97 protein-coding genes, 1 tRNA gene and 1 pseudogene (2 of these 99 running past the window's edge) are annotated in these 111,908 nt (G+C 63.9%); 37 read left to right on the top strand and 62 right to left on the bottom strand.

All coding sequences use genetic code 11. From position 1 onward, the window contains the following. Nucleotides 1–641, top strand: partial view of a pyrroline-5-carboxylate reductase gene (gene proC / locus ACYQ01_RS04705; protein WP_459932671.1) — the 3' portion only. The gene continues 166 nt to the left of window position 1, outside the view; the window shows 641 of its 807 coding nt (coding positions 167–807); its start codon lies off the left edge, out of view; it ends in the stop codon at nt 639–641. A gap of 144 nt (nt 642–785) precedes the next feature. Here the strand turns inward: proC and ACYQ01_RS04700 are convergent, their stop codons facing one another. The 4 genes from ACYQ01_RS04700 to ACYQ01_RS04685 all read right to left on the bottom strand — a co-directional run bounded on the left by ACYQ01_RS04700 (nt 786) and on the right by ACYQ01_RS04685 (nt 2,928). Then, nucleotides 786–992, bottom strand: coding sequence for a cold shock domain-containing protein (locus tag ACYQ01_RS04700; RefSeq protein WP_459932670.1), 207 nt, complete (start codon nt 990–992; stop codon nt 786–788). A 95-nt stretch (nt 993–1,087) separates the two neighbouring features. Then, the gene (locus ACYQ01_RS04695; RefSeq protein WP_459932669.1) at nt 1,088–2,020 is read right to left on the bottom strand and encodes a CobD/CbiB family cobalamin biosynthesis protein; all 933 of its coding nucleotides are present in this window, start codon (nt 2,018–2,020) and stop codon (nt 1,088–1,090) included. A gap of 290 nt (nt 2,021–2,310) precedes the next feature. Next, nucleotides 2,311–2,805 carry a tRNA (cytidine(34)-2'-O)-methyltransferase gene (locus ACYQ01_RS04690; protein ID WP_459932668.1) on the bottom strand — a complete coding sequence of 165 codons (495 nt, stop codon included), beginning with the start codon at nt 2,803–2,805 and terminating at the stop codon, nt 2,311–2,313. 47 nt (nt 2,806–2,852) lie between these two features. Next, nucleotides 2,853–2,928: transfer RNA gene (locus tag ACYQ01_RS04685), tRNA-Val, on the bottom strand. A 132-nt stretch (nt 2,929–3,060) separates the two neighbouring features. Between ACYQ01_RS04685 and rfbB the strand changes: the two genes are divergently transcribed. Together rfbB and rfbD are read left to right on the top strand one after the other, a co-directional pair. After that, on the top strand, nt 3,061–4,083 hold the full coding sequence (gene rfbB, locus ACYQ01_RS04680) for a dTDP-glucose 4,6-dehydratase (RefSeq protein WP_459932667.1): 1,023 nt from the start codon (nt 3,061–3,063) through the stop codon (nt 4,081–4,083). Then, complete coding sequence (gene rfbD / locus ACYQ01_RS04675) at nt 4,080–4,961, top strand: dTDP-4-dehydrorhamnose reductase (RefSeq protein WP_459932666.1); 882 nt, start codon at nt 4,080–4,082, stop codon at nt 4,959–4,961. The genes rfbB and rfbD overlap by 4 nt, the downstream gene beginning before the upstream one ends. A 142-nt stretch (nt 4,962–5,103) precedes the next feature. On the opposite strand, the gene ACYQ01_RS04670 is transcribed toward rfbD, so the two are convergent. Genes ACYQ01_RS04670 through ACYQ01_RS04660 form a run of 3 tightly spaced genes read right to left on the bottom strand, consistent with a single transcriptional unit; the run spans nt 5,104 to nt 10,452 of the window. Then, nucleotides 5,104–6,606 (bottom strand): esterase-like activity of phytase family protein, encoded by a 1,503-nt coding sequence (locus tag ACYQ01_RS04670; protein WP_459932665.1) that lies wholly within the window; start codon nt 6,604–6,606, stop codon nt 5,104–5,106. Next, on the bottom strand, nt 6,603–8,021 hold the full coding sequence (locus tag ACYQ01_RS04665; RefSeq protein ID WP_459932664.1) for a sigma-54-dependent transcriptional regulator: 1,419 nt from the start codon (nt 8,019–8,021) through the stop codon (nt 6,603–6,605). The genes ACYQ01_RS04670 and ACYQ01_RS04665 overlap by 4 nt, the downstream gene beginning before the upstream one ends. Beyond that, on the bottom strand, nt 8,008–10,452 hold the full coding sequence (locus ACYQ01_RS04660) for an ATP-binding protein (protein WP_459932663.1): 2,445 nt from the start codon (nt 10,450–10,452) through the stop codon (nt 8,008–8,010). Before ACYQ01_RS04660 ends, ACYQ01_RS04665 begins: the two co-directional genes overlap by 14 nt. A gap of 564 nt (nt 10,453–11,016) precedes the next feature. On the opposite strand from ACYQ01_RS04660, the gene ACYQ01_RS04655 reads away from it, so the two are divergent. Continuing rightward, entirely contained in the window at nt 11,017–12,138 is a 1,122-nt protein-coding gene (locus ACYQ01_RS04655) for a histidine kinase (RefSeq protein ID WP_459932662.1), read from the top strand. A gap of 288 nt (nt 12,139–12,426) precedes the next feature. On the opposite strand, the gene ACYQ01_RS04650 is transcribed toward ACYQ01_RS04655, so the two are convergent. Beyond that, entirely contained in the window at nt 12,427–13,569 is a 1,143-nt protein-coding gene (locus tag ACYQ01_RS04650) for an SGNH/GDSL hydrolase family protein (RefSeq protein ID WP_459932661.1), read from the bottom strand. Between the two features lie 259 nt (nt 13,570–13,828). On the opposite strand from ACYQ01_RS04650, the gene ACYQ01_RS04645 reads away from it, so the two are divergent. Continuing rightward, nucleotides 13,829–14,071, top strand: a complete 243-nt coding sequence (locus ACYQ01_RS04645) for a type II secretion system protein GspG (protein ID WP_459932660.1) — start codon at nt 13,829–13,831, stop codon at nt 14,069–14,071. 205 nt (nt 14,072–14,276) lie between these two features. Here ACYQ01_RS04645 and dnaK read toward each other — a convergent pair whose 3' ends face one another. The 9 genes from dnaK to ACYQ01_RS04600 all read right to left on the bottom strand — a co-directional run bounded on the left by dnaK (nt 14,277) and on the right by ACYQ01_RS04600 (nt 24,543). Further along, a complete protein-coding gene (gene dnaK / locus ACYQ01_RS04640) occupies nt 14,277–16,193 on the bottom strand; it encodes a molecular chaperone DnaK (protein ID WP_459932659.1) in 1,917 nt (638 codons plus the stop codon). 291 nt (nt 16,194–16,484) lie between these two features. Then, nucleotides 16,485–17,000, bottom strand: a complete 516-nt coding sequence (locus ACYQ01_RS04635) for a nucleotide exchange factor GrpE (RefSeq protein WP_459932658.1) — start codon at nt 16,998–17,000, stop codon at nt 16,485–16,487. A 58-nt stretch (nt 17,001–17,058) separates the two neighbouring features. Next, nucleotides 17,059–18,090, bottom strand: coding sequence for a heat-inducible transcriptional repressor HrcA (gene hrcA, locus ACYQ01_RS04630; protein WP_459932657.1), 1,032 nt, complete (start codon nt 18,088–18,090; stop codon nt 17,059–17,061). Nucleotides 18,091–18,273: 183 nt separating this feature from the next. Further along, nucleotides 18,274–19,080: a polysaccharide deacetylase family protein gene (locus ACYQ01_RS04625; protein ID WP_459932656.1), complete on the bottom strand. Its 807-nt coding sequence runs from the start codon at nt 19,078–19,080 to the stop codon at nt 18,274–18,276. Further along, the gene (locus ACYQ01_RS04620; RefSeq protein WP_459932655.1) at nt 19,077–20,273 is read right to left on the bottom strand and encodes a glycosyltransferase family protein; all 1,197 of its coding nucleotides are present in this window, start codon (nt 20,271–20,273) and stop codon (nt 19,077–19,079) included. The genes ACYQ01_RS04625 and ACYQ01_RS04620 overlap by 4 nt, the downstream gene beginning before the upstream one ends. A 46-nt stretch (nt 20,274–20,319) precedes the next feature. After that, nucleotides 20,320–20,913, bottom strand: a complete 594-nt coding sequence (locus tag ACYQ01_RS04615; protein WP_459932654.1) for a histidine phosphatase family protein — start codon at nt 20,911–20,913, stop codon at nt 20,320–20,322. After that, nucleotides 20,910–22,019 carry a glycosyltransferase family 4 protein gene (locus ACYQ01_RS04610; protein WP_459932653.1) on the bottom strand — a complete coding sequence of 370 codons (1,110 nt, stop codon included), beginning with the start codon at nt 22,017–22,019 and terminating at the stop codon, nt 20,910–20,912. The genes ACYQ01_RS04615 and ACYQ01_RS04610 overlap by 4 nt, the downstream gene beginning before the upstream one ends. Next, the gene (locus tag ACYQ01_RS04605; protein ID WP_459933888.1) at nt 22,010–23,227 is read right to left on the bottom strand and encodes a glycosyltransferase family 4 protein; all 1,218 of its coding nucleotides are present in this window, start codon (nt 23,225–23,227) and stop codon (nt 22,010–22,012) included. Before ACYQ01_RS04605 ends, ACYQ01_RS04610 begins: the two co-directional genes overlap by 10 nt. 119 nt (nt 23,228–23,346) lie before the next feature. Next, nucleotides 23,347–24,543, bottom strand: coding sequence for a glycosyltransferase family protein (locus tag ACYQ01_RS04600; RefSeq protein ID WP_459932652.1), 1,197 nt, complete (start codon nt 24,541–24,543; stop codon nt 23,347–23,349). Nucleotides 24,544–24,685: 142 nt separating this feature from the next. On the opposite strand from ACYQ01_RS04600, the gene ACYQ01_RS04595 reads away from it, so the two are divergent. Continuing rightward, nucleotides 24,686–25,927: an HDOD domain-containing protein gene (locus ACYQ01_RS04595; protein WP_459932651.1), complete on the top strand. Its 1,242-nt coding sequence runs from the start codon at nt 24,686–24,688 to the stop codon at nt 25,925–25,927. Beyond that, a complete protein-coding gene (locus ACYQ01_RS04590) occupies nt 25,917–26,546 on the top strand; it encodes a hypothetical protein (protein ID WP_459932650.1) in 630 nt (209 codons plus the stop codon). The genes ACYQ01_RS04595 and ACYQ01_RS04590 overlap by 11 nt, the downstream gene beginning before the upstream one ends. Nucleotides 26,547–26,748: 202 nt before the next feature. On the opposite strand, the gene ACYQ01_RS04585 is transcribed toward ACYQ01_RS04590, so the two are convergent. The 4 genes from ACYQ01_RS04585 to ACYQ01_RS04570 all read right to left on the bottom strand — a co-directional run bounded on the left by ACYQ01_RS04585 (nt 26,749) and on the right by ACYQ01_RS04570 (nt 31,241). Further along, nucleotides 26,749–27,441: a DUF1847 domain-containing protein gene (locus ACYQ01_RS04585; protein WP_459932649.1), complete on the bottom strand. Its 693-nt coding sequence runs from the start codon at nt 27,439–27,441 to the stop codon at nt 26,749–26,751. Between the two features lie 475 nt (nt 27,442–27,916). Then, nucleotides 27,917–29,065: an iron-containing alcohol dehydrogenase gene (locus ACYQ01_RS04580; RefSeq protein WP_459932648.1), complete on the bottom strand. Its 1,149-nt coding sequence runs from the start codon at nt 29,063–29,065 to the stop codon at nt 27,917–27,919. A gap of 426 nt (nt 29,066–29,491) precedes the next feature. Continuing rightward, a complete protein-coding gene (gene serB / locus ACYQ01_RS04575) occupies nt 29,492–30,706 on the bottom strand; it encodes a phosphoserine phosphatase SerB (RefSeq protein ID WP_459932647.1) in 1,215 nt (404 codons plus the stop codon). Between the two features lie 199 nt (nt 30,707–30,905). After that, the gene (locus ACYQ01_RS04570) at nt 30,906–31,241 is read right to left on the bottom strand and encodes a hypothetical protein (protein ID WP_459932646.1); all 336 of its coding nucleotides are present in this window, start codon (nt 31,239–31,241) and stop codon (nt 30,906–30,908) included. A gap of 438 nt (nt 31,242–31,679) precedes the next feature. Here ACYQ01_RS04570 and ACYQ01_RS04565 point away from each other — a divergent pair, with 438 nt between their 5' ends. Beyond that, on the top strand, nt 31,680–33,581 hold the full coding sequence (locus ACYQ01_RS04565; RefSeq protein WP_459932645.1) for a methyl-accepting chemotaxis protein: 1,902 nt from the start codon (nt 31,680–31,682) through the stop codon (nt 33,579–33,581). A gap of 243 nt (nt 33,582–33,824) precedes the next feature. Beyond that, nucleotides 33,825–34,484: a phosphate signaling complex protein PhoU gene (gene phoU / locus ACYQ01_RS04560; protein ID WP_459932644.1), complete on the top strand. Its 660-nt coding sequence runs from the start codon at nt 33,825–33,827 to the stop codon at nt 34,482–34,484. 489 nt (nt 34,485–34,973) lie between these two features. On the opposite strand, the gene ACYQ01_RS04555 is transcribed toward phoU, so the two are convergent. After that, nucleotides 34,974–35,864: a tRNA (adenine-N1)-methyltransferase gene (locus tag ACYQ01_RS04555; RefSeq protein ID WP_459932643.1), complete on the bottom strand. Its 891-nt coding sequence runs from the start codon at nt 35,862–35,864 to the stop codon at nt 34,974–34,976. Between the two features lie 95 nt (nt 35,865–35,959). On the opposite strand from ACYQ01_RS04555, the gene ACYQ01_RS04550 reads away from it, so the two are divergent. The 4 genes from ACYQ01_RS04550 to hemW all read left to right on the top strand — a co-directional run bounded on the left by ACYQ01_RS04550 (nt 35,960) and on the right by hemW (nt 40,443). Beyond that, entirely contained in the window at nt 35,960–36,943 is a 984-nt protein-coding gene (locus tag ACYQ01_RS04550) for a radical SAM protein (protein ID WP_459932642.1), read from the top strand. 341 nt (nt 36,944–37,284) lie between these two features. Continuing rightward, nucleotides 37,285–38,745, top strand: coding sequence for an Rne/Rng family ribonuclease (locus tag ACYQ01_RS04545; RefSeq protein WP_459932641.1), 1,461 nt, complete (start codon nt 37,285–37,287; stop codon nt 38,743–38,745). 11 nt (nt 38,746–38,756) lie between these two features. Continuing rightward, the gene (locus tag ACYQ01_RS04540; RefSeq protein WP_459933887.1) at nt 38,757–39,287 is read left to right on the top strand and encodes an epoxyqueuosine reductase QueH; all 531 of its coding nucleotides are present in this window, start codon (nt 38,757–38,759) and stop codon (nt 39,285–39,287) included. Between the two features lie 16 nt (nt 39,288–39,303). Further along, nucleotides 39,304–40,443, top strand: a complete 1,140-nt coding sequence (gene hemW, locus ACYQ01_RS04535) for a radical SAM family heme chaperone HemW (RefSeq protein WP_459932640.1) — start codon at nt 39,304–39,306, stop codon at nt 40,441–40,443. 193 nt (nt 40,444–40,636) lie between these two features. Here hemW and hdeA read toward each other — a convergent pair whose 3' ends face one another. The 3 genes from hdeA to ACYQ01_RS04520 all read right to left on the bottom strand — a co-directional run bounded on the left by hdeA (nt 40,637) and on the right by ACYQ01_RS04520 (nt 45,303). Continuing rightward, nucleotides 40,637–40,966: an acid-activated periplasmic chaperone HdeA gene (hdeA, locus tag ACYQ01_RS04530; RefSeq protein WP_459932639.1), complete on the bottom strand. Its 330-nt coding sequence runs from the start codon at nt 40,964–40,966 to the stop codon at nt 40,637–40,639. A gap of 193 nt (nt 40,967–41,159) precedes the next feature. Further along, the gene (locus ACYQ01_RS04525; protein ID WP_459932638.1) at nt 41,160–42,272 is read right to left on the bottom strand and encodes a metallophosphoesterase; all 1,113 of its coding nucleotides are present in this window, start codon (nt 42,270–42,272) and stop codon (nt 41,160–41,162) included. Between the two features lie 187 nt (nt 42,273–42,459). Further along, on the bottom strand, nt 42,460–45,303 hold the full coding sequence (locus ACYQ01_RS04520) for a bifunctional diguanylate cyclase/phosphodiesterase (RefSeq protein WP_459932637.1): 2,844 nt from the start codon (nt 45,301–45,303) through the stop codon (nt 42,460–42,462). A gap of 429 nt (nt 45,304–45,732) precedes the next feature. Between ACYQ01_RS04520 and ACYQ01_RS04515 the strand changes: the two genes are divergently transcribed. From ACYQ01_RS04515 to pal, 6 genes are all read left to right on the top strand, one after another. After that, nucleotides 45,733–46,479 carry an SIR2 family NAD-dependent protein deacylase gene (locus tag ACYQ01_RS04515; RefSeq protein ID WP_459932636.1) on the top strand — a complete coding sequence of 249 codons (747 nt, stop codon included), beginning with the start codon at nt 45,733–45,735 and terminating at the stop codon, nt 46,477–46,479. Between the two features lie 65 nt (nt 46,480–46,544). Then, nucleotides 46,545–47,291, top strand: a complete 747-nt coding sequence (locus ACYQ01_RS04510; RefSeq protein ID WP_459933886.1) for a MotA/TolQ/ExbB proton channel family protein — start codon at nt 46,545–46,547, stop codon at nt 47,289–47,291. 1 nt (nt 47,292) lies between these two features. After that, the gene (locus ACYQ01_RS04505; protein ID WP_459932635.1) at nt 47,293–47,730 is read left to right on the top strand and encodes an ExbD/TolR family protein; all 438 of its coding nucleotides are present in this window, start codon (nt 47,293–47,295) and stop codon (nt 47,728–47,730) included. A gap of 37 nt (nt 47,731–47,767) precedes the next feature. Beyond that, entirely contained in the window at nt 47,768–49,045 is a 1,278-nt protein-coding gene (tolA, locus tag ACYQ01_RS04500) for a cell envelope integrity protein TolA (protein WP_459932634.1), read from the top strand. A 2-nt stretch (nt 49,046–49,047) separates the two neighbouring features. Beyond that, nucleotides 49,048–50,376, top strand: coding sequence for a translocation protein TolB (locus ACYQ01_RS04495; RefSeq protein WP_459932633.1), 1,329 nt, complete (start codon nt 49,048–49,050; stop codon nt 50,374–50,376). Between the two features lie 182 nt (nt 50,377–50,558). Further along, entirely contained in the window at nt 50,559–51,065 is a 507-nt protein-coding gene (gene pal, locus ACYQ01_RS04490; RefSeq protein WP_459932632.1) for a peptidoglycan-associated lipoprotein Pal, read from the top strand. Between the two features lie 611 nt (nt 51,066–51,676). Here the strand turns inward: pal and ACYQ01_RS04485 are convergent. Then, nucleotides 51,677–51,835, bottom strand: a complete 159-nt coding sequence (locus ACYQ01_RS04485) for a hypothetical protein (RefSeq protein ID WP_459932631.1) — start codon at nt 51,833–51,835, stop codon at nt 51,677–51,679. An 84-nt stretch (nt 51,836–51,919) separates the two neighbouring features. Then, nucleotides 51,920–52,441 carry a tetratricopeptide repeat protein gene (locus tag ACYQ01_RS04480; protein WP_459932630.1) on the bottom strand — a complete coding sequence of 174 codons (522 nt, stop codon included), beginning with the start codon at nt 52,439–52,441 and terminating at the stop codon, nt 51,920–51,922. Between ACYQ01_RS04480 and ACYQ01_RS04475 the strand changes: the two genes are divergently transcribed. Further along, nucleotides 52,434–52,997, top strand: coding sequence for a hypothetical protein (locus ACYQ01_RS04475; RefSeq protein ID WP_459932629.1), 564 nt, complete (start codon nt 52,434–52,436; stop codon nt 52,995–52,997). The two genes, ACYQ01_RS04480 and ACYQ01_RS04475, sit on opposite strands and share 8 nt — an antisense overlap. 51 nt (nt 52,998–53,048) lie before the next feature. Here the strand turns inward: ACYQ01_RS04475 and mutM are convergent, their stop codons facing one another. From mutM to ACYQ01_RS04460, 3 genes are all read right to left on the bottom strand, one after another. After that, nucleotides 53,049–53,882, bottom strand: a complete 834-nt coding sequence (mutM, locus tag ACYQ01_RS04470; RefSeq protein WP_459932628.1) for a bifunctional DNA-formamidopyrimidine glycosylase/DNA-(apurinic or apyrimidinic site) lyase — start codon at nt 53,880–53,882, stop codon at nt 53,049–53,051. Nucleotides 53,883–53,885: 3 nt separating this feature from the next. Beyond that, nucleotides 53,886–54,977, bottom strand: coding sequence for a ChaN family lipoprotein (locus tag ACYQ01_RS04465; protein ID WP_459932627.1), 1,092 nt, complete (start codon nt 54,975–54,977; stop codon nt 53,886–53,888). Between the two features lie 80 nt (nt 54,978–55,057). Beyond that, the gene (locus ACYQ01_RS04460; protein ID WP_459932626.1) at nt 55,058–56,323 is read right to left on the bottom strand and encodes a phenylacetate--CoA ligase family protein; all 1,266 of its coding nucleotides are present in this window, start codon (nt 56,321–56,323) and stop codon (nt 55,058–55,060) included. A gap of 721 nt (nt 56,324–57,044) precedes the next feature. On the opposite strand from ACYQ01_RS04460, the gene ACYQ01_RS04455 reads away from it, so the two are divergent. Next, a complete protein-coding gene (locus ACYQ01_RS04455; RefSeq protein ID WP_459932625.1) occupies nt 57,045–58,151 on the top strand; it encodes an NAD(P)H-dependent flavin oxidoreductase in 1,107 nt (368 codons plus the stop codon). A gap of 185 nt (nt 58,152–58,336) precedes the next feature. On the opposite strand, the gene ACYQ01_RS04450 is transcribed toward ACYQ01_RS04455, so the two are convergent. Beyond that, complete coding sequence (locus ACYQ01_RS04450; RefSeq protein ID WP_459932624.1) at nt 58,337–58,690, bottom strand: hypothetical protein; 354 nt, start codon at nt 58,688–58,690, stop codon at nt 58,337–58,339. 201 nt (nt 58,691–58,891) lie between these two features. Between ACYQ01_RS04450 and ACYQ01_RS04445 the strand changes: the two genes are divergently transcribed. Further along, nucleotides 58,892–60,094: an NAD(P)/FAD-dependent oxidoreductase gene (locus tag ACYQ01_RS04445; RefSeq protein ID WP_459932623.1), complete on the top strand. Its 1,203-nt coding sequence runs from the start codon at nt 58,892–58,894 to the stop codon at nt 60,092–60,094. A gap of 100 nt (nt 60,095–60,194) precedes the next feature. Here ACYQ01_RS04445 and ACYQ01_RS04440 read toward each other — a convergent pair whose 3' ends face one another. The 5 genes and pseudogenes from ACYQ01_RS04440 to ACYQ01_RS04420 all read right to left on the bottom strand — a co-directional run bounded on the left by ACYQ01_RS04440 (nt 60,195) and on the right by ACYQ01_RS04420 (nt 64,431). Then, a complete protein-coding gene (locus ACYQ01_RS04440; protein WP_459932622.1) occupies nt 60,195–60,479 on the bottom strand; it encodes a sll1863 family stress response protein in 285 nt (94 codons plus the stop codon). 146 nt (nt 60,480–60,625) lie between these two features. Beyond that, a complete protein-coding gene (locus ACYQ01_RS04435) occupies nt 60,626–61,606 on the bottom strand; it encodes a helicase-related protein (protein ID WP_459932621.1) in 981 nt (326 codons plus the stop codon). Between the two features lie 130 nt (nt 61,607–61,736). Then, nucleotides 61,737–62,117, bottom strand: a pseudogene (locus ACYQ01_RS04430) (DEAD/DEAH box helicase); the annotation flags it as partial. Between the two features lie 361 nt (nt 62,118–62,478). After that, nucleotides 62,479–63,054 (bottom strand): outer membrane beta-barrel protein, encoded by a 576-nt coding sequence (locus tag ACYQ01_RS04425; RefSeq protein ID WP_459932620.1) that lies wholly within the window; start codon nt 63,052–63,054, stop codon nt 62,479–62,481. Nucleotides 63,055–63,351: 297 nt separating this feature from the next. After that, nucleotides 63,352–64,431, bottom strand: coding sequence for a hypothetical protein (locus ACYQ01_RS04420; protein ID WP_459932619.1), 1,080 nt, complete (start codon nt 64,429–64,431; stop codon nt 63,352–63,354). Nucleotides 64,432–64,692: 261 nt separating this feature from the next. On the opposite strand from ACYQ01_RS04420, the gene ACYQ01_RS04415 reads away from it, so the two are divergent. Further along, nucleotides 64,693–65,517, top strand: coding sequence for a glutaminyl-peptide cyclotransferase (locus tag ACYQ01_RS04415; protein WP_459932618.1), 825 nt, complete (start codon nt 64,693–64,695; stop codon nt 65,515–65,517). After that, a complete protein-coding gene (locus tag ACYQ01_RS04410; RefSeq protein WP_459932617.1) occupies nt 65,514–65,756 on the top strand; it encodes a hypothetical protein in 243 nt (80 codons plus the stop codon). Before ACYQ01_RS04415 ends, ACYQ01_RS04410 begins: the two co-directional genes overlap by 4 nt. Before the next feature lie 45 nt (nt 65,757–65,801). Here ACYQ01_RS04410 and lgt read toward each other — a convergent pair whose 3' ends face one another. Beyond that, a complete protein-coding gene (gene lgt, locus ACYQ01_RS04405; RefSeq protein ID WP_459932616.1) occupies nt 65,802–66,602 on the bottom strand; it encodes a prolipoprotein diacylglyceryl transferase in 801 nt (266 codons plus the stop codon). A gap of 166 nt (nt 66,603–66,768) precedes the next feature. After that, the gene (locus ACYQ01_RS04400; RefSeq protein WP_459932615.1) at nt 66,769–68,097 is read right to left on the bottom strand and encodes a tetratricopeptide repeat protein; all 1,329 of its coding nucleotides are present in this window, start codon (nt 68,095–68,097) and stop codon (nt 66,769–66,771) included. 312 nt (nt 68,098–68,409) lie between these two features. Here ACYQ01_RS04400 and ACYQ01_RS04395 point away from each other — a divergent pair, with 312 nt between their 5' ends. Continuing rightward, complete coding sequence (locus ACYQ01_RS04395; RefSeq protein WP_459932614.1) at nt 68,410–68,790, top strand: TraR/DksA family transcriptional regulator; 381 nt, start codon at nt 68,410–68,412, stop codon at nt 68,788–68,790. Between the two features lie 138 nt (nt 68,791–68,928). Here ACYQ01_RS04395 and panB read toward each other — a convergent pair whose 3' ends face one another. From panB to ACYQ01_RS04350, 9 genes are all read right to left on the bottom strand, one after another. Then, nucleotides 68,929–69,792 carry a 3-methyl-2-oxobutanoate hydroxymethyltransferase gene (gene panB / locus ACYQ01_RS04390; protein WP_459932613.1) on the bottom strand — a complete coding sequence of 288 codons (864 nt, stop codon included), beginning with the start codon at nt 69,790–69,792 and terminating at the stop codon, nt 68,929–68,931. A 72-nt stretch (nt 69,793–69,864) separates the two neighbouring features. Then, a complete protein-coding gene (locus ACYQ01_RS04385; RefSeq protein WP_459932612.1) occupies nt 69,865–70,500 on the bottom strand; it encodes a LexA family transcriptional regulator in 636 nt (211 codons plus the stop codon). Between the two features lie 228 nt (nt 70,501–70,728). Then, a complete protein-coding gene (locus ACYQ01_RS04380; RefSeq protein ID WP_459932611.1) occupies nt 70,729–71,406 on the bottom strand; it encodes a LexA family transcriptional regulator in 678 nt (225 codons plus the stop codon). A 458-nt stretch (nt 71,407–71,864) separates the two neighbouring features. Beyond that, nucleotides 71,865–74,213, bottom strand: a complete 2,349-nt coding sequence (hypF, locus tag ACYQ01_RS04375; RefSeq protein ID WP_459932610.1) for a carbamoyltransferase HypF — start codon at nt 74,211–74,213, stop codon at nt 71,865–71,867. Beyond that, a complete protein-coding gene (locus ACYQ01_RS04370; RefSeq protein WP_459932609.1) occupies nt 74,214–75,155 on the bottom strand; it encodes a DUF362 domain-containing protein in 942 nt (313 codons plus the stop codon). A gap of 277 nt (nt 75,156–75,432) precedes the next feature. Further along, nucleotides 75,433–75,987, bottom strand: coding sequence for a pyruvoyl-dependent arginine decarboxylase (locus ACYQ01_RS04365; RefSeq protein ID WP_459932608.1), 555 nt, complete (start codon nt 75,985–75,987; stop codon nt 75,433–75,435). A 51-nt stretch (nt 75,988–76,038) separates the two neighbouring features. Further along, nucleotides 76,039–76,920 carry an SPOR domain-containing protein gene (locus ACYQ01_RS04360; protein WP_459932607.1) on the bottom strand — a complete coding sequence of 294 codons (882 nt, stop codon included), beginning with the start codon at nt 76,918–76,920 and terminating at the stop codon, nt 76,039–76,041. A 12-nt stretch (nt 76,921–76,932) separates the two neighbouring features. Then, nucleotides 76,933–78,588, bottom strand: a complete 1,656-nt coding sequence (gene argS, locus ACYQ01_RS04355; protein WP_459932606.1) for an arginine--tRNA ligase — start codon at nt 78,586–78,588, stop codon at nt 76,933–76,935. Further along, complete coding sequence (locus tag ACYQ01_RS04350; protein WP_459932605.1) at nt 78,589–79,530, bottom strand: ACP S-malonyltransferase; 942 nt, start codon at nt 79,528–79,530, stop codon at nt 78,589–78,591. Between the two features lie 115 nt (nt 79,531–79,645). Here ACYQ01_RS04350 and ACYQ01_RS04345 point away from each other — a divergent pair, with 115 nt between their 5' ends. Beyond that, nucleotides 79,646–80,341 carry a 16S rRNA (guanine(527)-N(7))-methyltransferase RsmG gene (locus tag ACYQ01_RS04345; protein WP_459932604.1) on the top strand — a complete coding sequence of 232 codons (696 nt, stop codon included), beginning with the start codon at nt 79,646–79,648 and terminating at the stop codon, nt 80,339–80,341. Here ACYQ01_RS04345 and ACYQ01_RS04340 read toward each other — a convergent pair. Both ACYQ01_RS04340 and ACYQ01_RS04335 read right to left on the bottom strand, forming a co-directional pair. Beyond that, nucleotides 80,269–80,493 carry a hypothetical protein gene (locus ACYQ01_RS04340; RefSeq protein WP_459932603.1) on the bottom strand — a complete coding sequence of 75 codons (225 nt, stop codon included), beginning with the start codon at nt 80,491–80,493 and terminating at the stop codon, nt 80,269–80,271. The two genes, ACYQ01_RS04345 and ACYQ01_RS04340, sit on opposite strands and share 73 nt — an antisense overlap. Before the next feature lie 15 nt (nt 80,494–80,508). Further along, on the bottom strand, nt 80,509–80,979 hold the full coding sequence (locus ACYQ01_RS04335) for a 23S rRNA (pseudouridine(1915)-N(3))-methyltransferase RlmH (protein ID WP_459932602.1): 471 nt from the start codon (nt 80,977–80,979) through the stop codon (nt 80,509–80,511). Between the two features lie 123 nt (nt 80,980–81,102). On the opposite strand from ACYQ01_RS04335, the gene ACYQ01_RS04330 reads away from it, so the two are divergent. The 4 genes from ACYQ01_RS04330 to ACYQ01_RS04315 are packed head-to-tail and all read left to right on the top strand — an operon-like array spanning nt 81,103 to nt 86,867. After that, complete coding sequence (locus ACYQ01_RS04330) at nt 81,103–81,675, top strand: DUF4390 domain-containing protein (protein ID WP_459932601.1); 573 nt, start codon at nt 81,103–81,105, stop codon at nt 81,673–81,675. Nucleotides 81,676–81,719: 44 nt separating this feature from the next. After that, the gene (locus tag ACYQ01_RS04325; RefSeq protein ID WP_459932600.1) at nt 81,720–82,667 is read left to right on the top strand and encodes a TIGR01777 family oxidoreductase; all 948 of its coding nucleotides are present in this window, start codon (nt 81,720–81,722) and stop codon (nt 82,665–82,667) included. Continuing rightward, entirely contained in the window at nt 82,664–84,043 is a 1,380-nt protein-coding gene (locus tag ACYQ01_RS04320; RefSeq protein ID WP_459932599.1) for an HD domain-containing phosphohydrolase, read from the top strand. The genes ACYQ01_RS04325 and ACYQ01_RS04320 overlap by 4 nt, the downstream gene beginning before the upstream one ends. Beyond that, complete coding sequence (locus ACYQ01_RS04315; RefSeq protein WP_459932598.1) at nt 84,027–86,867, top strand: AMP-binding protein; 2,841 nt, start codon at nt 84,027–84,029, stop codon at nt 86,865–86,867. The genes ACYQ01_RS04320 and ACYQ01_RS04315 overlap by 17 nt, the downstream gene beginning before the upstream one ends. A gap of 201 nt (nt 86,868–87,068) precedes the next feature. On the opposite strand, the gene ACYQ01_RS04310 is transcribed toward ACYQ01_RS04315, so the two are convergent. From ACYQ01_RS04310 to nth, 4 genes are all read right to left on the bottom strand, one after another. Next, the gene (locus ACYQ01_RS04310; RefSeq protein WP_459932597.1) at nt 87,069–88,865 is read right to left on the bottom strand and encodes a thioredoxin domain-containing protein; all 1,797 of its coding nucleotides are present in this window, start codon (nt 88,863–88,865) and stop codon (nt 87,069–87,071) included. A 163-nt stretch (nt 88,866–89,028) separates the two neighbouring features. Continuing rightward, complete coding sequence (locus tag ACYQ01_RS04305; RefSeq protein WP_459932596.1) at nt 89,029–89,673, bottom strand: YdcF family protein; 645 nt, start codon at nt 89,671–89,673, stop codon at nt 89,029–89,031. After that, nucleotides 89,670–90,851 (bottom strand): tRNA guanosine(34) transglycosylase Tgt, encoded by a 1,182-nt coding sequence (gene tgt, locus ACYQ01_RS04300; RefSeq protein ID WP_459932595.1) that lies wholly within the window; start codon nt 90,849–90,851, stop codon nt 89,670–89,672. Before tgt ends, ACYQ01_RS04305 begins: the two co-directional genes overlap by 4 nt. Beyond that, complete coding sequence (gene nth, locus ACYQ01_RS04295) at nt 90,848–91,495, bottom strand: endonuclease III (protein ID WP_459932594.1); 648 nt, start codon at nt 91,493–91,495, stop codon at nt 90,848–90,850. Before nth ends, tgt begins: the two co-directional genes overlap by 4 nt. A gap of 181 nt (nt 91,496–91,676) precedes the next feature. On the opposite strand from nth, the gene ACYQ01_RS04290 reads away from it, so the two are divergent. Continuing rightward, the gene (locus tag ACYQ01_RS04290) at nt 91,677–92,123 is read left to right on the top strand and encodes a LexA family protein (RefSeq protein WP_459932593.1); all 447 of its coding nucleotides are present in this window, start codon (nt 91,677–91,679) and stop codon (nt 92,121–92,123) included. Further along, the gene (locus ACYQ01_RS04285) at nt 92,108–93,385 is read left to right on the top strand and encodes a Y-family DNA polymerase (RefSeq protein ID WP_459932592.1); all 1,278 of its coding nucleotides are present in this window, start codon (nt 92,108–92,110) and stop codon (nt 93,383–93,385) included. Before ACYQ01_RS04290 ends, ACYQ01_RS04285 begins: the two co-directional genes overlap by 16 nt. A 285-nt stretch (nt 93,386–93,670) precedes the next feature. Here the strand turns inward: ACYQ01_RS04285 and pdxA are convergent, their stop codons facing one another. The 4 genes from pdxA to ACYQ01_RS04265 all read right to left on the bottom strand — a co-directional run bounded on the left by pdxA (nt 93,671) and on the right by ACYQ01_RS04265 (nt 98,715). Beyond that, entirely contained in the window at nt 93,671–94,642 is a 972-nt protein-coding gene (pdxA, locus tag ACYQ01_RS04280) for a 4-hydroxythreonine-4-phosphate dehydrogenase PdxA (RefSeq protein ID WP_459932591.1), read from the bottom strand. Between the two features lie 4 nt (nt 94,643–94,646). Then, the gene (gene glgB / locus ACYQ01_RS04275; RefSeq protein ID WP_459933885.1) at nt 94,647–96,545 is read right to left on the bottom strand and encodes a 1,4-alpha-glucan branching protein GlgB; all 1,899 of its coding nucleotides are present in this window, start codon (nt 96,543–96,545) and stop codon (nt 94,647–94,649) included. Nucleotides 96,546–96,706: 161 nt separating this feature from the next. Beyond that, nucleotides 96,707–98,164 (bottom strand): glycogen synthase GlgA, encoded by a 1,458-nt coding sequence (gene glgA / locus ACYQ01_RS04270; RefSeq protein WP_459932590.1) that lies wholly within the window; start codon nt 98,162–98,164, stop codon nt 96,707–96,709. A 53-nt stretch (nt 98,165–98,217) separates the two neighbouring features. Beyond that, complete coding sequence (locus ACYQ01_RS04265) at nt 98,218–98,715, bottom strand: NUDIX domain-containing protein (protein ID WP_459932589.1); 498 nt, start codon at nt 98,713–98,715, stop codon at nt 98,218–98,220. A 130-nt stretch (nt 98,716–98,845) separates the two neighbouring features. Here ACYQ01_RS04265 and ACYQ01_RS04260 point away from each other — a divergent pair, with 130 nt between their 5' ends. Next, nucleotides 98,846–99,757, top strand: a complete 912-nt coding sequence (locus ACYQ01_RS04260; protein WP_459932588.1) for a glycosyltransferase family 9 protein — start codon at nt 98,846–98,848, stop codon at nt 99,755–99,757. A 310-nt stretch (nt 99,758–100,067) separates the two neighbouring features. On the opposite strand, the gene ACYQ01_RS04255 is transcribed toward ACYQ01_RS04260, so the two are convergent. Next, entirely contained in the window at nt 100,068–100,730 is a 663-nt protein-coding gene (locus ACYQ01_RS04255) for an L-threonylcarbamoyladenylate synthase (RefSeq protein WP_459932587.1), read from the bottom strand. A 22-nt stretch (nt 100,731–100,752) separates the two neighbouring features. On the opposite strand from ACYQ01_RS04255, the gene ACYQ01_RS04250 reads away from it, so the two are divergent. After that, nucleotides 100,753–102,411, top strand: a complete 1,659-nt coding sequence (locus ACYQ01_RS04250) for a glycosyltransferase (protein ID WP_459932586.1) — start codon at nt 100,753–100,755, stop codon at nt 102,409–102,411. 308 nt (nt 102,412–102,719) lie between these two features. Here ACYQ01_RS04250 and ACYQ01_RS04245 read toward each other — a convergent pair whose 3' ends face one another. Together ACYQ01_RS04245 and ACYQ01_RS04240 are read right to left on the bottom strand one after the other, a co-directional pair. After that, nucleotides 102,720–104,426, bottom strand: coding sequence for an HD-GYP domain-containing protein (locus ACYQ01_RS04245; RefSeq protein WP_459932585.1), 1,707 nt, complete (start codon nt 104,424–104,426; stop codon nt 102,720–102,722). A gap of 111 nt (nt 104,427–104,537) precedes the next feature. Next, on the bottom strand, nt 104,538–105,941 hold the full coding sequence (locus ACYQ01_RS04240) for a lipopolysaccharide biosynthesis protein (RefSeq protein WP_459932584.1): 1,404 nt from the start codon (nt 105,939–105,941) through the stop codon (nt 104,538–104,540). 96 nt (nt 105,942–106,037) lie between these two features. Between ACYQ01_RS04240 and ACYQ01_RS04235 the strand changes: the two genes are divergently transcribed. After that, complete coding sequence (locus tag ACYQ01_RS04235) at nt 106,038–107,141, top strand: glycosyltransferase family 4 protein (protein WP_459932583.1); 1,104 nt, start codon at nt 106,038–106,040, stop codon at nt 107,139–107,141. Here ACYQ01_RS04235 and ACYQ01_RS04230 read toward each other — a convergent pair. Next, on the bottom strand, nt 107,113–108,396 hold the full coding sequence (locus ACYQ01_RS04230; protein WP_459932582.1) for a glycosyltransferase: 1,284 nt from the start codon (nt 108,394–108,396) through the stop codon (nt 107,113–107,115). The genes ACYQ01_RS04235 and ACYQ01_RS04230 overlap by 29 nt on opposite strands. 77 nt (nt 108,397–108,473) lie before the next feature. Here ACYQ01_RS04230 and ACYQ01_RS04225 point away from each other — a divergent pair, with 77 nt between their 5' ends. Then, on the top strand, nt 108,474–109,442 hold the full coding sequence (locus tag ACYQ01_RS04225; protein ID WP_459933884.1) for a deoxyribonuclease IV: 969 nt from the start codon (nt 108,474–108,476) through the stop codon (nt 109,440–109,442). A 120-nt stretch (nt 109,443–109,562) separates the two neighbouring features. Then, the gene (locus ACYQ01_RS04220) at nt 109,563–110,816 is read left to right on the top strand and encodes an AMIN domain-containing protein (RefSeq protein WP_459932581.1); all 1,254 of its coding nucleotides are present in this window, start codon (nt 109,563–109,565) and stop codon (nt 110,814–110,816) included. Nucleotides 110,817–110,915: 99 nt separating this feature from the next. Here ACYQ01_RS04220 and ACYQ01_RS04215 read toward each other — a convergent pair whose 3' ends face one another. Further along, nucleotides 110,916–111,908, bottom strand: partial view of a Jag family protein gene (locus tag ACYQ01_RS04215; protein ID WP_459932580.1) — the 3' portion only. It continues 231 nt past the right edge of the window; the window shows 993 of its 1,224 coding nt (coding positions 232–1,224); its start codon lies off the right edge, out of view; the stop codon is at nt 110,916–110,918.

Genomic DNA, 111,908 nt, shown 5'->3' with positions numbered 1-111,908 from the left:
TCTCGGAAGCGGTCAAGACCGGGGACTACGTGGTCTTGTGCGTCAAACCGCAACAGTTGGGGGCCGTGCGTCGCGAGCTGGGCGCGGCGCTCACGCCGGCCAAGTGCCTGGTCTCCATCGTGGCCGGAGTGACCGCCCAGGCCCTGCGCGATCTGGCCGGAGGCGTTTGTCCGGTGGTGCGGGTCATGCCCAATACGCCGGCCCTGGTGAGCGCGGGGGTCATGGCCCTGTGCCTGGAGGACCCCGACCTGACCGACGAACAAAAACGGTTCGTGGAGGCCATGCTCAGCCGCGCGGGCCAGGTGCAGGAACTGCCGGAAAAGGACTTCGACGCCTTTACCGCCGTGGTGGGCAGTGGTCCGGCCTATGTGTTTTACTTCATGGAAGCCGTGGTGGAAGCCGCCGTGGCCCAGGGGCTGCAACGGGCCCAGGCCACGCAGATGGTCACGGCCCTGTTTGCGGGATCGGTGAAGTTGGCCGAACAAAGCCCGCTGCATCTGAGTCAACTGCGCGAGATGGTCACCTCGCCCGCCGGCACCACCATCGCCGCCCTCATGCATATGGATCGTCAGGCCGTGCGCGGCGCCATTGTGGACGCCGTGGGACTTTCCGCCAAGCGCAGCAAGGAATTGGGAAAGTAACGTCGTTGTAACGAAAGCGTAACAAGGCTTCAACGCGGGAGGTCATGCGACCTTGCCGCTTGCCTTGCGGGCGCAGTTTGTGCGCAAACAAAAAGAAAAGGCCCCGTCGGATCAGTCCGGCGGGGCCTGAAAGCGTTGCATGCGCTAGCAACTTCTGATGACGTTGGTCGCCTTGGGGCCGCGCTCGCCGTGAGAGATTTCAAAGGCCACTTTTTCGCCTTCGCGCAACGTGCGAAAGCCCTCTCCAGAGATGGAGGAGTAATGCACAAACACGTCATCCTCGCCGTCACGAGTGATGAAACCATAGCCTTTCTTGTCGCTGAACCACTTAACGGTGCCTTCCATCGACATGGTAGTGTTCCTCCTTGAAAAAGACATCCCGGCCCCTGATACTTTCCCAGGAGAGTTTTGGTCAACCGAACATGAGGTAGGGTTTCACGAAAAGATCACAGCGCGAAGACGACGGTGAGGCAGACAAAGCCGAACAGCAGCCCGGCGACGGTCAAGAGCAGCGTCAGGTCGCCAAGGGTGCGGGCGGTCCAGACTCCGCCGGCGGGCCCCAACAGGGGCTTTTCCACGTTCTGGCCGAAGTAGACGGCCGGTCCGCCCATGGACGCGCCCAAAAGCCAGGCGCAGGCGGCCATGGACCAGCCGGCGTTGGGGCTGGCCATGCGGGCGGCGTGGCGGGCGGTGTTGCGGGCCGCGCCCGCGATGTCGAGGCGCAGAAAGAATCCCGCGAGCAGCAGAAACACGGCGGAAAGCCGGGCGGGCACATAGGCCAGCACGTCGTCGGCCAGGGCGCCGGCGCGTCCCAGGTCGAGAAAGCGCGGGGTCTTGTAGCCCCACATGGAGTCCATGGTGCTCACGGCCTTGTACAGCCACAAGAGCGCCGGTCCGCCCAGGCAGAGGAAGAAGAACGGGGCCACGAACCCGTCACAGAAATTTTCGCTCAGGGTTTCGGCCAGGGTGCGGCGCAGGCCGGCTTGGTCCAGGGACCAGGTGTCGCGGCTGACCAGTTGGGACACGGCCCGTTTGGCCTCGTACATGTCGCCGCACTCGATGAATCGCGCCGCGCGCAGTCCCTCGCGCAGCAGTTGGCCCAGGGAAAGGCCGGCAAAGGCGAAATAGAGGGCGAAGATCCAGCCCACTTTCGGCAGGGCGCACAGCCCGGCCACGGCGAAGTAGGAGCCCAGCCCCACGAGCAGCAGGCAGGCCAGGCCCATGCGGCGTTTGCCCGCCGGAGAAAGGGTTGCGGCCTGGGATTCCAGGCGGTTCAGGATTGCCCCGATCAGGCGTACGGGGTGGGGCCAGCCGTGGGGGTCGCCCACGGCCAAATCGAGAGCCAGGGCGGCCAGAGGGATGAGAAGGGTGGTTTCCATTGCGTAGTGGGGTGGTTTGGTCGGCCGCTGGCCGGTTTTACGGGATGGACCGGCGCTCGCCGGCGCGGGGACGCGCTTTCGCCCCGCGATGCGTCGCGAGTATGAACGACATGGCGATGTTTTTCAAAAAGAAACGAAGGGACTTTTCGCGCCGTGGCCCGGCGGGCGAGCCACGTCTGTCGCGTGCGGCGGGGAGGGACGTCGCGGCCGTAAGGCCCGTGGCCCTTCCCGGGGCGTGAACACGCACGGCGAGACGGCCCAAGCGTTCCCCCGGCACGGGAAGTCGCGCGTTATCCCGGCGTTTCGTCCGCCCCGGTTTCCCCGGGCAAGCCCCCCGTGGCGCGCAAGGCTTCGTAGAGCAGAATGGATGCCGCGTTGGCCAGGTTGAGCGAGCGCACGCAGCCCCAAATGGGAATGCGCACCAAGTGGGAGCGGTCGCCAAGCATTTCGTCCGGCAGGCCCGAACTCTCGGAGCCGAAGACCAGGGCGTCGTCGGTCGAAAAGGGAAATTGATGGTAGGACCGGCCCACCACGCCCCGGTTGCCCGAGGAGGTGAAGACCAGGCGTCCGGGCTTGGCCCCTTCCAGAAAGGCCCGCCAGTCGGACCAGACCGCGAGTTTGACGTGGGGCCAGTAGTCCAGCCCGGCCCGTTTGAGGTAGCGGTCCGCCAAACTGAAGCCCAGGGGCTCGATGAGGTTGAGCGGCGTGTCGGTGGCCGCGCAGAGTCTGGCGATGGAACCGGTGTTTTGGGGAATTTCCGGGTGGTGGAGGACGATCTGGATCATGGAGGGAAAGAAAAGACCCCGCTGTCGCGGGGTCTTTGGGTATTCGGTGGTGGGCGGTCGGGGATTTGAACCCCGGACTTCCACCGTGTGAAGATGGCACTCTAACCGCTGAGTTAACCGCCCGCCGCAGGAGATAGGGAAAATAGCGACGCTTGGCAAGCTTTTTTTTTGCGATTGATTCTAAAGGCGGTTTGAGGCAAGCCAATGCGCGGGGCCAACGCCCCGAACCACGCTTTCGCCAACCAAAGGATCGCTATGCGCTTACTGGTGACTGGAGGGTGCGGCTTCATAGGCGCAAACTTCCTCTACATGATGCTGACCAAGCATCCCGACCTGGTCGTGGTCAACCTCGACAAGCTGACCTACGCCGGGAACCGCTTCAACCTGCTTCCTCTTGAACAACGACACGGCGGCTCGCGCTACCATTTCGTGCATGGCGACATCGCCAACGCCGAGCTGGTGGCCCACCTGCTGCATACGTACGAGATCGAGGCCGTGGTGAATTTCGCGGCCGAATCCCATGTGGATCGATCCATCACCGATTCCGGTCCCTTCATCCGGACCAACGTGGTGGGAACGCAGGTGCTGCTCGACACGGCCAGGCAACTCGGCGTGCCGCGTTTCGTGCACGTCTCCACGGACGAGGTGTACGGAACCCTTGGTCCCGAGGGCAAGTTCACCGAATCCACGCCGCTGGCCCCCAACAGTCCGTATTCGGCGTCCAAGGCCGCGGCGGACATGCTCTGCCGGGCCTTTTTCGAAACCTACGGCTCTCCGGTGGTGGTGACGCGCTGTTCCAACAACTACGGCCCCTACCAGTTCCCCGAAAAGCTCATCCCGCTCATGTTCCTCAAGGCCAGCCGGGGCGAATCCCTGCCCGTGTACGGCGACGGCTTGAACGTGCGCGACTGGATACACGTGACCGACCACTGCCGGGGCGTGGAGCTGGCCCTTCTCAAGGGCGAGCCCGGAAAGGTCTACAATTTCGGCGGCAACGCCGAAAAGCCCAACATCGAGGTGGTCAAGACCATTCTGGCCGCCCTGGACAAGCCCGAGAGCCTGATCAATTTCGTGCGCGACAGGCCCGGACACGACAGACGCTACGCCATGGATTACTCCCTGGCCGAGGCCGAACTGGGATTTACGCCCGAGTACACCTTCGAGCGCGGCATAGCCGAAACCATCGCCTGGTATCAGGCCAACGGCGACTGGCTCGAACAGGTGCAAAGCGGCGCGTATCTCGCCTTTATGAACGCCTGGTACGGAGAACGGCGATGAAAAAACGGGTTGCGGTGCTCGGCGGCAGGACCGGACTGTTGGGCGTGCCTCTGGTCAAGGCCCTGGAGTCCGAAGGATTCGAGGTGGCCGCCCTGGGCCGGGCCGATTTCGACGTGAGCGACCAGGAGTCCATGGCCGCCTTTCTCGACGACTTCAAGCCCAAGCACCTCTACAACACCGTGGCCTACACGGCCGTGGACCTGGCCGAGGATGAACCCGTCCAGGCCGCCAAGCTCAACAAGGCCCTGCCCGTCAATCTGGGGCGTCTCTGCGGTCCGCGCAAGATCACCCTGGTGCATTATTCCACCGACTTCGTGTTCGACGGGCAAAAAAGCATGCCCTACACCGAAGAAGACACGACCAATCCCACGGGCGTCTACGGCCAGACCAAGCTGGACGGCGAAAAGGGACTGCTCGCCCTGGGGTTGGAACGGCTGCTCATCTTGCGCACGGCCTGGCTGTTCGGACCGGGCAAGAGGAATTTCGTGGCCACCATCTTGAATCTGGCCAAGGACCGCGACGAACTGCGCGTGGTGCACGACCAGATCGGCTCGCCCACCTACACGCCGGATTTGGCCGCTTATTCCGTGGCGTTGGCCAAGACCGGATCGACGGGCATTTTCAACGTGGTGAATTCCGGCCGGGCCAGTTGGTGCGAACTGGCGGCCGAGGCGGTGTCCTGTGCCGGACTCTCCTGCCAGGTGCGGGCCATCACCACGGCGGAATATCCCACCAAGGCCAAACGTCCGGCCTATTCGGTGCTCGACACCACGAAATTCTCCACCGCCACGGGCGTGGCCCCCAGACCTTGGGTCATGGCCGTGCGCGACTACGTGTACGGCGATCTTTGCGCCCAGGGCGAGTTCAAAGCGGACTGACCCGAAAACGCGCGGCGTTTTGTCGCACTGCCAAAAGCGGAAAAATCTGTGTCCGCGAAACGCACGATGTCGTGGTTTCGCGGACATTTTTTGTGGGCGTACCGTCGCCGAAAAACGGCTGTCGATCCTCGGGGGGGGCGCGTCAGTGGTGCGCCGGCGGCGGTTTGGGCGGTTCGGCGGGTTTCGCGGGAACGCCGCCCATGGGCGGAGCGGGCATGCCGCCGTGCCAGGTGACTTTGTAGTCCGAAGGATCCTTGGGCAAGGTGAAAATCCACAAGCCGCTTTCCATGGGCTTGCCGGCCGTCACACGGAGTTTGGTCTGGGTGGATCGGCCGAATACCGACAGGCTGTTGTCAGGCTGGAGCACGTAGTCTTCCAGGTCCGTCAGCGGCTGGCCCGAGCTCGTCTTGGCCGGGTTTTCCAGGACGGTCCGCACGCCCCAGGCTCCTCGCGACAGCACGGCCAGGGTTGTGCGCCCAGGCAGCAGGGACATGGACATGGGGCGCTCGGCCGTCATGCCCGCGGCCGCCAGGTCCAGCACGAGCACCTTGCGGGCCATGCGCAGCCCCAGCGCGTCCCAGTCCTTGGAGCTGCCCACCACTTCGACGGGGCGGTCCTGATCGTCCACGGCCCGGCGGATGTTGGTGGCCCGGCTGATGTCGGCCATGAACACCCGGCTTATCCAGCCGTTTTTCCCCGGTCCCTGTTCCAGGACCAGAAAGCGGTTTTCTTCCACGAAGCACAGGTCCGAGACACGCACCAGATCCAGCGATTCGTACTCCTGTTTGTCGAGCGGGTAGGCGAAATGGCGCACCAAGTCGTTTTCGGGGTTGAACTCCACCAGGCGGGCGAACTGGGCCGAGACGCCGTTGAGACGCAAGGGACGATGCAGGCAGGCGTAGACCTTGCCGGAGTCCGAGACGCAAAGCCCCGAAACGGGCACGGTGGGACTGTCCCCGGGCAGTTCCCCCAGCACGCCGTCTCCGGGAACGTAACGTCTGAGAATGCGCCCGTCGCCAGGCGACACCTTGAAAAGCGCGGGCGCGTAGTCGTCGCTGACCCAGAGGCAGTTGCGCCGGGCGTCCTTGGCCACGCCGCCCGGAAAGACGCCGCCCGGGTCATAGCCCAAGCGCTTGAGCCCCACGTCCAGGGGCTGGAAGAGGCCCGGCCCGGAGACCCCGGGCGGCAGGGCGCGCAGGGGCTTCCCCGACTCGTCGCGCAGGGGCCAAAGGCCCACGAAGCTGGCGCTTTTGTCGGTCAGACGCAGGGCGGTCAAGGCCGGGGAGTATTGCGGCTGGATAAATATGCGGGAAGGCAGGGGCACCTGCCGTCCGCCCCGGGCAACCCAGGGACCCGGCAGGGTGGGCCCACGTCCGGTGAGCCCGTAGAGCAAGAGCGATCCGTCGGCTTCGCTCACGAAAAAGCTCAAGCCGTAGCCCATGCGCAGGGGGATTCCCTTGGGGAAATCGGCCGCCAGGGCCGGTGGGGCCGGGATGGCGTACTGGTCGGGGATGTGCAAGGCGAAACGCCTGCCCTGGGGCGGCGGGTCCTCATGGGGTTTTTCCTCGGGAGGCTGGGCCAGGGTCTGGAGCCCGGCGACCAGGACCAGGACCCAGGCGACGAGAAGAACGGCCGCTCGTTTCAACTCGAATCCCCTTTTTTGAATTCCTTGGCTTCCATCCCCAGCCGCTTGAGAATCTTTTGCAAACTCACCCGTTCGAGTCCGCTCAATCTGGCCGCTTCGGAGATGTTGCCCTTGGTGCGCCCGAGCAATTGATCCACGTAGGAGCGGGTGAAGGCGTCCAGGGCGCGGGCCTTGGCATCCTGATAGCGGCCGGGCAGGCAGGAGTCGCGGGGGCCGTGCGGGTGGACCGGCTTGCAGCCCAGGGCCACCCTGGCCGAGGCCGGATCAATGACCGGTCCCGGCGAAAAGACCACCATGCGCCGGACGAAGTTTTCAAGCTCGCGCACGTTGCCGTGCCAGGGCTGCGAGGCGATGCAGGCCAGCACCTCGGGATTGACCTCCTTGGGGCACGTGCCCATCTCCTTGCCGGCCCGGACAAGAAAGTGGGCCACCAGCAGGGGGATGTCCTCCCGGCGTTCCCGCAGGGGAGGGGTCTCGATGGTCAACACGTTCAGCCGATAGAACAGATCGTCGCGAAAGGTGCGGTCCTTGATCTTGGCCTCGAGGTTCTGGTTGGTGGAGGCCAGGATGCGGGTATCCACCGGCACGGCCTTGCTGCCGCCCAGGGGGCGCACTTCGCGCTCCTGCAACACGCGCAGGAGTTTCGTCTGCACATTTAACCCGATGTCGCCGATCTCGTCGAGCAAAAGCGTGCCCCCGCTGGCCGCCAAAAAAAGTCCCTGCCGGCTTTTGTCCGCCCCGGTGAACGCGCCCTTTTCATGGCCGAAGAGCTCCGATTCCAGGAGCTGTTCCGGGATGGCCGGGCAGTTGAGGGTCAGCATGGGTTTGGGGGCGCGTCTGCTCAGGCGGTGGATGGTGCGGGCCACCAACTCCTTGCCGGTGCCGGATTCGCCCAGGATGAGCACGGTGTAGTCCGACTGGGCCACGGCCACGATGCTCTGCTTGAGCCTGAGCATGCTGGGACTTTCCCCGATGAGCTCCTGGGCGGCCTCGGACGCGGCCACGGATTCGCGCAGGCGTTTGTTTTCGCGCAGCAGGGCCGCGCGCTCCAGGGCCTTGCCCACCACCCGAATCAGATGGGACGAGTCCACGGGCTTTGTGAGAAAGTCGTAGGCCCCGGCCTTGAGCGCGGCCACGGCCGACTCCACGTCGCCGTGGGCCGTGAGCATGACCACCGTGAGCAGGGGGTCCATGTCCAGGGCGCGTTCGAGCAGCTCCTGACCGTGCATGGAGGGCATGCGCAGGTCGGTGACCAGGAGGTCCACCGGCCGGGCGGAGATGGTTTCCAGGGCGTCCTGGCCGCCCGCGGCCACCAACACCTCGCAATCGGGGCGCCGCGAACCGATCAGGCGGGCCAGCCCCCTGGCGAAATCGGGTTGGTCGTCCACCACGAGCACGGTTTCAGAGGGACTCATGGGTCACCTCCCGCGCGAGATTGAGCCACACCGTGAACTGGGCTCCAGGACCTTCCGAAACTTCCACCGATCCTCCCATGTCGGCCACCAGGCCGTACACGACCGCAAGCCCGAGCCCCGTGCCTCGTCCCACCTCCTTGGTGGTGAAGAAAGGCTCGAAAATGCGCTGTCTGTTTTCCGCCGGAACGCCGGGACCGTTGTCGCGCACCTTGAGGTACGCCCGGTCCCCTTCCCGCGCGCAACGCACGATCACGCGTCCGCCCGGAGCGCCTGCCGCGTCCAGGGCGTTTATCACCAGATTGGCCAGCACCTGTTCCAGAGCGGCGGTGTCGGCCATGACCATCACCGGGCCGGTTTCCTCGAAGACCAGCTCGGCCTCCCGCACGGCGGCCCGTGCCTGGTAGATCTCCACCGTCTGCCGGGCCGTCCCGGCCAGGTCGCAGGGGGCCGGCTCCACCTTGCTGGGACGCACGAAACACAGCAGATCGCCCAGCACCTTCTGGGCCTGTATGGTGTGTTTGATGATGATGTCCAGGTCTTCGAGGTGCCTGTTTTCGCCAATCTGGCCCTTGAGCAGCTCGGCGTAACACAGGATCACCCCCAGGGGGTTGTTCATTTCGTGGGCCAGGCCCGCGGCCAGACGCCCTACGGCCAAGAGCTTTTCGTTCTGCTGGGATTTTTCCAGCATGCGCCGTTCGGCGGTCACTTCGCGCACGTACACGACCAGTCCGCCGCCCCGACCCAGATAGTGTCTGGGCGGATACACCGACACCATGAACCAGCGGTCTCCCGGCAGACGGGCCTCGCGCATCTGGGGCGCGCGCAGCATCTGCTGCGGCAGGGGCTTGCCCGGTTCGATGCCCAGGGCCAGACTGAGAAATCCGTTTGCGGGCTGGTCTTCCAGGTCGATGCCGGCCAGGTCGGGATCGGTGGGCAGCCCGCTCAAGGGCAGGTCGGATGCCGAGCTGTTGGCCATGACCACCCGGCCCAGATCGTCGAGCAGCATGAGGGGGTCGGTTATGCCGTCGAACACGCTCTGCAGGAGATCGTTCTGGCGCACCAGGCCGCCCAGGGCCTCCAGGTTTTCCATGACCACGCCGAGCTGACGGCCCACCGCGCCGAGCATTTCCAGGGAATGGGCGTCCGGGGGATTGTCCTTGCCCCAGCACACGGCCAAAAGGCCTCGGCGCACCTCGGCGGTCTGCACGGGCACCATGACGCATTGGTCCACGATGCGCGACTGGCCCTGGCTCACCATGGTGTGCCAGTCCGGCGGCAGGGGGGTGTAGAGGTCGCGGCGGGGCCAGGTGTGCGTGGCTCCGTTGGAGAGCGTGCAGCAGTAGGAAACCTGATGCGCCCCGAACCGTCGCCCGATGAGCTCCAGGCTGGAGTTGAGCATCTCCTGCCGGGTGTGGCTGCGGGTCAGACCGTTCAGAAGCCCCATGAAGAGGGCCACGTCCTCGTTGCGGGCTTCGGCCTCGCGGGTGAGTTCGGCCGTGCGTTCGGCCACGCGCTGCTCCAGCGTGTCGGCGTGGGATTTGAGTTCGCTTCGGGCTTGGCGCAGGCTGCCCGCGAAATCCTCAACCGAATGGACCAGCTCCTCTATTTCGTCCACGCGCCCTGTGGGACGCCCGCGCTCTTTGGCTTCCTCGGGAAAATAATGGCGCATCACCCCGAGTACCCGCTTGAGATTGTGCACCACCAGCCGATTGAAAAGCATGCTGATGAGCGCGTACAAGCCCAGACCGCCCACGGCGAAAAGCAGAATGAAGCCCCATGTGGCCTCGTGAATGCGGCTCAGACTGCCGCGCAGGGGCAGGCTTACCACCTGGGCGCCCACGAGCTGGCCCTCCTTCCAACCGAATCCGGCCCACTGGTCGCCCATGCGCTCGCGCAGGTCGGCCGAGGCCTGGTCCGGTCCGCCGTGGCAACGCAGGCACCCCGGCCTGGCCCGGAGCGGTCTGGCGGCCACGTAGGTCTCCTCGCCATGCTGGCGGGTGAAGAATTCCTCCAGTTGGGCCGTGGGGTTTTCCGCGAATCGGTTTTCCAACTGTTTTTCCTGCGGGCTGGAGCCGGAGGCGCCGGCCAAGGCTCCGAAACCGGCCCGTCGGTAGTGGAATTGCTCCTTTTCGGGCTCGCCGGGCACCATGACCGTGCGGGACATGTGCATGGACTCGCGCATGAAGCGTTCTCCGGCCAACACCTCGCACATGGCGGGTTGCAGGGCCTGGTCCATGAAGCCCTCCAGCGCGTCCACGTTGGAGAGAATGAGTCTGGCCTTGCCGCGAACGTCTTCTTCGAGCATGGCGCGCAGGTGCAGGCGGAGCAGAGATATCGAAATCAAGCCGACCAGAACCATGATCGCGGCCAGCCAGAGAAGAAACTTGGTTTGCAGGTGCCCTGGTTTGATGAAGAGCATTCGCTTGATCATTTAACTCCCTAGTATTCTTAAAGAGCTTCCGCAAGTCCCTCTGCGTGTAGCCCTTGGGGTGCATCCTTGGGGAAACAGACTGCTAACTTGAGTTTGCAATTATGCCTCTGGCGATTTCCAGTAAAAGCTTGAAATATTTACCAGAGTGTTGGGTCAATGGAATTGGCACAACCCTTGCTTGCAAGAAACGCAGGTGTGGCAAGGCGATGCCGAAACACAGCCGGCCGAGCTGGGGCATACAGCGCGATCGGTTTCTTTCAGGAAGGCAACGCTCTTGGATGTCTGCCCCGCCGGGTTAACCAGAATCCGGCGGGGCTTTGTCCTTTTCGGCACGTACTCGCTTTGTCCTTGCATTTTCCGGCGCTGGGCGTATGTCTGGTGTTCAAGAGCCATGCTCCACGGTTTTGCACGCAACCCTCTTACCCACAACGTATGAGCCTCTCTTCGCCACCCGTCGCCGATCAGGCCAACCGGTTTGAAAGCCGTCTCAATCCTCGTGTGCAACTTGCTGAAATGCTTGAAGGGGCGCCGCCAGCGGTACAGGTCGCGATTCTGAGCCTGTTGGTGTCGCTCAAGACCAGCTTTGACGTTCTGGTGCAGCGGCCGACGTTTCCCGATCCGGAAAAGACCATGACCACCTGGGAAGAGCTCCTGGTGGGTCTGACCGACATACGCCTGGACTTCGACAGGCTCAAGTCTTCGCGCCTCAACCGGCTGCGCCATTACAGTCCGTACTATATCGAGCTGGAGCACCGCTTCAACCTGCTCAAGCGCGCCCACGAGCAGAACACCTTGATGATCGAGATTTTGTACGATCTCATCGCGGCCGGACAGGAGTTCAAGACCGCCGAGGAAGTGCTGGAGCGAAGCGGCGAGGTGCTCTTGCGCGAGCTGGGCGCCGATCTGTTCGTGTGCCGTCTCAGCGACGACGAGGGCAACTGGATCAACGTGGCCACCAACTCGGCCGACGAAAAGCAGACCCCCATTTTTGTCTGGGCCATGGAAGATTCCCTGCCCAACCACCCGGTCATGCGGGCCGTACATGAGACGCGAGTTTTTCACGTGCTTTCCAACAACCTGCGCGGAATGGAGCGGGGGGGAGAGTCCGTGGACTGCATGGCCTACCAGCAGGGATTTCGCAGCCGCCTGGCGTTTCTCTTGCGCGGGCTCGAATGCAAGGCCTTCGGCGTCATCATGCTGTATTCCCACAAGGAAGGCTTTTTCGACCGCTATGAAACCCAGTTCCTGGCCGACTGCTCCAAGATCGTGTCGCTCACGGTGGGGCGTCAACTCGAACTCGGGCGGGACGCCCTGGCCAAGGCGGCGGGCGGCATGGCCCACGTGGGCAACAACGTGCTGGGCATCATGATGAACTACAACTCCCTTGTGCTCGAAGAGCTCGAATACGTGATCGAGGACATCAAGGAAGCCCTGGCCCGTCCCCTGCCAAACGTCGGCACTTCACCGGCCGAACTCGTTTCCGAGGTGACGCGCCTGCGTCAACTGCTTACCGATCTGGACATCGAACGCAAGATCGTCGCCCTGCACGGGGTGGCGGATTCCATTTTGCGCCTGAAGGCCGTCATTCAGAACCTGTTGGCTTCCGTGCGCAAGCCCGTGATCATGCCCTACATACGCGGCGAGGAAGTGCTCGACCTGGAGCCGCCCAATCCTTTGCCGCTCTAGCGCCTCGTCCTTGCGGGACACGCGCATGTTTTGCAAAAACAAACAATAAGTTCAATGGGGTGTTCGCAGGATACGCGTCGGCGTGTTCCGTGGACGTCACACGCATCGCCGACAGGACAACCACTCCCCGTCGGCTCTTAGCAGCCTGTTGGAAAATCCTTGCTGGCTGCGTTGCTGCGAAAACGCAACCCCTCAACGGATGCCAAATACGCAAGGGTTTGGCGTTTCTTGGCGTCTTGTCGGCTGCTTCGGCTTTTGGAGGCAAGCACCACTTTTGTTGACCGGCGGTCAGCGCGTTTTGGATTCCGTGGAAGCATCCAGGGGGCCGATGTCCGGGAGCCTGCCGCGCAGGATCAGGGAGGCCAGGTCACGGGCCACCACGACGTGGCCGCTTGCGGAAAAGTGCTCGTCCCAGAGGATGTAGTCGTCCTTTGTGGTTCTTGTGCCGACGCCGTAGTTATAGAGGATGGCCTTCTGAATGTAGTCCGGGTACTCCGGATGCTGGGCGATGTCGTCGCGTACCGCCTGTTCCATTCCAGGACTGGGAAACGTGATGATGAGCTGAAAGTCTTTGGCTTTCGGCTTGCTGTTGATGATTGTCCGCAGCATGGCGGACGCGAAGGATGCCAGGACCTTTTGCGTGGGATCGGGTTTCACCGCGGCGGGGGAAGCGTTTTGTTGCGCGGGCGGCGGGGTGACCGTCTTGGCCGTTGCGAACTTGTGCACGTAACTTCTTACGTTTTTCCATGCCTGCTGCAAGAGCAACCAGGTGAGCCTTCCGGGATAGTACTGTCTTCTTTCCTTGTTGATCATATAGGCCGTGTAGAATTCGACCTCTGGCGATATGACGAGCGTATTGTTCTTCAGAAATTCGAGGTTTTCTCCATGGTCGTTGGAGACCCACTGGATAATGAGGTACTTCATGTGAGAAGTGTCAATGCGTTCCAGCATTTTCATTTCTCTGGCCGTCCCATACGATGAGACGGCAGCGTTGAGCACTTTTTTCCCCGTCAGCTTGTGAAGCAGTTGCGGGTAGGCTTCATCTTGTTGAACGCCCCAGCCCATGGTCACGGAGTCCCCCAGGCAGACTATTTCCGGCGCGACCAGAGCGCTCTCTTCGTCTCTTGTCCCCAGGGAGTTGACATGGAGTTTTGTGCTGAACGTGCTGCTGAAGACATCGCTGTCAAAAGAACAATCTCCTGGTCTCAAAGTATAGAAGAGTCCGGCGTCGAACTTTCCGCAATCACTGTTTTGAACGACATTGCCTATGCTGCCATGGACATGGCCCAATATTGGAGAAAGACCGATCTTGTCCGAAAGTTTTGGATGTGTTAAAAAGAAGATGACTGTTATTTCAATAAAGGCTAAACCAGCAAGAAGCACGGCAACGTTCACCAGCAACACGAGAAAGGCGGATTTCAGTCTTTTCATTGCGGCGAGCAACCTTGGAGTACGGAACGTGAAGAAAGTAATCGCGCTGCTTGGCGCAACGGCAATAGTATTAGCCGGTTTGTGGGGAAATGCTTATATCAAGCGGGGCCGGATTGTCCAGGCTCAGAAAGCGATGGCCGAAATTTCAACCCTCGTCTTGACTGCCAGAGCGAATACAAATCTTTCAACGGATAACATAACACACAACGGATGTTCGTTTTGTCCGTGTCGAACGCAAGAATCCCACAGGGATGATCCGGTGAACTCCATTTGCGCCTACAATTGGAACAATGTCATGCTGTCCGTGTGGCGCGCCTTGGGGAAGGAAGGCTATCCCCCGGAACATCTGTTGCGCGATCCCTGGGGCTCTCCCTACGGCATGGACGAGGACGACACGAACGCACCGTGTCTTGCCGACAAGCTTGTTTCCTTTGGTCCGGACGGACGGTTCGGTACGCAAGACGACATCAGCGTCTTCATTCGCGATCCGCAATGCAAGTAGTCCCCTCGCGCCGGGGGCATTTTTCAGACCTGTAACAGCCGGTGGGGCATTTTCGCCGGCTGCGGCGCTTCGAAAAAAAACAGGCCCTCACGTCTGCGAACGGCGTGAGGGCCTGTTTTTTTGTGTCTTGCCGCGAGGTTTCGTTCCGATCGTCGGCTTCCTCCCGCCGAGGGATGAGCTCGGCGGGAGGGAAGGCGGGAGGGGGTTATTTCTTCACTTCGGTGTAGTCGGCGTCCACCACGTCTTCGTCCTTGCCCGGTCCAGCGCCGCCGGCTTCAGGACCCTCGCCGGGCTGGGGGCCTCCCTGCGCGCCAGGCTGGCCGGCTTGCTGCTGGTACAGCTTTTCCGCCAGCTTGTGCGACACCTGGGAAAGTTCGTCCGTGGCGCGCTTGATGGCCTCGGCGTCCTCGCCCTTCATGGCTTCCTTGAGGAGCTCCACCTTGGCTTCGATTTCGGACTTGGTGGCGGGCTCCACCTTGTCGCCCAGTTCGCGCAGGCTTTTTTCCGTGGTGTAGACCAGGGTGTCCGCGTGGTTTCTGGCTTCGATGGTGGCCTGCTTCTTCTTGTCGTCGTCGGCGTGGGCCTCGGCGTCCTTGATCAGACGCTGGATCTCGGCCTCGGACAGGCCCGAAGACGCCGTGATCTGGATGGACTGCTGCTTGCCGCTGGCCATGTCCTTGGCGGAAACGTTGACGATGCCGTTGGCGTCGATGTCGAAGCTCACCTCGATCTGGGGCACGCCGCGCGGGGCGGGCGGGATGCCGGTCAGTTCGAAACGGCCCAGGGTCATGTTGTCCGCGGCCATGGGGCGCTCGCCCTGCAGCACGTGGATCGACACCGAAGGCTGGTTGTCGCCCGCCGTAGTGAAGATCTGCGACTTGCGGGTCGGGATGGTGGTGTTGCGCTCGATGAGCTTGGTGGACACGCCGCCCAGGGTTTCGATGCCCAGAGACAGCGGGGTCACGTCGAGCAGCAGCACGTCCTTCACGTCGCCGGCCAGGATGCCGCCCTGGATGGAGGCGCCCATGGCCACCACTTCGTCCGGGTTCATGGAGCGGTTGGGCTCCTTGCCGAAGAAGTCTTTCACCTTCTGGGCCACCAGGGGCATGCGGGTCATGCCGCCGACCAGGATGACCTCATCCACTTCGCCGGCGGAAATTCCGGCGTCGGACAGCGCCTTCTTGCAGGGGGCGGCCGTGCGCTCGACCAGATCTTCCACCAGCTTTTCGAGCTTGCCGCGCGAGAGCTTGATCATCATGTGCTTGGGCCCGGAGGCGTCGGCCGTGATGAAGGGCAGGTTGATCTCGGTCTCCATGGAGGTGGAGAGCTCTTTCTTGGCCTTCTCGGCGGATTCTTTCAGACGCTGCAGGGCCATGCGGTCCTTGGCCAGGTCGATGCCGTTCTCGCGCTTGAACTCGTCCACCAGATAGTTGACCACCCGCTGGTCGAAGTCTTCGCCGCCCAGGAACGTGTCGCCGTTGGTGGAGCGGACCTCGACCACGTTGTCGCCCACTTCGAGAATGGAGATATCGAAGGTGCCGCCGCCAAGGTCGAACACGGCGATCTTTTCCTGGGCCTTCTTGTCGAAGCCGTAAGCCAGCGAGGCGGCCGTGGGCTCGTTGATGATGCGCTTGACGTCGAGCCCGGCGATGCGGCCGGCGTCCTTGGTGGCTTGGCGCTGGGAGTCGTTGAAGTAGGCCGGCACGGTGATGACCGCTTCGCTCACGGTCTCGCCCAGGTAGGCTTCGGCGTCGGCCTTGAGCTTCTGCAGGATCATGGCCGAAATTTCCGGCGCGGAGTAGCGCTTGCCTTCCACTTCGACGGCGGCGTCGCCGTTGGCGCCTTCGACGATCTTATAGGGACAGTGCTTCACCCATTCGCTCACTTCGGGGGTGTTGAACTTGCGTCCCATGAGGCGTTTGACCGCGAAAACGGTGCGCTCGGGATTGGTGACCGCCTGTCGTTTGGCGATCTCGCCCACCAGGCGCTCCTTGGTGAAGGCCACGATGGAGGGGGTGGTGCGGCCGCCTTCGGGGTTGGTTATGCATTTCGGGTCTTTGCCCTCCATGATGTAGACGCACGAGTTGGTCGTGCCGAGGTCGATCCCGATGATTTTGGCCATGAATGCTCTCCTCCTTGGAGATGAATTTCAGCCCGCCGCCTGGCGGACATTAGCTTTGTGGTGCTTGCGACCGCGGTTTGGGTTGCCTTCGCCGTGTCGCCATCGGTTAATAAGTCCGTATTACGTCGTGTAAAGGGTGTTTGCACATTTTTCGCGTTTTTTCTTCCCTGTCGGGGGGAATCTTTCCGGTTTGTCCCGTTGTCATGGGCCAAAAAATGCCGGGAACCCGGTTTGGCTTCCGGTTCCCGGCGAAAAACGCCCTGTTCGGGCGAAAAAACGCGCGCCGAAGGCCTAGGCCTGGCTGACAATCACCTTGGCCGGCCGCAGCAACCGGCCGCGCAGGCGGTAGCCGGTCATCTCCACCTTGAGCACTTGGCCCTCGGGCGTGCCGGGAGCCTGCTGCGAGCCCACAGCCTCGTGCATTTCGGGGTTGAACGCCTCGCCCACCGCGCCGAACGGTTCGAGTCCGTGCCGGGCCAGGATGTCGAGAAAGATCTTGCGCGTCATGTCCACGCCCATCACGAAGTCCTTGCAGGCGGCCACGGACCGTCCGTGGAGCAGGGCCAGGTCCAGGTTGTCCAGCACCGGGATCAAATCGCCCAGCACCGACTCGGCCGCGAACTTGACGAACTCTTCCTTCTCTTTGACCAGGCGTTTTTTCAGATTTTCCGCGTCGGCCAGAATGCGCAGGCGCTTGTCGACCTCTCCGGCCAGTTCCTTGCGGCACCGCTCCAACTCCTGTTCGGGGGTCAGCGGTTGGGAAGCTTCGGGTTCGGCCTGGGGATCGGATTCCTTGTCCAAAGTCATAGATCGCTCCTTGGCGCTTGAGCGCCCCTTTCGGGGCGCGGCGTGTTTCGGGTATGGCCTAGAAGTGTTTCCCGAGCATCAGGGTGACGAGTTGAGCGGTGTAGCTCACCAGGGGAACCACTTCGGCGTAGTCCATGCGCAACGGTCCGATGACGCTCACGGCTCCCAGCGGAGCCTCTGGGCCGCCGTAGGGGGAACAGACCATGCCGCAGCCGGCGAGTTCGCTGGGCTCCACTTCTTCGCCCAGCATGATCATGGTGCGGTATTCGCTCATGGTCTTGTCCAGCAGTTCCAGCAGGCGGGTGCGGTCCTCCAGGGCCTTGAGCAGGTCGCGCATGACGGAAATATCGGAAAATTCCGGTTGGGAAAGCATGTTGAGCGTGCCTTCCACGAACACTTCGGGCGCGGGACTGGTCGAAAAGGTGTCCAGCGCCAGGCGCAGGGCCTTTCCGGTCAGTTCGGAAAGCTCCCGCTTGGCCTGGCCGAGTTCGGCCAGAATGCGCATGCGGACCTCGCGCACCGTGAGATTTTGAAAATGGTGATTGAGGTAGTTGCCGTAGCTCAGCAGATCATCGACGCCCGGCGTCTCTTCCACGGCCACCACCCGCTTCTGCACGATGCCGCCCTGCAGGACCAGGACGGCCATGACCAGCCCGGGCCGAAGCAGAACGAAGTCGATCTGTCGCCACAGGGCGCGGCTGGGCCTGGGGGCCATGACCATGCTCATCTGCTTGGAGAAGCTCGAAAGGATGCGCGAAGCCTGGCGCAGGATGTCGTCGATTTCCAGCCCCGCCTGGCCGAGGGACATGGTCATGAGTTCCTTCACGGGCTCGGGCAGAGGACGCAGGCGCATGATGTGGTCGAGGTAGAGACGAAAGGCCTTGGCCGTGGGGATGCGTCCGGCCGAGGTGTGGGGCTGTTCCAGGTAGCCCTGTTCGGTGAGGTCCGCCATGGTGTTTCGCACGGACGCCGGGGAAAGGGGAACCTGTCCCGTCTTGGAGACGGTTCGCGAGCCCACCGGTTGGGCCTTGGAGATATAGTCCTCCACGATGGCCGTGAGGACATCGAGTTCACGTGCGATGAGGGCCATGACGTTTCCCTGCTTTAGCACTCCTCTTTGGAGAGTGCCAAACAGCTAACAACCCTAGCTCCGCCTGTCAAGGCGCGCTCCCGGGAGGACAGGACCGAACCGGGACCAAAGGCGGACGAAAAGGAACCGGGATCCGCCATCGCGCTCGGAGCGGATGGCGGGTCCCGGATTTCTGTCGCGTGGTTACATCCTCGTGGTCACGTTTTCGAGCAGATGGCCGAAATGGACCAGCTCGGCGTTGCGATGGACAGGCAGGTGGTCGAGCAGGGCGTCAAGAAAGTGGAAGGCCCTGGGATTCATGCGCTGGTGGTGGATCATCACCCCGCACAGTCCCGAGGCCAGTCCGGCCTCCAGTTCGTCCAGCAGGCTGTCGAAGGAGTGGGTGGGGTCTGGTTCCTTGCGGGTGTGCAGGTCCACGGTTATGGGAAAATCGGGCAGATGGCCGGGCGGCTCCGGTCCGGCCCCCACGGTGCGCGACAGGGCCTTGATGCCGCTTGAGGCCATGTGGGCCATGGATTCGCCGTCGCAACGGTTCCAGGGCGGGGAAAACACGGGGGTGAAATCGGGCCCCATGATTTCGCGCAGGCGCGTCGCGCCCCGTGAGATGTCTTGTTTTTTGTCCTTGGCCGGGCGGGCGGAGCCGAATTCGCGTTTCTTGGACCCTTCGGGCTCGAAATTGACGTGGCGCCAGCCGTGTTGGCACCAGCACCACTGTCCCGCGCCACAGGTTTTTTTGAGCGTGGCGAAGCGGCTGGTGGTCAGCCAGGCCGGTACCACGGCCAGACACAGCGGGGTGCGCCGATTCCCGAAGGACTGGGCCAGCTGGGTGAAGGCGTTGCCGGGAACGCCCACGTCGTCGGCCCTGAAGAACACCTTGGCCTTGCCACCCGGGGCCTTGTCCAGGCCTCTTTCCACGGCCAGGGCCACGCGGTGGTCGAAGTCGTCGGGAAGTCCGCGCCACAGGGGAGAGATGGAAGCCGATACAATCATGAGCGTAACGTAGTCCTTGAGTGAGTGCCCATCGCAGGCCAGCCTTCGCCGAGAAGCCGCGCCGTCGTCTCGGCCCCGTCGAGGCGCACGGGGCGGGGAGCGCGTCCCGGCTTCGCCGGATCCAGCGCGTCCAACATGCGCCTGGCCAGCGCCTGCGCGCCGAGGTCTTTGTCTTCCAGCACGCCCAGCGCGCCGAGACTTTCGAGTCGTCTGGCGCGCAGGGCCTGTTCCCGGTTCTGGTCGAAGGGTCGCACCAGAGCGGGGGTTGCGGCGGCCAGCACATTCATGGTCGTGTTGTAGCCGGCCAGCGAAATGCTGAGATCGGCCGCCGCCAGCCAGTCGGGGAAATCCGTGGCGAAGCGTTCCACATGGACGCCACGCACCGTGCGCGCTTTGCTAGCTAACCGGGTGAAGCGTGCGTCGTCAAGGAAGGGTCCGGTAAAAATCCGCAATAATGTCAACCGTTGCCCGGACAATGTGGCGAAGGCGTCCAGGCAGGCTTCCAGCAGTTCGCCGCCCACTTTTCCGCCTCCGGCGCTGGCCACCGCCAGCCGGTCGTCCGGGCCCAGGCCCAGGGCGGAACGGATCCGCGTCCGGGCGTCCGGGGACGGTGTTTGGGTCACGAACCCGGTATAGGCCACGGGCACGGAAATTTCGTCGGCCCGGGGAAAGGTTTCCTTCAGACGGCAGATTTCGGGATCCGCATGGACCAGCAGGCCGTCGAACAAGGCGTCCAGCCGGGCGAGAACGCGGTCCTGGTATTTTTGCGGATTGTTTTTCTCCACCAGGATGTCGCGCAGGCTGCATACCGTGCGGCACGGTCCGAATCGCCCGGAACGCGCGGCCTGAAGCGCCGGGACCAGTTCGAACTCAAAAGCCCGGCGGCCGAAGGGGTACAGCTCCACGAGCAGCACGTCCGGGCGTTCGCGCTCGAGAACGGCCAGGAGCCTAGCCGCGCGCGCGGTCTTCACGGTCTCCAGGTCGCCCTGCGGGGCGTAGAGGACGCTGAACTCTTCGTCCATGGCCAGGGGGGGCAGGGGGACGAGTTCGACGTTTTGGGGAAGGCGCGCCGGAGCGGGCGGCCCGCCGGAGACGAGCGCCACCCGATGCGGGGCCAAGGCTTCGGCCAGGGCCAGACTGCGCATGAAGTGCCCCAGGCCCAGCACGTGCTGGCAGTACAGGACCACGTTCACGGCCCGGGCTCCGGGCCGTGAACGCGGGGCATGGTTCCGATGGAATTCATAGGGTCTGGTTGATGGCCGCCACGCGCAGGCAACCGCCCTCGGCTTCCAGCCAGTGCAGGGCGCGGGGGCGCAACTGGTCGGACTCCCGGGGCAGAAAGTCGCGGCCTTGCAGGGCGTAGAGCACGCTGCGCAGCACCACCTGGTGCGTGACCACCAGCACCTGGCCGCCCTTGTGGGCCGCGGCGATGTCGAGCAGGGCGGGAAAGGCGCGTTGAAACACCTCCTGGCGGCTTTCGCCTTCTGGCGGACAAAACGCCCAGCCCAGGGCCGTCTGTTCGGCCATCACGCCTTCCGCGTCCAGTTCGCTCACCAGGCGTCCGGTCCAGGTCCCGAAGGCCTGCTCGCTCAGGCGGTCGTCCGTGCGCACGGGCGGAAGGCCCAACAACATGGCCAGGGAGGCGGCCGTGTCCCTGGCTCGGCCCAGCGGGCTCGAATAGACCGCCTCGAAGGCGTGGCTGGACAGATTTTTGGCCCAGCGAGTCAGCTTGGCCCGGCCCTCGGCCGTGAGCGGGGAATCGTGCTGGCCCTGGATGCGCCGGATCACGTTCCATTCGGTCTGTCCGTGGCGGATGAGCGCCAGTCTGGTCATGGTCGAAGATCTCCGGCGAGAGCCCGCAGGCGGCGCTCCACAGCGTCGAAGTTGGCCGTCGCGTCGTGGCGGGCGCGCACGTGCGCCGATCCGGCCCGGCCCATGGCGTGGCGCAGGGTCTTGTCGGTGATCAGCGCGGCCAGGGCCGTTTCGTAGGGTCGGCCTTCGAACGCCGGAGTCAGGGCGGCCGAGCGGCCGCCGGCGGTCACTTCGGGCACGCCGCCGTTGTCGAAGGCCACCACGGGCAAACCGGCGGCCTGGGCCTCCAGGTAGACCATGCCCAGGCTCTCCCCAATGCCGGGGAAGGCGAACACATCCGCTCCGCTCATGAGGGCGGGCATGTCCTTGCGCGGCGTCTGGCCGAGAAAGAGGGCCCGGCCGGGAAGCAGGGCGGCGGCCCGGGCTTCGAGGCGTCCCCTGGCCGGTCCGTCGCCGGCCAGGACCAGGTGGAAGTCGAGTCCCTGGCGGAACAGGGACCCCAACCGGTCGATGAGATAGGCCAGGCTCTCTTCCTTGACGCCGGGGCGGAACATGGCCGCCGTCAGGACCACCGGCGTTTTCCCGACTCCCCAGTTCGCGCGCGTTTGCGCGCGGGTTTCGGGGTTGAAGGCGAAGGGTTGGGGATCGATGCCCGGGCGCACGTACTGCAGCCGGGATTCGGGCAGCAGACGACGCAGGTTCGCCAGATCCTCGCGCCCGTTGGAGAACACCACCTCGGCGGCCAGCAGGCTCTCCTTGTTGAGCCGATATCCTGGCCAGGTGAAGAGGTTCCGGCTCGGCCTGGTGGCGTAGGAGCCCTGGAAGATCGCGTAGGGTGTTCCCATGGCGCGCGCCGCCTCGGGTCCCAGCAGGTCCGGGGCCTTGTGGTAGGCGTGACAGGTCAGCCACAGGTCGAAAGGTTTGCGGGCGGCCCGAATCCGTTCGGCCAGGGCCAGGGGCCAGAGCCAGGGCTTTGCGACCAGTCCCCGGCTGACCAGGCGGCTGGGCGTGAACACCTGATGGCCGCGCGCGGTCAGGTGTGCGGCCAAGGCCATGGCCGTGGTCTGATCTCCCGAGGGATTGGGATGGTCCAGGGGTTTCATGGGGGTGTAAAAGGCTATGCGCATACGCCGTTCTCCTGAAACCAGGCGGCCAGGTCGCGGATGAGGGCCTGGTTGTCGAACATGGCCTCCACCCGCCGCCTGGCGGCCGGAATGAGTTGAGCCCGAAGCCCCGTGTCCGTGGCCAGGCGCCGTATGGCGTCGGCCAGGGCCGGGGGGTCTTGCGGAGGGACGAGCAGGCCGTGCCGCCCGCTCACGATAAGTTCGCCGATGCCCGACACCGTGGTGGCCGCCACGGGCACGCCCATGGCCATGGCTTCGGCCAGCACGTTGGGGATGCCATCCCGGTCGCCGTTGGGACGCACCTCGCATCCCAGGGCGAAGAGGTCGGCCTGTCGGTACAGGTCCACCACCCGTTCATGGGGCAGGGTTCCCAGCCAATCCATGCGGTTGTCAAGCCCCAGGGACGTGGCCAAGGCTTCCAGCTCGGACCGTTGTTCGCCTTCTCCCACCAGTCTGAAGCGGAAATCCATGCCCTGTTCCGCCAACAGGGCCAGGGCGCGAAACACCGTGGGCAGTCCCTTCTTGGGCGTGAGACGGGCCACGGTGAGAATGGAAAGCGGCGCACCGGGGGTGATGCGCGCCGGTCCCGGCGTAAACAGCGACAGGTCGATGCCGTGGCGCACCACGGTCAGGGGGGTGCGGGTCGGGTTCAGGGCGTCGAGACGGCGCTTGTTGTAGGCCGTGCAGGTGACGGCGAAACGGGCCTTGGCCAGCTTTTCGGCCAGGGCGCGGGGGCGCTGGGTGTAGATGTCCTTGGCGTGGGCGGTGAAGCTGAAGGGCAGCCCGGTGAGCAGGCTGGCGTAGGCGGCCACCGAGGTGGGGGAATGGGCGAAATGGGCGTGCAGGTGGGTGACGCCGGACCCCGGCAGTACCTTGCGGGCCAGGTAGCCGGCCTGGAGCAGGTGCTTGAGGCTGGCCGCCTTGCCCGTGCGGACGAACCGGGCCAGGGCCTGGCGGAGGCCTTTGGCGTAGGTCAGGGGCCGGGCCAGGGCCAGGGGGAGGTTGGCGGCCAGCAGTTTGAGCGCGTTGCCCCGGATGGTTTCGGGCATGTAGTCGGCCCTGGCCCGGATGCGGCCCACCGATGCGTGGGTGAAGGACTCGCGCGGGCGGCGCATGGAGAGAATGCGCACCCGAAATCCCAGGGCTTCCAGACCCAGGATTTCGCCTGAAATGAAGGTCTCGGAGATGCGGGGATATCCCTTGAGGATCATGCCCAGCACCGGACCGGGCGTCTGGGCGGAGCGCGAGGCGTCGGGCTTCCCGGCGCGGCATGATTCGGGTAGGGGGGAACAGGGGGCGGCGCCGGCGCGCGGCGTTGTCCGGTTTCGGCTCATTGTTTTGCCTCGCGCAGGGCGGTCACGCGGTTCGAGATGACGTCCAGGCCGGTGAGTTTGAAATCGCGCACGGCCTGGCGTATGCCCGCCCCGTGGTTGAGCAGGCGAAAGACGCCGCGGGCCAGGGGGCCGGGGCCGAGATCGGCCCAGGGCAGAAATTCCAGCAGGCCGTGGCGGGCCATGACTTCGGCCCGGATGCGCTGTTCGAGCCGGGGCTCCTCGCGCGGGACCACCAGGCTCGCCTTGCCTTGGGAGAGCACCTCGCACAGCGTGTTGTACCCGCCCATGCACACCACCACGTCGGCCAGGCCGATCAGGGCCTCCATGCGCCGGAAAAAATGGTGGAACGTGGCCTTGACCGCCAGGGACCGGGCGTGCACCTCCTCGCGCTGGGCCTTGGGCATGAAGGGACCCGAAACCAGGATCGAACGAAAGGGCGGTTCCCCCAGCCCTTCGAGCATCTTGAGGTAGGCGTCCATGAGGGGGTAGCCGTCCCCGCCGCCTCCGGTGGTGACGACAACCACTTTTTCGCGCGGGGTCAGTTGTTCGTCCTCGCGCAGTTCGTCCATCTTGGCCCCGAGGGGACGAAAACGTTGGATGTAGCCGGTGTAGCGCACTTTGGCGCTCACTTCGGGTTCGATGGCGTACTCGGTGACGGGGTCGTAGAATTCGCGATTTCCGTAGATCCAAATTTCGGAGTAATAGCGGTCCAGCACCTCGTAAACGCCCTTTTCGACCCAGTCGCGCCGGGTGCTTTCGGCATCGTCCATTACGTCGCGCAGGCCCAGCACGGCCTTGGAGCCGGGCAGGCGGCGCTTGAGCCACTTGAGGGTGGGCATGACCTCCTGCTTGAGCCCGAGCGGGGCCTTGTCCACGATGAACAGGCGCGGAGCGAAGGCCTTGGCCGTGGCGACGATGATGTTCTTGCGGATGTTCAGGGCGTGGCGGGCGTTGATGCGGATGGACTGGGGCAGGTATTCGTCGTTGGTCTGCTTGATCATGCCGGGAATGCGAACGAAGTCCACGCCCGGCGGCGTGTCGAAGCGCCCGGCCAGGGGCGATCCCGTGATGATGATGACGTTCACTCCGGGGCCGGCCAGGTGCGAGGCGATGGCCATGGTGCGTCGGATGTGACCGAGGCCGTAGGTGTCGTGGGAGTACATGAGGATATTGAAAGTCTGGGCCTGGGCCATGCGAGCTCCCTGTGGGAAAATTCGCGCTTTTCCTAGCGCCAAAAACCGCCCAATGCAAACGCTTGCAGGCCTGGGCGCTATGGGCTAACGAGAAAAACATGAAGAAATCGAATGGGCTCCTTCCTCAATCGGGAGGCCTCTCGTGGGCCTAGTGTCGGTGGATGACCTGCGCCCGGATATGGTGCTTTCCCAGGACGTGCGCAGCCGACAGGGCCGGCTGCTCTTTTCCCAGGGGGCGGCGCTTGACGACTTGGCCATTCAGACCCTCAAGTTCTGGGGCGTGTACGAGGCCCCGGTGAGCGGGTACGATCAGGAATCCCTCGACCGCATCCGCCTGGCCGGCGTGGACCCCGCCGTGGCCAAGGCCGCCGGCGACGAGGCCGACCGTCGTCTGGCCCTGTGCGATGCGGACCATCCCGCCGTGGCCGCGTTGCGCAAGACCGTGCTTTTCGACCTGGCGCTTTCCGGGGCCCCCGTGACCGCGCCCGAGCGGCCCTCCTTCGAGCCCCAGCCCGCTCCGGCCCGGCGGCTGGACCCGGCGCGGCTCATCTCCGGGGCGGCGCGCCTGGCCTCCATGCCCAAGATCGTGGACAAGGTGCTCCAGGCCTTGAACGACCCCCACGTCTCCTACGCCTACGTGGGCGAACTCATCGGCAAGGACGTGGGCCTTTCGGCCAAGCTGCTCAAACTGGTCAACTCCGCCCTGTTCGCCTTTCCCGAACCCGTGGAGAGCGTCAGCCGCGCCGTGAGCGTGGTGGGCATCAACAAGCTGACCAGCCTGGCCCTGGGCGTCTCGCTCATCGACCATTTCGACCCCGTGCCCCAGAGCGCCCTGGATATGCGCTCCTTCTGGGAACACAGCCTGGCCTGCGCGGTGTTGGCCAGGCTTTTGGCCACGGTTTCGGGACATCCCGAGGAGGAACGCGCTTTCGTGGCCGGTCTGCTGCACGACATCGGACGCCTGGTCATGCTGTCGAGCCAGCCCAAGCTCTCCGTGCTGGCCATGGCCGCCGCGTGGGAGGAAGACGCGCCCCTCTACGCGAGCGAATCGCGCGTTTGGGGATTTCACCACGCCAAGTTGGGCGGCAAGCTCCTCACCGTCTGGAAGTTTCCTCCGGGGCTCATCCAGGCCGTGGAGCGCCACCACGACCCGGACGACCAGGATTCCGCCCTGGTCCACGTGGCCGACATCATGGCCCACGCCCTGGGTCTGGGACGCGGCGGCTCCCCCCTGGCGCCGCCTCTTTCGGCCTGGGCCTGGGATAGTCTGGAGATCTCCCCCGGTGTGCTCGCGGCCGTCGCCGCACAGGCGCAGCATCAGTTGTCCGACATCGGAAACATCCTGCTTCCCAGCCCCGGCGTGAGGCAAGGCCGTGCATCCTGACGATTGGCTCTCCGCCCGCCTGAGCTATCTGGAGGAGTCGCGCGGCAAGACGTTGCAGACCCTCGACCAGATCATCGCCCTGAGCGCGCCCACCAACGAGCTCAAAAAACAGAGCGTGTCCACCATCCTGGCCCGGTGCGCCCGGCATGTGGGTCAGCTCATTCCCTTCGCGGCCTGGGCCTTCTTTCTTTCCGATCAGCCCGGAGGCCGGTTTCTTCTGGCCCGGTGCCATCCCCGGAGCCGACGCCAGGAGCTGCAGGAGGTGTTTGAAAGCCTGGCCCCGTATGGAACGCCGGCCTGGGCCTTGCACCATCCCCACCCCGTGGTCACCGCCATGCCCGGAGGCGAGGACCGCCTTTTGCTGCACTCCCTGGCCACGCCCGACCGTATCCGGGGGCTGTTTCTCGGGCGGCTGGGAGCCCCCCTGCAACAGGTGCCCGACATCTCCCTGGCCGTCATGACCCTCACCATGCAGATTACCGCTTCCCAATTGGAAAGCCTGGAATTGCGCCACGCCTTGCGCGCGCAAAAACGCCAGCTCGAAAGAACGAACCAACGCGTGACCACCTTGCGCGAAACCGTAAAGGCCCTGAAAAAGGGCGTCCGCAAGGCCCGCTAGGCTTTCCGCTTCCGAAAAAACGCGCATGTTGCCGCGGGCGCTTCGGCGGGACCGCTTTCGCGTCGGGTTGCACCCGGCGCGGATACCGGCGTGGAGGAAACCCGGCGGCGGAGGGGCGCCGTTCGGGCGAGCGACAGGGACCGAACGCGCCGGGCTTTCGGGCGCGTTCGGTTGGCCGCGTGAAAAGAAATGGTTGCGGGCGTTACAGGCGCTTCTTGGGCCGCAACAGGCGGCTGTAGTAGGAATTCAGGGTGTAGAGACAGTTGGCGGGGTTGTGCCCGAGCACCCGGTCCTTGGCGATGAGCGTGGTGACCGGCACGGTGGAATGCCTGAAGAACAGCGAGTCGTGACCGACGCACAGGCCCACGACCACGTTGAGTTCACTATTGTGGGCGGCCAGCACCTTGGCCTGGAGAATCGGGTTGCACATGCTCTCGTGCCGGTCCGGCGGCAGCTTGAAGGACTTGTCGATGCCCAGTTCCGTCTTGTCCGCCCCGCCCACCTTGCAGATCACGACGATGGGGGTCAACCCGTGGGCCGCCACCACCCGGGCGAAGGCCTTGGCTTCGTCCATGAGTCCCAGACAACTGGCGATGCCGATGCGGGTCATGTCCAGGCGGTTGGCGAAGGCGATGATCTCTTCCACCCGGGTGAGCTTGCCGTAGTAGAGTCCCTCGATCTCGGCCGAGGCCCTGGCCATGCGGGCGTCCAGGGTATCCTCCCGGTAGAGGGCCAGGGACTCCTTGATCAGTTCGGGATCGGTGGTGGCGGTCATGCAGAAGCTGGGGAGCTTCTTGGCCATGCGATAGCAGGCTTTCACGCCGCACTGCATGCAGGACATTTCGGCGGTGGATTCCGCGTCCGGGCTTTGAACGGGTTTTTTTTCGTCGCTCATGCGCACTCCTTCGCAACGGGCCATGCGGCCACGCGGGTTTGACGGACGGGGCCGGACCATCGCCGCCTCGGCTTGGAGCCGGCCGCAACGCCAGGGCGACGAAACGGCCGGGGGGGAACATGGGGAAGGCAACGTCCCGCCGCCGGGCGTACGGTCCGGGACGGCGGCGGGAAAATAAGAAGGATAACTACCCGAAAAATCGGATCATGAGAACCCCTTGCGGCAAGGAACCACAAAGGGAGGAGAACGGGTCCCGTCGGAGACGGTTCGCGCGAGCGCTGGAGGCTCCGACGGGACGAACGCGTGCGAACTCGCCAGGCGTTAGCAGCCTGTTGAAAACGCCTTGCTGGCAGCGTTGCTGCGAAAAGCTCAACCCCTCAACGTATGCCAACTCCGCTTCGGGCTTGATTTTTTCTTGCGCCTTGCCAGCACGTTTTTTGAACAGGCTGCACGAATCGACTTTTTGGGCGGGCTGTTAGCACAGAGCCCGGTACAGGGCGAGGATGTCGTCCTCGTCGGCCCGGCGGGGGTTGTTGCGGGCGCTGGCGTTGACCGCGGCGTCCTTGGCCATGTCGGTCAGGGCCTGGGCGTCCACGCCCGCTTCGCCCAGGGTGCGCGGCAGGGGGAGGTCCGCGAGCAGCTCCTCCAGGGCGGCGGGGGCCTGGGCCGAGGCCCGGGTCAGGTCCTGGCCGTGGGTGACGCATCCGAGCGCCAGGGCCACCCGGGCCATGCGCTCGGCGCAGGCCGGGCGGTTGAAGGCCATGACGGAAGGCAAAAGCAGGGCGTTGGCCACTCCGTGGGGCACGCCGAAATAGGCCCCCATGGGGCGGGACATGGCGTGCACCAGGCAGACCGAGGCGTTGGAAAACGCCAGCCCGGCCTGCATCTGGGCCAACAGCATGGCCGCCCTGGCTTCCGCGTCCTCCGGGTTGAGGGACGCCCGGCGCAGGTTGGCCCCGATGGCCTGGACGGCGGCCAGGGCCAGGGTGTCGGAAAGGGGATTGGACAGCTTGGAAATATAGGCTTCGATGGCATGGGTCAGGGCGTCCATACCCGTGGCCGCCGCCACCTTGGGCGGCATGCTGGCCGTGAGGTCCGGATCGAGAATGGCCACCTTGGCCGCCAGGGCGTCTCCGGCGAAGAGCATCTTGCGCTTGAGCGCGGTGTCGGTGAGCACGCTCACCCGGGTGACTTCGCTGCCCGTTCCGGCCGTGGTGGGTATGGCGATGAGCGGCGGTCCGGCCAGGGGCGGGGCCGAGCCCTCGTAGCGTTGCAGGGGGCCGGGGTTGGCCATCAGGCAGCCGATGCCCTTGGCGGCGTCCATGGGGCTGCCGCCGCCCAGGGCCACCAGCACGTCGCATTTTCGGGACTTGGCCAGTTCCGCTCCGATCTCCACGGTCTGTATGCTGGGATCGGACTCCACCTGGTCGAAGGCCACGGCGTCGACCCCGGCGCTTTCCAGCAGTTCGAGCGTGCGGTCCAGGCTGCCGTTGCGTTTCGACGAGCCCTTGCCGGTGACCACCAGGGCCGTGGAGCCCAGGCTTTTGGCCTCGGGACCGAGTTTTTCCAGTGCGCCGAATCCATAGTGGATGCGCGGGGGGGAAAGGAACGTGCGAGCGGACATGGCGGGTTCTCCTGTGGGAAGATGAACGAAGGCGGACTTCACTCGGCCGGGCGCGAAAGGCCGCGAGACGCGGCCCTGGGGCGGGGCGGGATCGTTTTCGCGCGCGTGGACCGGCTCATGACGCGGCTTGGGCCTGGCGACGGGCGCAGGGACGGACTACAATATTTGTCCGTGGGATGGAAGGGCCGTTCAGCGGGAGAACGCTTGGTGTGTGGCCGTTCCCGGGCGTGTTTGCCGACGGTAGGCGGCGTGGGGGGGCCATCCCCTTTCCTGTTAGCAGCCCGCCAAAATGTCGATTCGTGCAGCCTGTTCAAAAAACGTGCTGGCAAGGCGCGCAAAAAAGTCAAGCCCGAAGCGGAGTTGGCATCCGTTGAGGGGGTGAGTTTTGCGCAGCAACGCTGCCAGCAAGGCGTTTTCAACAGGCTGCTAGGCCACGGTGTCCCGGTCGCGCACGCCGATCAGGTAGAGAATGCTGTCGAGTCCCAGGGTGGAGATGGCCTGTCGGGCTCCCTGCTTGACCACGGGCTTGGCGTGGTAGGCGATGCCCAGCCCGGCCAGGTTGAGCATGGGCAGGTCGTTGGCTCCGTCGCCCACGGCGATGACCTGTTCGAGGCTGATGCCTTCCTTTTCGGCGATGTGGCGCAGGAGGAGGGCCTTGCGCGAGGCGTCCACGATTTCGCCTTCCACCTCGCCGGTGAGGACGCCGTCCCGGATTTCGAGCTGGTTGGCGAAAACGTAGTCCAGGCCGAAACGCTCTTTCAGGATGTTGCCGAAATAGGTGAACCCGCCGGACAGGATGGCGATCTTGTAGCCGAAATGTTTGAGGTTGGTCAGCAGGCGTTGCGCGCCTTCGTTCATGGGGATGCGCGCCGCCACTTCGGCCAGGGCGGTTTCGGGCAGTCCCTTGAGCAGGCTCAGCCGCCGGCGCAGGCTCTGCTTGAAATCGAACTCGCCCCGCATGGCCGCTTCGGTGATGCGGGCCACCTCGTCGCCCACGCCGGCCACCTTGGCCAGTTCGTCGATGACTTCCACGGCGATGAGCGTGGAGTCCATGTCGAAGGCCACCAGGCGGCGGTTGCGGCGAAAGGCGTTGTCGGCCTGAAAGGCGATGTCCACGCCCAGCTCGGCGGAGATGCGCAGGAATTCCGCCTTGAGGGCCTTGGGATCGGCGGGGGTGCCGCGTACCGAGAACTCCACGCAGGCCTGGCGCGGTGCGTGGCCGTCCTTGAAGGAAATGCGCCCGGAAAGGCGGTGCACCACGTCGATGGAAAGTCCGCTCGCCACGATGGCCCGGTTGATGGCGCTGACCTGCGCGGCGGTGATCTTGCGCGAGAGCAGGGTGACGATGGCCCGGTCGCGGCCCTGTTGGGCGGCCCATTGCTCGTAGCTGTCTTCGCCGATGGGGGTGAACTTGAGGCTCACGCCCAACTCGTGGGCGGTGAAGAGCAGATCCTTGACGATGGGCGAGGATTCGGCTTCGGGCGGAATCTTGATGACGATGCCCAGCGACACGGTGTCGTGGATGACCGCCTGTCCGATATCGAGAATATCCGCCCCGTAGGAGGCCAGGACCTCGGTGAGGCGGGCGGTGAGTTCGGGTCTGTCCTCTCCGGAAATGCGGAGCAAGATGATGTTTTGCATGGTGAGCGGCTCATATCCCAGGCCGGAGGGCAGCGCAACAGACGGGCGCGCGGCGGGCGGCCTGGGATTGCCGGGCCGACGCGTCGCGACGGTCCCCGGGAGGGTCGCGCCTCGCCCCCCGCGGCCGGCCGGGGACGGCCGAAGGGCGCGCCACAGAAGCGGGGGCCCTCGAAGCGCCAGGAAACAGGGACCCCTTCGCCTACTTGGCCTGCTTGAACTTTCCCCTGCAATAGCGTTCGCACAGGTCCTCTCCGCCGGTGGCGACGAACCAGCACCTGGACATGGGGTCCATATTGCGCAGGAGGTTGTTGTTTATGGCCTGGCACTGGGTCAGGCATTCGCCCAGGGTTTGCTGCTGGGTTTCGAACACGCTCTTGTAGTTGGCGCATATCGCGATGTTGTTGCAGATGAAGTCGCCGGTGTCTTGTTGCATGCAAAAGCCCATGAACTCTTCGGAGGTCATGGGGGTGGAGGGCGCGCAGGCGGACAGGGCCAGGACGGCGCAGAACAGGGACAAACAAAGCGATAGGCGCATGACAGGCTCCGGAAAAAAGTGTTCGTGGTGACCCTGAACCTCAGGGATGCGTCTTACGGAAAGTGCACCGCGTCGGACGTGTCGCAACCGGGTCTGGCGCGTTCGGGCAGCCGTCTCGCGTCGGCAAAGCGCCGGGGCGGTTGTCCCGAAGTCGCGTGGCGCCGGAAACGCCCCCATCCCCACGGTTCTCTTTTCTTACGCGCAATACATGGCCAGTCAAGGACGTTCGTCCATCGGCCTTCGCGCCTCGGGGACGGGCCGCCCCGGATACATGCGCGCGTCGATTTCCCCTTCCGGGGCTTAAAGGAAAAATAGCCAGACCCTTTTGTTTTTTCGGTGGCTGGAGTACAGGGAGGGCCAAAACCCGCAGAGGGAATCACGCCGTTCGCCGCGCGAGCGGCGGGCCTCGCCGGGGCGCAATGCACAGAAGGGGGCGGTATGGTGTCCAGAATTCGGAACATGGGGGTCATGGCGCGCATTGTCTTGTTGTCCCTGGCGAGCATCGCCGCCTTTTGCGCCGGCATCTACTGGGTGATGCTGCCGCGCGTCGAAAAAACCCTGATTGAAGAAAAACGCGCTTTCCTCATGCAACTCGGGGACTTGGCCATGAGCCAGGTGCGCGAGCTCGACGCCAAGGTCAAGGCGGGCGAACTCACCCTCGACCAGGCCCAAACCCTGGCCAAGGAGCGCATTCGAACCATGCGCTACGGCGGGGGAAACTATTTCTGGATCAACGACATGTCCAAGCCCTATCCCGTCATGATCATGCATCCGGTGGTGGCGTCCCTGGACGGCAAGGTCATGAACGATCCCCGCTTCAACTGCGCCACCCAGGTCACCTACGGGCAAGACCGGATCACCAGACGATTGGACAACCGTAATCTCTTCCAGGCCGCCCTCGACGCCGTGGACAACGCCGGGGAGGGCTACGTCACCTATCTGTGGTCCAAGCCCGACAAGCGTGGCGGGGTGCTGCCGGGGCTCTACGCCAAGGAGTCGTTCGTGCGCCTTTACGAGCCCTGGGGATGGGTCATCGGCACGGGCGTGTACATAGACGACGTGCGCGCCACTCTGGGCGGGCTGGAGCGTTTTATCCTCTCGCTGACGTTCGGCATCGGCGCGCTTTGCCTGCTGGGATCGCTTCTGCTGGGCCGCGCCGTGGCCCGGCCCATCCGGGCCCTGGTGGTCTACACCGCCCAGGTGGCGGCAGGGGATCTCGACGCCCGGTTGACCGGCCGGTTCGACGCTCAGATGCAAAAGTTGCGCGAAAGTCTGGTGTCCATGGTGGACGAGCTGAAAAAGACCATCGCCCTGGCCAGGCAGAGCGAAGAAGAGGCCGCCCAGGAGGCCGGCAAGGCCCGCGATGCCACGGCCCAGGCCGAACAGGCCCGTCAGTCGGCCGAGACCGCCAGGAGCGAGGGAATGCTGCACGCGGCCGGCAAGCTGGAGAACGTGGTGGCCGTGGTCAACGACGCCTCGCGCGAGCTGACCAGGCGCATCGAGGAATCGAGCCAGGGCGCCAGGGACCAGGCCCACCGCATAGGCGACACGGCCCAGGCCATGGCCAGGCTCGACGACACCGTGCAGGGGGTTTCCCACAGCGCGGCCCAGGCCGCCGACACGGCCGAGAGCGCCAAGGGCCTGGCGGGGCAGGGCGCGGACATCGTGGGCCAGGTGGTGACAGGCATCGACCGGGTGTCGACGCAGGCCCTGGAGCTCAAGAGCGATATGGCCACCCTGGGCGGACAGGCGCAGGACATCGGCCGGGTCATGACCGTTATCGCCGACATCGCGGACCAGACCAATCTGTTGGCCCTGAACGCGGCCATCGAGGCCGCCCGGGCCGGCGAGGCCGGTCGCGGCTTTGCCGTGGTGGCCGACGAGGTGCGCAAGTTGGCCGAAAAGACCATGGTCGCCACCAAGGAAGTGGCCCTGGCCGTGCACACCATACAAGAGGGAGCGGCCAAGAACATCGCCAGCGTGGAGACCGCCGTGGAGATGATCGGCCAAGCCACGGAATTGGCCGGCAAATCCGGCCAGGTGTTGCGCGAGATCGTGGACATGGTGGACCAAACCACCAGCCAGGTGGGCACCATCGCTTCGGCCGCGGACGAACAGTCGGGCACTAGCGCCGACATCAAGCGTTCCGTGGAAGAAGTGAGCCGCATCGCCGACGAGACATCGCGGTCCATGGACGAGTCCTCGCGCGTGGTGTCGGATCTGGCCGCCCAGGCCGGCGAACTGGGCGAACTGGTCGCCGAACTCAAGGCCGAAGGCTCCCGGGCGGGGACGCCGGCGCTCACGGAGGCGCCTGCCTTCGCCCCTGCGCGCGCGAGGTGACGCGGGTCGCCGCAGGTCGCAGCGGGGTGACACGGGGTGACGTGGGGCGATGGGGGGGACGCGGCCGTCGGGACGGCGCGGCGTTCCCTTGAAACGGGACCGTGCCCGGCCGCGCCGTGATCGAGCGTGGCGCGTTGGGGCGCGACGCACGTTGACAAAGACCATGGGGAACGCCATACTTCAGAAAAAGTGCAGAATGTAGACGAATTGCAGTGTTGTTGCTTCATGGAAAAAGGAGCCGCGATGAAGCGAACCTTCATGGAAGAACTTGGCGAACTCAAAACAAACGTCATCACCATGATGCGTATGTCTCAGGATTCGCTTCGCAAGGCGATAGCCGTACTTTCGCGCCCGGATCGGGATCTGGCCATCGAAGTGCTGGAAGGCGACGAGAAGATCGACAGCATGGAGTGCTTTGTCGAAAGCGAAGTGCTGCGCCTTCTGGCCTTGCAACAGCCCGTGGCCAAGGACCTGCGCCTGATATTGGGCAGCATGCGCCTGGCCCCGAACGTGGAGCGCATTGGCGACGAGGCGGTCAACATAGCCGACCGCTGTGTTTTTCTGTTGGAACGCCCCCTGTTGCAAAAGCCGGAAAGCCTTTCGCAACTCGCCTCCCTGGCCAGGGAGCTGACGGAACAGGCGGTCAAGGCCTACATCGACCTGAGCGCGGAAGCCGCGCAAGGGGTGCTGGGCTCCATGGAAAATGTTGTCAGCCTGCACCTGCGCGTGGTGCACGACATGACCGACATCATGGTCAACCAGCCTCACACCGTGGAGCGGGCCGTGCAGTATTCGTTCATCGGGCACAGCCTGAAACGCGTCTGCGACCAGGCGGCCAACATTTCGGAAAATGTCGTCTTCATCGCCCAGGGGGTGAACGTCAAACACGCCTGCGGCGCCTGAACGATACACGGCGAAAAGGCTTCGGCCTATCGGTGGCCATGCGCGTGCGACCGGCGCGTGGCGTCCGGGCCGGCCGAGGGCTTCTCGACCGGCCCGTTTCCCTTGTCTTGCGTCTTGAGAAAGACGCGTGAAAGGGGGGCAAAACTAAACGCGAGGGAGCCGCTGATGTCGCGAAGCTGAAGGGGATTCCAAAGGGGGCTTGCCCCTTTGGCTGCCGGAGGCTTCTGAAACGAAACGTTCAGCACGTCCCACGTGCTGCTGTTTTGCAAAGAGAAAAGAACATTTTCAAGGCGTTGCCCGCGTAATGCGTGTACGCGCATTGCGCGGACGACGCTCTAACAGCCCGCCCAAAACGTCGATTCGTGCAGCCTGATCAAAAAACGTGCTGGCAAGGCGCGAGGAAAAGTCAAGCCCGAAGCGGAGTTGGCATCCGTTGAGGGGTTGCGTTTTTCGCAGCAACGCAGCCAGCAAGAACTTTTCAACAGACTGCTAACCTTCCAGAGAAGTGTCCGCGCGGGGCGTCTGTTCCTCGGCCGGCAGATCGTGGCCCGTGCTTCCCTCTTCGGGCTCGATCTCGGGTTCGGGCTCGGGTTCCGGCAATTCGGGAGCGGGCACGCCCTGGTGGCGGGCGAAAACCAGAAAACCGGTATGGGCCACCATGCGGTCGTCCGGGCGCATGCGGTCGGGTACGGTCTTCCAGCGCCGGTGCAGGATCTCCAGCACCTCCACGTCGCCGAAGGGCGAGTTCTCCATGGCGCGCAGGAGATCCGATATCTGGTTGACCGTGGGCAGCAGAAAGCCCACGGGCGCGCCGGGAATGATGATGCGGGCGGCCTGATCCAGGTATTCCCACGGGGTGCGCACGTCCAGGAACAGGGCATCGGCTCCGGCGGCCTCTTCGGGAAATCCTTCGGCGATATCCAGGTGGTAGCGGTTCACCCGGTGGGTCAGTCCCACCCGGTTCAGATTTTTTCCGGCCAGTTTGTAGAATTCCTCGCGGGCTTCGCAGGTGTAGACCCGGCCTGTGTCGCCCACCATCCAGGCCAGGGCGGTGGTCATCCCGGCCGATCCGGTGCCGGCCTCCACGATGCGGCGGCCCGGACCCACCCCGAGCTTGAGCAGCACGTAGCCGATCTCTTTGGGGTACATGATGGTGGTGGAACGCTTGACGCCCTTCATGAGTTCGTACAGCGTGGGTTGCAGGATGCGATAGACCGCGCCCTTGTGGGTGCGGATGGAGGTCCCGAAACCCGAAGCCGCCACGGCGGCCATGGCCAGGACCCCGTCCTGGGTGTGGAACGAGCCCTCGGGCTCCAGAGCGCGAAGATAGCGCTTGCCGTCGGGACTGATGAGCAGTACCAATTCACCGGATTTGATCATGTCGGCCATCTTTTTCCCCCCACGAATCGTTGCGAAGCCCTCCTGTTTGGCCTTCGCCGCCATCCCTGTCAAGCCGCCACGGCGGGAGCGCTCCCATGTTCATTAAAACGGACGGCCACGTCTTCGGCCCGGTGCGTTCGGGGCGTCTGGGCGCATCGCTCGGTCTCGATCTGCTCGGAACCAAGATCTGTTCCTTTGATTGTCTCTACTGCGAGGTGGGTCCCACCAGGGGATTGACGCGCGCGCGCAAACCCTACGTTCCGGCCAAACGGGTGCTGGACGAACTGAAAGCCTGGCTGGCCGCGCCGCACCCGCCTTTCCAGGTCGTCACCCTGGGCGGCATGGGCGAGCCGACCTTGAACAGCGAGATGGGCGAGATCCTGGCCGGTGTGCGCCGCCTGGTTCCGGGCATGCCCACGGCCGTGCTGACCAATTCCAGCCTCATGGGCGATGCCCAGGTGCGCCGGGAACTGGCCCTGGCCGACATGGTGCTGCCTTCCATGGACACCCTGGTCCAGTCCGAATTCGAAGCCCTCAACCGGCCCCATCCGGGCAATGCGCTCGCGGACATCCGCCAGGGGCTGCTCGACTTCCGTCGGGAGTATTCGGGCAAGATCTTTCTGGAAGTGCTCGTGCTGGACGGGGTGAACGATTCGGACGAAAATCTGGAGCTTTTGCGCCGTTTCGTGCAGGAACTCGCCCCCGACCGGGTGGACGTGACCACCATGAGCCGCCCGGGAGCCTACCGCGAAGCCAAGAGCGCATCCCCCCAGACCCTGGAGCGTTTTCGCCAGGCGCTCGGGCGCCAGGGGTGTGGGACCGAGCCGGAAAAAGCCGCGCAATTCGCTATCGGACTGGACAACGCGGACAGCCTGAGGCTAAACGAAATCAGGGGTTTTGTCCTTGAGTCCCTGGCCAGGCGTCCCCAGACCGCTGCGCAGTTGAGTCGGGCCTTGTCCGTTTCCGAGCGGGAACTTGCGCCGCTTCTGGAAAGCCTGCTCCAAGCCGGTGACGCTTCGCGCCGTCAAGACGATAACGGCGAAGCGTACTATTTTTTCAAGGACCAGGCCGATCGGTAGACGCCTCCTCCCTGGCGGGACGAGCGCGGTCCCGTCAGCCCACCCCTCTCGGTTCGCGTATGCGTTCGAACTTCGGCGGCACGGCGAAAGCGCCAGCGCCGCGCGAATGTTCGGAGCGGACGCGGAGCCGGCTTTTGGCGGACGTGGTTCGCCAGACGCCCTCCTGCAGCATCCGTCATGGACATGTGTTCCTGGCGGCAATTTTTCAAGCGGTTTCCGGCGGAATGCTGTTCCGTCAAGACCGCGGTGGCAAGAAGAGGACGGCCAGGCCCGCGCCACGGGGCCGATGGACTTGAAGCGCGCCTGTCTCAGCGCTCGCGGCCGTCCGCAAGGAGTTTTTCATGGCGGCTAAAAAGCGCAAGCGCAAGATGTTCATCGCCGTGTTGCCCGGAGAAGAAGTTGAGGTGGCCGTGTCCGAAGACGGCGTCCTCATGGAATACTACGTCGAGATGGCCCACCAGGCCAAGACGCGCGGCAACATCTACAAAGGCAAGATCCACAACATCGATCCCTCCCTTCAGGCGGCTTTCGTGAACTACGGGGCCGAACGCAACGGATTTCTCCAGATCGACGAAGTGCATCCCGAATACTACAACGACGACCCTCCCGTGGAGCGCAAGGGCAAGTATCCGCCCATTCAGCGCGTGCTCAAGAAAAATCAGGAAGTGCTGGTGCAGGTGGTCAAGGAGCCCACGGGCAGCAAAGGGGCCTTTGTCACCTCGTATCTTTCCCTGCCGGGGCGGTATTTCGTGCTCACCCCGGGCAACGAGCAACGCGGCATCTCGCGCAAGGTGGAGGACGAAGCCGAACGCAAGCGCCTCAAGGAAGTGGCCCAGGGCCTCAAGCTTGAAGAGGGCGTGGGCGTGATCGTGCGCACGGCGTCTTCGGCCCAGTCCAAGACGGCGCTCGAACGCGACGTCAACTACCTCAAGCGTCTGTGGAAGGAAGTGCGCCAGCGGGGCACCACCGTGCCCTCTCCCCAGATGATCTACGAGGAGCCCGACCTGGCCGCCAGGGCGGTGCGCGACTACCTGACCGACGACGTGGCCGAGATCTGGGTGGACGACAAACCCACCGCCGACCGGGTGGCGGAAATGGCCCAACTGGTGTTTCCCCGTCGCCAGGGAATCGTGAAACTGCATTCGGACATGGAAAGTTCCCTCTGGGACCGGTTCAACCTGCGCAAGCAGATCGACCAACTGCACGGCCGCGAGGTCACCCTGCCCAGCGGCGGCCGTTTGGTCATCGACCATGCCGAGGCCCTGACCGCCGTGGACGTCAATTCCGGCAAGATCGGCGGGGAGGTCAATTTCAAGGAGATGGCCCTCAAGACCAACGTGGAGGCCGCCGTGGAAGTGGCCAACCAGTTGCGTTTGCGCGACATCGGCGGCCAGGTGGTGGTGGACTTCATCGAAATGAAGGATCGCAAGCACGTGGCCGAGGTGGAGAAGGCCATACGCGCGGCCATGAAGATCGACCGCGCCCGCTACGACGTGGGCAAGATTTCGCGCTTCGGCCTGATGGAAATCGTGCGCCAGCGCATGGGCTCGTCGGCCATGTCGGTGAGCTCCGAGACCTGCCCGCTGTGCCAGGGCTCGGGGTCGCGGCGCAACATGGAATGGCAGGCCCTGCAAGCCCTGCGCGAGATCTTTCGCCTGCTGCGCGCCAAGCCCGGCGGAGGCGATCAGGTCACCTTCAAGGCCTCTCCGGAATTGGCCATGTATCTGCTCAACAGAAAACGCGCCCGGCTTCACGCCCTGGAGCTGGAATACAAAAAGACCATCGTCGTCACCCAGGAATAGCCGTGATTCTCATGCACGCCTGTTGCGGGCCCTGCTCCATCACCGTGGCCAAGAGCCTGATGGAGCGGGGACTGACTCCGCTCGGATTCTACTACAATCCCAACATCCATCCGCTCATGGAGTATGTGCGCCGCAGGGACGCCCTCAAGGACGTTTCCGCGCGCCTGGGGTTCGAAAGCGTCTATGCCGACGACGAGTACGACCCCGCCCTGTATCTGCGTCTGACGGCCTTTCGCGAAAAGGACCGCTGCGAACAGTGCTATCGCCTGCGCCTGACCCGGGCCGCGCGCGAAGCCAGGGCGCGCGGGCTTGCGGCCATGACCTCCACCTTGCTCTACAGCCGCTACCAGAACCACGACCTTATCGCCGCCGTGGGCCGCGAGGCGGCCAGCGACCAGGGAGTGGATTTCCATTACGAGGACTTTCGCGCCGGCTGGCAGGAGGGCATCGACCTGAGCCGTTCCTGGGGCGTGTACCGACAGCCGTATTGCGGCTGCATCCTGAGCGAGTACGACCGCTACCGCAAACGTCTCGGCCGCTGACCGGCTCCGGCGCGCCATGCTGCTCTACGTCCACGTCCCGTTTTGCCGGAGCAAGTGCCGCTATTGCGCCTTCAGTTCCGAAACGCTGACCATGGACGCGTTGGAGGCCTGGCAGATCGCGGTCTGCAAGGAGATCTCCCGCTACGGGGCCCGGCTCGGCCGGCCCGAGGCGCAGACGCTCTATTTCGGCGGCGGCACCCCGAGCCTTCTGCCGGACTGGGCGTTCGAGCGGGTGTTCGCCGCCGTGGACAAGGCCTTCGCCCTGGTCCCGGGAGCGGAAGTCACCCTGGAGGCCAATCCCGACTCGGCCCGCGACCGGGACATGGCGACCCTGTGGAAATCGACGGGCGTGAATCGCATCTCCCTGGGGGTGCAGTCCTTTCTCGATTCGGACCTCCTGCTCTTGGGCCGGCCCCATACCGCGGGGCAGGTGCGGTCAGCGGTGGAAACCCTTCGCCAGGCCGGATTCGCCAATCTCTCCCTGGATCTCATCTTCGGCCTGCCCGGGCAACGTCTCAAGACCTGGCGGGACAATCTCAAGGCGGCGGTGCGCCTCAAGCCCGAGCATCTCTCCTGCTACGGCCTGACCTTGGAGGACAACACGCCCCTGGAGCGGGCCGTGTCCCAGGGAGCGGTGGTCCTGCCCGACGACGACGAGCAGGCCAAGATGTACGTCTATGGGGGGGATTGGTTGGAGTTGCACGGTTTCGTGCAATACGAAATCAGCAATTACGCGCGCATGGGTTTTTCCAGCCGGCACAATCAGGGCTACTGGGACGGACTCGACTACTTGGGGTTCGGCCCCTCTGCCGTCTCGACCCTCAATGGGTTGCGCTGGGAAAATCCCAAATCCGTGGCCGACTACGTGGTCCAGGTCGATTCCGGGAAGCTCGCGGTCGGGGCCGTGGCCCTCACCGAGGAAGAACGCTGGCGGGAGCGCCTCATGCTTGCGTTGCGCACGGCCAAGGGCGTGAACCTGGCCGCCTACAAGAAGCTCACGGGCCGCGACCTGCTGGCCCGGGAGGGAAAGCTCCTGACCGCGCTCTACGACCGGGGGCTCATCCGCCTGAAGGACGGCTGTTTGCGTCTGACCCGCCAGGGAATGGTGGTGAGCAACACCATTCTCACGCGTCTGCTTTTCCCCGACGACGAGTGAGCGCCCGCGTCCGTCGCAGTGGCGTCTGACGGGGCGGGCCGACGGGGGGCTTCGCGGTTTTCCAGGGGGTTTCCTGGAGCGGGGGCTTGCGTGGAAACAGGCCGGAAACGGCCCGTTCGCCAAACGGACATCCCCGGCCGGCGCACAGGCATGGCGCGCCGGCCGGAGAACAGTGTCGAGGCGTTCTGATCAACTACAACGCTTTCTTGACGTCGGCTTCCACCTTCTTCCAGGCGGCCTTCACCTTCGCCCAAAAGGACTCCTTGGGCGCTTTCTGGCATTCGGCGATAACGATGGGGATCACTTTTTCCGTTCCGTCGATATCAAACACCGAAGCTTCGGGCTTTCCTTTTTTGGTGAGCTCCGTGGCCGCATAGACGGCCTTGGGCTGAAACTGGGCATCGAGGGCCAGGAACTCTTCACATTTCCATTGGCTCATGGGTTTTTTGTCGGCGGCCACAACGGCGGAAGCCAGCAAGGTCACAGCCATGACACCAAACAGCGCCAGTTTGAGTTTTTTCATGTTCCCTCCTTTGTTCTGATATACGGATGCGTTGCTTTCGGGTCGTCCCATGACCCTACGGGGAAACCCGATGTTTCACTATGCCAAGCCAGGGACAAAATGGCAACGACAAGAGTTGTCAATTGAGGAAGGAACGTCAGTTTCGTCTTCAGGCGTCTGGAATCGGGGGCGGGAGGCGGCTGTAGGGCGCGCGTTAGCGCGTCTCGGCTGGAGCGCGCTCCAGGGTGACCAGGGTGATTTCCGGGTGCGACCCCACGCGCATGGGTGGTCCCCAACCGGCCGTGCCCACGTTGACGTACAGCCTGGAGCCGCGTCCCAGGTCGTAGAGCCCCTGGATATACGGATAGTGCCGTTTCACCAGGTAGGTGAACGGCCAAAGCTGTCCGGCGTGGCTGTGCCCGGACAGTTGCAAATCGAAATGCCCCACGGAGTCCGGGGCCACCGTGGGCAGATGTTTGAGCACCACCACGGGCAGGTCGCGGGGCACGGCGGCCAAGAGCGGGGCTTCGCCTTCCGTGGTGGCCTTGGTGGCGTTGGTCTGGCCGGAATAGTCGAGGCCGACCAGCCGAAACAGCCCGCCCACGTCCACGGTCTCGTTACGCAAACGTCGAAAGCCGGCCGCCTGGAGGAATTTGGCCGAGAAGTCTTCCCCGGCCAGGCGGGCGGCGTAGCGTTCGTGGTTGCCGTCCACGGCGAATTTGCCCAGGCGCGGATGCAGTGTGGCCAGACGCGCGGCGGAAACCTGCCAATCGCCCTGGTGTGCGCCGGATTCCACAAGGTCGCCCAGGGAAACGAGCGCGTCGTAGTCGAGTGTTTCGAGCACCGGCAACACCCGGTCCAGGCGACGGCCTTCTTCCACCGAGTAGAGGTGCAGGTCCGAAATGACGGCAAGGCGCACCCGGTCCATTCCGGGCGGCAAATTCGTCACTTGGACGGTGAGCGGCACGACCCGAATGTCGCGGGCGTTCATCACGCCGTAGAGGCAGACGCCCAGGCTGCCGGCCACCAGGCAGAGAAAGGCCGCGCGTCGGGCCGCGTCTCCCAGCAGGGGGAATGCCGCTAGCAGCAAAACGCCGCCCAGGAACAGGTAGAACACCATGCCCATCCAGAAAAACGTCACAAACGACCAAATTCCCGTGCGCTCCCCGAGCATGCCCAGCACAAAGGGCGACGCGGCCAGCACGATCAGGAGCGACGCCAGCCCGAGCCGCGCCGGCCCGGCGAGGTGCAACGCGCGGCAGGCTAGAAAGTAGGTCAGGCCATGCATGACCAGGTAGACAAGGACGAGGGTGCTATAAAATCCCATGCGTTGTCTCTAGGGGGAACTTGGCTGGGTGGCAAGGGGGGGATAGGGGGATGGGTGGGGAGAAGGGGAGGGTGGGGGAAGATATGGGGGGGAGGATGGCAAGGGGAGGGAAGACTGGGGGAAGGAACCCCTTTTGTGAACAAAAGCGGTTCCCTCCCCCCAGGCCCCCCGCCTTCCGCAAAAAACTTTATTTGGGGTCGGGCGGCTTGGGTAAGGAGGTTTCCGAATTTTTCGCGTCTTCCGGCGAGACGGTCGGCTCGAAGAACGGCGTGTCGGCTTCGAGCAGCTTTTGGAACGACTCCGCCGGCAGGGGATAGCTGGCCAGATAGCCCTGCATGCGCGCGCACCCCTGGCTGGTCAGGTATTCGAGCTGCTCCTGCGTTTCCACGCCCTCGGCCACGACACTAAGACCCAGCACGCGCGAAAGGGCCAGAATGGCCGCCACGATCCCCAGGCTGTCCGGGTCGTTGGGGATTTCGCGCACAAAGGAGCGGTCGATCTTGAGTCCGTCCACCGGCAGTCGTTTGAGGTAGGCCAGCGAGGAATACCCCGTTCCGAAGTCGTCGAGCAGCACCTTGACCCCGAGCTCGCGCAGGCGCGACAGCTTGGAGGCCGAAGCCGCCAGGTTGGCGATGAGCGAGGATTCGGTGACCTCCAGATAGATGCGCGTTGGGTCCACCTCGTAGACCGAGAAAACGCCTTTGACCATTTCTTCGAAGTTGTGTTGTCGAAACTGCTTGCCCGATATGTTCACCGAAATGTTGAGCGGGGGCAGTCCGGCCCGGCCCCAGTCGCGCATCTGGCGACAGGCCTCGGCCAGGACCCAGGCGCCGATCTGTATGACCAGCCCCGTTTCTTCGGCCACGGGAATAAATTCGTCCGGTCCCACGATGTCCGAGCCGCGCCGCCAGCGCAGGAGCGCTTCGGCTCCGGTCAGTCGGCCCGTGCCGAGATCGACCACCGGTTGGTAGTGGAGTTCGAATTCGTCGCGCTCCATGGCCCGGCGCAGTTCGCTTTCCAAAAACAGGCGGCGGGTGGCCAGAACGTCCATGCCCGGGGCGAAGAACTGCACCGTGTTGCCGCCGCCGTGCTTGGCCCGGTACATGGCCAGGTCGGCCTTTTTGAGCAGCTCCCCGGGCTGGGTTCCGTCTTCGGGGGACAAGGCCACGCCGACGCTGGCCGTGGACACCACTTCGTACCCCTGCAACCGGCACGGTTTGGCCACGGCGTCGAGAATGCGCCCGGCCACGAGCATGGCCTCTTCCGGGCCGGAAAGTTCGGGCAGGATGACGATGAACTCGTCGCCGCCCTGCCGATAGACGGTGTCCATCTCACGTACGGCCTTGGTCAGCCGATCGGCGGTTTCGTGCAGGAGCATGTCGCCCACCGCGTGTCCGAGGCTGTCGTTGACGTTCTTGAAATTGTCCAGGTCGAGGTAGAGCAGGGCCAGTCGGGTGCCGCGGCGTTGCATCTGGGCCAGGGCCATGGCCAGGCGGTCCTCGAAAAGCAGGCGGTTGGGCAGTCCGGTCAACGGGTCGTGGTTGGCCAGGAATTCAATGGTCTGCTGCTGCTCCTTGAGCTCCGTAATGTCGTGGAAAACGCCCACGTAGTGGCTCACCTCGCCTTTGGCGTCCCGAATGGCGCTGACGCTCAACCACTCGGGATAGGCTTCCCCGCTTTTGCGTCGATTCCAGATCTCTCCGGCCCACTTGCCGCGCTGGGTGATATCCTCCCACATTTTCGCGTAAAAGGTCGCGTCGTGGCGTTCGCTTTTGAGAATGCGGGGGTTTTGACCCACCACTTCGTCGGCCGAGTAGCCGGTTATGAGGCTGAACCCCGGGTTGACCCGCTCGATCACCCCTTCGGCGTTGGTGACGGTAATGCCTTCCACGGCGTTGTCGAACACCGCCTGATAGAGGCGCAGGCGCTCTTCGTTGGCGTCCCGGACAAGGGCGTCCTCCTCCAGGGATGTGGCCATTTCGTCTATGGCGCTGCCCAGGCGGCCGATTTCGCCTCGGGAGGATTCGAGTCCGGTTCGGGCCGACAGCTCGCCCCGCGACAGCCGGCCGGTCACGGAAAGCAGGTGCCCGACCTGGCCGCCCACGGTGAAACCCGCGAAAATCCAGGCCAGAACCAGGACGAAGGCGGCGGACCCGGCGAGCAGGGTGGCGCCCTGAACAAGCACTTCGCGTCCGGCCCGCTGGGCGACCTGGGAGGGAATGCCCACGCAAATGAAGACGTACGGCGCTTCCGTGGGGGTCAGGCGCACCTGATTGTAAACGAAAAGGCGGGGCGCACCGTCCGATCCCGTGTGCTCGAACACCCCGGACTGGCTGGTGCTGGATATCGCCGTGAAAAGATCCGGCGGCAGGCGAGGGCTGTCTTGGGGGGAACTCTCCCCGCGCGAAAGCAGGTCCGCGCCTTTGTGGTCGACCACGAACAGTTCCGATCCGCCCGGCAGGGAGGCCAAGTCGAAGAGTTCGGCATAGCGGTCGAGCCCCATGGCCAGGGTGATGACGCCCACCGGACGTCCTTCGCCGTCGAGCACGGCCTGGCTGAAGGAGAGGGCGCGAAGCTTGTTGTCCTTGCCCAGGATGTATTCTCCGGTGGCGAATCCTCGCCGGCTCAAGGCGTCGCGTATGCTTTTTCGCTCGGAGAGGTTCGCCTTGGGATAGGGGGCGCCGGAGCCGATCACGTCGCCCTTGGCGTTGGTGAGCACGATGTTGGCGTACAGGGTGTTCAGGCGCATGACCGTGGCGAACAGTTCCGAGGCGGCCTGGGCGTTTAAGGCGCGCAATTCCGGGGTGTTGGCCAGCACGGCCAGCGTCTGGCGCACGCCCTGGGTGGCGCGTTCCTGGGCCTGGGCCAGTTCGGAGACCGAAAACAGCGCTTCCCGCCGTATGCCTTCCAGAACGTGGCGATGCAGGGTGTTTCCCGTGTAGACGATGACGCCCAACGCCGGTAGCATGGCCAGAAAAACCATGATGACGATGGTTTCGCGTATGGAAAAGCGGGAAAGCAGTTCTTTCATGGCCTGTCCTCTGTCCGCGCGCGGGACAAGCCTTCCGCCTGGAAGCGGGGCGGGCCGGGCGGCGTGGGTCGCACGGGGGGAACCCATACGGATGCTGTATCCGCCTCGGCGAACAAGCGCAAGGCGCACGGCGAAGTCGGTCCGGTCTGCGTGGGGGCGGGGGAACCTGGAAACCGGAATCATGAACAACTTGTAATGGAAGATCGAGTTGCGCAAACAGGAACGTCTTGCGCTGTTACAGTCAGACGCGTAAGGGAAAACGGCGCGCGGCCGCGGTAAAACCGGATCGACCTTCCGGTGGCCCTGTGAAGCGGCAAGGTTCCGGGCGGCGGGTATTGAAGGTCTGGTCGCTGGCCGGCGCGAAGTCCCCGGATATTGCACGCCACGGCGTCGTATTTTACACGGTATGGTCCAGAGTTGCATCATCCTATGGACAAAATAGAAGAGATCGCCCGCCTTTGGCCCGCGTCAGGCAACGTGGTGGTCCTGACCGGGGCCGGAATATCCGTGGCCAGCGGCATCCCCGACTTCCGGAGTCCGGGCGGGTTGTGGTCCAAGTACGATCCCATGCGCGTGGCCACTGTCCAGGCCCTGAATCGCACCCCCAAGGAAGTCTGGCGTTTTCTGCTCGACGCCGCGCGCGTCATGGGGCGCGCCAAGCCCAATCCGGCCCACGAGGCCCTGGCCCGGCTCGAACGGGCGGGGTTGGTGCGGGGCGTTGTCACCCAGAATATCGACGGCCTGCATCAGGCGGCCGGCTCGCGCGAGGTGGTGGAGTTTCACGGCTCCATGTCCACCTATTCGTGCAACGGATGCGGCCGCCCCCACGACGCGGCCCACGTCCTCACTCTCACCGAATTCGACATCCCCTGGCTCTGCGAGGAATGCGGCGGGGTCGTGCGTCCCGACATCGTGTTCTTCGGGGAGAGCATACCCCTTGACGCCTTGGAGAAAAGCGGTCAATTGGCGGGCGCCGCCGAGCTCATGCTGGTTGTCGGCACGTCGTGCGAGGTGGCTCCGGCCAGCTCGCTGCCGTACATGGCGGCCAGACGGGGCGCGCCCGTGGTGGAGATCAACCGGGAATCCAGCCGGCTTTCCTCCCAGGCGCGTGTGAGCTTGGAAGACCGGGCGGAGGTCGCCCTGGTCCGCCTCGCGGCCAAGCTTCTGGGCACGTAACCGCGATTTCGCGCCCGGCGTTCAGGCGGGCGGATACTTCATGAAAAAAAGGTGACTTCGCTATGTTGGAGACGCTGACGCCGCACGGCGGCCTGTTGGAAATGCTTCTCAACGCCACGCCCACCGTCAAGGTTGTCATGACCCTGCTGGCGGGCATGTCGTTGACCAGTTGGAGCATCATCTTTCTCAAGATGTTCATGCTGAGTTCCGCCCGGCGCTACGCCGCGCGCGACGCCAGGCTTTTCCAGGACGCGGAGAACCTCAAGATGGCCATGCGCGTCGTGGGACAGAACAAGAATTCCCCCTGCTACTACGTGGGCGTGCAGGCCTTCGAGGAACTCATGCGCATGGAGCAGGCCGACCTCGAACCCGGCGAAAAGGCCCGCGTGGCCATGGACAACATCCGCCGCACCCTGCGCCAGGCGGTGAGTTCGGAATTGTCCCAGCTCACCAAGTCGGTTTCGTTTCTGGCCACCTGCGCCAACGCCTCTCCGTTCATCGGGCTCTTCGGCACGGTGTGGGGCATCATGAACTCCTTCCACTCCATCGGCCTGCAGCAGTCCGCCGCGTTGGCCGCCGTGGCTCCGGGCATTTCCGAGGCCCTGGTGGCCACGGCCATCGGCCTGGGCGTGGCCATTCCCGCCACCTTGGCCTACAACTTTTTCTTGGGCTATATCCAGAATATCGAACGCGAAATGGTGAATTTCGCCAGCGTGTTTCTCAACCGCATCCAGCGTGAAGTGAGCTGGACTCCCAAGCCCGCTCAACGGCCCGAACCGCAGGAACGTCCCCGCGCGAGGGAGGACTACTAGCATGGGCATCTCCACCGGCGGGGGCAAAGGCGCCTACCTGGCCGACATCAACGTCACGCCCTTCGTGGACGTGATGCTCGTTTTGCTCATCATCTTCATGGTCACCGCGCCCATGATGACCCAAGGGCTCGAAGTCGACCTGCCCCAGACCAGGACCGTCACCACCCTGCCCAAGGACAACGAAAACTTGGTGCTGACCATCAAACGCGACGGCACCCTGCATCTCGACGATTACGTCGTGGGCATGGACGAGCTGGAGGGGCACGTGCAACGCTTGGTCACCGACCAGAAGAAGCTGTTGTTTCTGCGCGCGGACAAGGAAGTGCCCTACGGACTGGTCGTGCAGGTCATGGGCATAGTCAAAAGCGCGGGCGTGGACAAATTGGGCATGGTGGCCGAGCCGGAAAAGGAAGAAAAACCCGCTCGCTCCAAGAAGTGATCGCAACCTCGCTTCTTTTCAGGCAAAGTTTGGCACCATGCGCTATCTAAGCTGGCTTTTCTCGTTATTTTTGCACCTGACGGTGATCCTGGGCGGGATTTTGCTCTCCAACATGGAGACGCACACCATTCGTCTGGACGTACCCATCTACGAGGTGGAGCTCTACGACCTGCGCGCCGTGGGGCCGGGCGCGAAACCCGAAGCCAAACCCGGTTGGGAGGGAGCGGGACAGGAAGGCCTGCCCAATACGTCCCAGCCGGCCGGGCCGGAATCCAAAAATCCGCCTAAACTCGAACCGCCCAAGCCCGATCAGGCCGCGGCCATCAAGGCCGCCCAGGAGGAGGCCCAGAAGGCCGCCCAGGAAGAGGCGCGCAAGGCGGCCCAAAAGGCCGCCGCCGAAGCGGCCAAGAAGGCTTCGGCCGAGAAGGCCGCCGAAGAGGCCGCCCAAAAAGTGGCTGCGGAAAAGGCCGCCGAGGAGGCGGCCAAGAAGCTTGCCGTGGAAAAGGCCGCTGCCGAAGCCGCCAAGAAAGCCGCCGCCGAGAAGGCCGCGGCGGAAAAGGCCGTGGCGGAAAAGGCGGCCAAGATCGCGGCGGAAAAGGCCGCCAGGGAGAAAGCCGCCAAGGAAGCGGCCGAAAAAGCGGCCAAGGAAAAGGCGGCCAAGGAAAAGGCGGCCAAGGATGCCGCCGACAAGGCTGCCAAGGAGAAAGCCGCCAAGGAAGCGGCGGACAAAGCGGCCAAGGACAAGGCGGCCAAGGACGCGGCCGACAAGGCCGCCAAGGAGAAAGCCGCCAAAGAGGCGGCCGATAAGGCTGCCAAGGCTGCCGCCGACAAGGCCGCCCGTGAGGCTTCCGAACGGGGGGCCCGGGAACGCCAGGACGTTTTGTCCCAGGCCCTCAAGGACGTCAAGAAGGGCGCGCAGGGACAAGGCTCCGGGGCGCATAACGCCGGAACCGTGGCCAACGAATTGGCCAAGCTTCGGCAGCAAGTGGGCCAGAGCGGCGGCGGAGGAGGCGGCGGCGGAGGCGGGGGAGCCGGTGCCTCCATGCAGGTTTGGGGCGCGCTGGTCGAGAAGCTCGTGAAACAGAACTGGCGGTATCCGCAATTCGCCAGCTCCCTCAAGCTGACGTGCCAGCTGGAATTGCAAATCGGGCAGGATGGGCGTATCCAAAGCTCCAAGATTCTCCAATCTTCCGGCAGGGCGGACTTCGACAACTCGGCTCTCCGGGCCGTGGCTGAAACGGAAAATCTGCCCAAGCCTCCCTCGCCCACAGTGAACAAGCTGACGTTGAACTTCAACTCGCAGGAAAAGCGCTGATCATGAACGCCAACCGCATTCTTCTCGTTTTGGTCGCGGCCCTTTGGCTGCCACTTGCCGCCACGCAGGCGGCCCTGGCCCAGGACAACGTGTCCATCGACATCCACGGTCCGGGGCAGGCGCGGATGAACGTGGTGCAGTCGCAGCCCTTCGCCGACGGCAACATGCCGGGCGATGCCCAACACCTGCAGGAACTCATCCGCAAGGATTTGTCGTTCATGCCCTTTCTCAAGGTCATGAGCGAATCGGATGTGCTGGGGGGGGGAAAGCTCCCCGGGCCCAAGGCCGATCAGATCGATTTCAAGCCCTTCAGCCTGGCCAAGGCCGACCTGCTTATCACCGCCGTGTGGAAGCCGGGCAAGGGCATGGGCGACGTGGAGCTTCGGGCCTTTGAGGTGTATTCGCAGAAGCTTTTGCTGGGCAAGGTGTACGCCTCGGTTTCCCGAGAACAACTGCCCGAGGTCGCCGACCGCTTCTGCATGGAACTCATGGCCCTGCTCACCGGACAGGGCAGCATTTTCAAGTCGAAACTGGCCTTCGTGAAACCCTCGGGCAAGGGCAAGGACATCTGGGTCACCGGCGCCATGGGCCGCGATGCGATGCAGATCACCCATTACGGCGACCTGGGCATGGCCATTTCGCCGGCCTGGTCCTGGGACGGTTCGCGCATCTGCTTCACCCTGATCGGTTCGTCTTCGCACTTTCTGGGCGTCGGTCCCGCCGGGGGCGGCAAGGCCAAGGTCTACACCCTGCCGAGCACCACGGTCATCAGCCCCCACTTCATGCCTAACGGCACCATCGCCGTGGCGCTCAACATGCGGGGCAACACTGATATTTTCACGCTCGACGGCTCGTATCGGAACATCGCCTCCACCCTGGTGGCCGATTCCTCCATCGACGTGTCGCCGAGCTTCGACCAGTCCGGCTCGCACATGGCCTTTGTTTCCGACCGGCTGGGCAATCCCAATATTTTCATCAAGGATCTCGGGGGCGGATCCGTGCGCAGAGCGTCCAAGTCCGGGTACAACACCAATCCCAGCATGAGCCCGGACGGCAAGTATGTGGCCTACTCCAAGCAGGCCGGCGGCGGACACCGCATCTTCGTCTACGAGCTGGCCACGGATTCGGAAAAGCAGGTGAGCTTTGGACCCGGATCGGACGAAAACCCGTCCTTTGCCCCGGATTCGTACTTCATCGCCTTTGCCTCAAGTCGCGCCGGCGGGCGAAAGATCTACTTGACCACCCGCAACGGCGACGGCGCTGTGCATATCCCCACCGGCGGAGGCGAGGCCATGATGCCGGCGTTTTCTCCCGTGGCGCCCAAAGAATAGAGTAGCAATCATTACTGATATGACATGTTCGGGGGGCAAACCGTTTGCCCCCCTGGCGAGTCTTGCCTTTTTTATGCAAGAGAGTATGAGTTGCATCCGTCGGGCTTGAATGCAACTTTTCGAGTATTACTTCGCGAAACGTGCTTTACACATGTACTTTTTGCAAGAGGAGGAGGATATCAATGAAAAGCAGGCTGTTGTTGACAGTAATGGCGCTGATGTGCCTTTCGCTTATGGCCTTTGGCTGCTCTAAAAAAGTGGCCGGCCCTGAAAAGGACACCAGCTGGGAAGACCAGGAACGCGAACGCTTGGCCCGCGAACGCGAACTGCGTGAAAAGCTCGGCCGCGTGGCCGGTGAGCTTGGCGCCATCATCTATTTCGACTTCGATCGGTACGACCTCAAGCCCGAATCGCGTCAGATCCTGACCCGCAAGGCTGAGATCCTCAAGCAGTACCCGGAAATCAAGCTGGTCGTCGAAGGCAACTGCGACGAGCGCGGCACGGCCGAATACAACTTGGCCCTTGGCGAACGCCGCGCCCGCGCCGCCGCCGACTATCTGGTCAATCTCGGCGTGCCCACTTCCCGTCTCTCCATCGTGAGCTACGGCAAGGAACGTCCCGCCGACCCCGCTCACACCCAGGCCGCTTGGGCCAAGAACCGCCGCGACGAGTTCAAGCCCAGCTACTAGTACTGGTAAACACGCTGTTGCAGGCCTGTCCTGATGGAAGCCGTGGGGAAACCCACGGCTTTTTTTTATTGTGTCGCCTTGCATGCGGAAAGACTGCTGCGCGCAGAAAGTGCAGTGCTGCACTGCCAAAGACAGAGCGGCTGGCACCCAGTTGGATTGCTTTTACAGTCCGGGAGACGCAAAGAAGAGAAAGTGTCCTAGAAAAACAACAGGGCGACACGGGTTCCTGTAAACAGAAGAGCGTGTCATTAAGCCGTTGCAACGGAAGGCTGCGGACCGTTTTCAAGCAGACGGGCGATCGGTTCAAGGCGCCGCTGGGTGCGCGGTCCTGGCAGATGGCTCATGGAAGCGGGGACGGGTGGCGCGGGTTGCGCCAAGCCGTGGGAACGCGCGCCGAGCGCGTGAGCCCCGCCGCCGGGCAAAGAACGTGAAAACGCCACGGCCGGAACCGTGGCCGGACGTTGAAAAAGCCCATTCCCGCAGTTGTTCAACAACGCGCTGGCAAGGCGCACAAAAGGTCAAGCTTCAAGCGTAGTTGGCAGGCGTAAGGGGGGGCGTGTCTTCCAGTAACGTTTCCGACAGGGTGTTGGGGCCGCTGAAGCAGCGCGCCGTTACGGGCCGGTGCGCTTCTTTTCGCGTTCCTTGGCTTGGCTGAAGTTGATGTTCAGGGTGGTTTTCTTCTTTTCGCGGATTTGAAAGGTAAGACGGCCGGCAAGAATGAAGCAGATCAGGATGATTGCGATCCAAATAATGTACGACGTCAGCTCCAAGACGCAAATCCTCGTCGGCCTGGGAACGGCGCGCTCCGCCTGGGCGGAGCCGCCGGCGAGGCGCGGAGCGCGCCACGAAAAGGCCTAGTTGCCGTTACAAAAGCCCTGGTTGCGGGCGTTGTCCCACATCTCGCAATCGCCTTTCTGGCAGGCGGCGCGAAAATCAGCACACATGTTTGCGGGCTCGTTGAGTTTGGCGTAGGCGGAGCCTCTGCCCTTGTAGAGGTCCGCGTCCCCATAGCCCAGCTTCAACGCTTTGTTGTAGTCTTGGATGGCGTTGTTGAACTTGGAAAGCTTGAGATTGGTGTGCCCGCGCATCACCAGCGCCAGGGAATCGTCGTTGTTGAAGGACAGCGCCTTGTTGTAATCCTGGAGCGCCTGGTCGTAGTGCTGGGACATGAAGTTGGCGTGCCCACGGCCGGAATAATAGCCGCCATTGTTCGGGTCGAGCTTGATGGCCTCGCTGAACGCGTCGATGGCCTGATTGTACTTGTCGCTGCGTCCGAGCTCCATGCCCTTTTCGAACAGCTTTTCCGCCTGGGCGTTGCGCTGATGCGCGGAGGGGGCCGTTTCGGCGGGAGCGGGCTTGGACTCGTTCTTGCGCATGGCCTCTTCGGCCGCGCGAACCGCTTCGCTGTTGGACTGCACCACGGCCGGAGACTTGTCGTGGTGTCTTTCCGCTCTGGATTTCCTCGACTTGCTCGACTTGCTCGATTTGCTGGCTTTTTTCGACTTGCTCGAAGTTTTTTCCCGTTTGTCGGACTTCTTGGAGGAGGATTCCTTTTTTGAGGACTTGGAGGATGACGTCGAGGAGGACTTGGAAGCGCTGGCCTTTTTGGAGGACTTTTCGCTGGAGGAGCGTTTGCTATCGTCCTTGGTGGACTTCGTTTTGTTCGACTTGCTCTCAGACTTCGAGCTCTTGGAGCTTTTGTCCTTTGCGGACTTGCCGGAAGACTTTGTCGACTTGGACGAACTGGAGCCTGAAGACTTGCTGTCGGTCTTGTGTTGCCCTTCCGAAGCGTTTTTTGCGTGTACCAGGGCCGGACCCACGACCAAAGTCGTGGACAAGACAAGTATAGAAAGCAAAAGATATATGGTTCGCATGCAAGTCCTGCTGTTTTTTCTGAGTGTGCTTGAATCAAAAGGCCGACAGCCAGACTAGACGTTTCATCCTGCCTGGGCAAGGGGAGGGTCGCACGAGACGGATGAAGAATTATTCATGTTTCCTTTCCCCGGTTTGGCATGCCGGACAGAATGTCGAGGTCCGCCCGGCGATTTTTTGGGTCTGCAAGGGGGTTTGGCAATTCGGACAGGGCTCTCCGGCGCGGCCGTAGACGTGAAAGCTCCACTGGAAAGAGCCCTCCACTCCTTCGGCCGTGCGATAGTCGCGGATGGTGCTGCCTCCGGCTTCAATGGCTCGGCGGAGCACGCCCGTGAGCGCGCCGTGCAGTCGTTCCAGCCGGTGCGGGGCAAGATCGCAGGCCTTGGCCCAGGGGGCGATGCCGGCTTCGAACAAGGACTCGTCGGCGTAGATGTTTCCCACCCCGGCCACGGCATGCTGATCGAGCAGGGCGGCCTTGATCGCCGTGCGTCGGGCTCCGATCCGTGCGGCGAAGGCTTGCGGAGTCAGGTCGAAAGGCTCGGGGCCCAGGCGGGCGTAGAAGTCCCAGGCGGTGATGGCTCCGGGGGCAAATCCCAGGCACACGCCGAAACGGCGCATGTCCGCGAAATGCAGGGCGCGCCCGTCGTCGAGGGGCAGGAGCACCCGTACATGCGGGGCGGGTTCGGCCTGGGGTCTGGCCACGAAAAGCCGTCCGGTCATCTTGAGGTGGAAGGCCACCAGTGAGGCGTCTTCGAGCTCCACCAGGCAGAGCTTGCCCCGGCGGCGCACATCGGTGATGAGTTTGCCCAGGACCGCGCGGCAAAAGTCATCGGTCCGGCCGGGGAATACCCGGCTGTCCAGGGCCACGAGGTCGGTGAAACGCAGGCCGCACAGCAGGGGCGCAAGCCCCCTGGCAATGGTTTCGACTTCAGGCAGTTCGGGCATGCGTCAGGGTTTGGCTGGCTCCATGTCTATGGAGACGGAGTTTTGAACGCCGGAGCGCAGAAAGTCCAGGTGGAGGGGCTTGCCCTCGCTCAGGGCCTTGGCGGCGGCCATACGCAGGTCGCGGACCGAGGACAGGGCGCTTCCCGAGGCGGCGGTGAGCAGGTCGCCGGGGCTCAGCGCGGCCTTTTGGGCCAAGGAGTCCGCTTCCACGGCGAGCACTTTGAGCCCGCCTTCGACCGCTTCCAGCTTCAACCCGAGTCGCCCCCTGTGGGAGGCCGCGCACGGGAAATACACGTCGGCCTGCCCGGGGTGGGGCTTGGACCCGGATCGCCAGGCCGAAACCAGCAGGCGCGTCCCCTTGGGATCAAGGACCGCCAGGCGCGAGGCCACGCCCCAGCCCATGTCCACATGCCCGCCCCCGGCCAGGATGACCACCGGCCGACCGGACCGCTTGGCGGCCAACACGGCTCGATGAGCCATGGTCGTGTCCCACACGGACTGCACCCGTTGAAATTCTTCCCAGCGCCGGAGGCTTCCGGGGGAGGCCTGCTTGGCGTGCGTGGCGAACACCGCGCGCAGGAAGGCCATCTGGTCCTCGGGCGGGGGGAGAATCTTTTTGGGCAGCCCGCGCCGTTCCTGGGCGCTCAGGCCGGCAAGGCCCAGACGGCCGGCCTTGAGGGCCACACCTTCCGGGGCATTCAGGGCGTAGAGGGGAAGTCCCAGGCGCTGCGCGGTTTCGAAAATTGGACGGTAGAGGGCGAAGTCGAAGCCCCAGCGCTGGCTCCATTCCAGGTCATGGGCCAACTGTTCCACATCGATTTCTCCGGCGTTGAACCGGTCGAGTACGGGCTGGCGGTCCAGGCCCACCATTTCGAGGCCAACGGCCGGAGCCGCGTCCGCGTCGGTCATGGCCTGGAGCACCCTTGCCTGGGCCAGGTGGTCGCACGGCGAGGGGTGGGACTCGCCCACCAGAACGTAGCGGGCGGCGCGCAATTTTTCGGCCAGATCCGGCGCGGAAAGCATCGCGCCGGACCGGTCGAAAAAAGCGTCGGATCGTAGTGCGGGCTGGGCCGCCTGCCGAACCGGTTCAGTCATGGGTGAGGGTTTGCGGACGCATCCCGCCACCAGGATCAGCGCCGCCAGCAAAGCCAGGGGCGCCAAACGCCGTGGTCGGGCTAGTCCCACTTGCGCTTGTCCTCGATGGGGCGAATCTGGGCCGGCAAGGTGCCGGGCGCCAGGACCTTGAGCTCGGGACGCAGTTTGATCTTTTCGCGGAACAGGTGCAGCAGGTCCTCGTCGCGCTTGAAGTTGCTGGCTTCGATGAGCAGCGTCATCTCGTCGATGCCGCCGGGGTTGGTCACCTCGATGCGCCAGCGTTTGATCTCTTCGAAGCGGGTGATGACCTGTTCCACCTGATGCGGGTAGACGAACATGCCCTTGATGCGGGCGGTGGTGTCCACCCGGCCCACGATGTTGCCCAGCCGGGGCGAGGTGCGTCCGCAGGCGCAGGGCGCGCGGTCGATGTAGGAAAGATCGCCCGTGGCCAGGCGGATGAGGGGATAGGTCTTGTTGAAGACGGTCACCACGATCTCGCCCACTTCCCCGTCCTTGAGAGGGATGCCCGTGTCGGGATGGCAGATCTCGACAAAGGCCCGGTTGGAGATATGCAGGCCGTTCTTGTGGAAACATTCGTAGCCGATACAGCCCACGTCGGCCGTGCCGTAGCCCTGGCGCATGATGAGGTCGAATTTCTTCTCCAGGGTGTTGCGCAGCTTTTCGGAAAACTTTTCGCCCGTGACGAAGGCCACCTCGACAAAGAGGTCTTTGCGCAGGTTCAGGCCGAGCTCCTCGCCCTTTTGGGCCAGGTGCATGAGGTAGCTGGGCGTGCCCACGTAGCCCGTGACCCGGAGCTTCTGCATGATTTCGAGCTGGGTGGCGGAGTTGCCCGGGCCGGAGGGCATGACGGCGCAACCCAGGTTGCGCAACGGTTCCTCGAACATGAGCCCCGCCGGGGTGAGGTGGTAGTTGAAGGTCACCTGCACCACGTCGCCGGACCGGAAGCCCGTGGCGTAGTAGCCTTCGGTCCATCCCCAGTAATCGTCCTCGCGGTCCTCGGGGTCGAAGATGGGCCCGGGGGAAAGAAACACGCGGCGCAGATCTCCCAGGTCCTTGGTGAGCAGACCGCCCAGACGCGGCCCCATGGACTGCAGGAAGATGAGTTCCTTTTTCTTGAGGATGGGAATATGCTTGAGATCCGTAAGGGTCTTGAACTTGCCGACCTGGAACTGGGCCCGATCGAAACGTTTCTTGACGTCTTCCGAATACCGGTAGGCATAGGTCAGCAAATCCTTGAGCTGGATTTGGCAATACTGGCGGCGTTCGGATTCGTCGAGCACCTCGCGGCGGGAATAGATGCCCTCGGTGCGGTCTTTGCGGGTCATGAAATGCTCCTTTATCCTGCACTAGGCACATTGCGCCCAAGCTTAAGCTAAAAAAAAGGTCATTACCCTCCTGCATTTCAAATTGCAAGGGCTGCGGTTTCTGATGCCTTTCCCGAGCCGGGGGGTGTATGTCCGAATGGGCGCGGGAAACGGGGCGATTGCTTCGCGGGGAACGATCAGCGTTTCCCGCCCGGGCCCGGCGCGGCCGGGACGAACCGCGCGAGAAAGACGGACGCGTCGGGAAGGGGGGCGCGTGCAAAACGGAAGCGGTCGTCACCGGAAAATTTCAGTCGGGAAAAATGTCCCTCGGGGGCGCAGTTGCGCACTTTGGGGCGCATTCTTCTTGACGAGCCGTCCGCCGTGCCGTAGCCCCGTGATGCGGTCGACGATAAGCGCCGGGAGATGGTTGCTTTTTTTGACCAGGTAGTGCAAAATTGATCTTTTAGAAAGTTTGAGGATTCCTCAAGCATCAGGGCTTGGCCCATCGACCCTGGCGAGGGTCCGGCGTTTGGCCCGAGGCGGGCCGCGCGCCTGTTGTGTCGCATGCTGAGGTCATGTGGTGCGTATTTGCGGTTCAGTCATTTTTTTCGCCTTTCCTGGCAGTTGTCGATCCGGGAATCGCCGAATGAACACCGCGAAAGCCTTACCTTGGCTTCACGCGTAGGAAACCAGTATTGCGCGATCGGCATCATGCCCATACGCGCCAACCCCCGGAGAGAGAATGGCGTTTCCTTCCATGGATATCGGCAACTTGCACGTCCGCATCCCCATCATTCAAGGCGGAATGGGCGTCGGTATCTCCCTTTCCGGCCTCGCCGCGGCCGTGGCCCAGGCCGGCGGCCTCGGCGTCATCGCCACGGCCGGCATCGGCCATGACGAGTCCACTTTCGCCACGGACTATATAAACACCAACAACAACGTCCTGCGCCGCGAAATCCGCAAGGCCCGCGAACTCACCAAGGGGCCTATCGGTGTCAACGTCATGGTGGCGCTCACCAACTATGTCGATCTGGTGAAGACGGCCATCCAGGAAAAAATCGACGCCATTTTTTCCGGAGCCGGCCTGCCGCTCGACCTGCCGGCCCTGGCCCAGGATTCGCCCGAGACAAAGCTCGTTCCCATCGTGAGTTCCGCCAGAGCCGCGGTGATCCTGTGTAAAAAGTGGTTTTCCAAGTTTCGCCGCATGCCCGACGCCTTTGTGGTGGAAGGCCCCATGGCCGGCGGACATCTGGGATTCAAACGCGAACAGATCGACGATCCCGGCCACAAGCTCGAAAAGATCGTGCCCGAGGTCATAGAGGGCGTGCGTCCCTTTGCCGAAAAGTGCGGACGTCCCATTCCCATCATCGCCGCGGGCGGGGTCTACACCGGGGCCGACATCCGCAAATACCTCGAAATGGGGGCGGCCGGGGTGCAGATGGGCACCCGCTTCGTGGCCACCCACGAGTGCGACGCGAGCCTGGCCTTCAAGGAGGCCTACATCAAGGCCAAAAAAGAGGATATCGTCATCATTCAGAGTCCGGTGGGTCTTCCGGGACGGGCCGTGCGCAACGAGTTTCTCGTTTCGGCCAGCCAGGGCGGACGAAAACCTCCGGTCTGTCCTTTCCACTGCATCCACACCTGCGACTACAAGAAGACGCCGTACTGCATCACCCTCGCGCTGGTGAACGCCAAGAAAGGGCGCTTGAAGCACGGCTTCGCTTTTGCCGGAGCCAACGCCTACCGGGTGGACCGCATCATGAGCGTGCAGGAACTTGTCGACACCCTGGAGAAGGAATACGACGCCTCGGCCCCGCCCTGCCTGAAGGCCGCCGCGGAACGCGTATAGCGTCCCGGTGCGGTGGGCGATGCGTGAGTGACGCGTCGTTTCGCCGGGCCGGGTTCTGACAGCCGAATGTCAAGCGCCCCGCCGGATTGTTCCGGCGGGGCGCTTTGCGTTTTCGGTCCTGGAAAACACCCGCGTGGCCCGTGTCGCACCCCGCACCGGGGGCGCGGGATTCGCGGCGGGCGGCTTCACTCCTCGGGCGGCAGTTCGTCCACCTGCATCTTGCGCAGCACGCCCCAGGTGGTAAACATGGCGCGCAGGTATTCCGAGTCGGCATGCTCCTCGACCAGCGCGTCCTTGAAGCTGTTGTAGTCGAGGGTTTCGGCCTCGTGGGCGAGGATTCGCGACCACAGTTCGCGCGGAATCTGCACCCGGTATTTGTAATCGGATTCGGCGAAACACAAGATATCGGCCTGGAACCCATGGCGGGCCATGAGGCGTTCGATATGCTCCTTTCGCCTGGCGCGAACGGCCACATCTCCCGGTTTGCAAAATTTGGTGGCGGCGACGGAGTAGAATCCGTCCCTGGTGAACAGCCACATGGTCGAGCCTCCTTGCGGTACGCGCTGTCCTATGCGTGACAGCCTACTCTTTCCCGACCTCCCTGGCAACGCCCGGCGGGCCTGGTCAATCCGTGACCCCGGCGAGCCGGGGCGAGTCGGTTGACGGGAAGGAGAAGCTTTGACTTGCAATCGGTTCGCACACGTTGAATACTCATCTAAACTTACAAAGAGGTTCCCCACATGAAACGATATTGTATAGTTGGCAATGGCGTGGCCGGAGCCAGCGCCGCCGAAAAAATCAAGGCCACCGACCCGGATGGACAGATCACGATCTTGTCCGCCGAAACCGATGCCTACTATTACCGTCCCCGCCTGCCCGAGTTCGTGGCCGGCGAGGTGGAACTCGGTCGCTTCACCCTGCGCCAGGCCGACTGGTACGCCAAGCAGGGCATGGACCTGCGGCTGGGCGTGACCGCCACTTCCGTGGACGCCCAGGCCCGCACCGTCGCCACCAGCGACGGGAAAACCGTCGTCTACGACGAGCTGCTTCTGGCCACGGGCGCCCGGGCCATGATTCCTCCGGTACCCGGCTCGGACCTGCCCGGAGTCTTCGCCCTGCGCACCACGTCCGACGCCCGGGCCATTCGCGAAAAAGCCCAGGGGCAAAAGGCCGCCATTCTGGTGGGCGGTGGCCTGCTCGGCCTGGAAGCCGGCGCGGCCCTGGCCCGCATGGGGCTGACCGTGCATGTGGTGGAGTTTTTCGACCGCTTGCTGCCCCGCCAGATGGACGCTGCTGGTGCGGCCAAACTGCAGGGCCTGCTGGAGAGCCGGGGATTTACCTTCCTTCTGGGTGCGCGTTCCAAGCAGATCACGCAGACGGCCTCGGGCCTGGCCCTGGATCTGGAGGACGGACGCCGGGCCGAAGGCGGACTGGTGCTTTTTTCGGCCGGCATCCGGGGCAACCTGGACTTGGCCAAACCCTTGGGGCTGGAGATCAAGAACGGCCTGGTGGTGGACGACCGCATGCGCACCAGCCAGGCCAACATCTGGGCCGCCGGCGACCAGGTGGAGCACCGGGGCCGGCTCTACGGAATCTGGCCGGCCAGCAAGGCGCAGGGCGAAGTCGCGGGCGTGAACATGGCCGGTGGTGACGCCGTGTACGACGGCACGGTCATGAGCAATTCCCTCAAAGTAGCCGGGGTGGACCTGACAGCGGCCGGCGACATCGATTCCGATGGCAAGCTTGAAGCGGCCGTCTACCAGGACGGCCACACCTATCGCAAAATCGTGCTGGAGAATGGCCACATCAAGGGGCTCATCTTTTTTGGAATCACCAACGGCCTGAAGGAATGCCAGCAGGCCATGGCCAAAAACGCCCCCATCGCCGCCGACGCCAAGGCCCTGAGCCAGGCGGACTTCGATTTCAAAACGTTGATCGCGTAAGCGGGGAAAAAGGCGGAACAACGAACCGGGGGCTCCCGTTGCGAACAAGGGGAGCCCCCGGATTTTTTTTCTTCTCGCGAGTTTTTTCGTCTTTCGCGCCCTAGAACTTCTCTTTCGCCTTGCCCAGGGCTTCGCGCAGGTCGGCCACGGCGCGTTCCACGCCGTCCTTGAGTTCGTCCCAGGCGGATTTGCCGCCCTTGCTGAGCAGGGAAAGCTTGTATCTGGCCAAGTCGTATTTGGATTCAAGCTTGGTCAGGTCCTCTTCGAACAGCTGCAGATATCCCTGTCCGCTGGAATCGGCCTTGGACTTGGTGGCGTCGATTTTGGCCTTGAGCTGCTTGAGCTGCTCTTCGACCTGGGCCTTGAAGGCTTCGCGGCCGGGCATGGTGCATACCTCCCAATAACAAGCGTCAAGAAACACTACGTTTGTCTGCCAGCAGGGTCAAGGCTTGGTCGAAAAGCCCGCACGCAAGGGACAAAAAAAGACCCGAAAAAGCATGGGGAGGCCTTTTCGGGTCCGTGAGGTGTGATTTACTCCGCTTCCGGTTGCGCTCCGGGCTGATCGCGCGGGGAATCGTCGGTCGGACCGGACGCCTCGGCGGGTTTCTTGCGGCGCGGACGGCGGCGTTTGCGCTTTTTTTGACCCTCGGCGTCGCCGGCAAGGGCGTGTCCATCCGCCGGACCGTGATCGTCGGACAGGGCGCCGCGTTCGCGTTGGTCGTCCTCGGTGTGTTCCGATCGGGGTCTGTCCGACCGGGGGGGACGGGGGTCGCGTTTGGGACGGGGCGAACGCGTCTGGTCGCGTCGCCGTTCGGGCTGCGGCTCGAAAGCGACCTGGGGCGCGTGCAGGGCGGCCTGATACCGTTCGTCGAGCAGTAGGGCCAGGGCGAGCAGGTCTTCGTCCGAGGCGGCCATGTCCTTGATGAGGGGCAAAAACCGCTTGAGCCGCTCCTGTTTGAGGGGCGGCGTGTTGCGCAGTTCGGCTTCGAGCAGGGCGGTGGTGCGTTCAGCCACCACGGACGCCACCTCTTCGTCGGTGGGGCCGGGGCGTTTTTGCAGATCAATGCCGAAACGCGCGCCAATGCGTTTGAGGGCGATTTCTTCCATGATGTTGACCAGGGTCACGGCCGTTCCCGACGCTCCGGCCCGGCCGGTTCGTCCGGCGCGGTGGATGTAGGATTCGGGGTCCTCGGGCGGTTCGTACTGGATGACGTGGGAGAGATCCTGAATGTCGATGCCGCGCGCGGCCACATCCGTGGCCACAAGGAAGCGCAACGTGCCCGAACGCAGGCGGGCGAGCACCTGTTCGCGCTTGGCTTGGGTGAGATCGGCGGAAAGTTCCTCGGCGTCGTAGCCAAAGCCTTTGAGCACTTCCGTGATGTAGTGGACGTTGGCCTTGGTGTTGGAAAAAATGATGGCCGAAGCGGGATTGTCGCGTTCGAGCAACCGCACCAGGGTGCGGTCTTTGTCCATGCCGCTCACTTCGTGGTAGACATGTTCGATGTCGGCCACATGCACCTTGCTTGGCCGAGAGCGACAGGAAGTTGGGTTCTTCCATGAACTCTTCGGCCAGACGCAGCACGTGGGGCGGATAGGTCGCGGAGAACAGGAAGGTGGAAACCCTGCGTTTGGGCAGGTATCGTTTGATCTCCCGCATGTCCGGGTAGAAGCCGATGGAAAGCATGCGGTCGGCTTCGTCGAAAACGAGGGTCTTGAGGTTCTGCAGGGTGAAGTTGTGGCGCAGCAGGTGGTCGAGAATGCGTCCCGGCGTCCCCACCACCAGGTGCGCTCCGGCGCGAAGGGCGTCGGTTTGCGTCCCGTAGCCCACGCCGCCGTAGACCAGGCTCACGCGCAGTCCGGTGTCCTTGAAGAGCATTTCGGCTTCGCCGGCCACCTGTTTGGCTAGCTCACGCGTGGGGGTGAGGATGAGCGCCTGGGTCTGGTCGCGTTCAAGGTCCATGCGATGGAAGATGGGCAACAGAAACGCGCCGGTCTTGCCGCTGCCGGTGCGCGACTGCACCATGAGGTCCAGGCCTTTCAGCAGATACGGCAGGGACTTGGCCTGCACGGGCATGAGCCCGTCCCAGCCGGCGCGGGCCACGGCCTGGCGCAGGGGCTCGGGAAGGTCGGCAAGGGCCACTTCGGGCAGGGCTTTTTCCGGCTCGATCAGGGTTTGTCCGTCTCCGTCCGGTGTATGGGACGTCTCGTGGGTGGCGCTTGTGGCGTCGGGGTCGTTGGAATTGTGCATAATATGGCTTCTATGTGGGAATCGACTTGATGGGATGGCTGGGCTCTACCAGGAAAGCGCGCGGATTCAAAGTCCTCGAACGAAAAAGGCCCGCGCGGATGAGGCGCGGGCCGGGATCGTTCGGCTGGGAACGACGTTAGAACGAGTACTTCACGGCCAGGTTGCCGCCCCAGAGGTTGAATCCGGTGTCGGAGCAGTAGGGGCCCACATGCTGCCAACGGCCGGAAAGTTGCAGGCTCAACACGTCGTTGAGGGAGGTGTTGAAGCCCAGTTCGCCGGCTTCGGAGAGGTTCGAGCGTTCGCCGTTGGCCGGTACGCGGTCGGTGGCGAAGAAACCACCCAGACCGAGGCCCGCGAAAAGACCGAACCGTTCCTGCGTCAGAAAATGATAGCGGGCGAAGGCCATGGGGCCGAACGCGTTGGGATACGTTTGGCTCGAACTGACGCCAAAGGGATCCTTTTTCTGGTTCATGGCGAAGCCCATCAGTTCGACGGCCATGGAAACGTTATCCATGAAAAAGAAGCCCGCTTCGCCGCCGTAGGTGAAGGCCGAGTTGATGCGGTTGTTGGAACTTCCGTAGAAGCCCACTTTCGGCTGGATGTAGCCGGTGCCAGCTTCCGTGGATTTGGCCGAGGCCAGACCCGCCATGGCCGTCACGCATGTGGCCGCGATCAGGCCGACAACAAATAGTTTTTTCAAGCAGGTGCGCATGGGCGTCCTCCTGTGCGCAAAAAGATCGAGAGGAATTTTAGCCGGAGGTGGCGATTCTTGTCAAACTTCCCGGAGGAAGGCAACATTACAGTTTCTTCATGCTATCCTTGTGCCAAGGCGTGCGCATAGGGTTTTAGCAGCCCGCCCAAAAAGTCGATTCTTGCAGCCTGTTCAAAAAACGTGCTGGCAAGGCGCAAGAAAAAATCAAGCCCGAAGCGGAATTGGCATCCCTTGAGGGTTTGCGTTTTTCGCAGCAACGCAGCCAGCAAGAATTTTTCAATAGGCTGTTAGCCCGTCTTAAAAGCCGTGCGTGCCGTCCGGTCGGGAAATATATCGCGGAATGGGGAGCCCCCTGGAGACGGAGCCCGGACGGGAAGGCGTTTGCTGAGGGCTCGAGGAATATGTGTCGTCCGCTTTTTCGGCGCTAGTGTGTGCTGCGGGTTCCACGGGTTGGTCGCGGACAAGGGTGTCGGCGCCTACCCGGTGCTGGAAGACGGGTTTGTTGTCGGCTCCCAGGAGGACGCCTTTCAAAGCGGACATTCCTGCAATCATGACGGGGGTAAAAAAAATGGAGCCGGTTTGTTCGGTTTCTTCAATGGAAACGTCGTCTCCTGTCACTTTGACAAACCGTTGCGAATAGCCAGGCTCCTCTGGCCATGTTTTGCCTTCCGTATAGAGGTTCAACCGTTTTCCCTTGTATAAGACAAATCCAGACGCTGTGAAGGGGCCGCCACCCATGGTAAAGAGAAAGTCGAGTTCACCATTTTTCAAAGTAAGATGCAGGAGATTTTTCCGCTGGCCCTTGTAGTGGGTTGTACGTGTTAGCCTGAGGACCGTCATGCTTCGGGGAATTCCCGCGTATGGTTTCTCTCTCCCGTTTGAAGACTGCGGAGAGCTTGTCACCATATTTTGGTAATCTGGATATTTGACGGCAAAGCAGTGGTCGCACGTCGAGTCCTTGAGTTCAAGGACCTTTCCGTCGTGCATATAGAAAAAATTCTTTCCCTTTTCCGAGTCATTCCAACAAACGTCAAGAAATCCATTTGTCGGATCTATAAAGAGTGTGATCCTGAATTCAGGGTCTGACAGACTTTGCATGCTAGATATGAGAATGCCATGATCTGCATGAACGTCGTCAACGCACTGAAAGTACCTACCACCGGCTGACATGACCTTGTGAAAGATCGTGTCCCCGACGGTCTGGCGAAAGGCTGTGCGAAACTTTCTGTTTTCCAGCATGGACTGGCCGTTGACTTTTTCAAAAGGGGCTTTGCCAATGTATTTTGTAAGACTTGATAAATCAACGTGTTGAGCGCATTGTGCGGCGCATGGAGAGAGCAGGGCCAGGAGAAGTGCTAACGTTGTGAAGAGTTTCATTATGGCTGCTCCTTGTCGACAACATGGGTGAGCGGGCGTGGAAGACAAAACAGATACCGCTTCCCCTCGTGTGCTTGATTCACGGGTCGTATTGTTGCGTGACGCGATATGATGCAACGTATTATACCCATGAGCCTCTTGATTTCGCAACCCGACCAGGGGAAATTTTATGAGAGAGTTATCGTCTCTGATCGTGCTTCAAATATCTGGTGGCCGCGCGCCTCACTCCAAGCCCGCGCAAGGGGTGAGAAAGGACTTGGAATGATGCACGAACAGTGTGGAATGGCATGGGGCGGCGGGCGCACGCGGCGGGTTCTCCCGGTTTTCTCGGGCCTGGCGCTGGTGTTGTGCTGGCTTGCGGTCCTTTGCGTGCAGGCCTTGGCCGGCGAACTCGGTTGGCGGGTGACGGGCGTTCGGCCCCATGACCGGAACGCCTTCACACAGGGGCTCATCCTGGCGGACGGGGCGCTGTACGAATCCACGGGGCTCTATGGTCGTTCCAGCCTGCGCAAGGTGGATATCGCCACGGGGCGGCTCCTGCGTCAGGCCAACCTGGAACGCGATCTGTTCGGCGAGGGGCTGGCTCTCTGGAACCGGGAGCTTTACGTGCTCACCTGGAAAAACGGGCGGGTGCTGGTCTTCGATATGGACACGTTCCAGATGAAGCGCGTCCTGCCCCTGGACACTCAGGGCTGGGGCCTGGCTTCGACGCCACAAGGTCTGGTCGTAAGCGATGGCAGCGACACGCTGGTCTGGCGCGACCCGGCCACCATGGCCCGGCTCCGGGAGGTCAGGGTCGCGGACAACGGCCGTCCCGTAGCCAATCTCAATGAATTGGAATGGGTGGAGGGGTTTGTTTTCGCCAATGTCTGGCATGAAGATCGCATCGCGGTGATTGATCCGGCCACGGGCCGTGTCGTCGCCTGGTTGAATCTGGCGGCGTTGCGCGTTCGGGTCGGGCCGCTGGGATCCGAATCCGTGCTGAACGGCATGGCCTACGATCCCGGGGCCAAGCGCCTGTATGTCACGGGCAAGAACTGGCCCAAGCTTTTCGAACTGCAACTGGAGAAGCCGCCCAAGCCATGAGAAAGCCCAAATGCAAGACGTGCCGCTACTGGAAGGGACCCATCCCCTTCGAAGATCGCTATTGTCCCCCGGAGGAGATGCTCAAGGGGGAATGGGGATACTGCCGCCGTCATGCCCCGCGTCCGGCCGTGGAGGCCGTGGAGAACGCCCGCGGCAAGACCTTTGTGACCGTATGGCCGGAAACCCAGGCGGAGGACGTGTGCGGCGAATTCGCCCTCATCCCCTTGCAGCGCGATTGAGCGGGGCGTTGCGTCAGGAAGTCGTCAGCCGGGACAGGGGCGACGTCATTTTGGCGCCCTTGCGCAACGAGCGTTGGCCCGCCAAATGAGAAAGGCCCCGAAGGCGAGCATGGGCAGGCACAGGATCTGGCCCATGGTCAGCCAGCCCCAGGCCAGGTAGCCGAGCTGGGGATCGGGTTCGCGGATGAATTCCATCAGGAAGCGGAACAGGCCGTAGAGCACGAGGAAAAGCCCGGAAACGGCGCCGCTCGGCCTGGGCTTGGACGAATACCACCACAGCGCGCAAAAAAGGACCACCCCTTCCAGGCCGGCCTCGTAGAGCTGGGAGGGATGCCGGGGCATGCCGCCGGCCCGCGGATCGGGAAACACCACGCCCCAGGGAAGGGTGGTGGGCGCTCCCCAGAGCTCGCCGTTGATGAAATTGCCGATGCGCCCGAAGAAGAGGCCCGGCGGGGCCAGCGGGCAGAGGAAATCCGCGACTTCGAAGAATCCCTTGCCGTGTTTGCGTCCGAACAGCCACACCACCACGCAAAGGCCCACCAGGCCGCCGTGGAAGCTCATGCCGCCGTGCCACACCTGAAAAACCGAGAGCGGATCGGCCAGGTACGACGGCAGGTCGTAGAACAGCACGTAGCCCAGCCGCGCGCCCAGCACCAGACCCAGCACGCACCAGGTTATGCAGTCGTCCACCATGACGGAGGTCCAGCCGGACTCGGGTTTGGCGGCGCGTTTGCGTCCGAGCAGCCAGCCCGCGCAGAAGCCGGCCAAGTACATGAGCCCGTACCAGCGCACCTGGAGCGGGCCGATGGACACGGCCACGGGATCGATATCGGGATGTTTTATCATACGGCGAAGTCGCCTAACGGTCCGTTGAGAAAGTCAATTTTTTCAAGCCTGTTCAAAACCGCTCCGGCAGGGCGCGCAGGGAGGTCACGCCCCAAGCCGCATCGCATCCGCCGAGGGTTCGCCTCGTGGGAAACGCCGCAGCAAGCGGGGAGGGGTCGACAGGCTGTTAAACCTTGTTCAGTATCTCCGTGGCTCTGGGCGACTGGGGATTTATCTCCAAGGCTAGGCGGGCGTACTTGACCGCCAACTTTTTGTTCACGCCCAGGTAGTAGACCATGGCGATGTTCACGCACACCGTCTCATTGCCTTCCCAGAGGTCGGGCGTCAACTCCAGGGCCTTGTCCAGTTTGTAGCAGGCGTCCGAAAACCGTCGGCCTTCGCTGAAGGCCATGGCCATGTTGTAGTAGAGGGCGCCGTCTTCCGGAGAGACTTTGACGGCCTTTTCGTATTCCTGAATCGCTTCGGCCCAGCGTCCCTGTTTGCGCAAGGTGATGCCCAGGCGATTGAACGTGTCGATGTCGGACTTGTCCAGTTGTCCCTTCTTGGCCTCCAGGGCCTGGCGCAGGAACTGCTCCGACAGGGCCGGGGCGTGGCTTGCGCAACGCTCGGCGATGGCCCGGCTCACCCGGGCCAATTGGGACGAGGCTTCCTTGTTGGCGAGCTTCACGGCGTCGTCGAAGATGGTTTTGGCCCGGTCCGCGTCGCCCAGGGCCACGTAGTTGCCGCCCAGGTCGATCTTGCGCTCCACGTTCAGGGGGCTCAGGCGGTCCAGGCGTTCGAGCATTTTCGTTTCTTCGGCGACGTTGCCGGTGTCGCGATGCAACTGGGCGATTTTCTTGATGGGCTCCAGGTAGAGTTGGGCGTTTTTCATGGCCTTGGTGTAGGCGGAAAGGGCTTCGTTGTTTTTGTTCATGCCCTTGAAGCTGTCGCCCAGCAGGATAAGCCCGGCCGGGCTGCCGGGCTTGAGCTCCAGAATCTTGGTGGCCAGGTTGGCGGCTTCGACGAATTTGCCTTCGTTGACGCATTTTTTCCCCGCATCGATGAGCTCGCCGATCTGTCCGCGCGGTTTGACCGTGAAGGCGATCTTTTCAATGAGCAGATTGGGGGAAATGGGCCGGGTGATGATGTTGTTGGCCCCGATTTCATGAAGATAAATAAGCGCTTCGCGGGCCACTTCGCCGGTGAGCACCACGACCATCACGTCTTGGAGTTGGCTTTTGAGAAAGCGGACCAAATCGTGGCACGATTTACCGTTAATTTCGTATTCAATAAAAATGAGCACCTTGTGGTGCTGCGTCTGGAAAACTGTTATTTGTTTCAGCAACTGTTCTTGGGTATTGACGACACTGGCGCAATCTTCCTTGAGTTGAAGATGCCTGACCAGGGTGGCGCGTAGATTCTTAATGAATATTGCGTCCTGGGAATAGACGAGAAAAACTCCTCGATACTCTCCGACAAATTCCCTGACGTCTTTGTCATAGATGTTTTCATTCATTGCAATAGGCTCCGGGGAATGAAAAAAAGACCTGATGCGGACAAGTTCCGTCTGTGCTCTTGACGCCATTCAGTAAAGCGCGCGGGGCGTGTTGGCAAGGCGGTTTTGATTGATCCACGAAATTGTGTCGCGCTAATCTCTGATTTTTCAACTTTCCGGTGCGACAATGTCGTGTTTCGACAAGCGGATGTCGCAGAATCGCCTTCAGGTCTTCACAGCCGGCTTGTAGGGACGCAGAAACGCGAACCTCATCTCGGGAAGCGGTTTCCCGCGGGCGGTTCGTCACGCACCTCGACCCGCCGGGAGACGCACATGGAAAATCCGGAACTCGCGCGTTTGGCCGAATCGCTGCACGCCCTTCAGGAACAAGCCCTGGCCAAGCTCATGTCTCAATCGGAACACATGGACGAAGAAAGCATTTCCGCCCCCGACCTGACAGACCGGGCCGCCCAGGAAGCCGAGCGCAATTTTACCCTGATCATGCGCGAACGCGACCTTCAGGCCTACCGGGACGTGCAGAGCGCCATTTCGCGCCTACACGCCGGAGAATACGGCATCTGCGAGGAGTGCGGGGAAGACATCTCCATGGCCCGGCTCAAGGCCTATCCCATGGCCACGCTGTGCGTACACTGCAAAAGCCGTCGTGAAGACGAGGAACGCGCCCGCGCCCTGGGGGCTTCCGTCTCCTTCTGACCGTATCGGAACCGATTCTCGGACCAAGCCCGCGCTTGTCGGCAGAGCAAACGAAAACGGCGACTCCGCATTGCGTACGCGGGGTCGCCGTTTCGCGTTCATTCGGCGAGAAAGGGGCTTCGTGAGCCTGGTGATGCGTCAGGACGTCTTGATTTCGGGCAGGCCGGCGGCGCGCAGGGCTTCGAGCTCCGCTTCGCTCATGTTGAACGAATGGGCGGAATCAGGAAAAGCTCCCGAGCGCACCTCGTCGGCGTAGGAGGCGATGGCTTGGCGGGCCTGGGCGCCGATTTCGGCGTAACGCTTGACGAACTTGGGGGTAAACCGGTCGTAGAGGCCCAACACGTCGTGGTAGACCAGCACCTGGCCGTCGCAGTGCGGGCCGGCGCCAATGCCGATGGTGGGAATGGGCACGGCCTTGGTGACCATTTCGGCCACCGGAGAGGGCACGCACTCCAGCACCACGGCGAAGCATCCGGCTTCGGTCAGGGCCAGGGCGTCGTCGAGCAGGTCCTTGGCCGCCAAAGCGGTCTTGGCCTGCACCTTGAATCCTCCCAATCGGGCCACGTGCTGCGGGGTCAGGCCCAGGTGGCCCATGACGGGAATGCCGGCGTCGACAATGGCCCGGACATTGGCCGCCACCTCGCGGCCGCCTTCGAGCTTCACGGCCTGGGCTCGGCCTTCCTTGAGGAACCGGCCGGCGTTGGTCACGGCCTCGGCCGCGCTGACCTGATAGGAAAGAAACGGCATGTCGCCGATGACGAGGCAGCGGTTGGCTGAACGCGATACCGCGGCCGTGTGATGGATCATCTGGTCCATGGTGACGCTTACGGTGTCCTCCAGGCCCAGGACCACCATACCGAGCGAGTCGCCGACCAGAATCATGTCGGCGCCCGCCGATTCGGCGATGTAGGATTGGCTGGCGTCGTAAGCGGTTATGACGACGAGTTTGCGTTGTCCCTTGCTTTGACGGACATCGGGCACAGTGAGGCGTTTTTCGGACATGTCTTCCTCCAGTGCTGGTGTAACGGTGGAGGAAAACTAGCCGAAAGCAAAGGAAAAGTCTTGTCCATGGCGTCAGATTTTTTGCATGAGCCAGGCGACTTTTCCCCGGATGAACCGTTTGGCTTCAACAATGGGCAGTCGGCAGCGGGGAAAGATGGGATTGTCCGTGACCAGTTCGCAGAACGCGTCCTGTTCCAGAACTGCGCGTCTGAAGGTCAAGCCTTCGCCGGGGAATTCCACCCCGTAGATTTTGCCGGATTCCAGGGACGCCTCCCGGGTGTCCAGTCCGATGACCGCGTCGCGCCGGATGACCGGTTCCATGGAGCTGTCGGCCACACTGACCACCATGAAGCTCGTGGCGTCGTGGTTGAAGAGGAACGTTTGCTGGTTGGGGGCGTCGAAGTGTTTGGGCGAGCCGCGAAGGCCGGAGACGAATTTGGGAGCCAGGCCCTCGTAGATCCACAGCGGGTTGAGGCGGTAGTCCCGAAAGAGCTTGATGGCCCACTCGCCGGGAATAACCCCCCGGCGCTTGGCGTCCGAAACGCTCGATTGTCTTATGCCGAGAATGGCGGCCAGCTCTTGTTGCGTGAAGTTTTCACGGGTCTTTATGGCCATGGCGATGCGTTCGAAACCCAGGTCGAACTCAGAAGCCCGTGGCGCCTCTTTGCCACTTGGCGAGGGTGGGAGTTTCACTTGGCTGGAGGACATGGCCTGGCTCCTTACGTTTGAAATTCTGTATAGAAAAATATAATGACCTAAATTAGCATGTGTTAGCAAGTAGCGCAAGAGGCCATATGAATATCGAAAAATCTTTTTCAGACGGTGCCGCTGGGACGTATTCTCTGCTGAGGTCAGACCGAAAATTGGGAGGACGAGAAAAAGAAAGCCGCCTTCCTGTTCGGAAGGCGGCAAGAAGAAAACTTGTCTTCTCAATGATTAGAGTTCTTGCAGAACCCACCATACCCGGCCCAGAATCTTTCCGGGGACATCGGCCGAGGCCATGGACTCTTCTTTGTACTGCGAATTCTCGCTGCGCAAAATGACTCGATTGTTCTCGAAATCGTTGAATAATCTCCGAACCACCAGCCCTTCGTTTGGGACGACGATGGCGTAGATTTCTCCGGAGCGCAGCTGGTTGTGATCCTTGTTGACGCCGATGTAGGCCCCGCGGCGCAAGATGGGCTCCATGTTCTGATGTTCCATCTTGAAGGTGATCAGGCCGGGGCCGCTGAACGGTTCCGGAATAGCCAACATTTCGATGGGTTTTTCCTGAAAAACGCCGCTTTCTCCGATGACTCCGGTCATGGAGCTCACCGTTACCGTGCGGGATTTGGGTTTTTCCGTGGCGTAGGTCGCGCCCGACTCCATAAGGCCCACGGGCAGGGCCAATCCTTCGCGCAGCACCTGGGGCGGTTCGCCGCCGGTGACCCAGTCGGGGTTGAGGCCGTGACTGCGATAGAGTTTGAGAAGCCAATCGGCGGGAATGGATTGACGGCGTTTGGCGTCGGAAATGCTCGACTGTCGAATGCCCAGGATGGCGGCCAAATCCACCTGGGTTCTTGCGCCCGTAGCGCGTTTGATACGCTCCAGCGCTTCGTCGAATGCGTTGTACATGCCTTTCTCCCAGGCCTTCCTACGGGAAGGCTGACGCTAGAGTTCATTGATATGCGTGTTCCCTAGTTTAAGAATATTTCCAGCCACGCGCAGCTCTTTGCAGTGATTCACTTCCACCGACGGACGGCAATGGTCCGCCCTGAGCCTGGAAATACTACTCACCCGCTGGCCCTGAGTCTGTTTGCCAGCACCTCGCAATGACAGCTGAGTGGTCGAGGCGAAACGAGGAGATCCGGTTACAGGTTTTAGTGCCGAGTATATGCAAAAATAGTCCGTACGCAAGGTGTTTTGTCGATAATCATGCCGGATTGACCATGTTTTAAGAAAGACGAGCAGGAACAAGGCGTTCCGGGCAAGGCAACGGGATCGCATTAATATTCGATTATATAGTATAGTTCAATATACCGTCAAGTCCCGGCAGGAATGCAAACAATAAAATCCTCTGATTTTCGTCTGATTTACAGGTACCCGCACTGCCCGACGGCCAAGGTGCGTTGGCCGTAATAAGCCTGCCCCAGGCTCAAACACCCATCTCCTGATGGGGTCTGGTGGTGCGTCACGGGGGTTACGCCGTGTCGGCGCAAAAAGGCGACGACCAGCGAGCGCAGGGTTCGGTTGTGGAAAACCCCTCCGCTCAAGGCCACATGGGATACTGCATAGTCCCGCGCCAGGCGCAGGGCCATGTCGGCCAGGCCGCGGGCCAGTCCGGCGTGAAAGCGACGGCTGATCGCGCCGGGTGAGACACCGCAAGAGAAATCCCTGGCGGCATAGGCAAAAAGATTACGCGTGTCAAGTACCAGCACCCCGCTAGTGTCCGAGTCGAAGAAACAGGGATAATATCCCGTTTCTCCAAAGTCTTGCGCCTGTTCGAGAAGCACGGCCGCCTGCCCTTCGTAGCTTGTGCTCGCGCACAGGCCCAGCAGGGCGCTTACCGCGTCGAAGAGTCTGCCGCAGCTTGTGGTTTGGGGGCTGTTGATGCCCTTGTCCAGCATGGTGGCCACCAGGGCGGCGGCCTGTTCGTGTCCGGCGAGGAATGTCCACTCGTTTTCCGGTTGGGTGCGTCCCAGGGCGTGGAAATAGGCCTGGGCCATGCGCCAGGGATGGCGTATGGCCGCTTCGCCCCCGGGCAGACGAACGGGACTGAGATGGCCCGCCCGTTTCATGACAAGGCGCGCGGGATCGACGTATAGAAATTCTCCCCCCCAAACCGTGGAGTCCTCGCCGTGACCCGAACCGTCCAGGGCCAGGCCGATCACGGGTTCCATCAGACGGTTTTCGGCCAGCGCGGCGAAAATATGGGCGTAATGGTGCTGCAATCTGGCCACGGGCAGTCCGCTTTCCAGGGCGTAGTGTGTGGAGAGGTAGTCCGGGTGCAGGTCGGCCACCACAAGTTCGGGTTGAACGCGCAGCACATTGCGCAAATGGTCGATCACCTCGGCGTGAAAGCTTCCGGTTTCCAGGTTCTGCATGTCGCCCACGTGCTGGCTGAGAAAGGCCTGGTCGCCCTTGGTCAGGCACACGGTGTTCTTGAGCTCCGGCCCCACGCCCAGCACGCAGGCGCCTGGCGCGGGCAGGAATACCGGTTGCGGTGTGTAGCCTCTGGCTCGGCGAAAGAACTCGAAGTCCGCTCCGTCCGACCGCACCACCGAGTCGTCCGTGCGCACGAGAATGTCCCGGTTGTGCAGAACAAAGGCGTCGGCCAGGCCGGCCAGCCGGGCCAGGGCCTCGCGGTTGCCCAGCACGATGGGCTCGGAGCTCACGTTCGCGCTGGTCATGACCAGAATCGCCGGCCGCTCCCCGCGCAGGGTTTTGAACCGCCGCAGCAGCAGGTGGTGCAAGGGGGTGTAGGGCAGCATGACCCCCACCAGGTCCGTGTCCGGGGAAATCTCCGGCGAAAGCGGTGAATTTGGCCGCGCGGGGCACAGCACGATGGGGCGCTGCCGTCCTTCGAGAAGCTCGCGGCTCACGTCGTCCACCTGGGCCAGGATTTCGATTTCCTCCAGGGAGGGAGCCATCACCGCCAGCGGTTTGGACGGGCGGTGCTTGCGTCGGCGCAGCTCGGCCACCGCGCTCGGGTCGCAGGCGTGGCAGGCCAGGTGGAATCCTCCCAGACCCTTGACGGCCAGGATGCTTCCGCCGGCCAGCAGCTCGGCCGCGCGGTCCAGGGCTTCCCCGGACCGCGCGATCTCGCGTCCCGAGGCGTCGGTGAGCCAGAGGGCGGGGCCGCACACGGGGCAGGCGTTGGGCTGAGCGTGGAAGCGCCGGTCTTCGGGATTTTCGTATTCGGCCGCGCAGTGCGGACAGAGGGGGAAACAGGCCATGGAGGTGGTGGCCCGGTCGTAGGGCACGCTTTTGGTGATGGTGTAGCGCGGGCCGCAATTGGTGCAGTTGGTGAAGGGATAGTCGAAGCGGCGCCCATGCGGATCGCTCATGTCGGCCAGGCAGTCCGGGCAGGTGGCGATGTCGGGGCTGACCAGCACGCTGTGTCCGGAGCCGGCCAGACTTTGTCGGATGGCGAAGGCGGTTTCGTCTTCCGCGATGCGGGACTGCGTCTGGGAGTGCTCCACGATGAGGGCCAGGGGGGGCAGGGTTTCGATCAGGTCGCGGGCAAAGGCGTCCAGGGTCTCGGGGGGGCCTTGCACCTCGATGATCACGCCTTGCGGGGCGTTTTGCACAAAGCCGGTAAGCCCCAAGCCCTTGGCCAGGCGATACACAAAGGGACGAAAGCCCACGCCCTGCACCCGCCCCGTCACCACGTGACGCCGGCGTGCAAGGGGGCGCTGGGCCGACTGGCGGGAATCGGCCATCTAGTGGTCTCCGCCGGGCGCGCCTCGCAGCCGGACGTACAGGCTTTTCAGGCGTCCTCGTATCAGGCGCAGAGGATGGAAGGTCTGCGGGGCCAAGGCGGTGGGCAGTTCGAAGCCCTTGACGGAAAACGCCTCCGGCGCAAGCTCGGGAAAGAGCAGATTGGCCGGGTCGGCTCCCGCCCGGCGGCGGGCCACGGTTTCGCGTCCCAGGGGGGAGGCGTCCGGGGGCAGGCCCAGCACGGCGTGCAGGGCGCTATCGAGCGCTTGGCCGCAGACGCTGGCTCCCAGCAGCCCCAGCGGGTAGGGTTCGCCCTTGGCCGGGCCGCGTTTGTGCATGGCCACCACGCCGTCCACCAGGCTCACGGCCGGACGCACGCGTTCGTACACGTCGAGGATCAGGCTGGCGAAACGCGTGCCCCGGTCGCCATGGAGGGAGTGGGCCAGGGACTTGCGAAACCCGACCACGCAGCCGAACAGATTCTTGACCGCCAGGGTGAGCAGCATCTGGTCATGCGCCTTGAACCGGGCCAGGTTGACCACGGCGCATGCGTCAAGGGCCTGGGCGCTGACGCCCACGCGGCCTCCCTGGGTCAGGCGGAGGGGCTTGGGGTCGGACAGGGTCGCCAGGCGCACCGGCAGGCCGGCCAGGGCCCTGGACATTCCGGAGGCCATGGCCACCACGCCGGCCGTGCCGAAGGCCGGGGAATCGGCCACGGTGATCTTGGTATCCAGATCGAGCAGGTAGAGACAGGTGGCGCGGACCACGGACGGATGCGTGCAGGAAAGCGACGGGTTGTATGGGGCCACCAGGTTGGGTTTGACCAACACCCGACTGCCCGGAGCGGGACGAAACCCGCAACGATCCAGAAGCTGGGCCACCTCCCGGTCGATGCGGGGCGGATCGTAGTCGGGAACGCGGCGCAAGAAGACGTCGATGGGCATGATGTGACCATGCTACACGTTGGTCGGGAAAAAATCCAGGGAACCGATGAAGGAAAACCCGGAGCGCGACCCGGCGCGCCTCGATCCGGGGGGATACCCAAAAAAGGCCCCACCGGGGTGGGGCCTGCATGCGTATCGAAAGTCCGTGTCGGAGGTTGGGATGCGCCAGGCGTGGTGGGCGGGAGCGGGGCGGTCCGCACAACCGCCGCCTGGTCGGGTTGCCCCACAAACAGAAGCCCCGCCGGAGCGGGGCCTTGAACAGGCGCAAAGCGCGGTGCTAGGGAAGAAAGACCACGGCCGAGATGGTGGTGGTCCACATGCCGCCCACGCCCTGGGTGACGCTGGGCAGGGACTTGGATTCGATGATCTTGCCGCTCATGAGGTAGATCTCACGGCGTTCGTCGTAGGCGGTCTCCGGGTCGAAATCGATGCCCAGAGTGGTGGCGAGCATGGTGGAGGCCAAGTCTTCCGCAAAGTCGCCAAGTTCCTTTTCGTCCTTGCCAAAGGACGTGTGCTCGGAAATATAGCCGTAGTGGTCCTTGCTGCCGGGAAAGGCCATGCCCACGGCGGAGCCCACCAGGCGGCCTTTTTCGTCGGTGGCGTTTCTGGCCATGACGCAAAAGGTGATCTGGCCGGGGTTGAGCAGGCTGACACCCTCTTCCATTGTGACCAGCGTACAGTTGGGCGGATAGATGCTGGAAACGTAGACCAGGTTGAGTTTTTCGATGCCGGCGTCACGAAGGGCCAGCTCGAAGGATTGCAGCTTGTTTTTGTGACGACCAATGCCCTTGGTGAAGAAGGCCTTGGTCGGGACAAACGGGTGTCCTAGCATTCGTTGTCCTCCATGGGAGTAGCGCTTACCCCGCCCTCGCGGGGAACACGCTCATAAAGCTTTTTTTTCACGCTGTATAGGCTTTTTTGTTCCGGCCTGGTCCAGGGTGGACTTGATGTCGCTTTCCGTACCCTTGGTCCGCAAAAACACACGGTAAACCGTCTTGCCGCCCACCTTGGCCTCTTCCACATGGGAGCTCAAGCCCATCTTGGTCAGCCGGTCGGCTTCGCGCTCGGCCTGTTTTCTGTCTTCCACGGAGGAGACCTGATAGGTCACCTTGTAGCGCTTCGAGGACTTTTCTTTTCCCTTGTCCTTGGACTTGGCGCTCTTATCCTTGTCCTTTTTGTCCTTGTCCTTTGTGTTGCCGCTTTTCTTCGCGTCCTTGGACTTTTTGTCCTTGTCCTTGGACGACGCGGGCGCGGGCGCGGGCTTGTCTCTCCGGGATTCGCGCGAAGAGACGGTCTTGCGGTCCGGCTGGGCCGAGGACGTGGCCACTTGGCCCTTGGGCAGGGGCGCGGGGGTCTTTTCGAGCGACGACGTGGGAGGAGAGGCCGCGGGCGTCTGGGCCGGGGCCTGGTCCGCGCCTGTCTTGTCGCCGGGTTTCTTGGAGGAATCCACGGTGACGGTCTCCGTGGGCTTCTTGCCCTGAAGGCTCTCCATGAACTGGAGTTCCTCGGGCTTGAGCACGGTGGGCGGCTCCTTCTGTTCCGGCGTGGCGGGGGCGGGAGCCGAGGGCATCATTTGGGCCAGTTCCGGCACGGCCGTTTCGGGTTTGTATCCCCGGCCCACCAGCACGCCCAGAATGAACACCCAGACCAGACACAGGGCGGCCACGACCACCACCGAGGCCAATCCGGCCCCGGAAAGCTGGAAAGTGAATGTGCGCGGCCCCTCGGGAGGCTTGCTGACGTTGAAGCGTTCGATGACCTTCATGTTCGCTCCGGGTTACATCTTCTCCGGGGCGCTCACGCCCAGAACGTCCAGGCCGTTGGCCACAACCCTGGCCACGGCCGAGAGCAGGAGCATGCGCGCCCGGCGCACGTCGTCCTCGGGGGCGGCGAGCACGGGATGCAGGGTGTAATAACGATGCAGGAGTCCGGCCAGGTCGCGCAGGTAAAAGCTGACCGTGTGGGGGCTCAACCCTTTGGCGGCGGAGGCCAGGATGTCTGGATATTGCTCCAGCAGGCGTAAAAGGTCCAGATCCTCGGCGGTGTCGAGGGTCGAAAGGTCCTGTTCGCCGGCCTTGGGAGCCTCCAACCCGCGTTCGGCGGCCTTTTCGTACAGGGAATTGATGCGGGCGTGGGCGTACTGCACGTAGTAGACCGGGTTGTCCATGCTCTGGCGCTTGACCAGGTCGAGGTCGAAGTCCAGGTGGCTGTCGGACTTGCGCGACAGGAACATGAACCGGGCCGCGTCCACGCCCACTTCGGCGCACACGTCCGCCAGGGTCTCGAACTGCCCGGCCCGGGTGGACATGGCGATCTGCTCGCCGCCGCGCAGCAGGTTGACCAACTGCACGAGCACCACCTTGAGGCTTTCGGGGTCGCGTCCCAAGGCGGCCACGGCGGCCTTCATGCGCGGGACGTATCCGTGGTGGTCGGCTCCCCAGATGTCCACCACTGTGTCGAAGCCGCGGGCGTACTTGTCGGCGTGGTAGGCGATGTCCGAGGCGAAGTAGGTCAGGTCTCCGGAGGATTTGCGCAGCACCCGGTCCTTGTCGTCGCCAAAGGCCTGGGTGCCCATCCAGAGGGCTCCGTCCTTTTCGAAGGCCAGACCCCGCTCGGAGAGTTCGCGCAGGGTTTTTTCCACCGCGCCCGATTCCACCAGCGACTTTTCGGAAAACCACACCTGATGCTCGACCCGGAAGTCGTTCAGGTCTTTTTTGATGCCGTCGAGGATCTGGCGCATGCCGTGGGTGTAACAGGTGTCACGGGCCTGGGTGGGATCGGCGGTGAGCAGGTCGTCGCCGCGCATTTCCCGGATCTCGCGGGCCAGGTCGATGATGTAGTCGCCCTTGTACCAGTCCTCGGGATAGGTGACGTCCACCCCGCACAGTTCCTGGTAACGCACCCAGATGGATTCGCCCAAAAGGCGCATCTGCCGTCCGGCGTCGTTGATGTAGTACTCGGTGGTCACCTCGTAGCCCACCAGGCGCAGGAGCCTGGCCAGGCTGTCGCCCACGGCCGCGCCGCGGCCATGGCCGATGTGCAGGGGCCCCGTGGGGTTGGCCGAGACGAACTCCACCTGCACCTTGCGGCCGGCGCCGAGCGTTTGGCGGCCGTAGTCGGGCCCGGCGGTCAGCACGTCCGTGACGGTTTGTTGCCAGAAGGCCGGGGCGAAGGTGACGTTGAGAAAACCCGGACCGGCCACTTCCACGCGCGAAAGCGAGGGGTCGGCGGCCAGGAGCTCGGCCGAGAGTTCCTGGGCCAGGTCCCTGGGTTTGACCGAGAGCTTGCCGGCGACGAGCATGGCCACGTTGCAGGCCATGTCGCCGAACTTCTTGTCCTTGGGAGGTTCGATGCTGGCCTTGTCGGGCCATTCGAGTCCGCGCCGGGCCAGGGCGTCGCCCAGCAGGGCGCGCAGATGAGTGAGTGCTCGCACTTAGATCGCCAGTGTCTTTGCGGCCTCGTGGGTGGCCACGTTTATCGCGTTGAAATCGCTTTTGCCTTCCATGTTGGGCTTGACCATCTTGGAAAGCACGCCCTTGGGGCCGAGTTCCAGAAACGTGCGGGCCCCGGCCTGATAGAGGCTGGCCATGGTGTCGATCCAGCGCACGGAGGAGGTCATCTGGCGGGTGAGCTGATCGCGCACCTCGCGGAAGTCCTTGACCAACTGGCCCGTGGCGTTCTGACACACCGGAATCTTGGGGTCGGAAAAGTCGGCCTTGGCCAGGGCCTTGGCCAGTTCTTCGGCGGCTTCGGCCATGAGGGGAGAATGGAAGGCGCCGCTCACCGCCAGGGGCATGGCCCGGCCCTTGAACTCCTTGCACAAGGCGGCGGCTCGGTCCACGGCGGCCTTTTCGCCCGAGATCACGTACTGGCCGGGAGAATTGTAGTTGGCCACCAGCAGGATCTTGCCCGTCTCGGCCGCGGCCTTGGCCACCACGGCCTCGATGTCGGCAAGCGACATGCGCAGCACCGCGGCCATGGCGCCGCCCGTTCCGCCGCATTCGGCCATAAGGCGTCCGCGCAGGCTGACCAGTTCCAGAGTCTGGGGCACGGGCAGCGCGCCGGCAGCGGCCAGGGCCGCGTATTCGCCCAGGCTGTGTCCCGCCACGCCCATGGGAGCAAGGCGCGGGCGCAACTCGAACCACAGGTTCAGGTTCACCACGGTCATGGCCGGTTGCAGGGCGCGGGTGTCGGCCATGGCGGCGTCGTCGCCTTCCCAGTAGATTTCGCGAAGCGGCAGGCCGCTGGCTTTTTCGGCCAGGGTCCACAGTTCCATGGCCTGGGATTTGGCTTCGGCCAGGTCGCGGCCCATGCCTTTTTCCTGGGAGCCCTGGCCCGGGAACAAAACGGCCAGGCTGGAAGGAGTGTCGCTCACGGGGGCCTCCTTGAATACGGATAAAATGGTGTTCGGCGCGATTGGTAGAGCATCGTGACGCAAAGTGCAACGTCTGACTTTGACGCGCGCGGGCCTTTGGTCCATAAGACGACCCATGGCCGCCACGCATGTCTCACCCGACGAGGTCGCCGCCAGGGCACAGGCCCTGGGGCGCACGCTCGACCCCGCCCAGGCCCGCGGTTTGTCGCTTTACCTGGGGCTTCTCGAAACCTGGAATCGCAAGATGAACCTGGTGGGGCCCGGGACCTGGCCGGAAATGCTCGGCGAACTGGTCGCGGACAGTTGGCGTCTGGCCGACTTGCTGGGCGAGCTGGTCGCGGCCGACGATCCCCTGACCCTGGACTACGGGGCCGGAGCGGGCATACCGGGTGTGCCGCTTCGTCTGTTCTGGGGCGCCGGTCGCTACGTGCTCATCGAGCCCAGGGCCAAGCGGGCGGGGTTTTTGCGCCAGTGCCTGGCCATGCTGAGCCTGCCCGCCACCGAGGTGTTCCAGGGCAGGGCCGAGTCCCTGGCTTTGCCCGGGGCGCGCGCCGTGGCGGACGTGTGCCTGTCGCGGGCCTTCCAGCCCTGGCGGGAGTTTCTGGAAACCGTGCGCCCCGTGTTCGGTCCCCGCAGCCTGGCCGTCGTGTTCGCCAACCAGCCCCGTCCCGAGGCCGATCCGCCCGAGGGATACGCGTTCAGGCTTTCGCGGGACTACCCCAGGCGGGACCGCGTCGGCTATTTCTGGGTGTTCGAGGCGAACATGTCCGTCAGGGCCGAATCCTTGAAGATGACGCGGGTGGCCAGTTGATCGGCCGCGTCGGCCAGGTTCATGAGTTTTTCCAGAAAGTCGAGGATGAAGAGGCGCTTTTCCTCTTCGCCGTGTTCGAAGTCGAATTCCAGGTCGCCCGAGGCCAGGTAGGCTTCGAGCTTTTCCAGATAGGCCATGTCGAGCAGCTGCATGCGGTATCCTTTTTGTCAGTCGTGGTGGTAGGGATGTCCGGCCAGGATGGTGGCCGCCCGGTAGAGTTGTTCCAGGAGCACCACCCGGGCCAGTTCGTGGGGCAACGTGGCGGGACCCAGGCTCAAACGCTCCTGAAAGCGGTCCGTGACCTCGGAGGCGAAGCCGAAGGGGCCGCCCACCACGAAACAGGCCTGGCGTCCGGGGTCTTCGAACCAGCGGGCCAGCTTGGCCGCGAAGTCCCGCGAGGGGAAGGCCCGGCCGCGTTCGTCCAGGCCCACGACCAGATCCCTGGGCGTGAGGCAGGACAGTATCGACCGGCTCTCCTTGCGGAGCCTGGCCTGGAGATTTTCCTGGGACGGGGCGTCGCGCACGGTTTCGATTTCCACGGGGCAGTACCGGGACAAGGCCTCGTGATAGAAACGCGACGCCTGGGCGAAGTGGGACGCCTTGCATGCTCCCACAAAGACGAACTTGAGGCGTTTCATGGCCGAAGCACGCTATCCGCGGGGCGGGCGGTTGTCAAAGACGCGCCCTTGGGGTAGTCGGAAAAACGCGGACCCGCGTGGGCCCTCTATTCGCAATGTATAACCCTCTCCCGGCGCGCAATCATGGTCACGACCCGTCTTCGCTTCGCCCTGATCTGGGTCCTGCTCGCCTGTCTGGGCCTATGCGCCGGCGAGGTCCGGGCGCAGGGCCTGGCCCTGTCGAACCTGGTGGTGGACAATCAGTCCGGCCGGGTGACCGTGCGTTTCGGAGTGGAGGTCAACGGTCTGGATGGACTGCGCGAGGCGCTTGTCCAGCACCGGGTCCTGGATCTGGTGTGCAAGGCCCAACTCCTGCGCAAGCGCGACTATGCCTGGAACCGGGAAATCAGCCACGCCCGGCGCGGCTGGACCCTGGCCGTCGAAAGCGACGACAAAACCTACGTGCTTCGCCAGGATGACGGCAAGGGCGAACGGCTGCGCGGGCGCGATCTCAAGGCGCTTCTGCGCCAGGCCTGGAACGACCTGACCATCGACCTCGGGCCATGGTCCATTCTGACCCGGGGCGAGGACTACGCCGTTGTTCTCGAACTGCGCCTGCTCAGGCAAGACGTTTCCGACTGGGCCAAGACGACCCTGTTTTTCTGGTCTTTCGACGCGGCGCAGGCGGCCAAGTACCAACTCGATTTTTCGTATTGATCGGGCGGACTCTCTTGTTTTTCTATCGTCAAGGATAACAGACCATGCAGTCCACAACTCCCAGAAGCGTCGTGGTGGCTGGAGGCGGAGGATTCATCGGCAAACCGTTGTGCCGGGCTCTTTTGGCCAAAGGATATGGGGTGACGGTCCTGTCGCGTGGACCGGACAGACCGGCGGGGCGGCCCTCCAGCGGGCAGCCCGCCACTCGGCACTGGGACGGCGAAACCTCCGCCGGTTGGCAGGACCTGGCCGACGGCGCGTTCGCCCTGATCAACCTGGCCGGGGAAAACGTTTCCGACGGGCGTTGGACTCCGGCCCGCAAGAGTCGCATCCTCGAAAGTCGGGTGCGTGCCGGCCAGGCCATGGTCCAGGCCGTGGAGAAGGCCGCCAGCAAACCCGGTGTGTGCGTGCAGGCCTCGGCCTCGGGCTATTACGGCCACACCGGCGATGCGCCGGTGGATGAAAACGTCGGCGTCGGGAACGGGTTCCTGGCCGAGGTGGCCAAGGCCTGGGAGGATTCGTCGGCGCCCGTGGAGGCGCTGGGGGTGCGGCGCGTCGTGGTGCGCACCGGCCTGGTCTTGGGACGCGAGGGCGGGCTCTGGCCCAGGCTGGAAAAGCCTTTCAAATGGTTTTTGGGCGGACCGCTGGGCGATGGCAAACAGGGATTCCCCTGGATTCACATCCGGGACGAGGTGCGGGCCATTCTTTTTCTGCTCGAGCGCGCCGACGCCCGCGGGCCGTTCAATCTTTGCGCGCCGCACAGCGTTTCCAACCGCGAGTTCAGCCACGCCCTGGCCAAGGCCATGCGCCGGCCCTGCGGCTTGGCCGCCCCGGCCTTCGCCCTGCGTCTGCTCTTTGGCGAGATGGCCGACGAACTGTTCCTTTCCGGATGCCGCATGTTTCCTCGTCGGCTGCTTGAACTCGGGTTCGACTTCCGCCATCCTCAGTTGCCCACGGCCTTGGCCAATCTTCTGGGAAGAGAGATCGCATGAATATTTCGAAAAAGCGCATTCTCGTGGTGGAAGACGAGGCCATCGTGGCGCTCGACATCTGCAATCGCCTGGGGCACCTGGGGTACGAATTGGCCGGGCGTTGCGCCTCGGGCGAGGAAGCCGTGGACCTGGCCCGGAGTCTGCACCCGGATTTGGTGCTCATGGACATCATGCTCGAAGGCGAGATGGACGGGGTGGAGGCGGCCGGGCGCATCCGGGACCTGTGCTCCACGCCCGTGGTGTACCTCACCGCCTACGCCGACGGCGATACCCTCAAGCGGGCCAAGGTCACCAGTCCCTTCGGCTACATCATCAAGCCCTTCGAGAATCGCGAGTTGCAGACCACCATCGAAATGGCGCTCTACAAGTTCGAGACCGACGCCAGGCTGGTGCGCTCGCAGAAGCTTTTGGCCACCACGCTGCAAAGCCTGGGGGAGGCCGTGGTCACCACCGACGCCGACAACAAGGTGCGCTTTCTCAATCCGGCCGCCGAGCGCATGCTCGAATACAACCTGGAAACCGCGCAGGGTCGATTCTTGGCGGACATCGTGAATCTGTCCTGCTCCGTTCCTTCCCTTCGGCCGGAACGCTCCCCTCTGGCCGAGGCCAAGCTCGCGCCCAGCATCCTGCGCACGCCCAGCGGGCGCACGCTGCCCGTGGAGACTCAGAGCACGCCGCTCATGGACGACCACGGTCGACCCCTGGGCTCTGTGTTGGTGATACGCGACATTTCCGATCTGGTACGCGCCAATACGGCCATCGAGCAAAACCTGGCCAATCTGCGCGACACCCTGGAGGCCACGGTGGAGGCCCTGGCCGTCACCGCGGAGAAGCGCGATCCCTATACCGCCGGACACCAGCAGCGCGTTTCGAGCCTGGCCGTGGCCGTGGCCAGGCGGTTGGGGCTGGAGGAAGACCGCGTGGAAAGCGTGCGCGTGGCCGGACAGTTGCACGACATCGGCAAGATTTCCGTGCCGGCGGAGATCCTCACCAAGCCGACCCGACTCACTCCCATCGAGATGCAGCTCGTTCAGATTCATCCCGAGGTGGGGTACGATATTTTGCGCAACATTCCTTTCCCCACGCCCGTGGCCCGGTTCGTGCGCGCGCATCACGAGCGCCTGGACGGCTCGGGCTATCCCGACCGCCTCGCCGGCGACGCCATCCCGCTTGAGGCCCGCATTCTCTGCGTGGCCGACGTGGTGGAAGCCATGAGCTCCCACCGGCCCTACCGGCCGGCTCTGGGCGTGGATCGCGCCCTGGAGGAGGTCACCCGCAATCGGGGCCGGCTCTATGACAAGGCTGTGGTGGACGCCTGCGTCAAAGTCTTCGAGGAGGACTCCTTTTCGTTCGACGGCGATGGCTCGGGCTGCTGACCGGGACGGACAAAGGCCGCAATGCCGCCCCCTGGCCCACCGGCTGGTGTCGTTTCGTCCCCTGCCGCCGGACCCCGTGCCGCCGCTTCCCCACCGGTTCGCCGGGCTTGACCTCGTTCAGGCCTTGCGCGTCGCCCGGGTCGAAACCCCGGATCGGTGCGCCATGCTGGTGCTGGACGAGTCCGGCCGGACGCGGTCCCTCTCCAGGGCCGGATTTTTCGACTTGGCCCTGCGCGTGGGGGCCTGGTGCCGGCAAAACGGACTCGAACCGGGAAGCGCGGTCCCTCTCCTCATGGACAATGGCCCCCGTTGGGCCGCGGCGTATTTCGGGGTTCTGGCGGCCGGAGGCGTTATCACACCCGTGGACACGGCCTCCACGCCGGCCGACGTGTCCCATTTTTTGCGGGTCACCCGGGCCGAAATGGCGCTCACCGACCAGCCGGACATCTTTCTTCGGGCCGGATTTACCGGCAAGCTTCCCTCCCCGGAACAGGTCTTTTCCTCCGAGCCCCTGCCCGAAAACAGCGTATTTAGGGCAGGACCGGACGACACAGCCTGCCTGATCTTCACCTCGGGCACCACCGGCGACCCCAAGGCCGTGCGTCTGACCCACGCGAACCTGCTGGCCAACGTGGAAAGTGTCTCCCGGCTGGATCTGTTGCGCGCTTCCGACACTTTTCTGGCCGTGTTGCCCCTGCATCACGCCTATCCCTGCATGGTCAACCTGCTCGTACCCCTGCTCCTGGGAGCGCGGACCGCGTTTTTGGCCGCACTCAAGCCCGAGGCCGTCCTGTCCGCGCTCAAAATCGCGCGGGTGAGCATTCTGGTGCTCACGCCGCAGTACGCCGAGGTCTTTCACCGGCGTATCCTGGCCCGGCTGGAGGCCCTTCCCCTGGGACTGGGGCGGGCTCTGGTCCGACTGCTGCGGGTTTCCGCCCGGTGGCGGCCCGACCCACTGGCCCTCCTGCGACGGGCGGTGCGTCGGGGTGTGGGGCCGGCTTTCCGGTTTTTCGTCACCGGAGGGGCCAAGGCCGACCTGGACATGCTCAAGGACATGGCCGCCCTGGGATTGCCCGTGCAGGAAGGGTACGGACTGTCCGAGATGGCTCCGGTGGCCTGCGTCAACCTGCCCGGAGAGCCTCCCGGCGCGGTGGGCAGGCCTTTGCCCGGTGTCCGGGCGGCGATTTTCGCGCCGGACGGCCAAATCAAGGACCAGGGCGAGGGCGAGATCCTGCTCGCCGGTCCCAACCGTACTCCAGGCTATTTCGAAGACCCCGAAGGGACGGCGCGGGCCATTCGGGACGGCTGGCTGCACACCGGGGATCTGGGGCGGCTGGACCCGGACGGTCGGCTGACCATCCAGGGCCGAAGCCGCGACGTGGTGGTGCTGCCCAGCGGCAAGAAGCTCTCCGCCGAAGAGGTCGAGACCCAGTACCAGAAGGCCCCTTCGGTGGGCGAAATCGCCGTGGCTCTGGGCCCGGACGGAACCCTCTGCGCCCTGGTGGTGCCGGACCTGGAGCACTTCAAGACTCTCGACGCCCCGGATATTCGAGCCAACGTACTCTGGGACATGGACTATCTCTCCCGGGAGTTGCCCGCCTATCGCCGGGTGCGTCGGGTGTATCTCACCACGCGCGAACTGCCGCGCACCCGTTTGGGCAAGCTCAAGCGTCACCTGGTGGAAGCGCGTCTGCGCGAGGTCCTGGGCGAGCGACAGGACGACGGGTCGGGGCCTTCTCCCGGGCCGGATTTTCCCTGGCTCGGCCTGGACCGGAATCAAACCCAGGCCCTGTCCCTCCTGGCCCGCCAGTGCGATCGGGAGTTCGTGGCCCCTTCCGAGCACCTGGAGCTCGACCTGGGGCTCGATTCCCTTTCCCGCCTCGAGTTGCTCTCCCTGGTGGAGGAAGCCACTGGCCTTTCCCTGCCGGAAGAGTCGTTTTTGCGTCTGGCCACGGCTCGTGATCTGGCCGACCTGGTGGGTCGGTTCACCCGCTCGGGACAAACGTGCGACGCCGAACCGCCGGGGGGAATTCTCCCGGCCGCCTCTCCGGACTGGACGCGGCGTTTGACCGACCCCCTGACGCCGGCCCTGGCCGCCAAGGTCCGTCTGGCGCCCACGCGTTTCGATCGTGTCCTGACCCGTGGCGGCGGAAGCCTGCTGGATCTGGCCGCTCGCCTGGGCTTTCAGTTGCGGGTCGAAGGCTTGGAGAACGTGCCGGACGGCCCCGCGCTTCTTTGTCCCAACCACGCGAGCTATCTGGATGGCCTGGTCCTGTTCTGCGCTTTGCCGGCCCGTCTGCGCGAGCGGTTGTATTTTCTGGGGCTGGCGCGCTTTTTCGACGCCTGGCCCCTGGCTTCCCTGGCTCTTCGCCTACGCCTCATCGCCGTGGACGCCGGACGACTCTTCGAAACCATGCGGCTCACGGCGTACGTGCTCGAACACGGCAAGTTGGCCTGCGTGTTTCCCGAAGGCGCACGCAGCGTCACGGGCACGCTGGGCGAGTTTCGACCCGGCGCGGGTATCCTGGCCCGGACCCTGGGCGTCCCCGTGGTGCCCGTGGCCGTGGTCGGAACCTATCGGGCCTGGCCCCCGGGCGGGCGTCTGCGTCCGGCCCCTGTGCGCGTGCGGTTTGGGCGCCCCCTGGGCCCGGAGATTTTGGCTCGTGAAGGCATGGGCGCGGTGCGCCGCGCCGTGGCCGAGATGTTGGAAGAGGGTAGAGAGGGGGGGGAGGAAGAAGAAGAAAAGAGGAAGAAGCCTCCGGCGGCCGGAGGGAATGATTCCCGCCGGTCCCCCTCTTGTTTTTCATGTGTAGGGCGGCGGTGAAGTTGTCTGGGGGGGCGGGAGAGTTGCTGCGGGCCGTGTTTCAGGGACCTTCGGGACCGGCTTCGCGGTCCCGAAGGTCCCTGAAACAACGCTTTTTTCCTCCCCCCGCGCCTGTACTCCCTGCGTTCGTCTGCACTGGCGCAGGCAACCGGGGATTCCCAAGGGGGTCACCCCCTTGGGCCGCCGGAGGCGTTCTTCCCGTCAAGCCTCGATCAGCTTATCCGCTTCGCAAAGCAGCATGGCGAAGCCCGGCGGGTATTCCGCGGCCTGGGGCCAGGCGGCCTTGGCCAGGGCCGTGGCCCGTTCCTTGAAGTCGACCCGTGCCGTCAGGTTCGCCAGGATTCTCAGGACCCCGAGCGCGGCCGAGTTGCCGCTGGGCATGGCCGCATCGTAGAATTCCTTGCGCCGCAGGAGCGGAGTGGGGGCGTCGTCGGCCGTAAAGAAGAATCCTTCGTCCGGGTCGGCAAAATGGTCGATCATGGTTTCGGCGATTTGCACGGCCAGGTCCAGCCATTGCTGTTGGCCGGTGGCTTGATGCAGCTCGACCAGCCCCCTGGCGAAGTAGGCGTGGTCGTCCAGGTTGCCGGGCACGGCGGCCTGGCCGTCGCGGTAGCGGTGCAGCAGCCGTCCGGTGGGATCGCGCAGCCTGTCCAGCACGAACCGGGCGGCTTGTTCGGCCGCCAGGGCCAGGTCCTTTCGGTCGAAGACCCGGGCCGCGCGGGCCAGGGCGGTGATGGTCAGGCCGTTCCAGTCGGTGAGCGTTTTGTCGTCCGTGCGCGGGGGGACGCGCTTGCGCCGGGCCGCGAGCAGGGCCTGGCGCATGGGGGCCAGGCGGGCTTCCTCGTCTTCGCTCGGCGGGGCGGCCAGGTGGGGGATGTTGGTCCCGGTGGGATGCCCGGTGGCTTCCTCAAGAAAGTTGCCTTGCGGGGAAAATCCGTACACGCGTAGGAACTCCGCCGCCTTTTCCGGTCCGAGAACGGCCTCGACTTCCGCCGTGGTCCAAACGAAGTACTTGCCTTCCACGCCTTCGGAGTCGGCGTCCTGGGCGCAGTGCAGTTCGCCCTCGGGGCCGCGCAGGTCTTGGAGCACGTAGGCCAGGGTCTCCTGGGCGGCGCGGGAAAAGAGCGGGTCGCCAAGCGTTTGCCACGCTTCGGTATAGGCCAGGGCCAGCATGGCCTGGTCGTAGAGCATCTTTTCGAAGTGGGGCAGCAGCCACACCGCGTCGGTGGAGTAGCGGTGAAAACCCAGGCCTATCTGGTCGAAAAGGCCGCCCAGGCGCATGGCCGTGAGTGTCTTGCCCGCCATGTCCGCCAGTTCGCGCCGGCCTGTGCGGCGAAAGCGCTCCAGCAAAAAAAGCAGCACGTGCGGCGAAGGAAACTTGGGGGCTTGGCCGAAGCCGCCGTTTTCGGCGTCGAACTGTTCGGTCAGAATCCGTTCGGCTTCGGCGAAAAGCGTCGGGTCCAGCGTGGCGGCCGGAGCGTGACGCCTTTGCAGTTTGGCCAGGGCTTCCTCCACGCTGCGGGCGGCCTTGTCCACCTCCGGGCGGCGGTGAGTCCAGGCCTGGTGCACGGCGGCAACCAGGTCGAGCATGCCCGTGCGACCGAAACGCGTATGCTTGGGCACGTAGGTGGTGGCCAGAAAGGGCCGGCCCGAGGCGTCGGCGAAGACCGAAAGGGGCCAGCCTCCCGAACCGGTCAGGGCGTGGCAGGCGGCCATGTACACGCCGTCCAGGTCGGGGCGCTCCTCCCGGTCGATCTTGACCGGGACGGTGTAGGCGTTGAGAAGGTCGGCCACCTCGTCGTCGAGAAAGCTTTCGCGCTCCATGACGTGGCACCAGTGGCACGAGGCGTAGCCGATGGAAAGGAACAGGGGCTTGTCCTCGCGACGGGCTTTGTCCAGGGCTTCTTCGCCCCAGGGCAGCCAGTTCACGGGGTTGTGGGCGTGTTCGAGCAGGTAGGGGCTCTTTTCGCGGATAAGGGCGTTGGGCGTGCGGTTCACGAAGTCTCCGGCGGGGGGTCTGGAGTGGTCGTCCGGGAAAAGCGGCGACGCCCGCGCGGCGAACGGCGCGGGTCGTTTCAAGATATCGCCTCAAACCCGGAAGGCAAGAAGCCGGCCTGAAGTTTTTCGCGCCGCCTTGTTGGGCGCGGCCTTCCCGGAGACGTCAGCTTTGCGCGGGAGTGGAGCGGAAACGTCCCCCCAAGAGATAGTAGACGATCTTGGGCAGTTCGAGAAACACGCTGCGGGCCGCGTCCTGGTCGGTCCACCAGGCCAGGGAGAAGCGCTCCCGGGGGGCGGCGTCCACGCGAACTTCCGAGCCGGGGAAGGCATCGGAAAAAATCTTGCGCGCCCGAAACACGTGGGCGGGCGAAGTCACCACCAGGAGTCGAGCCGGCGGATGGCCGGCCAATTGAGCGGCCAGGGTTTCGGCTTCCTGCACGGTGCTGCGCAGTTCGTCGCCGTAGTATTCCACGTCGTCGGGGGACACGCCCTTCTTGAGAAGCACGGCTTTGTATATTTCCTCCTCGCGCGGGTAGGAGACGAAATTTTTGTCCAGAAGGCGTTGGCCCGCCCGCCGGTAGGCCCGGCCCACGTAGATTTTTTTGGCCATGCCCAGGCGGTGAAGTTCGGCGGCGCGAAAAGGCCGCACGTAGTCGCCCATGAGCACCACCATGGCGTCGCTGGGCGCTGGCGAGTCCGCGCTTTGCAGCCAGTAGCCGGCCGTGAGCAGGAGCGCGGCTCCCGCGAACACCAGTCCCACCAGGAGGTGCTCGCCCACCTTGAGGGCGGCGCGCACGCGAAAGTTCACGAACGGTTCTCCGGCACGCCTCCGTTGTCGTTGGAGTCCGCGGCCGGGGCGTATACGACCTCGAACGCGGCCTTGTAGGCGTCGAAGCGCCTCTGGGCGATGGCCTGGCGCGCGCCGGCCGCCAGATCAAGGAAGAAACGCACGTTGTGGATGGTGTTGAGCCTGTAGGCCAGGAGTTCCTGCGCCATGTACAGGTGGCGCAGATAGGCCTTGGAGAACGTGCGGCAGGTGTAGCAGTCGCAGGCCGGATCGAGGGGGGAGTCGTCCTCGCGGTACTGGGCGCGTTTGATGTTCACCTGGCCTTGGCTGGTGTAGAGGGTGCCGTTGCGCGCGTTTCTGGTGGGCAGCACGCAATCGAACATGTCCACGCCGTGGGAGATGGCCTCCAGGATGTCCAGGGGTTTGCCCACTCCCATGAGATAGCGGGGCTTTTCGCCGGGCAGAAGCGGGGCGGTGTGGGCCAGCAGATCGTACATTTCGGCCGTGGACTCGCCCACGGACAGCCCGCCGATGGCGTTGCCCTCGAAACCCTGGGAGCAGATTTCCTCGGCGCTACGGGCGCGCAGATCCTTGTGAAAGCCGCCCTGCACGATGCCGAAGAGCAGTTGCCCGTTGCGCCCCGGCGCGTGGTCCCGGCGGGAGCGCTCGGCCCAGCGGGTGGTGAGTTCCAGGGATTTTTCGGTGTAGGCGCGGTCGGCGCCGTAGGGTACGCACTCGTCGAGCACCATCATGATGTCCGAGCCCAGGTTGCGCTGGATGGAGAGCACCTTTTCGGGGGTGAAGAAGTGGGCCGACCCGTCCAGGTGGGAGCGGAACTCCACCCCGTCGGGCGTGAGCTTGCGCAGCCCGGCCAGGGAAAACACCTGGAACCCACCGGAATCCGTGAGGATGGGGCCGTCCCAGGCCATGAAGGCGTGCAGGCCGCCCAGGCGGGCGATGAGTTCGTCCCCGGGCCGCAGGTAAAGATGATACGTGTTGCCCAAAATGATCTGGGACCCCACGTCGTGCAGGTCCCGGGGACACAGGGCCTTGACCGTGCCCTGGGTGCCCACGGGCATGAAGGCCGGGGTCTGGACCACGCCATGGGCCGTGACCAGGCTGGCTTGGCGGGCCAGGCCGTCGGTCGCGTTGATGGTGAAGGTCCCGGGCCGGGGGGATTGGGTTTGCCGGTCGCTCATGCCTTCCCCTTTTTGGGCTCGCGTTTGGGGCAGATGTCTTCCAGCACGCACTGGGGGCAATCGGGCTTTCTTGCCTGGCACACGGCCCGGCCGTGGTAGACCAGCAGGTGGTTGATTTCGCCCCAGTCTTTTTGGTCGAAGAGCGGCATGAGGTCCTGCTCGATCTTTACCGGGTCCTGGGAGTCGGTAAGCCCCAGGCGGTAGGAGAGGCGCTTGACGTGGGTGTCCACCGCGATGCCTTCATGCACGCCAAAGGCGTTGGAGAGCACGATGTTTGCCGTCTTGCGGGCCACGCCGGGTAGGGCGGTCAACTCGGCCAGGCTGGCGGGGACCGTTCCGCCGTGGTCGTCCACGATGCGCCGGGCCGCGCCGATCAGGTTCTTGGCCTTGTTGCGGAAAAAGCCCGTGGAGCGCACCACCTCTTCCACGTCGGCCTGATCGGCCCGGGCCAGGGCGGCCGGATCCGGCCAGCGGGAAAAGAGCACCGGCGTCACCTGATTGACCCGGGCGTCGGTACACTGGGCGGCCAGTACCGTGGCCACCAGCAGTTCCCAGGCATTGTGGTGGGTGAGCGCGGGCGGCGTGACCGGATAGGTCTGGCGCAGCCGGGAAAAGACGATTGGGGCGCGTTCGCGTGCTGTCATGCGGCGGGCAATAGCTCAAAGGGCCGTCCGGGGCAACTCGCTTCGGGAAAACGCGCGGGAGGGGCGCAGGCAAAACGACAGAGACGGCTGTGGCGTACGCTGTTTCGTTCTGGCAGGACGTGCGGGTTCTTTTGTCCATTGCCGCTTGTCTTTTTCGTAGCGAAAAAGTATACAGAAAGGCATGCGCGACAGGACGAATCGTCTTTTTACGCCGGACCCGGAATCCGCCCCCCTGCCTCTCCCCGTGGCCTGGGTTCCGGCCGGTTTTCCCTCCCCGGCCGAGGAATACCTGGATCATCGTCTGGACCTGAACGAACGTCTGGTCAGGAATCCGGCCGCCACCTTCTTCATTCGTGTGGCCGGCGACTCCATGCGGGGGGCGGGCATCGCCTCGGGCGACATCCTGGTGGTGGATCGTTCCCTGGACCCCAGGCCCGGACACGTGGTGGTGGCCGCCGTGGACGGCTGCCTCACGATCAAGCGCCTCAAGCGTCGGGGAAACGTGCTGGTGCTGGCCCCGGAAAACCCCGATTACCCGGATATCGCTCTGGGACCGGAAACCGACGCCCAGGTCTGGGGCGTGGCCACCTATGTGGTGCACGGGCTCGCGCCATGCTCCTGGCGTTGATGGACTGCAACAATTTTTACGCCTCCTGTGAGAAGGTTTTCGATCCCTCCCTGGCCGGGCGGCCCGTGGTGGTGCTTTCCAACAACGATGGATGCATCGTGGCCCGTTGCGCCCTGGCCAAGGCCCGCGGCGTGCCCGGCGGCGTGCCGGAATTCAAGCATCGCGCCGCCCTGGCCGCCATGGGAGCGGCGGTGCTTTCGTCCAACTACGCCCTCTACGGCGACATGTCGGCGCGGGTCATGGCCACGGCTGGGGCGCTGGTGCCTTCCATGGAAGTCTATTCCATCGACGAAGCCTTTCTCGACCTCACCGGGCTGCCGGACCCCCAGTACATCGTCCGGCAAGTGTCCCGGACGGTGGCGCGGGATACGGGCATTCCGGTTTCCATTGGTGTCGGCCCCACCAAGACCCTGGCCAAGGTCGCCAACAGGCTGGCCAAAAACAACCCCCAGCCGGATGGCGTGCTCGTGCTGCCCGACTCGCCCCAGGCGCGCGAGCCCTACTTGGCCGCCCTGGACGTGGAGGATGTCTGGGGCGTGGGACGACGCCACGGCGCGCGCCTCAAACGCCAGGGAGTGGCCACGGCCTTGGATTTCATGCGCCTGCCCCGCGATCAGGTGCGCAAGCGTATGACCGTGGTGGGTTTGCACACCTGGCTGGAACTGCACGGCACACCCTGCCTGGGGATGGAGCGGGGACCGGTTCCCAAAAAGTCCATCGTTTCTTCCCGGTCCTTTGGCCGGCCCGTGACCCGGCTGGACGAGCTCGAAGAGGCCGTCGCCTATCACGCCAGCCGGGCCGGGGCCCGGCTGCGCGCCCAGAACGGCGTGGCGGGGAGCCTGCTCGTCTACCTGCAGACCAATACCTTCCTTGAGAACCAGCCCCAATACTGCGCCGCCGACACCCAGGCCCTGACTCCGACCACCAGCCATACCCCGCGTCTGGCGGCGACCGCGATCCGGGTGCTCGGCCGGCTCTTTCGACCCGGCTACCGCTACAAGAAAGTGGGGGTCATGCTCTCGGCCCTTGAGCCCGTCGGTTCAACCCAACTCAGCCTGCTGCCCGACCCCGCGGGCCAGGCCGGAGAACGCTTTATGGCCGTGCTCGATGCCGTCAACGCCAAGTGGGGCCGCGATACGCTCACCTGCGCCGCCGCCGGATTGGCCCGCCCCTGGCGCATGCGACAGGAAAAACGCTCCCCGCGCTATACGACTCGCTGGGAGGAACTGCCCGTGGCCCGGGCGGAGGAGGGGGGAGAGTGACGGGGGAGAAGGCGTGGGGAGAAAGAGGAAGATCGGGGGAGGAACCTTTTGTGAACAAAAGGTTCCTCCCCCGAACCCTCTCCTCCAAAAAACTTTATCATTGGATACGGTCATGGGGAGCCAACATTGGCTCCGTGCCGGCAGTGTCGCCCTCTGTTTCGTCCAACCACGGACAAGGATAAAGTTTTTTGGTGAGAGGAGGGGGCTGGGGAGGGGAGCCTCTTTTTTGAAAAAAAGGGGCTCCCCTCCCCAGTCTTTCCTCTTTCTCCTCCCTCTTCTCTTCCCTTACGCCAGGCGTCGCGCCAGGTCGAGGGCGGCGAGGAAGCTGGTGATGTCGGCGCGGTCTTGGCCCACGAGTTCATAGCCGGTGCCGTGGTCCACGGAGGTGCGCACGAAGGGCAGGCCCAGGGTGACGTTTACGGCGTTGCCGAAGTGGGCCAGCTTGAGCGGCGCCAGTCCCTGGTCGTGGTACATGGCCAGCACGGCCGGGAATTCGCCCAGGTAGGCCCGGTGGAAGATGGTGTCCGCCGCGAAGGGGCCTTGCGCGTCCAGGCCCTGGGCGCGGGCCTTGGCGATGGCCGGGGCGATGATGCGTTCCTCCTCGTGGCCCAGGCGTCCTTGCTCGCCGGCGTGGGGGTTGAGTCCGCACACGGCGATGGGGCCCGCGAGCTGGAGGGCGCGCAGAAAGTCGGCGGTCTGGCGCAGACGGGAGAGGATACGCTCTTCGGTGATCAGTGCGGGAATGTCGGCCAGGGGGTGATGGGTGGTGACCAGGCTCACCCGAAGCCTTGGGCCGCACAGGTGCATGCATACGCCGTCCGGGGGCAGTCCGGCCCGGGCGGCCAGAAACTCCGTATGGCCGGGGAAGTCGAATCCCGCCATTTGGAGACCGGCCTTGTTGAGCGGACAGGTGACCAGGGCCTGGGCCTGGCCGGAGAGCAGCATGGCGCAGGCCGCTTCCAGGCTTAGGCCGGCGGCGAGGCCGCCCTGCTCGGAAAAGACGCCGGGCTGTGCGGTGAAGGTGGCGAGGCCGTTCGGTTCGAAAAGGTAAACGCCCGGTGCGTCGCCTTCCGGCCGGGCGACGCGCGTCCAGGGCGTGCCCAGGCCCAGGCGTTCGGAGTGCGCGGCGAGTCCGGCTTCCGGGCCGATCAGCACCAGGCGTTCGTCGGTTTTGGGAGCCTGGGCCAGCCAGCGGCAGACCAGTTCCGGGCCAAGGCCGTTGGGGTCGCCCAGGGTGATGCAGACGGTTCGCGTCATGGGTTCACTCCGCCAGGAAGAACACCGCCCCGAGCGGCGGCAGGGTCAGGGAGACGTAGAAGGGCCACAGGCCGATTTCGGCCGGATTTGCCTGAACCAGCCCGCCGTTGTCCACCCCGGAGCCGCCGTAGGCCCTGGCGTCGGAGTTGAAAACCTCGCGCCAGACCCCGCCGTGGCGGCAGCCCAGGCTGTAGTTGTGGCGCACCACGGGGGTGAAGTTGAACACGCACATGAGCTGTGCGCCGTCCTTGGACTTGCGCAGAAAGCTGATGACCGACGACTGGTAGTCCGACAGATCGATCCACTCGAACCCGTTCCAATCGTTGTCCAACTCGTGCAGGCAGGGCAGGGACTTGAGCAGGCCGTTCAGGTCGCGCAGCAGGCGGGTGACTCCCTGGTGGGTGGGATACTCCAGAAGCGTCCAGTCCAGGGGCTCGCGGGAGTCCCACTCTTTCCACTGGCCGAACTCGCCGCCCATGAACAGGAGCTTCTTGCCCGGATGGGACCACATGTAGCTAAAAAAACAGCGCAGGTTGGCGAACTTCTGCCAGTCGTCCCCGGGCATCTTGGAAAGGAGCGCCCCTTTTCCGTGCGTCACCTCGTCGTGGGACAGCGGCAGGATGAAGTTTTCGTGAAAGGCGTAGAGCATGGAGAAGGTGAGCTGATTCTGGTGGTAGCAACGAAACACCGGATCGTAGTGGAAGTAATCCAGGGTGTCGTTCATCCAGCCCATGTTCCATTTGAACGTGAAACCCAGGCCCCCGGCGTACACCGGACGCGAGACCCCGGGCCAGGCCGTGGACTCCTCGGCCGCCATGGCCGCGCCGGGGTAGTCGCGGTGCACCACGGTGTTTATTTCGCGCAAGAGGTCGATGGCCTCCAGGTTCTCCTTTCCGCCGTAGGCGTTCGGGGTCCACTGGCCTTCCTCGCGGGAGTAGTCGAGGTAGAGCATGGAAGCCACGGCGTCTATGCGCAGGCCGTCCACATGGAACTCCTTGAACCAGTAGAGCGCGTTGGCCAGCAGGAAATTGCGCACCTCGCGTCGGCCGTAGTTGAAAATGTAGGTGCCCCAGTCGGGATGCTCGCCCTGGCGCGGGTCGGCGTGCTCGTAGAGGGCGCTCCCGTCGAAGCGGCCCAGCCCCCAGGCGTCCTTGGGGAAATGGCCGGGCACCCAATCCAGGTACACGCCGAGTCCCGCCTGGTGGCATTGGTCGACGAGCCGTCGCAGACCGTCGGGGTCGCCGTGGCGCGCCGTGGGCGCGAAGTAATGGCCGGTCTGATAGCCCCAGGAATCGTCCAGGGGATGCTCGGCCAGGGGCATGAACTGCACGTGGGTGAAACCCAGGTCCAGCGCGTAGGGAATGAGCTGTTCGGCCAAGTCGTCGTAGCTGAGGAAGTCCCCGTAGTTCGGTCCTTTCCATCGCCAGGAGGCGGCGTGCACCTCGTAGAGGCTCACCGCCTGGCCAAGGGGCAGGCCGCCTTCGGCCCGGCGTTGCATCCAGGCCTGGTCGTTCCAGGAATAGTCGTCCAGGTCCCAGGCCATGGCGGCGTTGTCCGGGCGCAGTTGGGCGCGAAAGGCGTAGGGGTCGGTCTTGAGGATGCGCGTCCCGTCCTGGGATTCCACGCAGAATTTGTAGAGATCGCCTTTTTTCACGTCGGCCACGAATCCGGCCCAGATGCCCGAGACGCCCACTGGGTGCAGGGGCAGCCCGCGCGGGTCCCAGCCTGTGAAATCGCCGGTCACGCCCACGCTCCGGGCCATGGGCGCCCATACGGCGAAGCGATAGCCGGCGCGGCCTTCCAGGGTGTGGGGGTGAGCGCCGAGAATGCGGTAGACGTCGTGGTGTTCGCCTCGACCGAAGAGGTAGAGGTCGAACGGTGCGATGGGGATGGGGGTGCTCAGAGGAGTGCTCCTGGGTAAGAGGGTGGCGTCCCCACTGGCCGGGGACGCCCGGAAGCGTCGCGTCGGCTACCCGGACGCGCGCGAAGGAAAAAGAAATCCGCGCGCGGGAAACCCGCGCGCCGGATTGCGAGGCCTAAAGCGGCGCGCTTGGGCCGCTGGTTTTATATGTCCACGCCGAGCTCGCGGTAGACCTCCACGTAGCGGGCGGCGGCCCGCTCCCAGGAATAGTCGGTGCGCATGGCCCGGTCGCGGATGGCCTCCCATTCCTGTGGGCGGGAAAACACGTCCAGGGCTTGGCAAATGCTCTGATAGAAGGGATCGGCTTCGGCCTCGGGAAAGGTGAAGCCCGTGCAGTCCGGCCGGGGATAGGCCACGATCGTGTCGCTGAGTCCGCCGAGATTGGTGGCCACCGGCGGGGTGCCGAAGCGCAAGGCGTACATCTGGGTCAGGCCGCAGGGCTCGTAGCGCGAGGGCATGAGAAAGATGTCCGAGCCGGCCTGGATGCGGTGGGCCAGATCTTCGGTGTAGCCCACGCGCACGGCGAGGCGTCCGGGGTAGGTCTCCATGAGGTCCATGAGCTGGGCTTCGAAGGCCAACGAGCCTTCGCCGAGCACGGCGATGGTCAGGTCCTTTTCCATGAGCCGGGGCAGGATGTCGATGAGCAGATCCACGCCCTTCTGGCGGCGCAGGCGGCCAATGAAGCCAAGCAGCGGCTTGTCCAGGTAGGCGGGGTTCAGGTCGAGTTCGGTGAAGAGGTTTTCCTTGCAGTTGAACTTTCCCCGCTTGTTGTCGGGGTTGAAGCTGCATGGCAGATACTTGTCGTCGTCCGGGCTCCAGACCGAGTAGTCGGCGCCGTTGAGGATGCCGCGCAGGTCTCGGGAGCGCTTGTCCAGAATGCCTTCCAGGCCGCAACCGAATTCTTCGGTGAGAATCTCGCGGGCGTAGGTGGGGCTCACGGTGCTCACCAGGTCGGAAAAGGCGATGCCGGCCTTGAGCAGGTTGAAGTCGCCCCAGAACTCCACGCCGTCCATGTGCCAGGCTTCGGCGGGCAGTCCCGACTCCCAGAACAGGCGGGAGGCGAAACGTCCCTGAAAGGCCAGGTTGTGAATGGTGAGCATGGTCTTGGTGCGCGACCAGAACGGATCGAGGCGGCGCATGAACTGGACGTACGCCGGGACCAGGGCGGCTTGCCAGTCGTGCACGTGAATGAGCGAGGGGGCCATGTCCATGCGTCTGGCCCATTCCAGGGTGGCCCGGCAGAAGAAGATGAAGCGTTCGCAGTTGTCGAAATAGTCGCCTTCGTGGGTGTTGTAGTAGAAGCGCCTGTCGAAATACTCGCCGCGCTGGATGAAGTACACGGGCAATCCGTGGTAGTCGGCGGTATAGATATCGGCGGTGATCGGCGCCCAGGGATAGCCCACGGGACAACGTGAATAGATGAGACGGAGTTTGACCTCGCCGGTGGAAAGCCGGCCGTAGAACGGAGTGATGACGGCCACGTCGTGGCCCATGCGTCTCAAGGTCAGGGGCAGTGATCCCAGCACGTCACCGAGGCCGCCCGTCTTGGAAAAAGGATACATCTCCGACGCGACGAATACGATCTTGTGATGAAATGCCATCGGTCTCCCCATCAGGCGCTGGTTCGCCCCTCTTGAGGGCGAAGCGACGCGCGTTACGTTGGGTCTTGTGGCTTATCCTTATCCCTTCGTGGGAATCGATTCAAGCGCGTATGTTCACGAATGAAGTCGTCAAGGATTTTTGCGTGGTCGAAACACAGGGGATGTGGGAGCGCGTCAAGGGGATAGAACGCCGCCTGGGCTGCGTCGTCCCCGGCTTTCAGGCGCGAAGGGTCCACGGCCTGGGCGGTGAAGACCACGCTGAGAGTGTGCATGCGCGGATCGCGCGCGGGGTCGGAATAGACGCCGAGAAGTCCGGTGAGTTCCACGTCGAGCCCGGTTTCTTCCCGGGCTTCGCGGATGGCGCACTGTTCGACGGTTTCGCCTTCATCCACAAAGCCGCCGGGCAGGGCCCAGCCCAGGGGAGGATTGACCCGGCTCACCAGCACCACGCCCCGCCCGGGCGCATGGATGACGATATCCACTGTGGGGGTGGGATTGCGATAGGCCTTCAGGGAATGGCCGCATCGCTCGCAATGCAGGGATTCGGACACGTGTGTGGCCTGCTTGCGCGCCGTATCGGTCGACGCGCGGTTGAAAGATGTAAAAAATCCTGCTGCAAAGAGGCTTTACACGGAAGCGGCCTCGATGCAAAAAAGCATCACTATGGTCGACCTACTCAAAATGCCACAACAAGACAAGGCTGTTGTGCGACACAACGGGGCGTTGGGCGATTTTTTTCTTCTCTGGCCCACCCTGCGCGCCCTGTCCAAAACCGCCTGGCCGGGCGGACTGTACTGGGCCGGAAATTCGGACCGACTGGCCTGGCTGTCCCCGCTGGGCTACGTTCCCTGCCCGCCGGAGATTTTGCGCGCCCTGGACGGAGTGTTTGCATCCGACCCCCGGCGAGCTCTCGGGGCCCTGGCCGGCGTACGGGTTTTCTGGCCCGTCCTGGACAAGACGCCCCGCCTGACGGACGCCGCGGGGATCGTTTTCCTGCCGGGTCTGGACCAAACGGGGGTCGCCCCGGTCCGGCAGCGATACCTGCGTGGCTTGGAGGACGCAGGATACGCGGCCGATGGCGACTGGTTGAAGGAGTTTCAAAGACATTTCGTCAAAGATCGCCGTCCCGGAAACCGGGTGGTTGTCTTCCCCGGGGCGGGTCACGTCCGCAAGCAGTGGCCTTTGGTTCAATTTTTTCAACTGGCCGAAATCCTGTCCCGGCGTGGGCTCGATCCCCTTTTCGTGCTGGGACCGGCCGAGCTCGAACGGGGGCTCAACCCCGCCCCCTGGCCGGCCGTCACCCCGGAAAACGACCGGGAACTGGCTTGGCTGCTGGCTTCCGCGCGTTTTGTCGTTGGCGGGGACTGCGGTCCCATGCATCTGGCGGGCATGTTGGGCGTGCCGGGAGCCGCCCTGTTCGGTCCCACGAGCTTCTCCCAGTGGGGACCCGTGAACATGGTGGAGGTCACCGCCGGGCTGGCCTGTTCGCCTTGCACCCGGACCTGCGCGGACCTCGACTGCCCTGCGCCGCGCTGTCTGGAAGGGATAGATTCAAAACAAGTCGTTGAAATTCTTGAAACTATGAATCTGTGAGGAGAAAAGCGAAGGTTTTGAAAAAAGAATCGGCTTTCAAGGCCCTGGTTTCCTTGAAAGCCGTCTCTTGCAAAAGGAGTGAAGATGAACTCAATCTAGCAAGGAGCGGGCCAAGTTTGCATTGCGTTGAGAATTTATAATTTGTCATTGTATTTCAATGTATTGTGCTCGTAAGTCGCTACGGATGGCTCGAAAGGTTCGTAAAAAAACTTGTACCGACCGCACTCCGACCCGCCCTGGCCCTTATTTCCGGTTAAAAATGTTTTACCGATCGGTGACAAAACGTTCGGCATCCCAAGGGACACAGGGCTTAGCGGGCGATTTCCCCGGCCGGAGCGAACCCGGCGTCGTGGAGTTCCTTCAGCGGCAGGCTGCCCTGGCGAAGAACGACGAACCCCCTGTCCGGTCCGGGAAGCACCAGGGTGGAGGGGAGGCCGCCGGCGGGTTCCGGGTCTCCCGGAAGAGCCATGTCCGCCGCGAGCGTGAGCGCCGGGCTCAGATCGCGGAGTCTGCTGGCCGGCGGTTCGCCGCTTATGTTGGCGCTGCTCGCGGACAAGGGCCCCTTGGCCAGCAGGCACAGGGATCTGGCCTGGGGATGCGGGGTCAGGCGCACCGAAACCATGCCTTGCAGGTCCATCACCTGGGAGGGCAGCGAAGGCCGTCCCGGCACGACGATGGAAAGCGGGCCGGGCCAGAAGGCCCGCATGAGGGCCATGGCGGTTTCGAAGCCTTCCCACTTGTCGGCCGAGGGGGAAATCACCTGATCGAGTTGGCTCATGTGGCCGATGATGCAGGGCAGAGGCTTTGACTGCGGCCTGCCCTTGATGGCAATGACCCGGGACAGGGCCGAAGCGCTTCCCACATGGGCGCCCAGGGCGTAAAACGTTTCCGTGGGGTAGATGACGCACCCCCCGGAGGCGAGCAGATCCGCCGCGCGCGCCACCCGGGGATCGCGAGAGACTTCGAAATCCATGGGAACCATGACTCCTTCAGCAATGAAACACTACGCTTGTTTTCCCCCGGCACGCGCCTCGACCCTTGAGACGTTGCGCGCGCCCCTGCCCACCTGGGGCCTGTCCACCGAAAGCCCCTGGCAGCAATGGGGCGTGTGCGAAGCCATAGTGCGTCAGGCCCCGGACAATCAAGCTCTGCTTGAAGCCGCGGCCGGCCTGATTTCCTGGGCCTGGCAGGAGCGCCCCCTGGATCCCAATCCGGCCGGGCTTCTTCTGGCCTTGGACTCGCGCCTGGCGTATCTGGACGCGCCCACGCGGCATGTGCTCCGTTCCCTCAAGGGGCTGCACGCCCCCTTGCCCCTGGAAGCCTACGAAGACGCCCTGGCCCGATCCGACGAGGCCGCGTTGGGCAGTTTTCTCGAAGACGTTCTTTCCGGGCCCACCGCCCTGGCCTGGTTGGGGGAAATCTGGGAGTCGCTGGCCGCCCTGGCCGATCACGACCTGGCCCGGCGTCTGCTGGCCAAGGCCGCGCCCAAGGGCATGGTGGGCCTGCGCCTGTCCGCCGAGCTGGCCCTGCATCAGGGAAACACCGAACAGGCCCTGGCCCTGGCCCGGGGACTCGCCGTCACCCCGCTGGCTCCCTTTGCCGACTACCTCACCGCCCACCTGCTGGAACGGTCCGGCGAGGTCGACCAGGCCGTCTCCCTGCTGGCCGGTCTGCGGCGGGCCATGCCTTGGCACGCCAATTTGACCCTCAAGCTGCACGACCTGGTTTTTCTGCCCCGATCCTCGTCCTTGCCGCCGGACCGTACGGCCGTGTTGCTCTATACCTGGAACAAGGCCGATCTGGTGCGCCAAACCCTGGAGAGCCTTCTGGCCGGGGACCTGGGCGACAACCCGATCTTCGTGCTGGACAACGGCTCGGTCGACGCCACGCCCGAAACCCTTGAGGCCGTTCGCGCCGCCCTGCCGCCGGGGCGACTGACCGTGGTGCGGTTGCCCGTGAACGTGGGCGCTCCGGCGGCGCGCAATTGGCTGCTCAGCCTGTCCGAGGTGCGCGCCTGCTCCTACGCCGCGTTTCTCGACGACGACGTGGTGCTCCCCTCCGATTGGCTGGCCCGGCTGCTCACGGCGGCCAAGCGCCATCCCGAATGCCATGCTGTGGGCTGCTCCATTCGTGACCACACCCCGCCCCATCGTCTGCAATCGGCCGACTACCACCTGCTTCACCGTCTGCCGGGACCCGAAGGCCAGACGCCCGGCGAGCGGGTGCGCGTCTTCAACAACTGTACCGCCACCCTGGATCTGGGCATGTTTCGCTATGAACGGCCCTGCCTTTCCGTCTCGGGCTGCTGCCATCTGATCGACCTGAGCCGGCTTGACCTCCTGGGCGGCTTCGACGTCCGCTTCAGCCCCACCCAGTTCGACGACCTGGACCGCGACATGCGCGCCTTCAAGGCCGGACTCCCGGCCCTCTACGCCGGACACCTGGCCGTGGACCACGTGCAACGCTCCAGCCTGCGCCAAGCCTCCACGCCTGCCCAGGTGGCCCACATTCAGGGCAACAAAATGAAGCTCGAAGCCTCCTACCCGGACGCTGCCCTTGACGCCATGGTCCAGGCTAACCTCAACTTGGCCTGGAACGACCTGCTGGCCAAAGCGCGGCGTCTTGAAGAAGCGCAAGGTTGTGGCGAAGAGTGAAGAGGGAAGAAGGAAGAGAAGACTGGGGAGGGGAGCCCCCTTTTTTGAAAAAAAGGGGGCTCCCCTCCCCAGACCCCTCCCCTCACCAAAAAACTTTATCCTTGTCCGTGGTTGGACGAAACAGGGGGCGACACTGCCGGCACGGAGCCAATGTTGGCTCCCCAGGACCGTATCCAATGATAAAGTTTTTGGGAGGAGGGGGTTTGGGGGAGGAACCTTTTGTTCACAAAAGGTTCCTCCCCCGATCTTCCTCTTCCCTCCCGACGCTTCCCTCCCGACTCTGTTCTCCCCCGTGCGCTCCTCCGGACTCAGGCGGAGACGAGTTCGGTTTTGGCGTAGGCGTCGTAGACGCCGGTGGTGATGAAGAGGTCGTAGAGATCGGGGTCGATATGGCCGTCTTTTTTCATGAAGCCGAGGATGCGCAGGGCTTCGTCCAGGCTCATGGCTTTTTTGTACGGGCGGTCCCTGGCGGTGAGGGCTTCGAAGACATCGGCGATGGCCAGGATGCGGGACTGGAGGGGAATCTTGTCGCCGGCGAGGTGTTCGGGGTAGCCGGTGCCGTCGAGCTTTTCGTGGTGTCCGGCGGCGATGGTCGGCACGCGGGACAGTTTTTTGGGGAAGGGAATCTCATCGAGGATGCGTTTGGTCATCCGGGCGTGCAGTTCGATGACTTGGCGTTCCTTGTCGTTCAGGGTCCCCTTGCGGATGCAGAGATTTTCCAGTTCGTTGCCGGTGAGAAGGGGCAGGCTGGCGTCGTTGTGCGCAAAGCGTCGGGAGGCCATGGCGCGCAGTCTGGCCACGGCCTCGTCGCGCAGGAATTCGCCGGGAATGTTGGCCTGGCGAACGAATTCCAGGTCATCGCGCAGGCGTTGCGTTTCCTGGGCCAGGGCGTCGTCGATTTTGGCCAGGGCTTCGGGGGTGGCCGTTTGGGTTTCGTAGAGGGCGAGCTTTTGTCTGGCGGCCTGGTTCGCCAGGCTCTCCTCGGCCAACTGGAACCGGACCTCCACCAATTCGATGCGGTCGAAAACGGTTTCCAGCTTGGTGCGTTTGTCCACCACGTATTCCGGGGTGGCGATCTTGCCCACGTCGTGCAGCCAGGCGGCCAGACGCAGTTCTTCCATGTCGTCGTCGTTGAACCGCCGGTCTTTGAAGGGGCCGGATTGGTCCGCGTTGACCTGATCGGCCAGGAGCATGGAGAGGGTGACGACGCGTTTGATATGGCCGCCGGTGTAGGGGGACTTGCAGTCGATGGCCGTGGCGATGCTGCGGATGAAACAGTGGAACAGCTCGGAAAGTTCCCGCATCAGCCGGGCGCTGGTCAGGGCCACGGCGGCCTGCGACGCCAGGGAGGCCGTCATCTCCACGTATTCGTCGTGAAAGGCGATGACCGACCCGGTTTCGGGGTCCTTGGCGTTGAGCAACTGCAGGACGCCGATGATCTCCTGCTCGTAGTTGATGAGGGGCATGACCAACATGGATTGGGAGCGGTAGCCCGTGGCGGCGTCGTATTTGCGCGGGCCGGTGAAGTCGAAGCCTTCGGCCTGGTATACGTCGGGAATGTTGACCATCTGGCCGGACAGGGCCACGTGCGAGGACACGTTGGCGTGGTTGGGGGCGCCGTTTTGCGTAAGAGGCACGGGCGGCAAGGTCACGGCCACCCCGCTGGCTCCTCCCTGAAAGATGCCCAGCGAGTCGTTTTGCACGATCCTGAAGTCGAGACACGCGCCGTCGTCGCTCACGGTGTAGAGGGTCCCGGCGTCGGCTTGGGTGAGTCCTCGCGATTCCGTGACGATCATTTCGAGCAGTTTGTCGATGTTGTGCTCGGCGGTCAGGGCCAGGCCGATGCGCCCCTGCAGCTTTATGCGTTCGACATGTTGCGAGGCATAGTCCTGCACTTCGCGCAGCACGGTGGCCAAAAGCCGGACAAGACGGCGTTCGGACTGGGTTCCGTCGCCTTTGTGCTCCAGTTCGAGCAGGGCGTGGAGAAGGTCGCTGTGGGCTGCTTGTTCCGGCATTTGGGAGTCCTCTTTGCCTTGAATCAACCGATATAATTTTCAATAATCAAAAATTATTGCTCGAAATTTACCGTATTGGCAAGGGGCGAAACCCGGATTCCGGACGGGGGGTTACGACGTCTTCGGGCGCCAGCGCCACACCAGCCAGAGCAGAGGAAGGAGGGCCAAAATTTCGGCCGCTTCGCGCGGAGCCAGGCGCGACACGCCCCACCACGTTCCGGCCGAGATCAGGCAGGCCAGCGCTGTCCAGGCCAGAAAACCTGGGCGCAGAAGTCCCATTCTGCGTTGGCAGTATCCCACAGTGCACACGGCCACGCCGGCCTTGGTCAGCACGATGGAAAGGGCCGCTCCACCCAGGGGAGAGGCGGGCACCAGCAGGGCGCACACGCCCAGGCAGCCGGCCAGCCCGGCGATGTAGATGACCAGGAGCATGCGTTCCTTGCCGTAGGCCATGATCATGTAGGCGGCCAGGTTGTGGAGAAAGGCGATGAGCACGGAGGGAACCAGCCAGGCGCCCACCCAGGCGTTGGCCGCGTAGGTCTGGCCGAAGATGAGCGGAAGAATCCGGTCGCACTCCATGGCCAGGAGGGCCATGACCGGCAGGGCCGCGGCGGTGAGCGTCTGGGAGGCCTGGCGGGCCAGTCGGGCGAACTCGTGTTGGTCCGTGCGCCAGAGTTTGACCAGCAACGGATAAATGATGCTCGAAAGGAGCAGCGTGGCCACCAGGTTCGATACCCCGTCCACCAGTTCCCAGGCCACGCCGTAGCTGGCCACCATCTCCGAGCCGCCGTAGCGTTGCAGAAAGAACACGTTGGCCTTGTTGTAGCCGATGGCGGCCAGGGCCATGAACACGAATGTCAATTTGGAGACAGCCGTGCCCCAGGCCCGCTCGAGCCCCTTGCGTCCCAGCGTGAGGCCCGAGACCTCCTCCCAGCGCAGGGTGAACCAGAGCCCGCCCGCCAGGGTGACGGAGTTCTCCACGATCTTGAACAGGGCGAAACACCAGGCCGGCCAGTTCAGAAACAGCGCGGCCAGGGCGAATCCGTATCCCAGCGCCGCCCCCAGCGCCTTGATTCCGGCCTCCGCGTCCTGACGGCCGCGCACACGGCAGGCCACGAAAAACGAACCGGCCAGGGGCTCCAGGGCGCATCCCAGGCAAATGCCCAGCGTCAGCCACCACAGGTCGCCCCGGTATCCCTGGCTCCAGGCGAAGAGCATCACGCCGGCCATGCCGACGGCGAGAAAGCCGCCCTTGATCAGGCTGTATTGGGCCAGCACCTGCCCCTTGTCGCCCCATTTGCGGCTCAGGGCCTGCACCATGGGCTGGTTGAGGCCGAATTCCCCGAGAAACATGATGAACTGGCCCAGCGAAAAAGCCAGCAGAAACTCGCCGTAGGAAGCGGCGCTCTTGCGGGCAAGGGCGATGGTGAGCACGGTATGGAGCCCGTCGCGCACCCATTGGGCCGTGGCCAGACGGACGAACTTGCCGACAATGCCGTGGGAGGTCTTTTCCATGGAAAGGCGTTTGGCTCCGGAAAAAAAGTGGCGGCCGGTTTGGGAATTCCTTATGTGTTCGGGCGCGGCCGATGTCGGCCGATCATTTCACAGCCCATGAAGCCGATCAAGACCATCCTTTTACTTCAGGACCTCCACTGCGGAGGCACCCAGCGTCATGCCCTGGAGCTGGCCGCCCGTTTGGACCCCGAACGCTTCGACGTGAGCGTGTGGACGCTCATGGGCGGAGAGGGGTTTTTGCCCCGAGCCAGGGAACTCGGCGTGCGCGTGCGCCAATTGGCCCGGGGGAACGCGGTCACTCCCGCGGGACTCTGGGGACTGTGGAACGCCCTGCGACGGGAGCGGCCCGAAATCGTCATGGCCCTCACCGTGGTGCCCAATATCTGGGGGCGGGTGCTGGGGCGGCTGGCCGGGGTTCCCCTGGTGGTGGCCAACTGCCGGGGCGCGGACGACCTGTGGCGCCAGCACGAAGGATGGCTCAAGAATCTGGCCGTGCATCATATCTGCAACGCCCAGGCCCTGGCCCAGGCCTTGACCCAACGGTACGGCCTTCCCGAAGAGCGCGTGAGCGTGATTCCCACCGGCGTGGACGTGGTCCATTACGCCCCGCCGCAACGCGCCTCGGACCCGGCCGGCGCGCCTTCGGCGGACGCGCCGGTGGTCCTGTGCCTGGCCCGTCTGGCGCCGGTGAAGGATCACGCCACCTTGATCGCGGCGTTCGAGATCGCCTGGCGGGCCTGCCCCGCCGCGCGTCTGCGTGTGGTGGGCGACGGCCCCCTGGCCGCCGACCTGGCCGAGCGCATGGCCGCAAGTCCGGCGGCGGAACACATGGAGGTCGCCCCCGGCGTTCTGGACACCCGGGCCGAATACGCAAAATCCGACGTGGTGGCCTTGTCTTCGGTGAGCGAGGGCATGCCCAATACCCTGCTCGAAGCCCAGGCCATGGGCATCGCGGTGGCGGCCACGGACGTGGGCGGCGTGGCCGAGGCGGTGCCCCACGGCGTGAGCGGGCTTCTGAGCCCCGCCGGCGACCCGGCCGCGCTGGGCGCCAATCTGGCCAGGCTGCTCGCGGATGCGGACTTGCGCCGGCGCATGGGCGCGGCCGGCCGCGCGCGGGTGGTGGCCCGGCACTCCCTGGAAGAAGTGGCCGGGCGGCACGCAAAGCTTCTGCTTACGCTGGCAGGGCGTTTTGGACGATGAGGTCGAGAAATTTGCGGCTGTTGGACCCGGTGTCGTAGTAGTCGAGCACGAGATTCCGGCCGTTTTCGGCCATGAGCAGGGCGGCGTCCCGGTCTTCGGCCAGGCGGCGTATGGCGCGGGCCATGGCGCAGGGATTTTTCTGGTCGATGAGCAGTCCCGTCTCGCCGTTTCGGATGATTTCCCGAATTCCCCCCACGTCGGTGGCCACCACGGGCACGCCGTTCAGGAGCGATTCCATGATGACCGTGGGGACTCCGTCGCGGTCGCCGGTGGCGGTCACCTTGCTGGGCATGACGAAGATGTCGTGTCGGCGGATCAGTTCCGGCACATGGTCGTGGAGAATAAACCCGGGGAAGTCCACTTTGTCCGCTATGCCCATGTCCCGGGCCATGGTGCGCAACGACCGGTCGAGAAAGCCCGACCCGGCCAGGGTGAGGCGAAAGTCCACGCCTTGCAGGTCCAGCATGCGGCAGGCCTTGAGCAGTTCGTCCAGGCCCTTGGTCCTCACGAACCGGGCCACGGCCAACAGGCGCACGGGCGCAGTCATGGGCACGGGGGCGGGCTCGAAGCTGTCCCAGGAGAGCATGTTGCGCACGCAGATGATGTGTTCTTTTTTGTCGGCGAACTGGCGCAGATAGTCCACGTTGAAGCCGGCGTCCGTGCGCACGAAGCTGGCCTGGGCGATCTTCTCCCTGAGGGCGCCGTCCGGCGGGTAGATGTCCCCGGCCCGTCCCGTGAAGCTGAAGGGGATGCCGGTGAGCAGGTGGGCGGTCCAGGCGGCGGTGGCCGGTCCGTTGGCCCAACCGGCGTGGATGTGGCGCACGCCGTCGGCTTCGAACAAACGGGCCAGCCGGCAACCGGACAGAAAGGCCCAGGAGTTTTCGCCGGTCTGTTCCAGGTCGCGCCAGCGTCTTCCCAGGACCTGCCTGGCCACTTGGCGAAAACGCATGGGGTGGGTGCGCCACCAGTAACGCAGGGCGCTCACGCATTCGGAAACGCTGCGGCATCCCAAACGTTCGACCTCGACCGGACACTGGCCCATGCCCTTGGAAACGTGTTTGGTGAGTTTTCCGTACAGGGTATAGACTTTTATGGGTAACCCGAGCCTTTTCAAAGCATTGACTTCACCGACGACGAACGTTTCAGACGGTTTGGGATACCAGAGCGTGACATAGGCTGTTTTTGGCATGACGGAAGAAACCAGGGGGATGTTTGTCATGGTGCGCCAGGGGTTGCGATCGTTTGGGGCGGCCATCGCGAAAGTTATGAATCCATCCAATTTAGCATGGCGAGAGAATTATGACAATTAGCGGGCTATCCTTTGATGAATCCATTATACAAAAAGCCCTTGGCGCTAACGTCGACGCGCCCTCTCCCCTGGGAGCGCACGAGTCGATAGCCGGGGGCCTTTGGCGCGCGGTCGAGCGTATAGCGCGAGTGGGCGGAACCGCCCTGCAACTGTTTACCCGCAACCAACGGCAGTGGTCGACCCCGCCCCTTGGCGAAGAGGAAGTCCGTGCTTTTTCCAGGGCCCGAAAGCTCTGGGGCGGGGCTCCGGTGGTCTCCCACGCCTCCTACCTCATCAACCTGGGGTCGCCGGACGAGGCCGCCTGGCGGCGAAGCGTGCGGGCCACGGCCATGGAACTGGATCGTTGTCGGAGCCTGGGGCTGGAGCTGATGGTCATCCATCCCGGCTCGGCTCTGGGGTCGCAACCGGCGCAAGCCCTGGCCCGCGTCGCCCAGGGGGTGGACCTGGCGGTGGAAGAGGCCGGCGACGGCCTGGGACAACTGCCGGTCATCCTGCTGGAAAACGTGGCCGGTCAGGGGACTTCCCTGGGGCGCTCCTTCGAGGAACTGGCAACGCTTTTGGAAAAGGCGGCGTGCGCTTGTCGCATGGGCCTGTGTCTCGATACCTGCCACGCCTTTGCCGCAGGCTACGATTTTTCCTCTCCCGACGGGTTCGAGGCCACCCTGGAGGCCCTGGACCGCAATGTGGGGCTCGACCGCCTGAAGCTCGTACACGTCAACGACTCGAAGCATCCGCTGGGTTCGGGCAAGGATCGGCACGAGCACATCGGGCTGGGAGCCATGGGATTGCCCGCCTTTGCGCGGATCATGACGGACGATCGCCTGGCCGGCGTCCCGAAGGTCCTGGAAACGCACAAAAGCGAAAACTTGCGGGAAGACATGGCCAACCTGGCCGTGCTCAGGGCCCTTGCGCGCGGGGAAGACGCCCAGCCCCTGCTGTGGCGGGAAAACAAGGACAACACGGGAAAAGTTCCGAGAAAATCCGGGGAGTGAGTTGCGGCCAGGGCGGGCATGGATTATCCGAAGCCCAGCGGGAAGTCGTACTGTCGGTGCGCGGGTTCGTTTCAAAAAGCGACGGCGCCGCCAACCACCTTAACACGGGATCGATGCGCAATGACTGACAACAAGAAGAGTCCCTTTCTGCTTCGGGCGGTGATCGTGGCGGTGGCGCTTGCCGTGGGTGCGGGATTGAACATCTATTTCTTGCGCGGTTCGCATGAGGACCGGCAGGTCAAACCGGAACCGCCCCGCCAGGAGGCGACCACCACCTCCCCCGCGCCGGAAACCCCCAGCGCCATGCCCGGCAGGGATTTCAACGTGGCTTCGCCCTTCAAGAACTCGACGGAGGGCGCGGGCAAACCCGCCGAAGGCGCTCAGACGGCCCAGGGCGCCGGCGCGACCCAACAGGCCGCCCCCGAGCAGCCGGCCGCTTCCGCCGAACAGCCCGCTTCAGCCGCGGGCCCGGCCTCGTCGCCTTCCGCCACGGGCACGACGCCGACTCCGACCGACAACGCCAACAAGGGCGAGGCCCCGACCGCTGTCGCCCAAGCCCCTGCCGCCGAAGCCGGACAGTCCCAGGTCCAGGCCCAGGACGCCGGCCAGGGCGCGGTCCAGCCTGCCCAGGGCGAACAGGCCCCGCAGCCGGCCGCCGCCGAGCAGGTGGTTCCGGAAAAGCCTTTGACCAAGGCCCAGGCTCGGGCCGAAGCGCGGGCCAAGGCCAAGGCCGCGGCGGCGGAAAAGGCCAAGGCCGCGGCTGAAGAAAGGGCGGCCAAGGCCAAAGCTGCGGCTGAGGAGAAGGCGGCCAAGGCCCAAGCCGAAGCGCAACGCAAGGCTGAAGCCAAGGCCCAGGCCAAGGCCGAAGCCGAGGCCAAGGCGGAAAAGGCCAAGGCTGCGGCCAAGGAACGCGCCGAGGCGCGGGCGAAAGCCAAGGCGGAAGCCGCGGCGAAGGTCCAGACCGGCGCGCCAGCCGAGGAGGCGTCCGGACAAGCCCAGCCCCAGAAGCGTGAAGCCCGGCGCGAGGCCGCCTCGGTCCCGGCGAACAAACTTGTGGCCCTCAAGGCGGAAGAGAACGCCAATGAGTTTCTCTTAACCTTGCAGTGCGACGCCCCTGTGGACAATATTTCACATTTCGCCACTCCCAATCCGGCCCGCATGGTGTTCGATCTGGGCGGCGCTTGGCGCGTCGCAACCGCCATGACCCAGGAGGTGCATGGCGAGCTTGTGGAACAGGTCCGTTTGGGCTTGCATCCGGACAAGCTGCGCTTGGTGTTGGATTTCAAGAACACCGAGTTGCAACGATATCCCGCGCCGGTCATTGAAAAGCGGGAGAACACGGTGGTGATCCGCCTGGCCAAGATTAAGGGATAAGTCTTCGGTTCTAGGGGCCTGCGCCCCGGACCACGCGAAAAGGCCGACGCTTCGGGAAGAAGCGTCGGCCTTTTTGATATTGTGATCGACCCGTGGAAATTATTCCGGCACGGGTTGGTTGGGAGCGGATATCGGCTCCGGCGGCGACGCTTGGACCTCCTCGGTGGGGGATTGGTCAGCGGCCGGGGGGGGAGTCTGATCCATGGGGAGAGTTTCGGCGGTTCGAGGCTGGGTCTCGCCGTTTTTCCCGGCCGGCTTGCTCCGCTTGGGCAGAATGATCACTCGCTTCATGGGGCCGTCGCCCTTGCTGCGCGTGGTGATGGCGTCGTCGGCCTGCAAGGCCATGTGCACGACGCGGCGATGGTACGAACTCAAGGGCTTGGTGCTTTGCGCCCGCCCCTGGTTTTTGGCCTTGTCGGCCAGGTAGAGGGCCATCTTGCGCAGGTTTTCGTCCTGTTTTTCGCGGTAGTCGCCGGTGTTGATCTGCAGCCTCACGGGGGTGGGCCACTTTCGGGCCAGAATGCGGTTGGCGAGATACTGCAAGGCGGCCAGGGTTTGGCCTTCACGGCCGATGAGCAGGCCGGAATGCTCCTCGTCCTGCACGATGACGCTGACCCGGCCCACGCTGCCTTCCACGGTCATGCCCGGTTCCTGTTCCAGGATGGGCGCGAGCAGCCTGGCCAACACTTCCCGGCAGAGATCCAGAAGCTCCTGCGAGGCAGGGGTTTTGTCTTCGTAGAGGGGCAACGGCTCGTCGAATGTTTCCGCGGAATCGCCGCCGGCTTCTTCCGGGTTACGCCGCGGAGCGGGCTGTTCCCGCCTGGGCTTGGACGGACCTTTGGGCTTCGGTTCGCGCGCCGGTTTGGCTTCCCTGGGCTCCTTGGGCTCGCGCGATTCCTTGCCGGAAGTCCCGCCCTTGCGCTCCTTGGTTTCGCGCGGGGGGCGTGGTTCCCGGTGGGGTTTGGCCTCGCGGTTTTCCCGGCTTTTGGGCTGGGCGTTTTCGCGGGGGGCTGGGGCGCTTTTGGCCTTGGGGGAATCGGCGGATTTTTCCTCTTCCTTTTTGGGCTGCGGCTTTTCCGGGGCGGTGAGCTC

Source organism: Fundidesulfovibrio butyratiphilus, from assembly GCF_054657235.1.
The sequence above is the reverse complement of the archived record's forward strand: the minus strand, read 5'-3'. Positions and strand labels throughout refer to the sequence as shown.

What these genes read in the sequence shown, in the direction of transcription:
- ACYQ01_RS04700 (WP_459932670.1), bottom strand. Translation starts at nt 992, where the DNA reads ATGTCGATGGAAGGCACCGTTAAGTGGTTCAGCGACAAGAAAGGCTAT.
- ACYQ01_RS04695 (WP_459932669.1), bottom strand. Translation starts at nt 2,020, where the DNA reads ATGGAAACCACCCTTCTCATCCCTCTGGCCGCCCTGGCTCTCGATTTG.
- ACYQ01_RS04690 (WP_459932668.1), bottom strand. Translation starts at nt 2,805, where the DNA reads ATGATCCAGATCGTCCTCCACCACCCGGAAATTCCCCAAAACACCGGT.
- rfbB (WP_459932667.1), top strand. Translation starts at nt 3,061, where the DNA reads ATGCGCTTACTGGTGACTGGAGGGTGCGGCTTCATAGGCGCAAACTTC.
- rfbD (WP_459932666.1), top strand. Translation starts at nt 4,080, where the DNA reads ATGAAAAAACGGGTTGCGGTGCTCGGCGGCAGGACCGGACTGTTGGGC.
- ACYQ01_RS04665 (WP_459932664.1), bottom strand. Translation starts at nt 8,021, where the DNA reads ATGAGTCCCTCTGAAACCGTGCTCGTGGTGGACGACCAACCCGATTTC.
- ACYQ01_RS04660 (WP_459932663.1), bottom strand. Translation starts at nt 10,452, where the DNA reads ATGATCAAGCGAATGCTCTTCATCAAACCAGGGCACCTGCAAACCAAG.
- ACYQ01_RS04650 (WP_459932661.1), bottom strand. Translation starts at nt 13,569, where the DNA reads ATGAAAAGACTGAAATCCGCCTTTCTCGTGTTGCTGGTGAACGTTGCC.
- dnaK (WP_459932659.1), bottom strand. Translation starts at nt 16,193, where the DNA reads ATGGCCAAAATCATCGGGATCGACCTCGGCACGACCAACTCGTGCGTC.
- ACYQ01_RS04635 (WP_459932658.1), bottom strand. Translation starts at nt 17,000, where the DNA reads ATGACTTTGGACAAGGAATCCGATCCCCAGGCCGAACCCGAAGCTTCC.
- hrcA (WP_459932657.1), bottom strand. Translation starts at nt 18,090, where the DNA reads ATGGCCCTCATCGCACGTGAACTCGATGTCCTCACGGCCATCGTGGAG.
- ACYQ01_RS04625 (WP_459932656.1), bottom strand. Translation starts at nt 19,080, where the DNA reads ATGATTGTATCGGCTTCCATCTCTCCCCTGTGGCGCGGACTTCCCGAC.
- ACYQ01_RS04615 (WP_459932654.1), bottom strand. Translation starts at nt 20,913, where the DNA reads ATGACCAGACTGGCGCTCATCCGCCACGGACAGACCGAATGGAACGTG.
- ACYQ01_RS04610 (WP_459932653.1), bottom strand. Translation starts at nt 22,019, where the DNA reads ATGCGCATAGCCTTTTACACCCCCATGAAACCCCTGGACCATCCCAAT.
- ACYQ01_RS04605 (WP_459933888.1), bottom strand. Translation starts at nt 23,227, where the DNA reads ATGATCCTCAAGGGATATCCCCGCATCTCCGAGACCTTCATTTCAGGC.
- ACYQ01_RS04600 (WP_459932652.1), bottom strand. Translation starts at nt 24,543, where the DNA reads ATGGCCCAGGCCCAGACTTTCAATATCCTCATGTACTCCCACGACACC.
- ACYQ01_RS04585 (WP_459932649.1), bottom strand. Translation starts at nt 27,441, where the DNA reads ATGAGCGACGAAAAAAAACCCGTTCAAAGCCCGGACGCGGAATCCACC.
- ACYQ01_RS04580 (WP_459932648.1), bottom strand. Translation starts at nt 29,065, where the DNA reads ATGTCCGCTCGCACGTTCCTTTCCCCCCCGCGCATCCACTATGGATTC.
- serB (WP_459932647.1), bottom strand. Translation starts at nt 30,706, where the DNA reads ATGCAAAACATCATCTTGCTCCGCATTTCCGGAGAGGACAGACCCGAA.
- ACYQ01_RS04570 (WP_459932646.1), bottom strand. Translation starts at nt 31,241, where the DNA reads ATGCGCCTATCGCTTTGTTTGTCCCTGTTCTGCGCCGTCCTGGCCCTG.
- ACYQ01_RS04565 (WP_459932645.1), top strand. Translation starts at nt 31,680, where the DNA reads ATGGTGTCCAGAATTCGGAACATGGGGGTCATGGCGCGCATTGTCTTG.
- phoU (WP_459932644.1), top strand. Translation starts at nt 33,825, where the DNA reads ATGAAGCGAACCTTCATGGAAGAACTTGGCGAACTCAAAACAAACGTC.
- ACYQ01_RS04555 (WP_459932643.1), bottom strand. Translation starts at nt 35,864, where the DNA reads ATGATCAAATCCGGTGAATTGGTACTGCTCATCAGTCCCGACGGCAAG.
- ACYQ01_RS04550 (WP_459932642.1), top strand. Translation starts at nt 35,960, where the DNA reads ATGTTCATTAAAACGGACGGCCACGTCTTCGGCCCGGTGCGTTCGGGG.
- ACYQ01_RS04545 (WP_459932641.1), top strand. Translation starts at nt 37,285, where the DNA reads ATGGCGGCTAAAAAGCGCAAGCGCAAGATGTTCATCGCCGTGTTGCCC.
- ACYQ01_RS04540 (WP_459933887.1), top strand. Translation starts at nt 38,757, where the DNA reads ATGCACGCCTGTTGCGGGCCCTGCTCCATCACCGTGGCCAAGAGCCTG.
- hemW (WP_459932640.1), top strand. Translation starts at nt 39,304, where the DNA reads ATGCTGCTCTACGTCCACGTCCCGTTTTGCCGGAGCAAGTGCCGCTAT.
- hdeA (WP_459932639.1), bottom strand. Translation starts at nt 40,966, where the DNA reads ATGAAAAAACTCAAACTGGCGCTGTTTGGTGTCATGGCTGTGACCTTG.
- ACYQ01_RS04525 (WP_459932638.1), bottom strand. Translation starts at nt 42,272, where the DNA reads ATGGGATTTTATAGCACCCTCGTCCTTGTCTACCTGGTCATGCATGGC.
- ACYQ01_RS04520 (WP_459932637.1), bottom strand. Translation starts at nt 45,303, where the DNA reads ATGAAAGAACTGCTTTCCCGCTTTTCCATACGCGAAACCATCGTCATC.
- ACYQ01_RS04515 (WP_459932636.1), top strand. Translation starts at nt 45,733, where the DNA reads ATGGACAAAATAGAAGAGATCGCCCGCCTTTGGCCCGCGTCAGGCAAC.
- ACYQ01_RS04505 (WP_459932635.1), top strand. Translation starts at nt 47,293, where the DNA reads ATGGGCATCTCCACCGGCGGGGGCAAAGGCGCCTACCTGGCCGACATC.
- tolA (WP_459932634.1), top strand. Translation starts at nt 47,768, where the DNA reads ATGCGCTATCTAAGCTGGCTTTTCTCGTTATTTTTGCACCTGACGGTG.
- ACYQ01_RS04495 (WP_459932633.1), top strand. Translation starts at nt 49,048, where the DNA reads ATGAACGCCAACCGCATTCTTCTCGTTTTGGTCGCGGCCCTTTGGCTG.
- pal (WP_459932632.1), top strand. Translation starts at nt 50,559, where the DNA reads ATGAAAAGCAGGCTGTTGTTGACAGTAATGGCGCTGATGTGCCTTTCG.
- ACYQ01_RS04480 (WP_459932630.1), bottom strand. Translation starts at nt 52,441, where the DNA reads ATGCGCAAGAACGAGTCCAAGCCCGCTCCCGCCGAAACGGCCCCCTCC.
- mutM (WP_459932628.1), bottom strand. Translation starts at nt 53,882, where the DNA reads ATGCCCGAACTGCCTGAAGTCGAAACCATTGCCAGGGGGCTTGCGCCC.
- ACYQ01_RS04465 (WP_459932627.1), bottom strand. Translation starts at nt 54,977, where the DNA reads ATGACTGAACCGGTTCGGCAGGCGGCCCAGCCCGCACTACGATCCGAC.
- ACYQ01_RS04460 (WP_459932626.1), bottom strand. Translation starts at nt 56,323, where the DNA reads ATGACCCGCAAAGACCGCACCGAGGGCATCTATTCCCGCCGCGAGGTG.
- ACYQ01_RS04455 (WP_459932625.1), top strand. Translation starts at nt 57,045, where the DNA reads ATGGCGTTTCCTTCCATGGATATCGGCAACTTGCACGTCCGCATCCCC.
- ACYQ01_RS04450 (WP_459932624.1), bottom strand. Translation starts at nt 58,690, where the DNA reads ATGTGGCTGTTCACCAGGGACGGATTCTACTCCGTCGCCGCCACCAAA.
- ACYQ01_RS04445 (WP_459932623.1), top strand. Translation starts at nt 58,892, where the DNA reads ATGAAACGATATTGTATAGTTGGCAATGGCGTGGCCGGAGCCAGCGCC.
- ACYQ01_RS04440 (WP_459932622.1), bottom strand. Translation starts at nt 60,479, where the DNA reads ATGCCCGGCCGCGAAGCCTTCAAGGCCCAGGTCGAAGAGCAGCTCAAG.
- ACYQ01_RS04425 (WP_459932620.1), bottom strand. Translation starts at nt 63,054, where the DNA reads ATGCGCACCTGCTTGAAAAAACTATTTGTTGTCGGCCTGATCGCGGCC.
- ACYQ01_RS04420 (WP_459932619.1), bottom strand. Translation starts at nt 64,431, where the DNA reads ATGAAACTCTTCACAACGTTAGCACTTCTCCTGGCCCTGCTCTCTCCA.
- ACYQ01_RS04415 (WP_459932618.1), top strand. Translation starts at nt 64,693, where the DNA reads ATGATGCACGAACAGTGTGGAATGGCATGGGGCGGCGGGCGCACGCGG.
- ACYQ01_RS04410 (WP_459932617.1), top strand. Translation starts at nt 65,514, where the DNA reads ATGAGAAAGCCCAAATGCAAGACGTGCCGCTACTGGAAGGGACCCATC.
- lgt (WP_459932616.1), bottom strand. Translation starts at nt 66,602, where the DNA reads ATGATAAAACATCCCGATATCGATCCCGTGGCCGTGTCCATCGGCCCG.
- ACYQ01_RS04400 (WP_459932615.1), bottom strand. Translation starts at nt 68,097, where the DNA reads ATGAATGAAAACATCTATGACAAAGACGTCAGGGAATTTGTCGGAGAG.
- ACYQ01_RS04395 (WP_459932614.1), top strand. Translation starts at nt 68,410, where the DNA reads ATGGAAAATCCGGAACTCGCGCGTTTGGCCGAATCGCTGCACGCCCTT.
- panB (WP_459932613.1), bottom strand. Translation starts at nt 69,792, where the DNA reads ATGTCCGAAAAACGCCTCACTGTGCCCGATGTCCGTCAAAGCAAGGGA.
- ACYQ01_RS04385 (WP_459932612.1), bottom strand. Translation starts at nt 70,500, where the DNA reads ATGTCCTCCAGCCAAGTGAAACTCCCACCCTCGCCAAGTGGCAAAGAG.
- ACYQ01_RS04380 (WP_459932611.1), bottom strand. Translation starts at nt 71,406, where the DNA reads ATGTACAACGCATTCGACGAAGCGCTGGAGCGTATCAAACGCGCTACG.
- hypF (WP_459932610.1), bottom strand. Translation starts at nt 74,213, where the DNA reads ATGGCCGATTCCCGCCAGTCGGCCCAGCGCCCCCTTGCACGCCGGCGT.
- ACYQ01_RS04370 (WP_459932609.1), bottom strand. Translation starts at nt 75,155, where the DNA reads ATGCCCATCGACGTCTTCTTGCGCCGCGTTCCCGACTACGATCCGCCC.
- ACYQ01_RS04365 (WP_459932608.1), bottom strand. Translation starts at nt 75,987, where the DNA reads ATGCTAGGACACCCGTTTGTCCCGACCAAGGCCTTCTTCACCAAGGGC.
- ACYQ01_RS04360 (WP_459932607.1), bottom strand. Translation starts at nt 76,920, where the DNA reads ATGAAGGTCATCGAACGCTTCAACGTCAGCAAGCCTCCCGAGGGGCCG.
- ACYQ01_RS04345 (WP_459932604.1), top strand. Translation starts at nt 79,646, where the DNA reads ATGGCCGCCACGCATGTCTCACCCGACGAGGTCGCCGCCAGGGCACAG.
- ACYQ01_RS04340 (WP_459932603.1), bottom strand. Translation starts at nt 80,493, where the DNA reads ATGCAGCTGCTCGACATGGCCTATCTGGAAAAGCTCGAAGCCTACCTG.
- ACYQ01_RS04335 (WP_459932602.1), bottom strand. Translation starts at nt 80,979, where the DNA reads ATGAAACGCCTCAAGTTCGTCTTTGTGGGAGCATGCAAGGCGTCCCAC.
- ACYQ01_RS04330 (WP_459932601.1), top strand. Translation starts at nt 81,103, where the DNA reads ATGGTCACGACCCGTCTTCGCTTCGCCCTGATCTGGGTCCTGCTCGCC.
- ACYQ01_RS04325 (WP_459932600.1), top strand. Translation starts at nt 81,720, where the DNA reads ATGCAGTCCACAACTCCCAGAAGCGTCGTGGTGGCTGGAGGCGGAGGA.
- ACYQ01_RS04320 (WP_459932599.1), top strand. Translation starts at nt 82,664, where the DNA reads ATGAATATTTCGAAAAAGCGCATTCTCGTGGTGGAAGACGAGGCCATC.
- ACYQ01_RS04315 (WP_459932598.1), top strand. Translation starts at nt 84,027, where the DNA reads ATGGCTCGGGCTGCTGACCGGGACGGACAAAGGCCGCAATGCCGCCCC.
- tgt (WP_459932595.1), bottom strand. Translation starts at nt 90,851, where the DNA reads ATGAGCGACCGGCAAACCCAATCCCCCCGGCCCGGGACCTTCACCATC.
- nth (WP_459932594.1), bottom strand. Translation starts at nt 91,495, where the DNA reads ATGACAGCACGCGAACGCGCCCCAATCGTCTTTTCCCGGCTGCGCCAG.
- ACYQ01_RS04290 (WP_459932593.1), top strand. Translation starts at nt 91,677, where the DNA reads ATGCGCGACAGGACGAATCGTCTTTTTACGCCGGACCCGGAATCCGCC.
- ACYQ01_RS04285 (WP_459932592.1), top strand. Translation starts at nt 92,108, where the DNA reads ATGCTCCTGGCGTTGATGGACTGCAACAATTTTTACGCCTCCTGTGAG.
- pdxA (WP_459932591.1), bottom strand. Translation starts at nt 94,642, where the DNA reads ATGACGCGAACCGTCTGCATCACCCTGGGCGACCCCAACGGCCTTGGC.
- glgA (WP_459932590.1), bottom strand. Translation starts at nt 98,164, where the DNA reads ATGGCATTTCATCACAAGATCGTATTCGTCGCGTCGGAGATGTATCCT.
- ACYQ01_RS04260 (WP_459932588.1), top strand. Translation starts at nt 98,846, where the DNA reads ATGCCACAACAAGACAAGGCTGTTGTGCGACACAACGGGGCGTTGGGC.
- ACYQ01_RS04255 (WP_459932587.1), bottom strand. Translation starts at nt 100,730, where the DNA reads ATGGATTTCGAAGTCTCTCGCGATCCCCGGGTGGCGCGCGCGGCGGAT.
- ACYQ01_RS04250 (WP_459932586.1), top strand. Translation starts at nt 100,753, where the DNA reads ATGAAACACTACGCTTGTTTTCCCCCGGCACGCGCCTCGACCCTTGAG.
- ACYQ01_RS04245 (WP_459932585.1), bottom strand. Translation starts at nt 104,426, where the DNA reads ATGCCGGAACAAGCAGCCCACAGCGACCTTCTCCACGCCCTGCTCGAA.
- ACYQ01_RS04240 (WP_459932584.1), bottom strand. Translation starts at nt 105,941, where the DNA reads ATGGAAAAGACCTCCCACGGCATTGTCGGCAAGTTCGTCCGTCTGGCC.
- ACYQ01_RS04235 (WP_459932583.1), top strand. Translation starts at nt 106,038, where the DNA reads ATGAAGCCGATCAAGACCATCCTTTTACTTCAGGACCTCCACTGCGGA.
- ACYQ01_RS04230 (WP_459932582.1), bottom strand. Translation starts at nt 108,396, where the DNA reads ATGGCCGCCCCAAACGATCGCAACCCCTGGCGCACCATGACAAACATC.
- ACYQ01_RS04220 (WP_459932581.1), top strand. Translation starts at nt 109,563, where the DNA reads ATGACTGACAACAAGAAGAGTCCCTTTCTGCTTCGGGCGGTGATCGTG.